The following is a 99,014-nucleotide window of genomic DNA, read 5'->3' as shown; positions in this document are numbered from 1 at the left end:
GCCCGCGATCCTGATGCTCGATGAGCCGACCGATCATCTCGATCGCGAAGCGCGCGAGCTTCTGATGAACGGGCTCCGGCGCTTTCGCGGTATCGGGATCGTCGTCTCGCACGATCGCACGCTGCTCGATGAGCTGACCTCAAATACGCTGCGCGTCGATGAGGGCGCGGCTCGCTCGTGGCGCGGTTCTTACAGCATCGCGCGCGAATCGTGGGAGGCCGAGGCGCGCGAGCGGCACGATGAACACGAACGGCTGAAGCATCAGCGCGTGACGCTTGCGCGACGACTCGACGACAAGCGCCGGCGCGCGGCCGCGGCCGAGTTCAGTGCCAGCGGCGCGGGCGCGCGGCGGCGAATGACTGGGCCGCGCGACCACGATGCGACCAGCTCGGCACGCAAGGGCAAGGCGCAGATGGCGACGGCGCGCATCTCGCGCGACGCGAGTCTTTTGCGTGCGAGCGTCGATCGCGTCAGCGAAGAACTCGAGCAGTACAAGTTTCGCAAGCACAAGGGCCGCGCGATCTTTGTCGATTACGTGGCGGCGCCGGTCGCGAAAGTGCTGACGATCGATACCGATGCGATCTGCGCGGGAGACGCGCCGCTGCTCCGCGACGTTCACCTCGCCGTGACGCGGCAGAGCCGGATCTACGTGTCGGGCGCGAACGGCGCCGGCAAGAGCACATTGCTGGGCGCGCTGATTCGCGGCGCGCACGTGCCGGCCGCACGGCTGCTCTATCTGCCGCAGGAGCTCAGCGCGCGCGACGGCGCTGCGATGCTCGATGCCGTGCGCACGCTCGGCGACGATGCGCGCGGCGCGGTGTTGTCGCTGATCGCGGCGCTCGGCATCGATCCCGATCGCCTGCTCGAATCGCATCTGCCTTCGCCCGGCGAGGCGCGCAAGCTCGCGCTCGCGTACGGCCTCGGCCGCCAGGCGTGGGCGCTCGTGCTCGATGAGCCGACCAACCATCTCGACATGCCCGCGATCGAACGGCTCGAGGAGGCGCTCATCGAATATCCCGGCGCGCTCGTAATCGTCACGCACGACGACGCGCTGGCGCGCCGATGCACGAGCGAAGAGTGGCTCGTCGCCGATGGTAGTATCGCGGTGCGCGGGAATTTCGGAGCTTGATCTTGGCGCGATGAACCCGTTAGTTGTGCGGCTCCTGATTCAGTTAGAAGGAATGCTTGGATGATTCGTTTTGAGGATCTTGATCTCGATCGGCTGGTCGAAGATGTCTTGGCGGGCGCCGAGCTCGATCGCAAGACCGCGGCTGCCATTCTCACGTGTCCCGATGAACGGCTGAACGACCTGCTCGATGCGACGCGGCGCGTGCGCGAGGCTTCGTTCGGACGGCGCGTGAAGGTCTGCATGCTGCGCAACACGCAGAGTGGGATCTGCCCCGAGGATTGCGGCTACTGCTCGCAATCGCGCGTGTCGAAGGCCGATATCCCCGTTTACAAGATGCAATCGGTCGCGCAGCTCGTCGAAGGCGCGCGCGTCGCGGCCGAAAGCGGCGCGCGCCGCTACTGCATGGTGTGCAGCATGCGCGGCCCCACGCCAGCCGACGTGCAGCATCTGTCGGAAGCATGCGATCGAATCCGGAGCGAATTTCCGGCGCTCGAACTTTGCCTCTCGATTGGACTTCTCGATCGCGAGCAGGCGGGCGATCTGAAAAACGCCGGCGCCGGATGGATCAATCACAACCTCAACACCAGCCGGCGCTTTTATCCGCAGATCTGCTCGACGCATACCTACGACGATCGCGTGCGCACCATCGAAAACGTGCGCGACGCGGGGCTCTCGACCTGCTCGGGCGGGATCATCGGGATGGGCGAAACCGACGACGATATTATAGACCTCGCCTATTCGACACGGCGCCTGAAGATCGATTCGGTGCCGGTGAATTTCCTGGCGCCGATCAAAGGCACGCCGCTCGCCGGCATGCGCAATCTCTCGCCCGAGAAATGTCTCAAGGCGGCGTGCCTCTTTCGGCTGTTGAATCCGAAGAGCGAAGTCCGCGCGGCGGGCGGGCGCGAGCTCAACCTCGGCGATCGGCAGGGAGATCTCTTCAACGCTGTCAATTCGATTTTCGTAAACGGCTACCTGACGACGCCGGGATGGGACTGGACGCGCACCCGCGAACTGATCGAGGGGGCCGGCTTCGAGCCCGAACGGGCCGACTAAATCGCGCTTGCGCACGCGGCGGTTGCTTTCCGATAATCAGCCGCGTTGTCTTCGCAATCGAAAAAACGATCTGAGCCCGCGCGCGATGAGCGCGGCGCCGTGCTGCGCGCGATTCCGCCCATCGACGAATGCCTGCGCGCGGTAGAGAGCCTGCCAGGCTTCGATCATTTCAATCGCCGCTACCTCAAGATGCTGGTGCGGCACGCGCAGGACGGGATGCGCGCGGCGATCACCGCGGGACGGCACGATATACCTGCGGAGCGCAAGGCAATGCTCGAAGTCATCGCGCAGGCCGTCGAGCACGAAGCATCGGCCAACGAGCCCGCGCTGATTCCGCTCGTCAATGCGACCGGCGTAGTGCTGCATACGAATCTCGGCCGCGCGCTCCTGGCCGAATCGGCGATCGATGCGGTCGCGGCGGCCGCGCGCTCGGCGGTCAATCTGGAATTCGACCTCGAACATGGAGGGCGCGGCGATCGCGACGACCTCGTGGAACGCGAGCTGCTCGAGCTGACCGGCGCCGAAGCGGCGACGATCGTCAACAACAATGCCGCCGCCGTGCTGCTCGCGCTCAACACGCTCGCCGAAGGCCGCGAGGCTATCGTGTCGCGCGGCGAGCTGATCGAAATCGGCGGCGCGTTTCGGATTCCCGACGTGATGACCAAGAGCGGCGCGCGCCTGCGCGAAGTCGGCACCACCAATCGCACCCATCCCAGCGATTACGCGAGCGCGATCGGTCCCGACACCGGGCTCATCCTGAAGGTGCATCCGTCGAACTATCGAATCGTGGGCTTCACCAGCGAGGTCGAGCTGGCGGAGCTGGTCGAGATCGGACGCGAGCGCGGGATCCCGGTCATGGAAGATCTCGGCTCGGGCGCGCTGGTCGATCTCAGCGAATATGGTTTGCCGAAGGAGCCGATCGTCGCCGAGCGGATTGCGGCCGGCGCCGACGTCGTCACGTTCTCGGGCGACAAGCTGCTCGGCGGTCCGCAGGCGGGCCTGATCGTCGGCAAGCGCGAGCTGATCGAAAAAATCAAGCGCAACCCGCTGAAGCGCGCGCTGCGCTGCGACAAGATGACGCTGGCCGCGCTCGCGGCAACGTTGCGGCTTTATCTGCGCTCGAACGATCTCGCCGCCGAGCTTCCGACGCTGCGTCTCTTGAGCCGCACGGCCGGCGCGATCAAATCAGCCGCGGTGCGCGGGCGCGATATCGTCGCCGAGCGGCTCGGCGCGGAGTACATAGTCGAAGTCGTCGCGTCGGAGGCGGAGGTCGGCTCGGGCGCGCTGCCCGTGAAGCCGCTCGAATCGTCGGCGATCCGCGTGACGCATCCGAAAAAATCACCGGAGCAAATTGCTGCGATGTTCCGCCGCGCGCGCGTTATCGGTCGAATCACCGGCGACGCGTTTCACCTTGATATGAGAACGGTCGAAGACCCCGCCGCGCTTGCCGTCACCTTTTGACGCGAGGCCGGGGAGATTGGATGTGAGGGATATGGCCAAGGAGAAAAAAATGCCGGACAAGACCTACAAGATCGTTGAAGTCGTCGGCGTCTCGGAGCAAAGCATCCACGAGGCGGTGCGCAACGCGCTAACCAAGGCGAGCAAGACGCTGCGCAATATCGATTGGTTCGAAGTGAAAAATATCCGCGGCGCGGTGGATAAAAAGGGTGAGCCGACATTCCAGGTCGAAGTGCGAATCGGCTTCCGGCTTGAAGGCGAACCGGTCTAAGTTCGCCGCGACCCTATCGTGATCGTATCTGGTCGTGCGCCGCGCGGCGCGCGCGTGGAGAAGCTTATGAACTTCGCGACGTTTCTGTATCAAACCGCCCCAAGCAGTATTGCCTCGGTCGCGCACAAGGCCGAGGAGCTCGGCTTCGAGTCGCTCTGGATCCCGGAGCACATCATCCTGCCCGTTAACTACAAGTCACCATACCCGTACTCGAAAAACGGCAGGATGCCGGCGCCGCCCGAGACGCCGCTCCACGATCCGATGCTCGCGCTCGCCTTCGTCGCCGGGATCACGACCAAGGTCAAGCTGGCGACTGGTATCTACGTGCTGCCGATTCGCAACCCCGTCACGACGGCCAAAGCGGTCGCGAGCCTCGACGTGCTGTCGGGCGGCCGCTTTATCTTCGGGATCGGAATCGGCTGGCTCGAGGAGGAGTTCGACGCGGTGGGGATGAACTTCAACGATCGCGCGCTGCGCACCCGCGAATACGTCGCGCTGATGAAGGAACTGTGGACCAAGGACGAGCCGGCGTACGAGGGCAAGACGGTTCGCGTCAGCGGGTGCAAGTTCATGCCCAAGCCGGTGCAGAAGCCATATCCGCCGATCGTGTTCGGCGGGCATACGGAGCCCGCGCTCAAGCGCACGGCGCGCTACGGCGACGGATGGTACGGCATCGCCGAGAATATCGACGAAACGCGCGGCGTTATCCAACGTCTTCGAGATCATGAGCGCACGTTCAACCGCACCGCGCCGCTCAATATCACCGTCGCGCCGCGGCTCGGCGAGCCGATCAACACCGATCACGTGAAGCAGTTTGCCGAGATGGGAGTTGATCGAATCATTTTCGCGGCCGGGCCTGCGACCAAGGATCAATTGGCAGGCATGGAGCGCTTCGCCAATGATGTGATGGCGAAGGCGTAGGAGACGCTCATGATACCGGCGCGGGCGTGGCGTGTGGCCAAGCGCGCGGCTATCATTCTGCGAACCGCGCCTCATCGACAGGACGAATCCGAGAGCTATGAAGAAATGCCCGAGTTGCGATCGCACTTACCCCGACGCTGAACTTTTCTGCGAGACCGACGGCACCGCGCTCGTCAACGCCGAACCCGCGTTCGCGCAGCGATCGGACGCCGGTGGCGGCGCAGATCAAACTACGGAATGCCCCGTATGCGGCGGCAAGGCCCAGCCCGGTGAGGTGATTTGCAACTTCTGTGGCGCGCGCCTAGTTGCCGACGAGCCCGCGGCAACGCCGCAGCGGCCAACTCCGCCCTCGCAGCCAGCCCGGATAACGCCGCAGCCGACGATCGCGCCGCGCCGGGTGCAGCCTACCGTTCGCAGCCAGCAATTCCCGTCCTCGCAGCGGCTCACTGGGCAGATGCCTGAAGATGAGCCGGGCGCTCCTGAGCAGGGCGAGGGCCGCGGGATTCTCGGCGTCGTCGGGTATCTGGTTGCCGCTATCGTCGCGCTCGCCGGTGGGGCGTGGCTCGCGCTTCACCTGAGCTCAAATGGGACCAAGGTTGTGACACAGCCGACTCCCGCTGCGATCGCGTCGGCCGCACCGTCTACGGCCGCGCCGGCAGGGCCGATCGTCGCGCTCGCGAGCACGATCCCGGTTCAATCGAACGATACGAACTCGCTGCCCGAGCGCAGCGCCGATGAGGCCACGAAAGTCTTCAACAACAACCAGAAGGGGCTGGCCGATTCGTACACGCATTCGCTGATCGGCGATCCGACTCTCAGCGACGGGATGATCGTGCGCGTCGTCGTGCAGCCTACCGATGGCTCGGTCGCATCGGCTTCGGTCGTCACATCAACCTCGCCGAATCCTGGACTCGATGCGGATGTGGCGAAACAGGTATCGGGATGGAACTTCGGCGCCGCATCGAAGGGCGGGCCGGTGCAGTTCGACTTGCCGGTGATATTCGCGACCAGCGCGGGCGATCAGGCGAATATTGAGGCGCAGCTGAAAACAAAGCTTGCCGGTCTCAATCCGACCGAGCCGCCCGAGTACACCTCGGCCTCGCCCTCGCCAGTCGCCGCCGCACCCAGCCCTGCCGCACCTTCGGCGGCTGAGACGGGTGTTGGCGCAGCGCCGGTGGCTCCAGTTGTTCCCGAAACTCCCGTCGCGGCAATGACTCCTGCCCCCGCTCCGGCGCCAACGACAGCGGCGCGCCCGCGGCATCGCAAGATCGCGCGCCCAGCACCGACACCGACGCTACAGCAGCGGGTCAAAGACGCGATGCTGGCGAATCCGAAATTGCGCCGCGTCGATTGCTATACGAGCGGCGGCACCGTGACGATCTTCGGCAAGGTCTTCGACGACAAGGACAAGCGGTACGCCGAACGTGTGGCCGGGAGCGTGCCTGGCGTGACCAACGTCATCAATTCGCTCTCGACCGACACTGGCGATTGGCAGATACGCCAGAATCAGATCGCGTCGCAGCTTTCTAATGCCGGACTCACCAACGTGACGATCAAGGTGATCGGCCACGACGCCTACCTAGGCGGAACGGTGAAGAACGACGCCGACAAGGATCGCGCGGTTTCGATCACCGAGAGCGCGGCTCCGGTTCACGTGCGGACAAATCTGATCACGGTCGAGCCGGGACGTGTCTTTGGATTTTAGCTTTCAGGATGGCGCCAGATTGGCCTTCACGTGCATTGATTGGCACACGAACGCATTGAGCCGAACAATCTTGACAAGATTTGGTAGTCTCGCTTATATGGCGAGAAGAGCGCGCTACCGTTCGCTCCCACCAGGAGGTTCGTTTTTCCATGGCCGATCAACCTACTTCGTGTAAACAAGCTTTCGATATGATGCCCAGCCGGTTCAACAAAGAAGCGGCCAAGGGCCTCAACGCTACTTACCAGTTCGATCTCTCCGGCGATGGCGGCGGCAAGTGGCACGTCATCATCAACAATGACCAGTGCGAAGTGAAGGAAGGCGCCGCGGCGTCTCCCAGCATCACGATCTCGATGACGGCTCAGGACTACCTTGACATGCTGTCGGGCAAGCTCAACGGCCAGGTAGCTTTCATGAGCGGCAAGCTCCGCATCGCGGGCGATATGGGACTTGCGCTCAGGATGCAGAGCCTGTTTCAATAGTAATTAGATAGCTAGCGTGGCCGGGTCTGCTACTGCGGACCCGGCCAGCGAAATCCGCCTGGAAAACTTCCTTCCCAGAATCATCCCGATAGAGCAAACACACCGAAGTACGCCGGCTCCGTTTCGCACCACAAATACATATCCAAATTGAAAAGATTCTTAAGTGAGTGAAGGCGTCATTCCCATGACCGCCCGCAGTCAAGCAAGCGCAGCAACGGACGAATTCATCGTCCGCATGAATACAAAAGAACAGGAGAACCTACTACGTCACAGCAAGAGAGGAGCTTTATGAGTTCGGCAGAACTCCCCGACGATCCGGAACGGCAGCAATCAGAGCAGGCTGAAAGCGGGCGGGACAATGATTCAGACTCGGATTCGATGGCCTCCAAGCTCTCCAAGGAGCTCAACAACTGGCGCCGCAAGCGCACCAGTGGGCGTCCGCGGCGAGTCGAGGGACCGAGCCAGAATTATCAGTCTGAGCCGGCGCGAACGATCAAAGTCCGCGGCCACGAAACGTTGGTAATCCGCAAGCCCAAGCTGGCCAGCAAGCCCCCCACGAATCCCACAGAATAAGATCGCGATTGCCGCAGGTCGAAGTTGTGGGGTGGGGTTAGGAGCGGAAGACCTCGACCGGCATTTCTCGTGACGCCTGACGCGCCGGGTAAACCGTAGCGAGCAGGCAGAGTACGATCGACGCTAGCGCTACCAGCGCAAAGCTCGACGGGTCGATAGCTATCGGCAACGTTGAGATGCCATATATTTCCTTGGAAATATGGATAAAGTGGTAGCGCGCGAGCACGGCGCATCCGAGCGATCCGAGCACCAGCCCCGCGGCTGTGCCGGCCAGGCCGACGATCATTCCCTTGAGGATGAAAATCCGCCGCACGTCGCGCCGCGTCGCGCCCATCGAGATCAGCACCGCGATGTCCTTGCGCTTTTCCATCACGACCATGATCAGGGTCGCGACGAGGTTGAACGCCGCAACGGCGATGAGCAGGATCAACACCATTGTGTAGATCCGTTTCAGCAGCTCGAATCCTCCAGCCGCCGATTCGTTGTATTCGATCCAGTTACGCACCACGTAGGGTCGCTGGAACGACTTGCGCAGCGCGGCGGTGACATCGTCAGTGCGATCGAGGTTCAAGAGATGGATATCGATCGCGTCGACACGCCCGTCGCGTCCGAAGAAATCCTGCGCGCGGCCGAGGTCCATGAACATCATGTTGGTATCGACGAAGCTCATGCCCGAGTCGAATACCGCGCCGATCGTGAAGTCGCCGGTCCGCGTTGACATCGAGCCGCTGGCGCCAAGGATCGGCACGACGAGCCGCACGCGATCGCCGAGCTTGGCTCGGAGCTTCTCGAGCAGCGTCGAGCCGACGGCGATCGCGCCCAGCGGCGCGTCTTTACCTGAGGCTGCGGGCTTGGCGAGCTCGCCGAGGCTACCGTCGGTCACGTAGCGACCCCATTCGGCATCGACGACGGGATTGCTGGGATCGAAGCCGCGGATGATAACGCCGCCGATTCCGTGTCCCGAGCTCAGCATCCCCTGGCCGATGATATACGGCTCGGAGCCGCTGACCCCCGGTACAGTCGAGACCCGTTTCTGGATGTCGGCGTAGCCCGTGATCGATCCGTCAATGCTCAGGATCTGCACCTGCGGACTCAGATTGAGCACGCGCTCCTTGAGGCTCGCCTCGAACCCACCCATCACCGAGAGGGTGATCGTCAGCGCGGCGACGCCGATCATCACGCCGACCGCGGTAAAGATCGTCGTGATCGAGATGAACGCTTCCTTGCGCCGCGCGCGCAGGTAGCGCAGCGCTATCTTCAATTCGTATCGCAAATTTTGATTGGGCGAGCTTCAGGGCCGCGCGCCGCGCCGCCTAGACTATCACGTAGTCCTTCTTCAACTGCTCGATTTCCTCGGCGCTCATCCCGAGCATCCCGCCGAAGATCTCGTCGTTATGCTGTCCGAGAATCGGTGCGGCGAAGCGCAGATCGCCGGGCGTGCGGCTCATGCGATGCTGCAGGCCCTCGTACACACACGGTCCCATCTCCTTGTGCTCGAGCCAGTGCCAGAAGCCGAAGGCCTCGAGATTCTCGTCATTGTGAATATCGACGCAGTTCTGCACGGGATACGCCGCAATGCCGGCAGCCTGGAGCTTGGTCGTAAGCTCATGGCGATTGTGCGAGCGAACGAGAGATCCGACTAGCTCGTCGACGGCGCGCGGATTGTTGAGGCGACCGGCATGCGACGTGAATCGCGAGTCGTTGTCGCTCGCGCCGAGCACGCTCAGCATCGCGCGCCATTCGTCATTATTCGCCACCGCGATTGCGATCCATACTTCCGCGCCGTCTTCATCGGCAGTGCGATAAGCGCCGTGCGGCGCATAGCGATCGGACCCGTTGCCGCGCGGCTCGAGGACGCGGCCCGACGCTAAGTAATCGATAAGCGCCGGCGCGAGGTTCTGCATCGCGGCTTCATACTGCGCCATGTCGATGTACTGGCCCTTGCCGGTGCGGCGGCGATAGTCGAGCGCGGCGAGCAGCGTCGAGGCGGAAAAGCGCGGCGCGATGAAATCGGTATACGCGCCGTAAGGCGCGCAGCACGATCCCTTTTCGTAGCCCGAGATGTAGTAGAAGCCCGACAGCGCCGCCATCAACTGCCCGAAACCGGGATAGAGCGCGTTCGGTCCGGTCTGCCCCTGCATGCAGGTGGACAGCATGATGAGCTTCGGGTTGATCTCGCTCAGGTGCTCGTAATCCATTTCCCACTTGCGCATGACCTTGGGCGTGAAGCTCTCGACGATGATATCGGCCCACGGCACGAGGCGCTTTATGATCTCGCGCGCTTGCGGCTTGCTGAGATCGAGCGAGATGCCGCGCTTGGAAGTATTGAAGCTCGCGAAGAACTGGCTGCGATTGATACCGGGCTGACCGTCCTTCCATGGCGGCGCGATTCGCAGCACGTCGACGCGCGCCGCGGACTCGATATGAATCACGTCGGCGCCATAATCGGCTAGATACTTCGAGGTAATCGGGCCGACACCGACCCAGGCGAAATCGAGAATGTGAATTCCTTCAAGAGGATACTTGCTCATGTGATTTTCTCCGCTCAGATCGCGCCGGCGGCTTTGAGTTCACCAAGACGTGCCGGCGCGAGGCCGAGCAGGCCGCGATAGATCTCGTCGTTATGCTCGCCGACGCGCGGCGCGCGCGTCGTTGCGCCGATCGGTGTGGCGCTGATCTTCGCGAACGGGCCGGGGAACTTCAGCGTGCGCCCCAGCGTGTCGTGGTGATCGACGTCAATCCAGAAATCGCGTGCCTTGAGCTGTGCGTCCGATGCGATATCGGCAGTGCTCGCGACCGGCGCGAGGAAGATTCGCCGCTTCAACGCTCCATCGTAGATCTCGGCCTTGGTCAGCGTGTTGAAGAATTTCTGAATTGAGCTTTCGAGCTCTTCGATCTCCTGGTAATCGCGCGCAGTCATCTTCATGAACACGCCCGGTATCCATGAAATCCAATCCTTCTCTTTCATCCACGGATAGCCAATCCCCCTCTCCGCCATCCAATCGACGAGCGCTTTGGTCGAGCCGCCAACGACCTGGCCGCCGGCCACGAGGATCGAGATGTGCCCGTCCTTGCAGTCGTAGATCACCTGGCGGCGCGCATCGGCGGAGCCGCTAAACATCCCGGTGCGGGTCAGGAAGTTGCCGTGCAAAAACGGCATCGCCTGCTCGTTCATGAGTGTCCAGACGATACAGGCCTCCATGTTGACGACAATCTTCTGGCCGAGTCCGTCCTCTTGCCTTGGCCAATGCGCGAGCAGCGACGAGACCGTCGCTTCGCCGCCCGCATGCATCCCGGCCTGCGGCAGGCTCATCTGGAGCGGAGGCTTACCCTCCTCACCCATCAGATACATCATGCCGCCTCCAGCCCAGGTCAGGATGTCGGCCCACTTGTAATCCTTGCCGGGACCCTTGTCGCCGAACGGTGTGATCGAGGTGTAGATGAGGCGCGGATTCAGCTTGGCAAGCGCGTCGTAGCCGAGTCCGATCGAATCGAGATAACCGAGCGGATATGACTCGACGAGAAAATCGGCGCGCTTCGCCAGTTCCGAGAGGAGCGCACGCGCGTCGGCATTGTCGAGATTCGCGGTGACGGATTTTTTCCCCGCGTGAAACGCGATCGAGTAAAGGCAATGCTCGGCGTCGCGAACGTCGTCGAGAAAGGGAGGGATCGAGCGCGTCATGCATCCGCCGGGCGGCTCGATTTTGATAACCTCGGCGCCGAGGTCGGCGAACATCTTGCCGCACAGCGCGCCCTTCTCGTCGGTAAGGTCGAGCAGGCGGAATCCCTTGAGCAGTTCAGAAGGCATCGTCGGTCACGTCCTGGAATCGTCGATTCGCCAACGCGTCTCGACAGAGTGACGGCATTGTAACGCGATATTTCCAAGCGTGGGAGCATCGCAAACACCGTCCGCGATTGCTATACGACGCGTTTCGCGAGCCGGTCGCGCTCCAGCTCCTCCAGTTTTTCCTTGAAGCCCGTGCGGCAGACGAAGCCGAGGCGCTCCGCAGCCCTGCTCGAATCGTAAACGCGATCGATGCTCTGGAACATCGTCCAGCCTGCGCGCGCGTAGAGCTCGCGGTACTGCGGGAAGTAACGCGCGACGACCGACGGCGCATCGACGATCAACTCCTCGCAGTCGTTCGCTGAGAATGGCGTCCGCGCGGAAATGATGAAGGTGTCAAAGCCGAGCTGCGGCGCCTTTTCGAGCGCGGCGACGTGGCCCTCGGCCGCATCCTCCACGGTGAGGCGGCGAAATAGAAATTCATTCGCCTTGGTGTTGGGCTCGGACTGTGCGATTGCATGAGTCATGTCGTCCTCTTCGGGAAAGAAGCGCGATGTCCGCAGGATCAGAATCGGCAGCCCGTCTTGTTCGTGGATGACGCGGCATAGATGCTCGGCTGCGAACTTCGTCGCGCCATAAATGTTACGTGGCAGGAGCGGTACCATCTCCTCGGTGATCCAGGTCGCTCGCGAGGCGCCCCCTGCGCGGCCCGCGCGAATATCGCGCGAGATCATCAGCGAAGTCGTCGAGGTAAAGACGAAGCGATCGACTCCGCACGCCACGGCCTCCTCGAGGAGATTGAGAGTGCCCTGCACATTGACTGCAACGAAATCTGATTTCGCGCGCTGCCCGATATTTGGTTTGTGTAGCGCAGCGGCATGCACAATCGCATTTGCCCTGAAACCACGAATCGTCGATCGAACGAGATCACGGTCGGCAATCGATCCAGTTACCTGCGTAAGCGGCGAAGGTACAGGATCGAGCCCCACGACCTGATGGCCTTCGCGAGCGAGTCGCGGCACGAGCGTCTGCCCCAGCCATCCCGACGATCCTGTCACCAGGATTCTCATGCTGCCCATAATTTCAGGACGACTGCTGCGGTGAAATGCCTTCAAAAGAGGCAGCAGATGATTCGAATCTGAACCAAGCTACGCTGGCCGGCTCGACCGAAATAAAAACGAACGAGTATATCTACCGACCGGTAGTCAGTTTTTACCCCGCTGCGGAGGACCTCATTCAGCTCAATGTGGTCGCTCCCGAAACGAAAAATTCGCGAAGCATCGAAGCTTTATTTAGCTATCGAGTATAATATATGCGTCATTTTGTCTGATGCTTTGAAAAGTTAGTCGGGTTCAATCTCTCTGAACCATCGGTTCAGTCCCGAACTGAACGGCTAGTTTCAATATAAGGCTAATAGTTTTGTCCCGGGAGCGTGAGGTTTACAGTGATTTAACCTGATGGTACGTTCTTTGGTCGCTGTTTTGCTGGCCTCCGATTTAACCTGGGCAACCTGAGTCCGCCGAGAGGATTCCGTGGCTTCAAGCTTCCGCGGAGAACAGTTATGAACTCCTCGTCTGATGGCGAACGCCAGAGGACGGCGGTGTTTGCGATGGTCGGCGAATTCTGGACGATCGGATTCGTTGGCGAGACCTTTTCGCTCAAGACCTCGAAGGGCCTGACATACATTGAGCGCCTGCTGCAGCATCCGGGCGACGAATTCCATGCCCTCGATCTGGTAAATGGCCCCGGTTCCTACGTGCCCGACGAGGGTGACGCCGAGTCATCCGCGACCGATACCAATCTCAGCGTTGGCCGCCTGGGTGATTCGGGCGAGATGCTCGATGCCAAGGCCAAGCAGGAGTACAAGCACCGGCTCGTAGAGCTCAAAGAAGAGCTCGATGAAGCCAAGTTGCGGGGCAAAGTCGAACGCGCCGCGGAGATCGAGTCCGAAATCGATTTCCTCGCGCATGAAATATCGCGCGCTATCGGACTCGGCGGACGCGACCGGCGGGCAGGCTCGGCGGCGGAGCGCGCCCGGCTCAACGTCACGCGCGCGATCAAATCCGCGATCGATAAAATCGGCGAGTTCAGCGCCGAGCTTTCTGAGCTGCTCGACAAGTCCATTCACACCGGGTCGTTCTGCTCGTTCACCGACGATCGGCAGAACCCGGTCGAGTGGCGCTTCGCGCTCGAAGATGCCGCGCCGGTGATCGCGCCCGCCGAAACCGCGCCGGTACTGTCGGCGCCGCAGAGCGCGATGCTTCAGCTCGAAGAACGCACGCGCTTCGTCGGTCGCGCCGACGAGCTGTCCGTGCTGCGTGGATGCCTCGAACAGGCCGCCGCCGGCAGAGGCAGTATCGTCGTAATCTCGGGCCCGCCTGGTATCGGCAAAACCCGTATCGCCCACGAGCTCTGCAAAGATGCCGTGAAGCTCGGATTCTTCGCCCTGCTGGGCGCTTGTTACGATCGCGCCGACACGGTGCCATTCAGCCCCTTCGTCGAGATTCTCGAAGCGGCCTCGCGCCTGTGGTCGAAACCCGCGGACTTCCGCAGTGTGCTGGGCGATTCGGCGCCGGAGCTGGCGCGCCTGATGCCCGCGCTCCGGCGCATGTTCCCCGATCTGCCGCCGGCCGCCGCGGACCTCGCCCCCGAGCAATCGCGCCGCATGCTGTTCAACGCCTTCGTCGATTTCATATCGCGCATGCGCGCGCCGCTCTTGCTGCTCATCGATGACCTGCAGTGGGCCGATGAAGGCAGTTTGTCACTGCTGAATCATGCAGCGCTGAGCGCCGCGCGCCTGCCGCTCCTGATCGTCGGCACCTGCCGCGACAACGAGATCGAGCACACCGGTGAGCTGGGCGCGGTGCTGCAAGCCTGCGTGCGGCTTCACGTCCTCGAGCAGATGAACCTCGGCAGCCTGCCGCAGTCCGCGACCGCCGAAATGATCGGCGCGCTCAGCGGCCGCCAGCCGCCGCAGCCGGTCGTCGATGCGATCTATACCGCCAGCGAGGGCAATCCTTTCTTTATCGAAGAGCTTTTCCACCATCTTGTGGAGCGTCGTAAACTTTTCGATGAAGCCGGGGAGTTCCGCAACGACCTGAACTCGGGCGATATCGACGTTCCGCAGAGTATCCGCCTGGTCATCGGACGGCGTCTCGCGCGGCTGCATGAGGACACCCACAAGGTGCTCGACGCGGCCGCCGTCGTGGGACGTTCGTTCACCTTCCGCCTGATGGAGGCTGCAACCGGAATCGACGCTGATCGGCTGCTGAATGCGATCGAAGAAGCTGAGTCTGCGGGCCTCATCTCGTCGACCGTCGAGCGGCCCGACGCGCTTTTTCACTTCTCCCACGAGCTGATTCGCCAGGTCGTGCTGCGCGAGCTTTCGATTCCGCGCCGCCAGCGCCTGCATCTTCGGATCGCAGATGCGATCGAGAGTATCCACGCCGGCGCGGCCGCGGATCGCGCCAACGATCTCGCCTATCACCTGTGGCAAGCCGGCGCCGCCGCCGATCCCGTCAAGACCATTGAGTATCTGGCCATCGCGGCGAGGCGCGCGCGGGCTCAAAGCGCATTCGAAACGGCACTCACCAACCTTCGCTATGCACTCGAACGCGTCCCCGCACTCGAGCCGGGTCCGGCCCGCGACAAGCAGGAACTGGATCTCTATATCGAGTACCTGAGCGTGGTCGGCCTGACCAATCGTTGGACGACCTCCGAAGCCGGAGCGATCTACGATCGCGCGCGCGAGCTATGCGAACGCTCGGGCGAAACCTCCAGGATGTGCCGGCTGCTGCAGGGCTCGGCGGTCTTCCATTTGGGACGTGCTGAATTCGTCCGCACCGAGGAATATGGCCGCCGCGTGCTGGAGCTGAGCGCTAACTCACCCGAATGGGAAGCCTCGGCAAACTACATCCTGGGCTTCGCGCGATTCTGCCTCGGCGATCTAATCTCGGCCCGAAAGCATCTCGAGTACGTCATCGCGCTGCGCGACAAGCTGCCGCCCGGCGCGCGCGGTAAGCATACGAAGATCTTTACCCAGTGCGTCCACGGCATGGTTCTCTGGATGCTCGGTTATCCGGACCAGGCCTCCGCCGCCGCCGATGACGCCGTCAGTCTCGCGCAGGCGATCGACGATCCCTACGCACTCGCGTTCGCCTACACCCATGCCCACGTGGTTGCGATGTACCGGCGCGATTACGCGCGCGCGCTCGAGCTCGCCGACACCGGTTTGAAGATCGCGTCAGACAAGCGCTTCGAGTGGCTACAGACCTCGCTTAGCTGGTCGCGCGAGGCGTGCCGCGTTCTGCATGGCGCCGAAAGCAGGATCGATCGCGTTCGCTCGGCCTTCGAATCGTATTTCGCGTCCGAAGCCAAACTCTACCGGCCGCGAAACTGCACCGTGTTTGCCGAGTGCTGCGGCGTGCTCGGTCAGCCCGAGCTGGGAATGCCGATGCTCGATGAAGCGGTCGCGGCGATCGCGGAGAATGGCCATCGCGAAGCCGAAGCCGAAATGTGGCGGATCAAGGGCACGCTGCTGCTGAGCCTCGCGAACCTGCGTAGCGCCGATGATGCACAAGCGTGCCGGCGCGAGGCCGAGGCATGCATCCGCAAGGCGATTCAAATCGCGCGCGAACAGCAGACCAAACTCTGGGAGCTTCGTGCCACCGTCAGCCTGGCTCGAATCATGGATTCGTCCGGCCGGACTCCCGAAGCAGTCCTATCGTTGTCGACGATCTATCGATGGTTCAACGAGGGCTTCGATTCGCCTGATTTGAAGGAAGCGAAAGAGCTGCTGAGCGAATTGCGCACGCGCGGGTGACCATGGCAGGCAATCCATTCCAACGCCGCGGACGATTATTCGAAGGCCGCCGCGTGATCGTGACTGGCGCCTCGAGCGGTATCGGACGCGACACCGCGACGATGTTCGCGCAGGAAGGCGCCAGCGTCGCACTCTTTGCGCGGCGCGAGCAGATGCTGACGCGGCTCGCTCGCGAGATCGAGAGCAGGGGCGGGCGCGCGCTGCCGATCGCCTGCGACGTGAGCGATGTCGATCAGGTCAAACCAGCGATCGACGAAGTGGAGGAGCAGTTCGGCGGCGTCGACGTGCTCATCAACAACGCCGGCGTGCTGATTCCGTCGCTGTTTCGCTCGGCGCGGCTCGAAGATTTGCGGCGCATGATGGACATCAACTTCTTCGGCGCCATTCATACGACACAGGCCGTGTTGCCGATCATGGAGAAACAGCGCCGCGGCAATATCGTTAACATCTCGTCAATCGCGGGACGCCGCGGCGGCATCACGCTGGCCGGCTATTCCGCGTCGAAATCCGCGCTAATCGCATTCACTGAAGCCCTGCGTGCGGAGCTCTTCGCCAGCGGCATCACGGCATCCCTGGTCGTACCCGCCTCGGTTGACACGCAGATGCTCGACAATCCCGAGTGGGAATCGCGGCGCTGGGCGGTGGCAAACTTCAAGATGCCGCCGCGCCTGGTGACGCTCGGCGTCATCGCCGCGGTGACGCTGGGGATGGCCGAGGTCGAAGTGCCGTTGGGAGTTGTGACGGCGCAGAAAATCGCCGGGCTTTTTCCCGACCTGACCGCGGCGTGGATTGGACTTGGTTCGCGCGCGATCGAAGCGATCAATGAGTGGATGGGATCGCGAGTTCGTTGATTGGCTATTTGGTCCCGATACTCACTCCGATGCCGGGCAATACCTCGTTCCAGTAATATTCCGAAAAACCCGCGTTCGCGAACATGCGGTGAAATTCTTCGACGGTGTAGAAGCTGACGAAGCCCGGGTCGCCCCATTTTGCAATCGGCTCCGAAATTCCATACCAGGCCGTGATGCTCGGATCGATGATGACCGCCTTGCCGTTTGCGCGGAGGGCGCGCCGCATCTCCTTCAAAGAATTTTCAGGATTCTCGTAGTGATGGAACGCACTCGAGCAGAAAATAAGATCGAATTTCTCGGCAAAGACGCGCGGCAGGCGAGCCGCATCGACCTGGAAGAAAGCAGTATTGCCGGCACCCTGCCCCTTTGAGTAGTCAAACGCACCCCGAAGCATCTGCTCGGAAATATCCGCCCCCACCACCTCGCCCAGCGGAACCCGCTCCGCGAGCAGCGGAATTTCTTTGCCCGGGCCGCATCCGAGATCGAGAATGCGTGCATCGTCGGGCAGCAAACGATCGATCAGTTCCAGCGTCTCCTCGGTCACCGGCATCGTGCATGGATTGACCCATGAATCGTACAACTCGGCCAGGCTGTCGAAGTCGCGCTCACCGCGGACGCCGGCCTTCATCGTCACAGGATGTTTATGCCGGCGGCAGAAGAACTGGCCGCCCCCGCTCGCGATCGGAAGCGGGAAGCGCCCATACTCGCGCGTCGAGTAGAGACCAACCGATTTGATCATCTGCGCCGGATACAGAATCGAAAGTGCGATCGGCCAGAGGCCTATCGACATCATCCCGAATCGGATGTCTTCGTCGCTCAGATCGCGTGGAATATGGGGCGGCTTCGAGCTCACATGATTTCCCGGCTGGTTACTTAAATTGATGTTTACTACTATCTCAGCATAAGGAATGGGGAGATGAATCCGCAACCGACAATTTGTCTATGAAAGCCCTGGTACTCGGCGCGACTGGACATATCGGCAATGCCGTTGTGCGCGAGCTGCTCGATCGCGGCTACCACGTGACCGCGGCGTATCGCCAGCCGGGACCGCGTCCCAACTTGCAGGGACTGCCGGTTGATCGCCGACCCGGCGACCAGGATTCGCCCGGTCAGATCGAGCGTTGGGTCGAGGGGCACGATCTCGTCATCGACGCCGCGACGCCCTACCCGACCAATCTCTACAATCGCGCCAGGGCTGCCGCCGAGCGCAGAACTCACGAACTGTTGAATGCCGTGATGCGGCGCGGCTGCGTGTTCGGATACGTCAGCTCCTTCACCACGCTCAAGCGAGCGAGCGAAGCGATGGAGTACTGGGGCACCAACCTGGCGATGCGTCTCCATCCGTATTTCGCACTCAAGCAGAATCTCGAGAACCTCGTCATGTCGGCAGCCGATAATGGTCTGCGCACGGTTATCATCAACCCGACGATGTGCCTCGGCCCGTGGGATGCGCACGATCGCGAGCTTTGCCTGATACCAAGGTTGCTCAGCGGCGAAGTGCCAGGCGCGGTCAACCAGATTCTCAACGTGATCGACGTTCGCGAAGTGGCTAATGGCTTCGTCAGCGCAGTTGAAGGCGAGCGCTACGGCCAGCGGATGATCTTCAGCGGGCACAATATCTCAGTCCAGAATTTGTTTAGCTGGATCTGCGAGGTGGGCGAGGTCAACTCACCGCAGTGGCCTACCATGCCGATTTCGTTAACCGCATTCACCGCGCTTGGAATCGAGGCCGTCCTGGGAATCGCGCTCGACGATCCGCCGGTAAAAGCGCTCGCGCCGATCCTGATGTATCAGCACGAATGGCTCCCGCCGTGCCCGGCCTTCCAGGAGCTCGGGATTCCGGTGCGTCCGCTGTACGAGACGCTCCGCGACTCGATCAATTGGTATCGCGATATTGACTATTGCTGACGCGGTCAGAGGGTCACGTCATTCAGGAACTTGACGATATTCGTGTTCTTCATTCCGGCGATTATTCCCGGTGCAATATTTTCGAACTCGTCTTCCCAGTTCTCCGGGTACATCCAGGGCGAGTTGCCGAGCCGCCACGCGAGGTTGAATGCGCCGAGATCCTGGACCTGGGCCCGTAACGCCCAGACATTCTTTGGTTGAATGACGTCGATGGTGGTATCGCGCCCAGGCTCAATAGTCTTTACCTTGAGCCCCATGAAACGCACCAGCGGCAACGACTGGTAGCGGTATATTTTCAGCGACCAGGCTTTTTCATTGAAGAACACACCGTTCGGCGCAGCCAAATCCCCGCCTGGACGCGCCGTGAACCGCACGACCTGCGGCACGATTGACTGGAAGTCAGCGCGCTCGGGCAGCATGACGTCCATCACCTGTTTGAATGCGACCGAGGGAACTCGAAGAACTCCTTCGTTGTTGCCCGGCGCATGATTCTGACTCGGCGGATGCGTCAGATCGACTTCGAGTCGAACCAGTTCGCGATTGGCTGGCGTGCCGCCTGCAAAAAGTTCCGGGAGGAGCAGCGTCTTGACCGTAAGGGCAGTAGCAAGTCTGCCCGACGTCCAGTTGTTGCTCAGAAAATCCACATCGCTGAGCAGCGCGGGGCGGCCAAAGACTTCAGCCTCGGTGAACGCCGCACTCTCGCTGTCGGTCAGAACCAGTATCGGCATCAAGGCGACGCCCAGCGGATCGCCGGATGGCTTTCCATTGCGCTTTTCAAACCATTGTACGAGCGCGGCGAACTCGACTTCCTGCTCAACGTCGGGGCCGCTGCCTTCTCCGGTGTTGCGCATGTTCCGCACCAGCATCCAGGCTGAGCGAGGATCCTCGACCAGCCTGAACACAAAGCGATCGTTCTCGAGATATTTTTCGCAGGCGCGATTAAGCCGTTCGGCCCCTTCGGGTCCGTCCAACTCCAATTCGAGCACCCAAATAATGGTGTCGGGCGAAACGATCGGAGTCGGATCTTCCTCCAACGCGCCGCCACCGAAAGTAAGATAGCGGTTTCCATTACTATGCGGCCCGGGAGAATCGCCGCACGCCCACTGCGTATTCTTTCCGCGCCAGTAAAGGTTGGTGCCGAGGCCATAGAGCAGATCGACGTTGAGCCAGTATGGGAAAATTGGCCGGATCGTCGAGGTCGCACGAACATGGCGCCCGCGCTGAGCGTCGGCTGCCGGATCGCCCGTTTCGTCGCTGAAGAGCCCCAGCGAATCGACGATCGGCTGTCCCGCGATACGATGAATCTTGACCACGACGTCGCCAGTCGGATCGCCGCCGAGCGGATTGTAGAGGATGCCGCCATCGTTAAGCCGATCGAGATACATCGTCGATCTGATTATCGACTGGAAGGCCGCCATCTCGAGATTTCTCGCGTCGCGGACCTGCTTGAACGTGATTATGTCGGTCATCAGCGGGCCCATCGTGTCGAGCGCGGAACTCTCATACCTTTGCGGTGCTTCGCGGAAGAATGGGAAAATCGGAAAGCCGGCCGCTATCGCCTCGGCGTTGGCGCGATACATCGCGAGAATTGACTCGATGTCACGCGAGCGCTCGAATCCCAGGATCGGCGGCTGCACCAGCATTTCCCACGCCGACGCCGCGACCGATGCGAAGCCCTTGAGCGCGTCGGGAATCGCGGTCATCAGATTCATAGGAGCCTGGCGCGCCGAAACATAACGCGGCGGATCGCGATACACTTCGATGAACGGCACGTAGCGATCGCCGTCGCGGCCGGGAACCCGCAGCGTCATGCGATCGACCTGGCGCGGATGGTCGGGACGCAGCTCGGGAATCAGCGTTTCGAACTTGACGACGACTTTCGGGAAGCCGAACAGATCGCGGCCGCTCGCGGCCGACAGCGCTTCATCGACATAAAGGAACGGCACGCAGGTCGCGTACTGCTTGAATACCAGCGCGCCATGCTCGACGGCGTAGCATTCCAGTGGAATCGAGAAGCTGATCTCGCGCTGTGGATAGGCAATCAGGTTGCGCGTCGTAACCGAGAGATATGGATATTGCAAAAGCTCGAACAGCACGAATGGGGCGGCCGGCTGAAAGTAGAATGGCGGCGCTTGCTCGTCGTCGATGAAGTTCAGGTAGGAATCGATGAAGCGGCGCAGCCGCGCCATGTCGGCGCGCAGCGTAAAGAGTTGGCGCGTGACGCCGGTCATGATCGAACGATTCTGATTTGTGAGCGGCTGCGCCTGGAGCAGTCCTCTGAAGAAGGGCAGCGTCTTGCCCATGTCGTTTCTCCCGTGCGTCAAGTCATCCGGCGTTTGATCGGAGGTGCCGCCGCGCCGTTGCAGTCAGTTGAGATCGCGCGCGATAACCCAGGGTACGATCTCCTCGAGAAAGCGCTTGTCGGGCGAGTCCTCGAGGTCGGAGAAGAGCATACCAAACTCGTGCAGCGCCACACCCGCGAGCCGATTTGCGATCTGCCGCGCATAGGCGATACTGCCGCGATCGACCATCGTCTTATGTATCCAGCCAACGTCCTTTGCGCTGCGTTCCTCGCGTTTGGTGCTTAGTATCGAACACAGGCGCACCCGATCGTCGGCCTCCAGATGTTGCAGCAAATGGATCAGCATCAGCGTTCGCTTGCCTTCCCACAAATCGCCGCCCCGTTCCTTGCCGTAGCGCCCGTCGTCGCGAGCGAGGTTCAGCAGATCGTCCTGGATTTGGAAACTCGCCCCGAGGAAAAATCCGAACCGGAAAAATGCATCAAGATCTGCCTGCCCGCGAGTGCCAATAAGTGCGCCGACACGAATTGGATATATAGTCGCGAGCCAGCAGGTCTTCTTCAGCACCATTTCCAAATAATCAGAGGTGGTGAGCGCGGTCGAGTTTTCCTGACGCCATCCCAGCTCGAGGGCCTGACCCTCGGCCGTCTCCCGCGCCATCAGGTCAGTCTCCTCGAGGATTCGCAGCGCCAGCTCCGGACCGAGCATACTCATGTTGTCCATCAGCGGCCGTAGACTGAGCAGGCTCAGCAGGTCTCCGGCATTGATCGCGAGCGGAACGCCGTGCAGCATGTGCAGCGTCGGACGGCCGCGGCGCTCCTCGCTTTCATCTTCGATATCGTCGTGAATCAAGAGCGCATTGTGCATCAACTCGATCGCGATCGCGGAGCCCAGCGCCTCTTCGAGGTTCGCACCGAAAGCGCGCGCGGTCGCGATACACAGCGACGGCCGCATCATCTTGCCGCCGCGCTGCGGATAATCGGCGATTAGATCGTATAGATAGCGCCGCGGCTCGCGATGCGGCAGGTAGCGCTGAAGTTCGGTGCGGACGAGAGTGCCATACTCGCGCAGCTTTTGCGGAACGATGCGCGATGAATGCCTCGCGCCATTGCTCATGTGGGGAGCGCTGCTCAATATACTATGAGCTTCAGATAACCCAGGATCTCGCGGATCGGTTGTTTGGCGTCCCACACCGGAGCCGAGTAGGTATCCTTGGCCGTGCGCGCATCGAGCTTGACTATAATCTTGATGCAGTCGCGGTTGATTTCGACTTCGGGCGCATCTATCGAATGCTCATTATTCTCGCCGTCCTTGTCGAGGCCGCGCAACACGCCGACTTTGAGCAGTGAGTCCGAATCGCAATCCAGGTCTTCGAGATCGATACAATAGTCCAACTTGCATTCGTGCTTGGTCACGACTAGTTCGATGGCGCGCGCGCATCCGTAACCGCAACGGCACTCGTTCTCGCCGCATCGCGGGCAGCGATAGCTGCGGCATCGGCAATCGACCTCGCCGCATTGGGCGCAGCGCACGGTCCGGCAGCGGCAATCGACCTGGCCGCATCGCCCGCATCGCGACGGCGACAGCATCGAACCCCATCCGTAGTAGGGCACGAGCGACGAAAGAAATCGCATCGGCCAGTAAATCAGTTGATTGAGATCGGTGATCGGAGACGAGCGGCGATCCGGCCAGCAGGCGCGGGGATCGTAGCAAGCGATAGAGCGAGACGAAGAGTAGTCGCTGTGTCGGCGTGCGCGATGCATCGCAGAGCCCTCCCTTAAGATTTTATGCCGCGAGCCGAGATAACCCTACAATTTCCGCTACTCCGTCACCAGAGCTCACAACCAGTAGTTATTTGCGGCGCTTACCTGGAGCTTCGCTTTTGTTCCCGACCTGGATCGCGACGGTGCCGTAATGCTCACCGGTGCGCGATTCGACGACGGCTGCTGAATAGAGTCCCGGCGCCTGACTATCCGCGATCTTTATCCGCAATATGCAGCGTCCGTTCTCGGTTTCGAATTGGACGTCGCGCAAGTCAGGCTTGCCATTGTTCTGCGCGCGCAGCGGCGGCACCGAAAGCTCGACGCCATCCTCGAGCGGCCGCAAATCCAGCGCAACGTGATTGCTCTGATTCGAGCTCACCTCAACGCGCACCGAAGCCGAGCGCATCCGCACCGGCGGCGGACCGTATTCAGGTTCACGGCGGTTGTCGAACGGCGCGCGCGAATAGGGCGGACGCACGAGACCATTCACCAGCGAGCCGACCACACCCATCATGTCGAGATACACGCGCGTGATCTGCTCGAGCACACCGTCGCTCGGGCGGCCGCTGAATCCCGCGCCGAATGGCGAGCCATAGCCGCGCCAATCGTAGCCGCGCTGCGCGCGCGATCGCGCCCGCCATTGCCCCTCGCGCATCTGGTCGTCAGCCACGCGGTAAGCTTCATCGACGCCGTCGCTCACGGAATCATCACCAAAATCGGTATCGCGAGATTTTCCGGATTGCGGGCGTACGCTCCACGGATCCTCGTCGCGGAACGCCTCGCTGACTGTGCGTTTGGGCTGGTTCCGTTTCGGATCAGGCTTGTGAAATCGATCGCGCTCGTTCACGAGTATATATCCTCGCTTGACTGGCCGTCATGGCTACGGATGATCATAGCCGACAATTTCAGTGAGCCGCGGAAACCCGGAAATCGCATGAGCCGCAAGCCGCCCGGACATCACAGCCGCCTCGACGCAGCCTTGATTGAATCCGCAGTATGTCCAATCCCCAGCTACGCACAAGTTATCGTAAGTATTGTCGAGGGGCGAGATCCGGAACTTGATCGATCCGGGCACGCTCAGACAATAACGGTCCGACGGATTGACGTTCGCCCGCCAGTATTGAGTATCGAAAGCCGACTCGTCGTTAGCCCTGCCCGGGCGATTTGGATGCTGCGGATCCATCAACAGATCGAAGCGAAACCCGTCGCGGCCGACCGCGCCGGGCCACAGATGCCCCATGCTACGCTCGAGGAACTCGATGGCATTGCGCTTAACGCGATAGAGGCTCTGCTCGGCATAGTCGCTGTCAGTGGGACGCGGAATTTGCGCATCGGGAAGAGCAGAGCAGAAGTACGCGATCGCGCGCGGCTGCGTGGTCCACGTCTCTTCGCTGATCAGATGCCGCATATCGGCCCAAGTATCGAAGGGACGCTCGAACGAAGTGACGGTGCACTGATTGTAGCGCCAGCCGAGGTGTTCGACTGGTTTGGACATCCAGATCTGAAACGCCTGGGTTGCGACGGTTTTGCAGTGCTTGACCATCTCGGACCATCGGCGGTCGTGATGCACGATTTCGCCGCATACGTATGGAATCGCGCCGAGGCCGACGCCGAGCACGACGACGTCGAAGTCATCCTTGACGCGCAGCGTTCGCGTTGCGACTTTCCTTCGCTCCCAGTGCGATTCGAAATCGCGCCGCTCGCCCGCAAAGCGTTGTCCATCAACGAGCTGATCGAAGTCGGGCAGCGACGGCCAGCACGGAACACCGCGCACATCGACGAGCGGTTGATACTCGCCACCGCCCTTTATCCGCGCCTGGACGTCGAACTCGAGCGCCTCGACGTAGCATCGCTCGCCGGGCCGCAGATGCTTTGCGAGCTTGACGTTTTCGAGCCGATGAAAAAACTCGAACCTGACGTTGCGCCGTTTCAGCACTTCGTAGAATGGCGCAAATACGATGTCGCCCATGCCGGCGCGCATCTTCCAGAAAATCGAGCCGCGATACGTGAAGAACATCCGCACCGCGCCGCGAATCGCCTGCCCCGCCGCGATCGCCGGCCGCGAAAAATCGCCATCCTCGTAGGCGAACGCAAGGTCGTAGCATCCGCGCAGAAGCGACGATCGCAGCGTGCTCTCCGACGCGCCGTTCATCACCAGGAACTCGCGCATCTCGTACTGGTCGAGCGGATCGAGGCCGCGCGGATCGTTGAGCAGCCCGCAGCGCAACACGCCGAGCGCACTCGCGACCACGAGATCCGTGATTTCCCAGATCCAGCGCATCTCGTCGTCGCTCTCGATCAGCGGGCGCAGCACGGCGCGAGCACTCTCGGCGATCAGTTCGCACAGGCGAACCAGGATTCCCTCGCTCACCAAGGGCACGAATTCGAGCGCGACCTGCATCAAGCCGGTCGCCTCGATCACGCCCGTGATTCCGCCAACGATGCCGTAGCGCAACAGCCGCGAAATATTATCGAGGATAAATTCCGCCGTGCTCGAGCTCGGCTCCGGCGTGGACGTGAATTGATCGGCGCCGTATGAGCCCTGACTCGAACGAAGCTGCGATGCGCTGAGCAAAACCCGCAGCGACTGGAAGCCCCGAATCAGGTATCCGCGGATGCTGAAAGGATTGTGCTCCGACAGCGGGTCGCCGGGGAAACCGTCGGTTGGCGGGAATTGCGTGAGGCGTGGATACCATTTTCCGTTGCTGAGTTTGTCGAGGACGCCGTTGATCGGTTCGGTCACGAAAGCGTCGCGCCAGTCCGCGAATCGGCACTGCTTCGGATCGCGATTCAGCTCGGCGTAGCACTCGCGCAGCAGGCGAAACGCGTTTTCATAAAACCCCATCCAGACGTGGAGGCCGTGCTCCTCGATACGATCGGCCAGCCCGCGTCCCGAGGCGCCTTTGCCGCCGATTCGCCATCCGACCTGGTAAATGGTGATCTCGTATTTTCCCTGATGCTCGGGGCGGCTCAGCTCGAAGGCCGCGGCGATCGAAGCGCAGCCGCCGCCCACGATTGCAACCTTTATTGGTCGCGTCTCAGACAATAACGAAATCCCCCGAATGAAAGTTTAAAGCAGGCTGGGAACATCCAATACTATTGTGCTTAGGTCAAGGGCTCGGATTTTCCAGTAATTCCGCCTGATTTTTGACCATCAAAAGCCGCTGACATTTCTCGTGCCATTGAACCGCAGTCAATTGCGATGAACCGTGCGGTTCAACTGTCTTGTACGCCTTGGAAGTGAAGGTTGAGTCGTAGAAGGAGTTAAACGATGGAAACCATAAGTAACCCCCTGGCGATGCCGCAGGTCGCGACCACTGCCACCACGACCGAAGTCAGTGAGGCTCAGCGTTTCAACCAGCGTCGTTCACTCGAAGAAGTTCCGGGTGCGATCTTTGCCGGGCTGACCCTTACCTGGATTGTCGCTTCACTGTTGAACCTGATGTGAAAAGAAGATGAGCCTCAAACAACAGCAGCGCCGACTTGAATTTCGGCGCTGCTGCACGATCTGAATCTTCCAACCTGTAACCAACTCCAGCCTTTCCTTGCTCGCATGGCCGTGCGCGCCGTATCCTTCTCGCACCGCGATGGCCGACAATGAAGTAAGCGAGCAGAGGCGCGACCCGATCCTCGCCACGGTGCACCGCTACTGGGGATTCGACGCATTGCGTCCGCTCCAGTCCGAGGCGATTCGCGCCGGAATCGATCGCCGCGATTCGCTGGTGGTGATGCCGACCGGGGGCGGCAAGTCGCTCTGCTACCAGGTTCCGCCCGCGGTCGCGGGCCGCACCGACATCGTCGTCTCGCCGCTCATCGCACTAATGAAAGATCAGGTTGATGCGCTCCGCGAGTGCGGCTATCCGGCGATCGCTCTGCACAGCGGACTCGATCTCGATGAGATGCGGCGCGCCGAGCGGGCGCTGGCCGAGCAGCAGCATCACCTGATCTTCGTCGCGCCGGAGCGCCTGCTCACGCCGCGCTTCCTGGAACTCGCCGCGCGGCTTCGCGTATCGAGTTTTGCAATCGACGAGGCGCATTGCATCAGTCACTGGGGCCACGACTTCCGCCCGGAGTATCGCCGGCTCGCGGAGCTGAAGACGCATTTTCCCAAAGCCAGCTTGCATTCTTACACCGCGACTGCGACCGAGCGCGTTCGCCATGACATCGTTGAGCAGTTGCACCTCGACAATCCTGCGGTGCTGGTGGGATCGTTCGATCGTCCGAACCTGCTCTACCGCGTCATCCCGAAAGCTTCCGTCAATGAGCAAATAGTCAGTGTACTACGGCGGCATCCGAAGGAAGCGGCGATTGTGTATAGCATCAGCCGCAAGGATACGGAGCAGATCGCGCGCCACCTGTCGAGCGCGGGAATTCGCGCCGCCCACTATCACGCCGGGATGGAAACGGACGAGCGCCGCGACACGCAAGACCGCTTCGCCGCTGAGGAAATTGACGTCGTGGTCGCAACGGTCGCATTCGGCATGGGAATCGATCGCAGCGATATCCGATGCGTGATCCATGCGTCGCTGCCCAAGTCAGTCGAAGCATTTCAGCAGGAAACCGGCCGCGCCGGGCGCGACGGCCTGCCGGCGGAATGCGTCCTGTTCTATTCGGCCGCCGATGTAATTCGCTGGCAGTCTCTCATCGAGCGCAGCGCGGAGGACGCCGACGTCCCAGCGGATGTTGCCGAAAACGGCAAGCTGCTGCTCGAGGAGATGCGCCGCTTTGCAACCGTCATCGGATGCCGCCACGGCTCGCTATCCAGCTATTTCGGTGAGCAATACGCAAAATCGAACTGCGCGGCGTGCGACTTCTGTCTGGGCGAGGTCGAGGGCGTAGCTGACGGCACTATTCTCGCGCAAAAGGTCCTCTCGTGCGTGGCGCGCGTCGAGCAGCGTTTCGGCGTCGAGCATGTCGTCGACGTGTTAATCGGCTCCGACAACGAGCGCGTCCGCCGCTGGCATCACGAGAAGCTTTCCACTTACGCACTTTTGAAAGATCTGCCGCGCAAGACACTGACTAATCTCATTTATCAACTCGTGGATGCCGGCGTGCTCGAGCGGACGCCGGGCGAGCGTCCCACACTCCAGCTGAACCCCGCGTCATGGGAAGTGATGCGCGGTAAGCGTCCCGTAAGTCTGCTCCAGGCAAAGAAGCCTGCGGCGTCGCGGACTCGCCTCGAGGAATCGTCGTGGCAGGACGTCGATCCGGCGCTGTTCGAAGATCTGCGGATGCTCCGCCGCGAGATCGCGAGCGAACGCAAGGTCGCGCCGTTTGTGATTCTGCATGACTCGGCGCTTCGCGACCTCGCGCGCCTCAAGCCCACCGCGCTCGAAGGGTTGCGGCACATTCGCGGCATAGGAGAGCGGAAGATCGCGGATTTCGGCGCGCGCTTCGTCGAACGCATCGCATCGTATGATCTCAACCGCCGCGGCGCTGGCGAACCCGACTCGGACCGCGGCGGCTCCTGATGCGGTTGTGATTGGCTCCTAGCTGGCCGAAGAAGGATGGAGCAGTTTCGCGACGCTCCCGAAGTATGCGCCAATGTCGGTAAAGGGATCTGTGATCAGCTTGATGAACCAGATGAGCGAGCTGCGCAGGTCGTGTTCCCAGATGAGGAACAACACGCGCCCGAATACCGCGACCAGCGTCAGGATGAACCACTGCTGCGCGATCGTCGGCAGCATCGCATTCAACGCTGTTAAAGAGATCGTGCCGGCGTTCACGATATGTATTATCGGAATGAGTATGTAGGCGGCCACGATTATAGTCTTGTTCCGCGTGTTGAAGCCGAGCAGGGCCTTTTCCTTGTCGTGGCAGGGCGGCTCCAGGATCGCGTGACCGAATTGGCGCACGAAGAGCGCCGCCAGTCCCAGGCACATCGCGAGCGTCAAATTCGTGAACAGCAGAAAATAGCAATAAATGAAGGTGCTCGAGCTTAGCAGGTGAAAGAACTGGTTAATCAGGTTGCTGTGCGAAGCGACGTGATCATCGTGCTTGCGCTGCATCACCTCGCTGTAAAAACCCGTTACGGGCTTGGGAATCTGCAAAATACTTTTCGCCATTTCCTTGATCAGGCTCCATCGCATGATTTTGTCTCTCCCCGGCAGTTCTTCCTCGTTCAGCCACCAACCATCGCGTTTCATGTTCTCCGCTGCGCTCACGATTTTTGTGCGCAGTTCATCGTAGTCGCCTTCAGTAAAATCCAGGCTGCTCATGCATCTGCCCGTCCCCACCCAGCTAAGCGTGACGCCCTCTGCGCGCAGATAGTATTGCAATAGCCAGTTGTAGCGGCCGGGTTGCTTGAACAGCACGGTCCATACCGTACCCAGGTTCATCACCATCGCGGGCAGATCGAGCGTGCCAAGTTGAGTATTGGTGTCGCGAACCCACTTTTCGCAGCGTTGCTTCGCGGTCGCGTAGGTATCCTCGGTGGACGGCTGCGCCTGCCACTTCAGAAACTCGTTCATCGCGCCCATCACGACGGGATGCGCGGAAAACGTTCCGATCACGTACGCGATACGCATCGGATGCTCAGGGTCGAAGCGCCGCATCAGTTCGGTTTTTCCGCACACCACACCGATCGGCATTCCGCCCGCGATCGTCTTGCCGTACACGACCATGTCGGCTTGAACGCCGAAATATTCCTGCGCTCCGCCAGGAGCGACGCGGAACCCGCTGAATACTTCGTCGAATATCAGGGGAACTCCCGCTTGCGTGCATACCTCGCGCAGCTCGTGCAGCCACTGCGAGTATTCGGAAGTTGAATCCTGGGTCTTGCGAACTCCGCTAGTCAGCAGAACGGTATCGCTCGGCGGCGGCATGTTGGGATGAAATGATTGAACGGGATTGACGAGGACGCCAGCGATTTCGCCGGCTCGCCAGCGAATCAGATCGAGGGACGCGGGATTCATGTCCTTGAGCGTCAGGCAATCTGTAATATTGCGCTCGCTGCCGAGGCCCGGCTGCACACCGTCCCACCATCCGTGATAGGCACCGGCGAACGAGACAATATATTTTCGCCGAGTGTTGAAGCGCACCATGCGGACCGCGGCCATCACCGCCTCGGTGCCGCTCATATGAAACGATACTTCGTCGAGTTTCGCGATCGCCTTGATATATTCGATATTCTCGGCGACCACCGGATGCAGCGGCCCAAGCACGGGCCCGAGGTCTTTCACGCGATCCAGACCTTTCTGCATCCATTCCTTGTAGCGATCGAAACCGGCGAGGTTGAGACCATACGACCCGCTCACGTCGATACTCCAGTTGCCGTCGAGATCGCGGAGCTTCGGTCCTTCGGACTGAGTAACGACGGAGCACAGGTCGAACTTCTCGCGCATCAGGCGCATGAACGGGAACGGCACCCGGTTGGCATCGGTGAATCGGAGGTCGGAAAAGCTCGGGCGAATATCATTTCCCCAGGCGATCGACTTGCTGGAGTTAGTTTGAAAGAAATTCGCGAGGCGATTGATCGCTTCGCGGCGAATCTCCGGCCAGCGCCCGCCCGCGCCGTCCGCCGCCATGAATTCCGAATCTGAATAGTTGAGCGAGCCGACTAAATGAGACAACACCCGCGAGAAACTCGGAGTAAGCGAGAGCGCGCGCAAGGTCATGAGTGCGCTGGCAACCCGGCGAATGATGGACGCCAGCGCGAGGACGAAGAGCGCCGCCGCGAATAGAAAATATAGCCACTCAGTTCCGGCGCGCGGATGAAGCCCAGCCCAATCAAGCAATTTGTTCAGGCCATCACTGGCAACCATCTCGTCATTCTCCTCTTCACTTAGAGTGCCAATCCCTCGCGCGCCAGCGGCGAGTTCGAGGAACTGGAATTGCGGACTTGCGCGCTCCAAAGCAGGTTTTCGAATCGCTCGACGACCCGCGGCCAGTCGTAAGCCTTGATATGTTCGCGGGCGCGGCGCCGTACTATCGCAAGGAACTGAGACTCGCGGGCCAGCCGGACCGCGGACTCGATGAAACGCTCCTGATCGCCATATGGAACGGACATTCCAGTTTCGCCGTCCTTGATATGCACTTTGGCGGCCGCGTAATCGTAGGCAACCACGCCGAGCCCGCTCGCCATCGCTTCGAGCGTCACGTTGCCGAAGGTCTCGGTCTCGCTCGGAAACAGGAAAAGATCGGCGGACGCGTAATGCCGCGCCAGTTGCTCGCCCTTACGCATTCCGGCGAAAACCAGGTCGGGATTTTCGTTCTGGAGCGCCGCGCGTGACGGCCCGTCGCCGACCAGCACGAATTTCACCGAGGCTCGCAGCCGCTTCATCGCTCGATAGGTGCTGATCGCGAGATTTATATTTTTCTCGGGCGCCAGCCGGCCGACATAAAGCACTGCAACCTCGTCGTCTGAGACGCCCCATTCGCGCCGGAGCTCGCGCGAGCGATGATCGGGCGAGAAGACTTTATTATCCACTCCGCGGTCGAGCACATTGACGTTGTTGAATCCCCAGGTGCAGAGACGTTCGCGGAGATCGGAATTAGCCACAAGCGTGCAGGCGGTCCGATTGTGGAATCGCCGCAGATATCGAAACACGAGGTTTTCGATCAGACCCAAATGATAATGAAGTGAGTAGGTGTGATAATTGGTATGAAAGCCGCTGACGATCGGAATCCCAAGGCAGCGCGCGAGTCGCACCGCCGACCATCCGAGCGGTCCCTCGGTCGCGACATAGACGACGTCGGGCGGACTCTTCCGCCATGCGCGGCGCAGCACGCGGCCCGCGGGCAAGCCGAACTGGAGACCGTCGTACCCCGGCAGCGGCATTCCGCCGACGAGAGTCACTTCGCAATCGTACAGGCTGCGGCCGCTGTCTGCGGCAGCCTGATGTGGTCTGACCACGGAAACGGAGTAACCCTGGGCGATCAGACCTTTTACAAGATGTTCGAGCGTGAGCGCGACGCCGTTCACTTCGGGAGGATAAGTTTCAGTGACAATACAGATGTGCTGGCCCGCCGCGCGATGAAGATCCGCGCCGCGGTTCGAATGACTCGAACGTGACGAACCGTTGCCCCCGCTTGACCGCATCTCGTTACACACTGGCACCTCACCAACCTGCCGTCGGAGGATCGGGCGAGGTTTATACTAGTCGTGAATTGTGCCGATTCGGATGCGAAAGTTTGACGCGCGGTTGAATGCTGGAGCGATATAATATGAATTCCAGTCGAGCAGGTGTTCTTACGACAGAAACAATGCAGTCACATTGCGTACCGATGCAGACGACAACCACTTTGTTATATTAAGAACTGATTATCAGAGTATTGATAATCAAGTTGACATGCACAAGCGAGCCAACTACAGGCGATGGATGCGCAGACTACAGATACCCTTCCGTCTTCAGGCGCTCCATTATTCCCCCGGCGCGAACGATAGCCTGCAGGAAGTCCGGCATCCTGACGCCATTGCCCTGTTGCCCGCGAGTGAGATTCTCGACGCTGCCGTGGGTAATATCGACGCGCAGCGTGTCACCTTCATTTACTAGTGTGCGAATACCACTGCATTCCATCGCAGGCAGCGCGTAATTGACGCAATTGCGATAGAAAAGCCCGTTGATCGTTTCAGCGACCAGTGCCGCGATACCGAGGCGCTTGAGCAGCATCGAGCCCGGACGGCTCGAGCCCGTGCCGAAGTTCCGCCCGCCGACCAGGATGTCGCCGGCACGCACTTCATCGATCCACCCGGGACGGTAGGTCGCGAACACATGACGCAACTGCACCTCCAGCGACTTGGCAAAAACAGTCTGCGGCATCATCAGATCGGTATTGATATTGTCGTCGGCGAATAGCCAGACCCGGCCCTGCACGACGAGGGGATCGGAATTGCTCATACTTCGTCTCCGAGATATGCGGTTGGATCGCATATGCGCCCTGCGACTGCCGAGGCTGCCACCGTCGCCGACGAGGCCATGTAGATACGCGCTGAGGGACTGCCCATGCGGCCCTTGAAGTTGCGCGTGCTCGACGTGATACATACTTCGTTGGGCCCGACCACGCCCATGTGTCCGCCGTAACAGGCACCGCAGGTCGAGTTGGTTACCATGGCTCCCGCCTCGAGGAGAGTTTCGACGTAGCCGAGCCGCACCGCTTCCTTGAGCACGCGCTGCGATGACGGAGTGACGATGAATCGGACGCGTGGCGCGATTTTCCTGCCGCGCACGACTTGCGCCGCGACGCGGAAATCCTCGAGCTTGCCGTTCGCGCATGAGCCGACAAAGGCCTGATCGATCGGAACGTCCTCTCCGAGCTCGGTGACCGGCAGAGTGTTGTGAGGAATGAAATCAGGCCGGGCAACGTAGGGCCGCAACTGAGAAAGATCGACTGGATAGGTCGCGGCGTATTCTGCATCGGCATCGCTTTCGGCAGGTTCAAATTGCTCCTGCGTAACCGAACGAAGATATTCGGCGACTTTATTGTCGGCCGGGAATGTCGCGAATTCAGCGCTGAGCTCGGCCGCCATCGTCGCGAGGGTGGCGCGATCGTCGAGCGTCAACTCGGCGACGCCCGGTCCGCCGAATTCGATATTGTGCCCTTCGACACTGCCGGCGATATCGGCGAGGTGCAGGAATACATCTTTGCCGAATACGTTCGGAGGCTTGCGCCCGCTCAGCTCGAATCTCACTGTGGGCGCCACCTGGTACCAGGTTTTGCCGGTACACATGATTTGCAGCATCTCGAGCGGACCCATGCCGCGCGCGACGCAATTGAATGCGCCGGACGCGCAGGTGTGCGAATCGGTGCAAGTGAGTATCTGTCCCGGAAGCGCGAGACCATTTTCGAGCACCACCTGGTGGCAGATTCCGCCGCGGCCGAGATCGTAGAACTTGTCGATCCCGAAATCCTTTACGAACTTGCGCGCGATCGACTGGCCTTCCGCGTCGGCGATAGTCGGCGCCGGTACTGCATGATCGAGGATGACCGCGATTTTTCCTGGATCGACGATCCGTTTGGGCATCGGCGCCGTCGCGCTAAAGGTCAGATCGATTTGAATAATCTTATCGACGTCGCAGACGACAATATCACCGGGGCGGACGCGGCCATTTCCGCTGTGCCGCGAGAGAATCTTCTCCGCCATCGTCATTCCCATACGCATTCTCCTAGAAACGCGGCGCCCGCGAGAGTCGAGTCAGCTATTGTACTTCTTGCCGAGAGCGTCCATCTCTTCGACTCCCAGCAAATCGATCAGCTCACGGAACGCGTCGCGCGCGTCGCGCTTTACCGTGCCGGTCTGCTTCAACTCCGCGAGCGCATCGTAGGTCGACTGATAATAGGCGAGGAAGGTGCCCGAATAGATAGTCAACTTGAAGCCGTGCTTTGCGAGCTCGGGCACGGGCTGCAGCTGACCATTATATAGAAGCGGCAGATGCTTCAGCCGCGATACATAGTCGCGCAAATCGTCGTGGGTGCGGATGCCATCGACGAATATCAAGTCGGCACCAGCCTCGCGATACGCATTGGCGCGGCGCACGACGTCGTCCCATCCGTTGACCGCGAGCGCGTCGGTGCGCGCGATTATCACGGTGTCCGGATTGGTACGCGCGTCGCACGCCGCACGCACCTTCGGCACCATCTCGTCCATCGCAATGACCTGTTTGCCGGTGAGGAAGCCGCAACGCTTCGGCCAGACCTGGTCTTCGATATGCAGTGCCGCGGCGCCCGCGTGCTCATACTCGCGGACCGTGCGCCATACGTTGGTGGGATTGCCGTAGCCGGTGTCGGCGTCGCACACGACCGGAATCTCAACCGAGCGCGCGATAGCGCGAACGTTGTCGACCATTTCGCTCATCGTCAGCATACCGAGATCGGGAAAGCCACGCGCGGCCGCGGTGCCGAAGCCGGTCATGTAGACGGCCTCGAAGCCGAGCCGCTCCGCGATCTTGGCCTGGAGGGCGTCATAGACGAATGGCGCGACGACCATTTCACCTGAGTCGAGTTTGGCGCGCAGCTCGTGGGCGGAATTCATGATTGCTCCTCGATATTCCTAACGCTTGCGCTATAACAGTCCCGCATCGATGCCGCCGTCAAGCGGCGGTTGCATCGATGTCGAAGCTGGTATACGTGCGATTGAAGTTCGTCCAGCTCCCAGGAGTCCGCATATGTCGATCACCGAGCACGCAGTCAAAACCAGGCGGCACACCACTTTCTATCTGGCCGACGGCCCCGAGAATGGCCCGCTCGTGATCTTCACACACGGTTGGCCGGAGTTGTCTATTAGTTGGCGCAATCAGCTTCCAGCGCTGGCAGCGTTGGGGTTTCGCGCGATCGCGCCAGACATGCGCGGCTACGGACGCTCGAGCGTTTATGCGCAACACGCGGATTATGCGCAGGAGCAGATCGTGCGCGACATGATCGAGCTTATCGACTCACTCGGGCGCGAAAAGGCGGTGTGGGTCGGACACGACTGGGGCAGTCCGGTCGCGTGGAACGTCGCGAGCCATCATCCGGAGCGCACTCATGCCGTCGCGAGTTTGTGCGTACCCTACTTCACGATCGATCGCGGCCTCGAGCACACGCTGACGCTGGTCGATCGCAGGCTCTACCCGGAGAAGGAATATCCATACGGGCAGTGGGACTACATGCGCTACTACGAGGAGAGCTTCGACGAATCGATCGCGCCGATGGACGCGAACGTCGAGAAGTTCATGAAAGTCATCTTTCGCAAGGGCGATCCCGCCGGCGAAGGACAGCGCACATTCAGCGCGACGACGCGGCGCGACCATGGATGGCTCGGCGGAGGCGCCGTGCCTGACATGCCGCGCGACAACGACATCGTCAGTGAAGAGCAATTGAGTATTTATGTATCGGCGCTCGAGCGGAACGGATTCTTCGGTCCGTCGGCGTGGTACATGAATCACAAAGCCAACGCCGCCTATGGTGCGACGGCGAAGAATGGCGGCTACCTGGAGATGCCGGCGCTGTTCCTCAACGCGCAATACGACTACGTGTGCGAGGCGACTCACTCGAGGCTCGCCGAGCCGATGCGCAGCTACTGCCGGAGTCTCACTGAAGTTACCTTGCGCACGGGACACTGGATGGCGCAGGAGAAGCCGCGCGAAGTGAATGCGGCGCTTATCCAGTGGCTCGCGACCAGGGTTCAGGAAGTGTGGCCGCGGCCGAGCTGAGCGCTGAGGGCCGGGAGCCTAAGCCTCCCACGGATAGCTCTGCTCGTAGGCGTACGCGGCGCGCAGAATCGTCGGCTCGTCGAAGTAACGGCCTGTTAGCATCAGACCGACTGGCAGGCCGTTCGACTTGGCGCACGGCACGCTGACGGCAGGATGGCCCGTGATATTCAGCGCCGCGGTATTGTTGGAGACATGCCGCGTGCCGACCATCCGCGTGATGGTGTCGGCGTTGGGATCGAATTTCGGCGCTTTCTGCGGCGTGGTCGGCATCGCGAGAAGATCGAAACTCTGAAGCGCCTGATCGTAATGCTGCCGCAGCAGAGATCGCAGATGCTGCCCGCGATGATAGACCATCCCCGGGTAGTTGCGTTTTAGATAAGTGCCCATGATCAGGTTGCCCTTGAGAAGCTCGGGCAGATGAGTCGCGCGCGATTGCATCGCCTGAGCCATCGCGGACGCGAGATGATGGTTCTGTGGTCGGCTGTCGTAGGTCAGTCCACTATTAGTGAGCAGCGTAGTCATGCCCTCGACGACCAGTGAAGCGAGGATGCGTCCGGCGCGGCGATGGAGCGGAATCGACACCTCCTCGACGCTCGCGCCGAGTTGACGCAGACCTTCGATCGCTTGCCGCACCGCGGCATCGACGTCGGGCTCCGAAGTTCCCCAGGCAAAGCCTTCTTTCACGATACCGATTCGCAGTCTGCTGATATCTTCGTTGAGCGCGGCAGTATAACTCACCGAACTTTGCCCGGGTGGCGGGTCGGCAATCACTTCGAGTAGCAGAGCAGCGTCGGCAACGCTGCGCGCCATCGGCCCGGGATGATCGATAGCCGGCTCGAGGCCGACGATGTCGGTCTGAGGCACGAGGCCATGCGTGGGTTTCACGCCGACCACGCCGCAGAACGACGCGGGGATCCGAATCGAGCCGGCGGAGTCGCAGCCGATCGCGAGATCAATATCGTCGTAGTAAAGCGCGGCGCCCGAGCCGCTCGACGAGCCGCCCGACAGGTACTCGCGGTTGTGCGGATTCCATACCGGGCCGAAAGAACTCGTGTCGCCGTTGCCGGAGAATCCCATGCCGTCCATGTTCAGCTTGGCGACGATCTCCGCGCCCTCGCCGAGTATGCGCGTCACAATCGGCGCATCGCGATCGGGCACGTAGCCATCGAGCACTAGCGAGCCGCAACTCATCGGCACGCCGGCGACGAGAACGCAGTCCTTGACGCCAATTCGTTTGCCGGCGAGCTTGCCGGTCGCAGCACCCTTCACCGAGCAGCGGCGCAGAATCGCGTTCAGCGGATCATCGTCGGAACGCGGACGCGCTCCCGGATCGCGCTGAGAATAGTCGCCTTGAGCAGTCGCTTGAGCGATCTGGCCGAGGTCATCCAGGTTCGCCAGGATGGCGATGACCAGATGTTCGAAGTAGTTCGCTTCCTGCTCGGTAAGCTCGAAATGGTTGAGCGCCGCGATTTCGATCAGCTCACGGCGATCAGGCGCACGCATTGCCATTCGTTCGTCCTCAACAACTCCCTGAACGCGACAAACTCTAATGGCACGCGTCGTTAAGTGTCAATTGGCACCAATATCCTACTCGCAGTTAGTTTCTGCAAAAACGCGATGGGCGATCTGCAATCAGAGCGGCTCGAACAGATTGACTCCGTCGAGACTGCGGACGCGGCCGCGCTTGCCGACGAACTCCTCGGTTTCCATCGCAGCCAGGATTTCTTTGGGTGCGCGAGCGAAGAATCGAGCGCCACTTTTTTCGAGGCGTCCCACCACGATCGCCGACGAAGGATCGCCCGCGCGGTCGTGCTCCACGGTGTAGGTCTCGATTGTCGCCGCTCCTTCGGGGTTCTCGATCGCGATGACAGAGCCGCGCTGCGGCTCCTTGAAGACCTCGTAGTTGAAACCGCCGTGCGGGCGCTCGAGGTTGTAAACCGCGGCGGCGTGCTTGGTGAAGTACCATCCAAGGCCGGTCGTCATGCCGAACTGGCCCGCCCGATCGCGCAAGCGCTCCGTCATCGCCGCGACCGAATGGGTAACGTAGTTGTTCGCGGGTCCACCAGCGTAGGGCAGACCGCCCGTGAGAGTAACGCCGCGCTGATCGCCGAGTTCTATGCCGACCGCTTCCATCGCGAATTCGAGCGCGACCGGAAAGCAGCTGTAGAAATCGAAATGTGAAACCTGATTGGCTTCGATTCCAGCGCCGCCGATTGCAGCGTTCGAGCACGCTCGCAGCGTCGGCGACTCATTAAAGCTCTCACGCTCGCTGATCAACCACGAGTCAGTCGCATCTGACGCCGAGTGGATATAGACGGTTTTGCTCTGCGGCACTCCTACGCGGCGCGTCTCCTCGTCGCTGGCGACTATGACTGCGGCGGCCAGATCGACTTCCATAATCGCGTTCATCAACTTGGTATATGGAAAACAGATGATGCGATTCTCCGGCGTCGCCGTAATGATTTCCGCGGCCGAACGCTCCTTGCGAAACCATGCGTAGGGATTGGCCGCGGCGACTCGCGTCATCGAGGAGCAGAGTTTACCGAACCGCTCGCGATGCTCGCCGATCGTCCATCGTTTGCGGGCGCGGTGCGCATTCTCAAACATTGGATAGACCTGGATCGGGAGCTTCGCGCCGTAGCGTTCTTCATACGCGTTGGTGCCCATGCGCGGATCGCCAAGCACTTCGGGCTCGCCTGAGCCCTGCGCCATATTCCATTTGACGCCGCCGCTCTTCGCCGCGCGACGCGCAGTGTAGATCGCCTCGGCGCCAACGATCAGCGCAGCGCGGATCTTCCCGGCTGCGATCTCTCGCGCGAAATAGTTGATCAGATATTGAGGCGTGTTGCCGCCAAAGGTCGTCGAGATTTTTCGCGCCGGCGAAATTCCGAGGCGCGACGCAAGCGCATCTGGCGCGTTGTGATATCGCGCCGAAACGATATTCAGGACGGCCACCGCGTCGATAGATTTGAGAATGTCAGGGGCGCCTGAATCCTCGGCGGCGGTACGTGCAACGCGCTCCATCATCGCGAGCGGTTCCGGCGCCTCGGCAAGTCCAGCGGCACGAGGATTGAACTGTGCGACCCCGGCGATCACCGGAAGTGGCTGCGCCATATGGACCTCCGCGCGCGGCCAAAGCGGCCGCTGACAGAGAATTCGCAATCAGCGGAGGAAATTCAAGCGGCGCGATCTGCGCGTGTTCAGGCGATCTGAATGACTACTGATCGATCAGCGACCTTGATGCGGCGTTCTTGAAGCCGCTGGCGATATAAACTCCGTCGCTCAGCAGGCTTTCGACGTCGAACTGCGTAAGCGATGGTTCGAGATAACTCCAGGGGTGGCGCAGGCCCTCGAACGCGGTGAGCGAGCGCATCGCGGCGAAGAACACCGCCATGTTCACCGGCATCTTCCACGGCGGCGCCCACTTAAGTCCCGCGGCCACGACGCGGCCACCGGGTTTGACGCTGTTCAGAACGTTGCCGATAGCAGCGGGCGTGCGCATCACGTCGTGAGCAAAATGAAGTAGTGCGGCATCGGCGATTACGGGGATGCGCGCGTGTTCGACCGGCGCGTGAATCAAGGTCACGTTCTGCAAATCGTTAGTCCGAATCCGCTCCGCGGCGCGCTCGAGCATTTCGGCACTCTGTTCGATTCCGATCACGCGGCCCTTCGAACCGACCTGGCGCGAGAGCGAGCGAAAGCTGAGCCCCGTTCCGCACGCGACGTCGACGACGATAGTGCCGCGGCGCAGCCACAGGCGGCTGATGGCGCGGCGGCGAACCGGCTCGAGAAAGTTCAGCTCGAGGTCGTAAGTCGCGGCGCGCTCGCGATACTGGCGCAGGGCTGCCTCGCGGTCCGCACGAATATTGGCGAAGGCGTCGAGCCAGCTATTTTTGTTCTCGGGATGCGTCGATTCCATCGCGATTGCTCCGGGTGTGCATTAAAACTAAGCAGCGCACCGGCTTGAGGCAATTTGGGTTTGTCCCGAATGCGACTGACGATGCAGATGGTGCGGCGCTAACTGCCGGCGATCACCGCCCAGGTCGCGATTGCGCTGCCGATCGTTGTCCAGTAGCCGAATTTTTCGTAAATTTGCGCCGCCTGCTTGCGTTGCTCGGCCGGAGCGAGGTCGGCGGAGATCTGGGGGTCGGAAGCGTTGCGAATCGCGAGCCAGTTGGGCGCGCGGCCCTTGAGGTCGTTCGCGCAGACAAGTCCAAGAACTGCATCGCCCATTTCCACCGCCGCACCGAGTCCCTGCAATTCGTATTCGTTGTTCGCAGTATCGAACGCGAAGAAGTCAGTGGTCACAACAGTATCGTCGGGAACCTTGGTCGATGGACTATCGAGCAGCGCCAGCGGTCCGTTGCCGTTCGGCAGTTGCTTGGCGTTCACCGGCAACAGCTTTTCGGCAGCGACCGACAAATATGTCTTCGGGATTGCTCCGGCGCTGCTGAAGCTTTGGCTGTGAAAAGCCTCGTTGCGAAAAGATTTGAGACAATCGAACCGCGCGCGCCGCGTCATGACGACATCGCCGAGCTTGACGCTCGCGCCGATCGCGCCTGCGGTCCCGGTCGTAATGACGAATCCAGCGCCGGTCTCTTCGATGATTTGTTTCCAGAGCGCGCGAATCGGCAGCCGCGGGCCATCCTGGCTCATGTGCAATTCGGATTTGAAACAGAGCACGCGATGCTTTCCGATCGCGGTCGGGAAATACGATCCGAGCCGATTGGCTTCCAGAGCTGGCGCGCCGGCACGGATATGCGGCGCATAGGTGTCCCAGAGATGGGCGTAACGATACCACACATCGCTCGACACTCCCGGCGTCAGAATGTCAGCCAACGCGCGGGCCTCGGCCACGGTCCAGGTGACGACGATCACATCACACGCGGGCAAGCGGTCGGATTGCTTCGGAGCAGGAGCCGACGTGCTCGCGGGCTTGGGATTCAGCCCGCGAGGCCACGGAATCGGCTGGAGATTTCTTCGCGCCAATGCTTCGTTTTCGGAAGACGGGATCGTCCAGGCTGCGTGAGTCCTGGGATCATCGGGATCGTACTCGATGATGTGTTTCGCAAAATCTACGTCCGTCTCCGGCGCCAGCATTGTGCCCCTCTTCGCGAATTGAAATCCACCTCAACGGCCCGCATCCGCGCAAAGCGCGAAAGCGAGTAAGTCGCGGTCTATAGACAGTAAGGCGTTCCATCGCATTGAACGAATTGTTCAATGAGTCAGAAAGTGTAGTTTCGTCGATACTTCGCTGAGGAGTGAAGCGGGAATTATGTTGAAGTTGATAGCAAGAGAGAATAACAGCGAGGGTGAATAAGATGAGAAGTGACGTCTCTTTTTTGGATTTCGTCGTTGGGAACGGATACCAGGGCATTCATGAAGCGGTCGAAATCAACCCCGTTTGATGAGATAGCAAGTGATTTGCCCATGAGGTCAGTCTAGAGCGATTCCCAGATTCTGCGAAACATGCGACGTGTTGGCTTAACCAGCGCGACGGTTAATATTGCGAGCTCGAAAATCGTGAAGACTGTCATGAATCTTGATTGGGGATCTGGATCGTTGACTGCCATACCAGCCCAAAAAGCGATCAGCAAGCCTTGGAAGTAGATCCATGCCCTCTCTGACGCGTCCAGTTGATCCCACCACCAGCGCATGAGGGTCAGCTTAGCGTTTGCGCTGGTCTTTGGGAAAGATCGGCTTCAGTGCGGCCTTGAGCGATTCAGGGTCGTTTTCTTGGCCAGCACGATGAGCCTAACTGCATGAAGATTTCCGCGTTCCGTCTGTTGTTGTGGCGGAACGTGAACTCGTTTTAGGTAGAGCGGCAGATAGCCCTTGCCGACATTGTGACAGGTGCCGATGATTCCGCGCTTCAACAGCGCCCAAAACGATTCGATGTTGTTCGTGTGGACCTTCCCGCGCACGTATTCCCTTGGGAATGCTTCACGACTTCAAGACAGCGCCCGCCGCGTGATGGACGCGGCGGGCGATGAATGAGCAGAGAATCCGATTATCGATCAATCAAACAGGATCTTACTTCAGTGCGCGCACTTTGGCATTGGCTTCGCGGCCGAGGCATCGCTTTAGCCAGTCTGCCACTGCCGGCGTCGCCGACATGTCGAGGCGCATCATGGCCGCCCAGCTCAAAACCGAGGCGACGTTCAGGTCCGCGATCGTGAAACTATTGCCCGTGAGGTATTCCTTGCCCGTCAGCGCATGGTTGAGAACGCCTAGCGGGGCCTTCAGCGCGTCGGCCGCTTTCTGGGCGGCCTTCTCGTCACGCTGATCGGCCGGGAGCAGCACGCGCTGCATCAGCAGCGTCATCAGATGAGGCTCGACCTCGGTCATCGCCCAGAAGCTCCACTTGAACACGTCGCCGTGCGCGGCTTCCGCCGGCCACAGTGAATTCTTGCCATACTTCTCGGCCAGGTAGAGGTTGATCGCCATCGATTCCCATACGGTATTGCCGTCGTCCTCGAGCACGGGAACGTGACCATTGGGATTGTGCTTCAGATGCTCGGCGGATTTCGCCTCCGAAGGAGCAACGGGGACATGGTCGTACTTGAGGCCGAGTTCCTCGGCCGCCCACAGGGATCGCGCCGCGCGTGATTTCGAACTGCCGTAGATTTTCATCGATCCAGTTTCTCCTTGAGTATGTTTCGCATTGATGCAGCCTTTGCCGATTAGTTCAAAATTAAATGGTCAATTCGAACTGACTATCCGCCGAATGCGGCCCGCAATGCCTCCGCGCCTTCGCGAATGCCTGCTTTGCCCTTGTCGATCATGTCGAAGAAGCTCACGAAGCCGTGAGTGACGCCCTCATAGCGCGTGAGCGTGACCTGGTTGCCGGCACGTTTCAGCGCGGCGGCATATTCCTCGCCCTCGTCGCGCAAAGGATCGAGGCCAGCAGTCTGTACCAGCGCCGGGGGCAATCCCGCGAGACTCCTTGCGCGCAACGGCGAGGCGAGAGGATTCGCGCCGTCTCCGGCATTTACCAGGTAATGGTCCCAGAACCACTTCATGTCGGCGCTCGACAGGATAAAGCCGTCACCGGCAAATTCGCGCTGCGATGGAAAATCGAGACTCGAATCAGTGACGGGATATATCAGAAGCTGGAAAGCGAGCTTCGGTCCGCCGCCGTCCCGCGCCATCATCGCAACCGCCGCGGCGAGATTTCCGCCCGCGCTGTCGCCGCCGACTGCCAGCTTGTCGGGAATCCCGCCGAACGATGCGGCATTGGCAGCGACCCACTTCGTCGCCGCATAGCAATCGTTGGGCGCGGCCGGAAACTTGTGCTCGGGCGCGAGGCGGTAATCGACCGATACGACCAAGCATCCCGCGCTGTTGGCGATCGCGCGGCAGAGATTGTCATGACTCGCCAGGTCGCCGAGCACCCACCCGCCGCCATGGAAGAAAACCAGCACTCCGACCGGCAGCCGCGCCGCGGGTGTGTAGATGCGAATCGGGATCTGGCCGCCGGGGCCGGGGATATGCCGATCCTCGACGCGATAGATCTCCTGGGGCGGAACCGGGCTCGCCTCGAGCATCGCCTGCATCTTGGCGCGCGCCTGCTCGGGCGTCTCGGCGCGCAGGAACAGCGGACCGGCAGCATTCGCGCCGTCGAGAAAAACCTTGGTCTGTGGATCGATCGTGAGCGCCATGCCGTCGTCTCCTCGGGCCCCATCGCGCAATGACGATCGCGATCAGCCTCGTCCGAAACTTAGGCGACGGCATCAAGGGTTGGCAAGCGCGCGCCTGGGTGCATCGATTAGCTGGGCGTCTGCACGAACTGGGCGTGCCAGGTGGCGCGGAACCATGGCGACCCGTCGCGGGTGCCATAGACGTTGGCGGTTATCTGCATGACATCGCCCTGGATCTTGCAATTGAGGTCGGTGTTTTCGTCGACGGTGAACGTCGGCGCGCCATCGCGGTCGACGCTGTATTCGTCGAAATGCAGTGTCGCCTGCATCGTGGCGTAGTCGCGGCCGTCGGTTGAGATCGGCACCACCTTGCCGTGCGGGTTAATGATCTTTTCGCTCGGCTCGACTCCCGTTTCGGTGAACGTCAGCTTGAAGGGACCGCCGCCCACGCGCCTGTAGCATAGGCGATAAGTCTTGGGCGTCCAGAAACCGACCTTGTGCGCGCCCGGCTCGCGCTTGATCGAGTCGAGCTCGCCCACCTGACCTTGCCAGCATCCGTTGAAGACGGAAGGCAGCACCAGGTTTTGTCGCGGCGTTGTCAGCAGCGATGCGCTCGGTGGTTCCTGACCCGGAGTCGCCGCGGAGGCGGGAGCTTGCTGCACAGGATGCGGTGGCCAGACCGATGGCGGCAACAATTGAATCGGCGTGCTGTTGGAATCTGGCGCGTAGTCGGGAACCGCCGGCGCCTGGTATTCGCGCTGGGTCGATGGTGGCGGCACTTCCATCGTCGATTGCGCAAATGCGGTGAGTCCTGCGGCGCTTAGCAGCAAAATCGCTGCGGCCACGACGCTGATACCTCGAATTTTCATGCGATTCTCCGGCGACCTGCCTGATAAAAGCACAACTGATGCCGTCGTCTGGTGCCGTGGCGCACAGTGGATTGCCCCCGATGTGGCCTGTAGCATCGATTTTATTCCGATCTAACCAGGACTTCGATGAGCGAACTGAACATCAACTTCGAGGCGGCATGGGCCGCGAGCCAAGTCCCCGCAACCGGTCGCCGCAAGGAGGCGCAGCGCCTCGCCGACGCGATGCGCAGAGTTATCGAGCATCTCGTGCAGGTGGCCGCGCCCGAGGACGACCTGCGCCGCGCCGCCGAACTGCTCGAAGGCTACGCCGAGCGGCTCGCCAAGTATCCCGTGTCGCGCACCTACGAGGGTTTCGCCGAAGCCGCTAACGCCGGTGACACGCACGTATTCTTCGATCACAGTCCGCTTATCGGGATGGCGAATCCGCTCGCGCCGCCGATTCGGATGGCGGTGCTCGGCGATCGCATCGAGGGCCGCGTCGCGTTCGGGCTGCCTTACGAAGGACCGCCGGGACACGTGCACGGCGGATTCATCGCGGCGGCTTTCGACGAAGTCCTCGGCATGGCGCAATCGCTCACCGGCAATCCCGGCATGACCGGCACGCTCACAATTCGTTATCGCCGCCCAACGCCGCTGCTCAAGGAGTTGGTGTTCGAAGGCCGCGTCGATCGCGTCGAAGGCCGCAAGATCTTCACAATCGGCAAAGTCTCTTCAGACGGAGTAGTAACTGCCGAAGCCGAAGGCCTCTTCATCGCAGTCGGCGCCGAGCGCTTCATCGCGATGGCCGAGGCGCGCGCCAAATCCAACGGCGATAGCAAGTAGAGAGCGCGGCAAGATTAGGAATCCAATAGGGCTGGATTCTGTTCGACTATCATACCAAGTATGCTGGTGTCGGATTGGGGACGCGGCAAGAGAAGACCGGGAGGCCCAGCGCTTCGACTTTTGAGTGTCATTAAGAAACATGGCATTCGAGCGATTGCCTGAATCGAAGCAAACCTGGGGAACACCTTGTGAAGCGCAGGTGCGAATTCCGCGGAAATCTCAATCCGGACGCACCAGTCCCGACAGCCCGGCGAACAAGAGCGGCGTGATTAGCCAGCCGGCCAGGATGTGGATCCAGAGGTAGGCGCGCAGGATGCGGCTGGGCAGTTCGTTGATTCCGAACATCGTGCGCGAGCCCTGGAGCGTGCCGCCTACGGCGTGGCGCGGGTTCGGCCGCCAGTAGGAATCCTGGTAGAGCACTACTACGGGCAGGAAATTCTCGAGTGAGTATACAAATGGATTGAAGACCGGGTAATGCGGCGGCGCCTCGCCCGTCTTGACGAACTCCGCGTATGCCGCTTCCTCGGTCGGAGTTATTAATCGCAGATGATACCCCCAGCCAAACAGGATCGCGCCGAAGAGGACGAATCCTCCTATCCACCACAATGCGCGCAGCGGGCGGAAGCCGTAGCCGATCGTGTACTGGAGCATGATACTCCAGAGCCGATTGCCGCGATTCATGTTGGTATTACGGCGCTGCGCGACCTCTTTCGCGATCATCATGTCCGTCGCGTTTTGATCGCGCCCGGCATCGCGGAAGATTTGCGCGAGCTGGCGATAAGGCTGCGGATGGTAACCGGGCGGTTGCAGCGCGATCCACTGGAGCCGGCTCTCGGCGTTGTCAGGGCCGCCGTCTATAGAGTGATAGACGAAGCCGTTAATCAGTAGATTGCCGGGCGCGGGCCAACTCGCTGCATCATCCCAGATCGCACCCGCCGATGCGTTTTCGAGATCGAGCGTCGTCTTCGGAGTATGCTTAACCTCGTTCCAATAGAAAGTTCCTTTGATCGTTGCCCGGTCAGCATCGAGTCCGGTGGCGTCGTCGCCGGTGAAATTAGCGGCATGGAAATCGAGCGCGCCTCCGATCTTCGCGATTCGCGCGTCAATAGTTCCGTTGGTTGTGAAGCCGTTGTGAAATTCCGCATCGCCGCCGATCTGCGCCTCGACCACGCTGACAGTCAATTGCCCCGAAGCGTCGAACATGCTGCCGGCGCAATCGATACTCCCGCCGATTCGGCTGCGGAAAAAACTGATTGTGCTGAATGAATCGAAAGTCAGGCTCACATCGCCGTCGATCGTTGAGCCGTCGGCCGTAATCGAGTCGACCTTCGAGGAGCGCAGATCGAATTCAGCCAGGTGCGCATTACTCAGATCGATCGGATCGGTGAAGTAGCTATGAACGATCGTTATCGGCTTGGTGGAAACCGCGTACGAAATATCGAGTGGTCCATCGATCTTTACTCCGCCGAATCCAAGTCCGCTCGGATGCACCAGCCGCGACGCATCGGGATCAGCGATCAGCCACCGCAGCAACTCATGACGAATGCTGCGCTCAGGGCCCCACTTCGCGCCCTGGGCAGCATCGTTGAGGGGCGACTGATCGTCGTTGCTGGGGCCAATCCAGCGAAACTCGCGATGCGGCGCCGCATCGATCAGCCGTTGCTCGGCGAGGCTGAGCGCGCCGAAGTGCTGCGCCGCAAGATGAGACAGCGTGGCGGCATCGCGATCTTGCGACGAGAGGTTTGCGCCCCTAGGCGCCTGGCCCGCAGCGTTCGCAATCCTGGCGATGAGCAGAATTATAGTGACTATTGCGATATGTGCTGCGCTCCTCCAGGGCAGAGCGGCAACGTTCGTATTCGAGCTAATGATGGTGCGGCAGACTTCCCTTCCCGATGCGGGAAGCGAAAGAGGGTTAGGTCGGTTTTCTCGCTGGCAATCAGACAACGACCTAACCCCTAACCCCTTCCCGCGTCGAGAAGGGGTACCGGAACACGCCGGCGATCTGAACTGACGATGTTATCACGGCCGGACAGAGGCAGAGCTCATACTTCCGATAGCCAGTGGCGCTCGAGCGCGGTCACCGGGCGGCCTGCAATGTAGCTGTCGATCGCGTTGCGGGCAGAGTCGCTACTTTTGCCGCGAATCAGACTGACTATGTGCGATTGGATAAACACGCCGCGCTGTTCGTCGCTGCCGCCAGCGCATGCGACCTCGGGCAGGATCGGCGCGAGCGTGGCCGCCGCGAAATCCCAGTCGCCGTAGGCGAACGCGACGCATCCGCGCGCGAGCGGCATCCCGATCTCCTTCCAGACTTTTCTTAGGCCGCCCGTCTGCGCGTCCGCGTGCCGCTGCATCGAGTCGAGCGCATCGGCGACCACTTCGCGCTCGCCGGCGCGCGCGAGGGCGTACAGGAAGATCGTTTTGAGGAACGGAAAGACGTGCTCGCTGACGCGCTCGCGTAGATGCGGCGCGATTTCGCGCCATTCCTCTTCGACCCGGCCGCCAGCGAGCTCGATATACCAGAGCATCAGAATCGAATCGGTCAGCTCGACGATCGCATCGCGATCGAAACCCCAGATCTTCACGCGATAGAGCTCGCGGACATGATCGAAGTCGCGGTTGTCGAGCAGCAAGGCTCCGAGATGAAACGAGTTGTGCGCGACCGTGTAATGGCTGAAGCGTTCCCAGGTCGGCGCGAAGCCGTGCAGCGCGGCGATTCCCTCCTCGACTCGCGACTCGCCCGAGAATACGTGCGCGAGGCAGTGCTGCGCCCACATCGTGAGCGGATCGATCTCGAGCGCGCGGCGCGCGACCCGCTCGGCTTCGTCGCGCATCTCGCTCAGCTCGAGCGCGAACGCATACATCGCAAGCACGTGGCTGTTGCTGGGATTCGCTTCAGCTGCCTTGCGCATCACCTTGAGTTGCCGATCAGTTTCGCCGGTCTCGAAGCAATGGAACTCGGCGAGCTTGGCCGCAACCATGTCGGCTGGCCAGCGGCTGGCGATCTGCTCGTAGCCGGAAAGCGCGCGCTGAAAATCGCCGCCGAGGCCCGCTCGCACTGACTGAATAATGATTCGCTCGCGCTCCGAGACTTCGCCCAGGCGCGCTTCGGCTCGCGTGAGATACGGTTCGGCGCCGGCCCCCTGCCTCAGCGACTGAGTATAGAGATATGATGATGCGGCGTAGGCCTGGAGCAGTGGGCATTCGGGTGCCGCATTGGCAGCGCCAATCACGTCACCGACCTTCGTGCCGAGCGAGACGACCTCGCGAGCGTAGTTGTTGATCGCCCGCACCGCATCGCCCGAGCCGTTAGTGACGGCGAGTCCTCGTTCATCGCGGTTCATCAGAAATCCCTTTCATCTCCGACCGACCGTCGCATGGTGACCATTATGCGTCAATTGCCAACCGGGCCGCCTTCTCGCATGCGCAACGTGCGGCTGGTAGATGTTGCGATGCATCCGGCTGGTGGAGGAAAGCTCCGATGGACACCGCGCAACGCGAAATGCTCGCCAACCTGCTCGCCAAGGAGAAGGTCGCCGTCCTCGTCACGCAGGGCGAGGAGTATCCGACAGCCACGATGCAAGCCTTCTGCGAAACGGCCGCACTCGAAATACTGTTCATCCTCAACGAAGGATCGTTCAAGCACAACAACGTGCTGGCGCGGCCGAAGGTCGCCGTGCTGGTGGATGATCGCGAGACCGGCGACATCACGACGTTCCGCGTCTCGCGCGCGATAATCGATGGCATCGCAAACGAAGTGCCGCGCGACAGCGACGAGTGGAAACGATGCGAGACGATGTTCCTTGCCAAGGCGCCCTTCGAAGCGCCATTCTTCAAGTATCCGACCCTGCGCATGATCAAGATCACGCCGGCGCGCGTGTCATACGCGGGCGCAGACCGGGTGTCATTCAAGGCCGAGTTCTGAACGCAACGTCAGGAGAAGATCGCGATGGAAAAGAATGACGTCGTAGTACCCAAGGGCCAGGAAATCCTCTACAACAATTTTCATTTCGCGCCCGCGGTAAAGGACAGGGATCATCTTTATTGTTCCGGCGTCATCGGCATGGGACCCGACGGCAAAGTCTCGTCCGATCCGGAGACGCAGTTCACGCAAGCCTTCGAGGGCGTCAAGGCGGTGCTCGAGACGGCCGGGCTTTCGTTCCGCGACGTGGTCGATATCACCTCGTTTCATGTCGGCCTGCAGGCGAACATGCGCAGTTTCATGAAGGTGAAGGATCGCTACGTGAGCGAGCCATACCCGGCGTGGACGGCGATCGGGATCACCGAGCTGGCGGTGCCGGGCGGCCTCGTCGAAGTCAAAGTGATCGCGCGGATGCGCGGCTAGCAATCGAGAGCTCCGAAGATGCAAACCAACGATCATCGAATCACGAACGAAGAGCAGCTGCGCGCGATCCTCGGCAATCCGTCTCCGGCGACGAAGAGCAAAGTGCTGAGCGAGCTCGACGAGGCCGCGACGGACTTCGTCCAACGCTCGCCATTCATCGTGCTCGCGACGGCAGATCGCGAAGGCAATCAGGACGCCTCGCCCAAGGGCGACCATCCTGGCTTTATCGCGATCGAAGACTCACGCACGTTGCTGATTCCGGAGCGCAAGGGCAACAAGCTCGCGTTCGGCTACCTCAATATCCTGGAGAATCCGCGGGTCGGGCTGATCTTCCTGACTCCCGGCACCAACGAGACGCTGCGTATCAATGGCGCCGCCGAGCTGACGTCGGATCCCAAAGTATGCGAGCTGCTGACGGCGCGTGGCGCGCCGGCGATCCTCGCGATTCGGGTGAAAATCCACGAATGCTTCTTCCACTGCGCGAAGGCGTTCATAAGATCGCAACTGTGGAAGCCCGAGACGTGGCATCCGCTCAAAGTTTCCTTCGGCAAGCAATTCGCGCAGCGGGCGGGCAAGGGCGACGATCTGGCGCAGAAGATCGACGAAGCTATCGAGCGCGACTATCGCGAGAACCTCTGAAAAAAACGGGCCGCGCGGGGGAGTCGGTCCGCACAGCCCGTGCTCGGGGGGGAAGGGCTCGTATCGTGTCGGCGACGGGGCCGGCCTAGAAACCAGGTGTAATCGTTCCGAACAATCCGTGACTCTCGCCGTCCGGACCGGCGGTGAAATAGAGGCTGTTGTTCGGAGCATTCAGCGCGCCGGTTCCATTGATCAGCGACCACAGGCCGTCGATCACGAGCGGACGAACCGCGAACTTGTCGCGCGTCCGGAGTTGTCCCAGCGGAATTCCAAGACCGGGTGTAAACACATTGATACGACCGTCGCCAAAGTTTCCGACCAGCAATTGGCCGGTAACGATTCCGAAGTTATTGGGCGCCATCGACAAACCCCACGGCGCGTTCAATGCGCCGCGCGCGGCGAAGCGCCGCTCGAAATCACCGTCGGTGTCGAAGATATCGACAAAGCCGCGCCCCAATCCGGGCACGTCGTCGTGCCGGGCCGCATCCTGCAGCGCATACGTGACGTAGAGCTTACCGCCGATCAACTTGACGTTGAATGGAGCGTAACCCTTCGGCAATGTCGGGTCGCTGAAGTTTCCTTTCAGACTGACCTGCTCGTACTGACAGGTTTGGCCGCTGGTATTGGTCTGAAAGGTGTCGATCGTGCCGTGGCGAAAGTCGGTGGCATAAAGCGTCGGGATTCCACTCTTCGGCGTCGCCATCTCGAGGCCTTTGTACACCGCGCCGTCAGCGGTATCAGGTACCTCTGAATTGTCGACCCTGAGCATCGCATTCAGGCCGTCCGCGAGTTGCCAGCCCGATAGCGTGCCATCCTCGGTATCGAAGATAAAAAGATCACCGCAGAATGCTGTACCGGTGTTGGAGACCATCCCGGTTGGCGCGGCGGGCGGCGGCGGCATCACGCCAGTGGGCAGTGGAATCGTGACGAAGAACGGAATCATCGTCATCGGAATATCGAAGATCGCGCCAGTTCCGTCGTATAGCGTCGAGAATCCTGAATTGTTGTCGCTGATCCAGAATGGCGAGCCAGCCGTGTTGCCGCTGCCCGCGATGAATGAGATGCCCCAGGCGTTGACCAGCTTGGGATCCGTCACCGGCGCAACGCCCGGCTCGTCGGAGACGAGATTGCTGGAATTGTAAAAGAGTTGCGGCAGCGCGAGTGCATTCGATGCCGTCAAGGCGATCGCCGACACCGCGAGCGCGGCACACGTCTTCTTCAGCGTGCCATTGAGTAATCCTTTCATGGCCGTCGGTTCCTCCCGTATCGGGTCAGATTTAGTTATGGTCGGCGCGCGAATGCGCGCCACGTACTCATCAACCGCGGAGTGGCTATTAAGGTTCCCGATCGAGAAGGCATAGTCGAAAAAATATGTCGTTGACTCTTATGGGTCAGGCGGTGATTCTTCGAGGCGGGGACGTAGTAGCTATAGTCTCACCGCTCGCAGATAGTGAGTTGATTCCATCGGGACGCAACTTGCTATTGCATTGATATTTGCGGACCACGTTCCGCCGCTTCGTTATTGCTTGTAGCAGCCCTGAGTCCGGTCAGATCCCGAAACGTGCGTAAACTGCACCGCGCAACAGGATCGTGATCGTGCGCATCGGCAGCAAACTCGGCATCCGGCCGGAATCCTGGCCTGACATATTTCAGTACATCGCGGACCAAGTCGCGGCCTGAGTAGCCAAAAACTAGTGATGCCGAGGCATTTCGATCGCTCCGACTGCATATGCGACCGCTGCCGAGGATGTCAGCAAATCGGCGGTGCTCTGGATCATAGTGTAGCGCGCGTTCGCCAGGTCGCGATCCGCGGTTAACAACTCGACAATCGTGCTGAGGCCTTGCCGATATGTATCGAGGTTGGCGTTATATGCTTCCTGCGTCGCGGCTAATAGCGCTTCCGCATATGCATACTTCTTCAGCGTGGATTCGAACTCATAGTATGCGCGCCATACATCGGCGATCGCGGCGAGCTCACTCGATTGCAATGTAGCAGCAGCCTCCGCAGTGTTGGCCTTGGCCTGCTTCAGATTGTTGAGACGCTGAAAGCCCGTGAAGATGTCCCAGTTGAGTGAGAATCCCGCGGTGTATTGCGGCTGATTGGTCGTGATCGATGGAGGACTGACGAACCTGAAATTCCACGTCTGCTCGCCATATTCGGCCAGCCCGGTGACGTAGGGATAGAACTCGGCGCGCGCTCGCGTGATTCCCGCCTGGCTGGCGTTCAGCGAGGCGACCTGTGAGGCGAGGTCGGGCCGCGCGCGCACGGCGCGCGCGATCAATTCGTCAACCTGGGCGCCGAGTGTTTTGGGCACCGGTTGCCGTTCGAGGCTTTCGACATCGAATGGAGCGTTGGCGGCGACGCCGATCGCCAGCGCCATGCTCGCCTGCCCCTCGTGCACGAGAAGTTGAGCGTTGGCAAGATCGAATTCCGACTGCGCTACGCGCTCGCGCGCGAGCAGCAGCTCCGGCTGCGTCGCCAGACCGAGATCGACGCGCTTCTGCACGGCGTCATCGTCGGTCCTGGCCAGCTCGAGGTTCTGCTCGGCGGCGGTCACGCCGGCTTTGGCGGCGGCTAGCGCATAAAACGCCTGCTGCGTCGCGAAAACGACGGTCTGCAATTCGCGATTGAAGCTGAAATTCGAGGCCGCCAACTGCTCGCGTGCGATTTCATCGTCGGCGTCGCGGCGCCCGAAATCTATCAGCGTGTAGGTGAGCCGCAGCACCGGCTCGGATTCCCACTGCTTGAATGCGCCGACCTGGCCCGGCAGCTCGACGATCTGCCGCGTGTAGCCGGCGCGTGTCTGCGTCGATAACTTCGGATAGTACGGCGCGCGCGACGCGCCGTAGGCTGCAGCCGCAGCGCGCGCACGCTCCCACGCCTGGCGCGTGCCGGGATTATTGGTGAGCGACACGTCGATTAGCTGCGGCAGATCGTAAGTGCGCACTGATGCCTCCGCTGGCGCGATCGGCACGTGCGCGGGCGCGCGGTCGCCGGCAGGTGCGACGAATTCGCTCGCGGTCTTCGTCGGCGGCGACCACGTTTCGTTCGGCTGCGGCGGCGCATAGCGATTCGGCGCGATTTCCGGCGCCTGCGCAAAGTAGGTGCATCCCGCGAACATCATCGTGATCGCAGCGGCCGAAACTCGTGCGCATCGTGAGCGGCGTCCAGTTGGCTTCTTGCGCATCATCCCCGCGCCTCCGTCGCGCGTTTCCTGGCGGTCAATCTAAGCCCCGCCTAATTGAATCTGGCGGGATGCTCAGGGACAATCGCTCTGAGCGATTTTTAAGCAATGAAGACCGGACGAATCTTCACGAGGTTCGCCTCGATAGCGGTACTCGTCAGCGCCGCCTCGGGCTGCGATCCGATCGTCAACATCGCCGGTGCCAACTTTCCGAGCTGGCTGGTGTCGGCGATCGCGGGCGCGATCCTCGCGATCCTGGTTCGGCCGATCTTCGTGCTGTTGCGAATCGAGCGCTATCTCTGGCCGCTGCCGATCGTTTACCTGAGCCTCGGCACACTGATGTCATGCATCGTTTACCTGATTTTCTTCAACCGGATTTGATAGCAGATGCCGCCCGACTCGGAAGCTAACGACAACCCCGTCTTGCGCGCGATCGGGTTGCTGCTGAGCGCGGCGATTATCGTGGCCGCAATCGTCGTCCTGCTTTACGTGACGCGCCAGTACTACGTCTATCCGCGCACCGACGACGCATACGTGCGCGCCAACACGGTGGGAATCGCTCCGCACGTGAGCGGGCCGATCGTCGAGCTGCCGGTGGTCGATAATCAGCTCGTGCGCAAGGGCGACCTGCTGTTCGAGGTCGATCCGCGGCCCTACCAGGACACGCTCGACAAGCTCGAGGCCCAGCTCAAGCTGACGGAGCTCGATATCGACGCCTACGAGAATGCGATTCATGCCGCGGGTGCCGAGCAGAAGCGGCGCGAGGCCGATGCGGCCTACGCGCGGCAATATCTGAATCGCATCGAGCCGCTGCTCGCCAAGCATTACGTGACCGCCAACGATGTCTTCAACGCGCGCTCGCGCGTCGAAGCCGAGGAGGCAGGCGTGCGCAACGCGCAGTCGGAGGTCAAGCGCGCGCAGAATCAGCTCGGCAAGTACGGCGACATCAACGCGCGCCTCAAGTCCGCGGAGGCCGAGGTCGCCGACGCAAAACTGAACGTCGAGTACTGCTACGTGAAGGCGCCCTTTGACGGCTATATCACCAATCTCAATATCGCTGTCGGCCAGTATGCCAACGAAGGACGCGACGTACTGGCGATGGTCGATAACCGCACCTGGTACGTGATCGCGAACTTCCGCGAGAACTTCCTCTCGCACATCAAGCCCGGGATGACCGCCGACGTGTTTCTGCTCGCCTATCCGAGCCGCCGCTTCCGCGGCCACGTGCAGGGCGTGGGATGGGCGCTCTACCAGGCCAACGGCGCGTCGATCGAAGGCCTGCCGCAGGTCGAGCCGACGCTCAACTGGGTGCGGTTATCGCAGCGCTTCCCGGTGCGAGTCATTCTTGACGAGCGCGACGCCAACAATCCGTTCCGAATGGGCGCAACAGCAGTAGTGACAATCCAGGGATACCGGCAGTAGGAAGCTGAACGGACGGCGCGGAGAAGACTCCGGGGCAATCGGCAGCGGGCAAAGACGCGAGCCTCACTGACCCATGAGTCAATTTGAACATCACTCTTTGTCACAACGACTATTGAATCATTGGATGGCAGCCAACGATTTTAAACGTGCGGAAAAAAGAGGATCGGCGGTGAGACGATTTTACTTCGCGCGATTGTTGAGCGTCAGGAGCAGCGTCTTTACTTGATCGGCGAGCGGCTCGGGGCTCGCGTTGGGCAGATGCATCAGCGCGGCCGTCGTAGTGAGCAGCAGGAGATCGATAACCTCCTCCTGCGACATGCCCTGTTGCGCGAGGAACGCCTCATAGTTCGCGAGGCGCGCAGCGTGGTCGGCGTCGCCGCGCCGCCCGCCATGCTCGATGAAGTAGAGCTCCTGCAGCAATTCGGTTTTTGTCATTTTGGTTGAGTTGCGGATTGGGACTACGCGCGGGCCGCGGATTCGATCGTGCTCACGACGCGCGGAGCGATCTCGTCCGCGACGATAACGCCGATCTTCACTTTTGGTGAGCGCGGTTCCACAGAAATATCGCCGACGCCGAGCTTGATCAAGGCGTCACGTACTCCGGCAAGTTTGCTTTCGCGGAAGATCGCCTCAACTTTTTTCATACTGACAAGATTACTACTGAGACCCATGTAGAGCACTCGCCGCTGGATACGCCGGGCGCTTTGAGGCTCTCCCATTTCGATTGTCGATGTGCTACGGTGCAACGTTCCCTGGAGAAACTGATGATCGTTCGCCAAGCCATACCGAATAACGCGCGGGTGCCACGTGGCTGCGCGTCAGGGGTGTTGCACGATCATTAGGTAGAACTCACAACTGACGATTTCTTTGAGCGGCCACTGGTGCGGAAAGCATCGGTGGCCGCTTTTTTGTGCTCGGCGCCCCACGAGGGTTGGAGGGAGAGACTGAAATGCTCGTCGAGATTAACAAGTTGACCAAGCAATTTGGCGATTTCACTGCGGTTGACCACGTGTCGTTCGGCGTCGAGCAGGGTGAGATCGTCGGCCTGCTTGGACCCAATGGCGCCGGCAAAACCACCACGATTCACATGATCCTCGGGATGGTCACGCCGTCGGCGGGCGATATTCGCATCTTCGGGATGCCGTTCGCCGAGAATCGCGAGGAGATCCTGCAGCTCATGAACTTCACCTCGCCGTACGTCGCGTTTCCCTACCGGCTCACGGTGATGGAGAACCTGCGCGTGTTCGCGAAGATCTACGGCGTTGCGAATTCGGAGCACAAACTCGCCGAGCTGCTCGCGCTGTTCGATATCGAGCGGCTCGCGGACAAGCCGTTAGCGCGGCTCTCGTCGGGAGAGAATACGCGCGTCGGCCTCTGCAAGGCGTTGATGAACGATCCGCGCCTGCTTTTGCTCGACGAGCCGACGGCGTACCTCGACCCTGAGATCTCGTGGAAGGTCAAAGATGTCCTGATCAAGATGCAGCGCGAGAACGGGATGACGATTCTTTACACCTCGCACAACATGTCCGAGGTCGAGCGGATGTGCGACCGCGTCGTGTTCATGCACAAGGGGCAAGTGATCGCGAGCGGCAGCCCGATCGAAGTGACGCGCGCGATCCTGGCCGACGAACGTGAGGAGCCGGCGCTCGAAGAAGTCTTCCTGCGCGTGGCGAGAGGAGCTGAGCAATGAAGCTGAATCGAATCCAGGGCGTCGTGATGCGCCATACGTACGAGGCGCGGCGCAATTTCGATCGCCTGACGGACCTCGTTTACTGGCCCGTGCTCGACATAATCGTGTGGGGCTTCTTCACCATTTATATCCGCCAGGACGGCAAGCCCGGCACGGGCATCGCCAGCTTCCTGCTGGCGGCCGTAATCATGTGGGGGATGTTCTACGCGTTCCAGCGTGACATGGCGGTGGGCTTTCTCGACGAGCTATGGGCGCGCAACTTGATCAATCTGTTCTCGACGCCGCTGACGGTGGGCGAGTACATGGCGGGACTGTTGTTCGTGAACTTCATCAAGGCGGGAATCAGCCTGCTCGCGGCGGCGATCGTCGCGTGGATCGCATACTCGTTCGATATCTTCCCGATCCTGCCATCGTTCGTGCCGTACATGGCGTGCCTGATATTGTTCGCGTTCGCGCTGGGAATAGCGATAACGGGAATTATTTTCCGTTACACGACGAAGGTGCAGGGGCTCGCGTGGAGCTCGGCGGCCCTGCTGCTGCCGCTCTCGTGCGTGTTCTACCCGGTCAAGGCGCTGCCTAAGTCGTTACAGCCGATCGCGTGGATGCTGCCGACGACGCATGCGTTCGAGGGCATGCGGCAGACGCTCGCGGGCGGAGGCTTCTCGCCGATGCATTTCTGGTGGGCGATGGGCCTCAACGTGGCGTACTTCGCGCTCGCGGTGGTTTTTTTCCGGAGCATCTTCGAGTCGGCTCGCTCGCGCGGACTCCTGGTCAAACTGGAATAAAAAGGGGGGACGCAGACGCGCGTCCCCCTAAATTTATCGTCAGCCGCTAAAACGAAACGCTGAAGATCGGAACGACAGGCGCCGGTTGAAAGTTCACGCCGGTCTGCGCGACGCCATTCTGGGGAAGCTGGTTGTAGGCAAAGGTGCGATACCGGAACGCATCGTAGGCCGGATTGCTGCGGCACTGCTCGCCGTTTGGATCGCACAACATCGGATAGCCGTCGCCATCGACGACGTACTCGGTATCGTTATTAATCTGCGCCTGGGTCCGAATACCGGCGCCCCCTGGATCGGTCGGCTGCGTGGCGCTGTAGGTCGGGCTGTTGTCGATCGAAGAAGTCTGCGGCGCGCACGCGGCCGCAGAGATCGAAATCATCGAAAGCATCAACGCTCCGACTGATGCCGTGACTAAAGAACTGTATTTCCTGGAATCCATCGATGGCCCTCCAGCTCATCTCGTCGAGCCAAGAGGGAGAGCATCCGATGTGCCAAGGGGGCAGTTCCACGCGTTCGGCCTAAGCCGAGTGTGAACAATGGAAGAAATTCACGGAATATTTATCGTCGCTTTCAGGGTTTGAGGCGCGCGGGCGAGAAATAATCCGCAGAAAGTAATGATTTCATTTAGAACGAGTGGCTGGCGCGAGGTTTGCTGAAGACACTGTTACGGTTCTCAGCCTTCGGAATCCGCGACAGCATTCCGCATCCGGATTCCCCATTGAAGCGGGTCGGTCCTCCCCCTTCCGACCCGCTTCGCTTTTTTCTACGAAGCAAGTCGAAATTTCCCGACCAGCAAATTCTTCCGGCGCCGAGCGCTTCGGATTCGAATTCTTATTTATTAAAGCCGGGCGGGAGGAACTCCCGCCCGGGATATCAGGTTCGATTACCAGCGATTCCCGCCACGGCGCTCGCCGCCGCCGCCACCACCGCCGCCACCACGACGACCGCCACCGCCGCCTCCACCACCGCCGCCGCCGAAGCCCGGCTCGCGAGGCTTGGCCTCGCTGACGCGCATATTACGGCCCTTCAGCTCTGTTTCATTGAACATCTGAATGGCTTTCTGCGCCTCGTCCGCACTCCCCATCTCGACGAATCCGAATCCCTTGGACTGACCCGAGAACTTGTCGCTGACGACTGCGGCGCTCGTCACCTGGCCCGCCTGAGAGAAAACCTCTTCGAGCTCGTCACTGGTTACCGAGTAGGCCAAATTGCCTACGTACAACTTGCTGGGCATACGTGCCCTCCGTTCATTTAATTGCCAGGAAGCTCTCGACCAGAAAACCCGGGCCAATTCCCGGGCTTAGAGAAGGAAATGCGTTCCGAGCGTGAAGACCAGATATTACACGTTTCTGTGCGCCAAGGGAACGCATCTTCTGTCAGGCTAAAAAATCACCGAAAAGATACTCCGTGCATTTGAGCCAGCACGCCAAGTCCCGCTCGTGAGTGCCCGCTTTCGTTTGACCCGGCGTCCATAGTCGGCTTTTAATGCGCCCATGGCTGGAATTGTTTCATACGGTTCGTACATCCCGTATCGGCGCCTCAAGCGCGCCGCGATCGCACAGGTTCTCGGCGGCGTGCCCGGCAAGGGCGAGAAGGCCGTCGCGTCGTTCGACGAGGACAGCGTCTCAATGGCGGTCGAGGCCGTGCGCGATGCGCTCAAAACGCGGCCCAAGGGCACGGTGCAAGCGCTGCTCTTCGCATCGACCACGCCGCCCTACGCCGAGAAGCTGAGCGCCGCGATCGTCGGCGCTGCAACACGACTTCCCACGGAGATTCGCGCCGCCGATCTCACCGGCTCCACGCGCGCCGGCATGACGGCGATCCTGCAAGCGGCCGACGCGGTCGCGGGTGGAGCTTCGCAGGCTGTTGTCGCGATCGCCGATTCGCGTCTGGCAGCGCCCGAAGGCAAAGCCGAGCAGCAGGGCGGCGACGGCGCAGTCGCGTTCGTGCTCGGCAGCGAGAACGTAATCGCCGAGATCGTCGCGAGCGCATCGTTCACGCGCGAGTACCTCGACAACTGGCGCGCACCCGGCGAGCGCTTCGGTCATTCATGGGAAGAGCGCTTCGCACTCACGCAGACACTTTCGCCCCTTCTTGGACAAGCGATTAAGGATGTTCTCGCCCGCGCGAAAGTTGCGCCCGGCGATCTCGCAAAAGTTATCGTCGATGCATCCAATCCGCGCGCCGCTGATGAGATCCTTCGCGGACTGAAACTCGACCCATCGAAGCTCACCGACACGTTCGCGCTGACTGTTGGTCAGACTGGCGCCGCGCATCCGGCGCTCATGCTCACGTCGGTGCTGCCAGCCGCGAAGCCGGGAGATCTGATTCTCGTCGCGAGCGTTGCCGACGGCGCCGATGCGATCCTGTTCCGCGTCACGCCTGCCAATGCGAGCTTCAAGCCGATTCATTCGACCGGCCGCCTCGTCGAATCGAAGGGCGACGTCACCTACGGCACGTATCTCAAGTGGCGCGAGATCCTGCCAACCGAGCCGCCGCGCCGCCCCGATCCGGATCGTCCCGCGGGTCCGCCGATGCTGCGCTCGGAGAAGTGGAAGTTTGGCTTTATCGGCTCGCGATGCACCGCGTGCGGCACGCCGCAGCTCCCGCCACAACTGGTCTGTGTTAAGTGTCAGGCGTACAATAAAATGGAACCGTACGAGTTCGCCGACCGCACCGCGAAGATCGCGACCTATGCGATCGACCGGCTAGCGTTCTCGCTCAATCCGCCGACCGTCAACGTCGTGATCGATTTCGAAGGCGGCGGACGTTTTCTGTGCGAGATGACCGACTGCGAGCCCGATAAGGTTGCGATTGGCGACGAAGTTGAAATGACGTTCCGGCGGCTCTTTACTGCCGACGGTGTACACAACTACTTCTGGAAAGCACGGCCCAGGCGCTGAGGCGCGAGGAGGATCACCACATGGCAAGCCGCGGAATCAAAGATCGCGTCGCGATCATCGGCATGGGATGCACCAAGTTCGGTGAGCATTGGGACAAAGGCCCCGAGGACTTGCTGTGCGAGGCCGCTTACGAGGCGATGAGTTCGGCAGGGCTCCAGCCCAACGACATCGACGCCTACTGGCTCGGCACGATGGGCTCGGGCGTTTCGGGCCTGACGCTGTCGGAGCCGCTCAAGATTCAGTACAAGCCCGTCACTCGCGTCGAGAATATGTGCGCGACGGGATCCGAAGCGCTGCGCCAGGCCGCCTATGCGGTCGCGTCGGGCGCGTTTGATATCGCGATGGCGATAGGAGTCGAGAAGCTCAAGGACTCCGGCTACTCGGGCCTCGTCGTGAGCAATCCGCCCAACGATGGGACGCAGGGCAGCATGACGGCGCCCGCGTCGTTCTCGCTGCTGGCGCCCGCGTACTTCAAGAAGTACGGCCTCGATGCTGAAAAGGGCAAAGACGTGCTCTCGCGCATCGCATGGAAGAACCATCGCAACGGCGCCAAGAATCCCAAGGCGCAATTCCAGAAGGAAGTTTCGATGGAGGCGATCAAGAATTCGCCCAAGATCGCTGACCCGCTCGGCATCATGGATTGCTCGGGCGTGTCGGACGGCTCGGCGGCGGCGATCGTCGTGCGCGCCGAGGATGCGCACAAGTATCAGAAGCATCCGATTTATCTGAAGGCGCTATCGTTCGTGGCGGGTCCCGCCGAAGGACCGCTCGCGACCGACTACGACTTCACGACCTTCCGCGAAGTCGTCGCCTCGGCCAAGGATGCATACTCGCAGGCGGGCATCACCAATCCGCGCGAGCAGATCAGCATGGCCGAAGTGCACGATTGCTTCACTCCGACCGAGCTCGTGCTGTGCGAGGATCTCGGTTTCAGCAAGCGCGGCACGGCGTGGCAGGACGTGATGGAAGGCTTCTTCGATCTCGACGGCAAGCTGCCGGTGAATCCGGACGGCGGGCTGAAGTCGTTCGGCCATCCGATCGGCGCCTCGGGCCTGCGCATGATGTACGAGATGTGGCTGCAGATGCGCGGCGAAGCAGGCCCGCGTCAGATCAACAACCCGAAAGTTGGCCTGACGCACAACCTCGGCGGCGCCCCCGGCCGCTGCGTGAGCTTCGTCTCGGTAGTAGGCAACGAGATCGGCTGAGCCCGGTTCGATTAGCGATTCAAAAAACGCGCGCGCGGCAAAACGCCTCGCGCGCGTTTTTCTTTCGTCGCGCAAAAATGTGATGCTCGAATGCATCACATGAAGACGGCGAGTATTCGCGACCTTCGCTATCGATTCCCCGAATTCGAGCGACCACTCGCAAAGGGCGAGACAATCGAGATCACGCGGCGCAATCGAGTGACCGCGCGCCTGCAAACGGTTGAAGCGCCTTGCACCCAAATTGCCTGACTTCCTTGCTAGACTCCGCTCGATCCACGGCAAGAAAGTGATGAAAGTCAGCAACGCCGCAATGGTCGGTTGGGATCGTCGGCAGGATTAAGCAGCTATCTCGACACCGTTTTTCTGCTGTCTTTGTACGTGGCTGATGTCAACTCGGGTGCAGTTGCCGCTCGCATGCAGCCGCTCCATTTGTCCTGTCAAAATGTGATGCTAGGATGTATCACATGGGCAAGGCGAGCATCCGCGATCTGCGTTACAACTTTCCCGAAATCGAACGCCGGCTTCAGCGCGGCGAAACGATCGAAATAACGCGGCGCAAACGAGTAATCGCGCGCCTCGAACCGGTCATGCCCGAAGTCCCTCAAATGCCTGATTTTCTCGGTCGCACGCGCGCGATCTTCGGGAAGAGAGTCATCAAACCGAGCGGCGCTGAACTTCTCGCGCGGGAGCGCTCGCGCTATTGAGCAGCTACCTCGACGCAAGTTTTCTCGTTTCGTTGTATCTGCCCGATAGCAACCACGCCCGCGCTACGAGGCGAATGCAAGCGATTCGCGCCCCCGCACTGCTGAGCGCGCTCAGCGACCTGGAGTTCACACACGCGCTACAACTATACGTCTTCCGCAAGCAGACCACCGTAGCCGAAATACGCAAGGTCCACGCATCCATGCGAGAAGATGCGAGAGCGGGAATAATCGGAATTTTACCGGTGAGCGAGGAAGTTTTCGCACTATCGCACCGCCTCGCGGAGCGCTGGACTACAAAGCTCGGGGTACGAACGCTCGACATTCTCCACGTCGCGGCGGCTCTGGAACTAGGCGCCGACAGTTTCGAAACCTTCGATCAACGTCAGAGAACTTTGGCGGAAGCGATTGGATTGAAGGTCCAATAGCTTGCTGCCTCGCTCCTCGTTCCGATCACTTCGCGACGACCTTCTCGTCGCTTGGCTCTGCAAGGTGGCGGCTGAACGCTGCGACCTGTGTCCTCCACTTGTCGCCAAAGACCAGGAGCATCATTTGCTGGTCGATGCTGCCCTGCTCTGCGGCGAGGCTTTTCATTTCGCCGCCGCCTGCTTGGGCGATTACCTGGTAGGCGGAACGCGTTTGCCGATAGAACGCCGGCAGCGGCGAGATCTCGGGCGGCGGTTCCTCGCGATGGACCTTGAGCCAGAAGGCGCGCTCGAAGCGTTCGTGCTCCTGTTGTGATACGTCGACCGTGTTGAGCGTTCCGTTTTCGGTCTTGAACTTCTGCTCCAGCGCGAGCAGCGGCTCGAAGTCTTCTTTTTGCGGCGGCGAGTCGCCCACCAGCACGATTACCTTCCTGGCGTAGGGCTTCCAGTCGAGTTGCTGCGTCGCCGCCTTGATCGCGCCGTACGTATTCTCCTCCCACTCGTCGCCACCCCGCGCCTGCAGGTGATCGAGGAAACTCGAGAGCTTCGCTGGATCGAGCGTGAGCGGTTGGATCTGCATCGGATCGTGCTTGCCGCCGAAGACCACGATTCCGACGCGCGCGATCGGCACGAGCCGATGAATCGATTGCACCAGCTCCTGCATCTTCGCCCGTACGTCGTCGACAATCAGGTTCATCGAGCCGGTGCCGTCGATCACCAGTGCAACGTCGAGGCCCGTGCGGCGCAGGACGCTGACGAATCCGCCGAAGCCGTCGCCCACCCCGGGGCCGACTCCCGAGCCGATTCCGCCTCCCCCACCCGTTCCGATTCCGCCCTCCTCCGAGCCGGTAACTCCCTCGACCAGGGGCATCTTGCTCATATCCACCGTCGATGGCATTTCAGTCTTCATCGGCTCCGCTTCCGGCATCGGCACCATCGGCTGCTCAATATCGGCCCTCGCCGCGTCGCTTCCGCCCCCGCCGCCCGGCTCGAGGTTGACCATGATCAGCTCGCGGCCGCGCTGCTCGTGAATCGTAATAATCAGAAACAGCAGCGCCGCGACGTGCAGCGCGACAGAGAGCGGGAATGGGCCCGCGAAACAAACCGCGCGGCGCAGGAGATTCCGGATATTTGCAGGTTGACGGATAGTCATCGCGCATCCTCCCAGATGCGCCCGGGTCGGACCGCGCCGCGTCATCTTCCGCCGCGCACTTGCAGAGGCTTTTCTGCACGCGACGGTCAGCGGCCCGCCCGGGCGCTATGTCACGTCTCTAAGATCGTTCGAGGGCGGAATTTCTTGCGCGCGGAAAAATCGCAGACAGAAGATCAGATAACCACAAAGACACGAAGACAAGACACGAAGGACGCTAAGAGAATTATATCGAAGCGGTGCAGCCGCTTCGCTTAGTGCTCTTGCTGCCTTTGTGGTTCGCCTGCGCTCTGTGGTTTGCCTGTGCTTATTCGCTGCCGCCGCCTGAGCTGCCTGACGACAGGCCGCGGCCAAATGCGGCGACCTGGTTCTGCCATTGCTCGCCGAAGGCAAGGATCAGCACCTGCTGGTTGATGTGCGAGTCTTTCGACAGCGAGCGCATCGCACCGCCGCCTGCCGTCGCGAGCACGCGATACGCAGCCTGCGTCTGGCGGTAGAACGCGGGCAGCGGCGAGATCTTCGGCGGCTCCTCGCGATGCACCTTCAGCCAGAACTCGCGCTCGAACCGCTCATGTTCTTCCGCCGCCACGTCGACTGTGTTGAACGTGCCGTTCTCGTCCTTGAACTTGTGGATTAGTGCGAGCAATGGCTCGAAGTCTTCCTTGTGCGGCGGCGAATCGCCGACTAGCACGATGACCTTCTTCGCGTACGGCTTCCAATCCATCCTGTCGATCGCGGTGTCGACTGCGCCGTACGTGTCTTCTTCCCATTCGCCGCCACCCATGGCCTGGATACCGCTAAGGAAGGTTTGCAGCTTCTGCGGATTCAAAGTGAGCGGCTGAATCTGCATCTTCTCGCCCTTGCCACCGAATACGATGATTCCGACGCGCGCGATCGGCACCAGGCGATGCACCGCGGTGATGAGCTGCGCCATCTTCGCTTTAACGTCGTCGATGATGAGGCTCATCGAACCGGTGCCGTCGATAACCAGCACGACGTCGAGGCCCTTGCGCCGCAGTTCGCCAATGAATCCGCCGAAGCCGGAGCCGATACCGCGGCCATAGCCCGCGCCCATCCCGCCGCCGCGGCCGATACCGATACCGCCGCCGCCCGCCGACCGAATGTAGTCGTTGGCGAGGCCGACCGCCTGCGAGGTATCAACCGCGGTGGGAGATTCGGCGGTCTGCGGCGCGGAGTCAGGCATCGGCACTTCGGGCATGTCGAGATCCTGCATCTCATTGCCGCCGCCCCCGCCGCCGCCCGCTTCGAGGTTGACCATGATCAACTCGCGGCCGCGCTGTTCGTGGACCGTGATGATCAGGAAGAGCAGCGCCGCGATGTGCAACGCGATCGAAAGCGGGAACGGACCGAGCATGAAGCGAACCGCGCTGCGCAGCGCCTCCAGGAATCCGCCGGCCTCGTGATGCGCTTCCGCTTCGTCAACAGTCTCGATTGGCTCGGACGCCGCCGGAGCGTCGAGGGCGCCGCCGCGCGCGATCGCAACCATGCTCCTTTGGCATAGTGCGCATCCTGAAACGTGACGCTCCCAGCGCTCGTGCTCATGCTGATCAAGCTCGTGCGCGGCGTAAGCAGCCAATAAATCGGCGTCGGGACAATCGCGTCCCGAGGCGTCGAGGCCGGCGCCGAGCGCGCTTTTAAGCGCGCGCTCGATGGAATCGTTGTCGTCGCGGGTCGGCATCACTTAACCTGCAGCACGCGGCCGAGATCGAACGGCCAGTCCTCGACCGCGTACTCAAAGCATCTAGTTATCTGATCGTCGCTGAGGCCATCCGCTTGCCTGAGCTCGCGCTCGACGGCCTGGCGAATTTCGACGCGAGTGCGGGCGAGCGCACGCGACATCGTCGATTCATGCTCGCCGAGCAGGGCGGCCGCCGCGGCGAGTGTAAGTTCCTGGACGTAATAGTAGGAAAGGCGCAGGCGATCGCGCGGCTGAAGCGCCGCTATCGCGCGATGGAGCGCCGTGCTCAACGCGGCTAGCAACTGCGCGCGATCGGGATCGCCATTGTGATCGCCGGCACCGTCCATCGGACAACTGTGCGCTGCGTCGAGCGATTCGGTCGGTCGCGCCGCGCGCCATTCATCGACTTCGCGCCGCGCGATCACGACGCGCAGCCACGCCTTGAGCGAGCTGCGGCCGTGATAGTGCAGCAGCGGACATTTGCGATCGCTGGCGCCATCGCGCAGGCCGTAGAGATCGGCCCACAGCGAATCGACCGCATCGCGGGCGCGGCCTGGGTCGCTCATTATTGATCGTGCAATCGCTTCCGCGATCGGACGAAATTCCTTGATGAAAAATTGCCAGGCCTCGTGGCTTCCCGCGATACACGCGGCGGCCAGCGCAAGGTCTTCGATATGCAGAGAGTCGAGAAACCGAAGCGTCGCGTCTTCGCCGGGATCGGCGCCATCGAATCTGCGCGCGACGCTGCGGCTCAGCGCGGCCTGGAACGCGGGCAGAGGAAGCCGCCATTTTTCCGCACCGCTTTTGGCATAGAGACGCTCCATCGAGGAGCGATACTTTTGCGCAAAGCGATCTTCCGCCTGCTTCATGGATCGGCGTCCGCGTTCCCAGGATTAATAAAGGCCGTCGGCGGGGATTTTTCAAACTCCACTAACAATCGGTGGATTTTCTATCGGCCAATCCTCATGAATTCATGGCCGCCCGTGCGGCCAAGCAAGAAATTCCAATGGCGCGAAAACAAACGGCAGGAAGCCGGCCCGCCGGAGGCAGAATCCGGCCTGGCGGTCGCTCAGTGCATTTCGAGTAGCGACCCCCGCTTCAAGTCGAACTGAACCGGTCAGCCGAGGCTTTTCAAAAACTCCACTAACAGTTGGTTGATTTCCTTCGGCCGTTCCTGCTGAATCCAATGGCCCGCGCCGGGGATGATCACCTTCTTTTTGAGGTTCGGTGTGAACGTGCCCGCGTGGTCGTATGCGCCCGGGACCATCTTGCCGACGCAGTCTTTGTCGCCCGCGGCGAAGAGCGCCGGCTGGCGCAGCTTGGCCCCGTCGAGAAACGGCGTCAGCTCCCAGTTGCGATCGAAGTTGCGATACCAGTTGATACCGCCGCGAAATCCGGCGCGCTTGAACTCACCGGCGAAGAAATCGATATCCGCATCGGTGAGCCAGGCGGGCAGCTTCTTCGGTACGGCGCCGGTCTCGATAAAGCGCATCGATTTTGGAAAGACGAACTTCCATTCCTCTTCGGGCGAAGGATCGCCGGAGGCGGAATAGAGCATCATCGCCATCGAACGGCGCGGATCTTCGTCGAGCTCGCTTTCCACTTTACCCGGCTCCTGGAAATAGAGCTGGTAGAAATTATTCTCGCCGGCCATCGCTTTCATGCCGTCGCTCGGACGCATCGGACCGCGTGGAAAGTAAGGGACCGAAAGCAACGCGATTGCACGGAAGATATCGGGGCGCAGAAGCGCCGAGTTCCAAGCGACCGGCGCACCCCAATCATGGCCGACGATCACGGCGGAATCGACGCCGAGGCTGTTCACGAGGCCCACGATATCGCCGACCAGATTCAGGATGTTGAAGGACTCGATCGCTTGCGGACTTTCGGTCTGTCCGTACCCACGCTGGTCGGGAGCAACGACGCGAAAGCCGGCCGCGGCGAGCGCGGGAATCTGATGGCGGTACGAGTACCAGGACTCCGGCCATCCGTGGCACAGCACGACCAGCGGGCCGCTGCCCTGCTCGACATAGTGCATGCGAATCCCGTTGGTCGTGACGAACTGATGCGTAAGCTCGGACATCGCGGCATCCTCCGCAGCGGACGTTACACCGCGCGAAAGTTCGACGCGAATGCATCGGAGGAGCCGGCGAGGTGCTTGTAGACCAACGCCTGCCACGCGAGCGTCGTCGTCCACGAGAGCGTGACGATCGCGCTGAGGATGGCGGCGAGCAGGAGCTGGGCTATCGGACTCGGCAGGCTGGCGGCCGCGATGCGCACGATCGTCGTCAGGATCGAATACGGTATCGCGGTGAGAAGCGCGATCGTCGCGATGCGCCAGAAATTACGACTCGTCAGTATGCATGCGATTCGCGGGCTGGCCGCGCCTCCCGCGGCGATTGCGGGAAAAAGAAGAATCAGTCGCATCACGATGAAGAGTGCGATTGCGAGCCAGGCGAATACGAGCGCTATCGTCAGCCCGACTGGCAATTGAAGGTTCCTGAGGGCGACGATGAATACGATTGTCGGCGCGCCGAAACCCAAGGTCATCAGCAGTGCAGCGACCGCATACCGGAACTCAGTCGTCGAATATGCAAGCGCGCTGCGGCCCTCAACGCTGGCTGGACCCGCAATCAGATACATCGTCACCGTTACCGCGTAGGACGGCAGGACAAACTCGACCAAGACGATAATCACGAGCGGCGAGACGACGAAGATGCGGTGCATCGCCTCGAGCGAAGGTGAGTCTGACGGCGCGAGCGCACGCAGCAGGAGCGTCGCCGCGAGCATCGCAAAGAAAGGAAGGCTCGCGAGCCTGAGCAGCGCCGCAACGTTGATCAAAGGAAATCGCAGCGCCTGCCCGATAATAGTGAGTGCGGGTAATTTCGATCGCGGCGCGGTGTTGCTCACTCGCGGACGGCCCCCTTCGTAGGAGAGGGGACCAGAAATGGTCTCCCTCTATCAGCGAATGATCGTGCTCGCGGCGACACAAGTGGGTGAGCGGCGCGGCGCCAAAAAAAGAGGCGCAGCCAACGCTGCGCCTCTTTAGCATCGCAATGATTTCTCCGCGTCAGGAGTGCTTCAGCTTCTTCACTTCCTCGGCCATCTCGGGAACCGCTTTGAAGAGGTCGGCGACGAGGCCGTAGTCGGCGACACTGAAAATCGGCGCTTCCTCGTCCTTGTTGATCGCGACGATGATCTTCGAGTCCTTCATTCCGGCCAGATGCTGGATCGCGCCGGAGATTCCGACCGCGACGTACAGCGCGGGCGCGACGACCTTGCCCGTCTGCCCGACCTGCAAATCGTTGGGAACGAAGCCAGCGTCGACCGCCGCGCGCGATGCGCCCATCGCAGCGCCCATCTCATCCACGAGCGGCTCGAGCACGATCTTGAAGTTCTCCCCAGACTTGAGCCCGCGGCCGCCCGACACGACGATATTGGCCTCAGTGAGCTGCGGTCGATCGCTCTTGGTCGCGTTGAACGACACGAATTCCATCTTGAGCGCGCCCGCATCGATCTCGGCCGCCTGCTTCTCGACGGGCGCGGCAGAGTCAGCAGGCTTGGCCGCATCGAATGCGGTCCCGCGCACCGTCAGAATCTTTATTGGACTGTCGAGCTCGACCGTCGCGAGCGCGTTGCCGGCGTACATCGGGCGGACGAAGGTTCCGTCATCGTTGATGGTCACGATTTCCGAGGCCATCGGCGCTTCGAGCCGCGCCGCCAGGCGAGGAAAGAGGTCTTTGCCGATCGCGGTCGCGGTGGTAATCACGAATTCCACGCCGAGCTTCTTCGCCAGTGCGGCAAGCGCCTGCGCATGAGCATCGGCAAGATAGTTCTTGAGCGCGGCATGCTCGAGCGCGATCACCTTGCTCGTGCCGTACTTGGCGAGCTCGCCGGCGATCGCCTCGGGCGCATCACCCGCGACGACTGCGATCGCCTTGCCGGAGCGCTTGCTCGCCAGCTCGAGTCCGGCGTGCATCGCGACCAGCGTGGTCTTCGGAAAATGTCCGCCCTGATGTTCCGCGAAAATTAAAACGTCACCCATTTTTCGTTCACTCCCCGCTTGCTGGCTGCCGATGTGTCAGCCGCGCGCGGTCAGACAGATATCGTCGTTGCGATGCTCCCGCGCGTCAGATCGCCTTGGCTTCCGTGTGCAGTACCTGCACCAGCTCCTGCACCGACGCGACCTTGCGGCCCGCCTGGCGCTTGGGCGGAGAATCGAGCTTCTTGATCTTGAGCTTGGGCGCGAGGTCGACGCCGAGGCTGTCAGCCGCGATTTCCTTGAGCTCTTTCTTGCGCGCTTTCATGATGCCGGGCAGCGACGCGTAGCGCGGTTCGTTGAGGCGCAGGTCGGTGGTGATAACGGCAGGAAGCTTGAAGGCGATCGTCTCGAGGCCGCCGTCAACTTCGCGCACGACGGTGCACTTGTCGGCCGCAAATTCGATCTTCGACGCGAACGTCGCCTGCGGCCATCCGAGCAGCTCGGCAACAATCTGGCCGACCTGGTTCGAATCGTCGTCGATCGCCTGCTTGCCAAGGATCACGAGGTCAGGCTTCTCGTCGCCGGCGACCTTGGCGATGATCTTCGCGATCCCAAACTGATCGAGCGCCGTGTCGGACTTCACCAGGATCGCGCGGTCGGCGCCCATCGCAAGCCCGGTGCGGAGCTGCTCCTGCCAGGCAGTCTGGCCGACGCTGAGCAGGATAACTTCGCCGGTCTGCTTTTCCTTGATGCGCAATGCTTCTTCGATCGCGATTTCACAGAACGGGTTGATGACCCATTTGACGTTGTCGGTGGCGATACCGGAGCCATCGGGCAGCACGCGGATCGTTGTCGCGGGGTCGGGCACGCGTTTGATTGGAACGAGGATTTTCACAGCAATATCACTCCACGCACTGATTCATGCGGCGATGCGGTCCGGCGAAAATATCAAGACTGCTCGGGAATCGCGCCGATAAAACGCAAAGAAACTAACAATGGTTAGATGACCAGTCAAACTATCCTTATACCCGCGTGGACTGCGAGGAAAGCAGCAACAGAAAGCAACGGGAAAAGATAACCACTAAGACCACAAAGGCACCAAGGAATATTTTTTCGAAGTGGCGTCCGTGCCGATTCGCTTCGTGCCTTTGTGATCTTTGTGGTGAGTTCTGCTTCTGTCGCTACTCGTTGAAGCCGAGCCGATGCGATAGCTCACGGCCCGCGTCGGTGAGGGCCGGCGCGATCTCGGCGGCGATCCTTTCCGAATCGACGCGATACGACGGCCCCGCGACTGCGAGTGAGCCGACTACCGAGCGCGTGTAGTCGCGAATCGGAACCGCGACCGACGATACTTCATCGACAAATTCGCCCGCATCGACGGCATAGCCCTGGCGCACCACCGCTTCGAGTTGGGCGAACAGCGTCGCGCGATCGGTTATCGTGCGATCGGTGTAGTTCCGCAGGATGTCCGGAAGCGCGGCTTGCTGCGATCCTTCGGAATCAAAGGCGAGATGAACTTTGCCCGGCGCCGTGCAATAGAGCGGCAGCGTGAGGCCGATCGGCGGCGTGATGCGGACGGCGCGCTCCTCGGCCTCCGAAGCTTCGAGCGGCACGACGCCCTCGCGCCGGGCGATCGAAACGTAGGCGGTCTCGCGGCATTTTCGCGCAAGGTCGAACAATATAGGGCGCGCTTGCCTCACCAATCCCATATGGTGAATGTAGCGACGGCCGAGATGCAGGCATTTGATGCCGAGGCGATAATTCTCGGTGGCGCGATTCTGTTCGATATAACCGCGCGCTTCGAGCGTCGCCAGCAGGCGAAACACGTTGTTCTTATGCAGCTTAAGGCGCTTGGAAAGCTCGGTGACGCCGAGTTCGTCGGCCTCGCCGAAGAACTGCTCGAGCACGTCGAGCGCGTGCGCGACGGACTGAATGACGTAGTTGGTTTTGTCGCGTCGGACCATCAGCTGCTTCCTGCCGCCGATCAGGTCCGAAACTGAAGCCGAGGGGCGGTTTGGAAAGACGTTTTAATCTAGACGGCCCCTCCAAAGGCTGTCAACGATGCTATCGCTGAAATTGAAAAAATGCTCTAAGTATCCGAAAATAAAAGAGAAATGTGACTTTTCTGCGGCAAACTGAGCAGAGCCCCGTTATGACGACGAAATACCCGCCTGAATTTTTCCGCCGCCTCGATGACTCCGATGATGAGGCATTTTACTCGATGCCGCGGCTCGTCGTTCATATCGACGACGGTGCAATCGCCAAAGTTCGTGAGATATACGGGCGCATCCTGCCCAAGGGCAGCGCGATCCTGGACCTGATGAGCAGTTGGCGATCGCATCTGCCAAACGATCTCGAAGCGACGCGCGTCGTCGGACTCGGAATGAATCGCATCGAGATGGCAGACAACCCGGCGCTTACCGAGATCGTCGTGCATAATCTAAATCGTGAGCCGCGAATGCCGTTCGGCGACGCGGAGTTCGATGGCGCAGTGGTAACGGTGTCGGTGCAATACATGCAGCGGCCGGTTGAGATCTTCGCCGACGTCGGTCGCGTGCTGAAACCCGGAGCGCCGTTTGTTGTGACCTACTCGAACCGGATGTTTCCGACCAAGGCGGTTGCGATTTGGCAAAACCTCGACGACTTCGATCGCAGCAAGCTCGTGGCGCGCTACTTTATGGATAGCGGAGCATTTGAGAAAATCGATTTCATCAGCATGGCCGACCCGACTGACCCGCCCTCCGATCCGATCTGGGCAGTAGTCGGCTTGCACGGCGAGGCGAAATCTTGATCAAGAACCAGGGGCTGCGTCATTTGGCGCTCAAAGTTGCCGACGTTGCACGCGCGGTCGATTTCTACCAGCGCGTATTCGGGATGAAAGTCGTATGGGAGCCGGATCCCGAGAATGTTTACCTGAGCTCAGGATGCGACAACCTGGCGATTCATCGCGGCGAAGGTGGCGATCCCGCACGGCAGCATCTCGATCACCTGGGTTTCATCGTGCCGACGATTGCGGACGTCGAAGCGGGATGGGAATGGGTCAAGGCGAATCGGATAGACGTCGTGAATCCGCTCAAGCATCATCGTGACGGCTCGGTGTCATTCTATATCCGCGATCCGGACGGCAACGTGATACAGGCGCTGTACGAGCCGACGATTAGTCCTCAGTCGTTCACGAGTTGATCATTCCAGCAGGCGCGGCTTGCGCGCCGGAGAAAACCTGATGCTCAAGGGACGCGCCTCATCAGCAGGCACCGCGAACTACGCGAGCCGCTTCTCGAATCTTCCCGGCAACTTCCGCCCGATGCTCGGATGCAGCGTATCGTCGATCGGCATCGGCACTTATCTCGGCGAGCCGACCGAAGCGGATGATGAATCCTACGATGCTTCCCTCAAAGAAGCGCTGCGCGGCGGAATCAACCTCGTCGATACGGCGGTGAACTACCGCTTTCAGCGCTCCGAGCGCACGATCGGCAAGGCGATAGCGGACCTTACCGCGGCTGGCGATCTAACGCGCGAAGAGTTCATCGTCGCGACCAAGGGCGGATACATCACGTTCGATGGCGAGGTGCCGCCCGATCCACGCTCATGGTTCGAGCAGCATTTCATCCGCACCAATATCGTGAAGCCGGGCGACCTGGTTGACGGGTCGCATTGCATGACGCCGAAGTACATCGGCGTGATGCTGGAAACCTCGCGGCGCAACCTGGGCCTGGAGACGATCGACATCTACTATCTGCATAACCCCGAGACACAGCTCGAAGTCGTCGATCGCAGGGAATTCCTCACGCGCATCCGCGCCGCGTTCGAGTTTCTCGAGATCGCGGTGAGTGACAACAAGATCGGCGTCTATGGCGTCGCGACTTGGAATGGCCTGCGCGCCGAGCCGACCGCGCGCGGATGGCTTTCGCTCGATGAGCTGCTCAAGACCGCGCAGGAAGTCGGCGGCGAGGGCCATCATTTTCGCGCGATCCAGCTGCCCTACAACCTGGCGATGCCCGAAGCGGTCACGCGCGGCAACCAGATCGTCGGCAACGGCCGCGCGACCACGCTCGCGATGGCGCAGCAGCTCGGCATCGGAGTCTCGGCCAGCGCGACGCTCCTGCAAGGTCAACTCTCGCGAGGGCTGCCGCAAATCCTGCGCGACGCGTTCAAGAGCTTCGCCTCCGACGCGCAGCGCGCGATCCAGTTCGTGCGCTCAACGCCCGGCGTCAACGTCGCTCTGGTCGGCATGAAGTCCGCAGATCACGTCCGCGACACACTCGCCGCGGCGACGCATCCGCCGGCGACGGTCGACGAGCTGATGCAGCTATTCAAACGCAGCGATGAGCCATAGGCGTCTTTTCATCATTGGCTCGCGATTGCCGGCGGGAATAAAATCCCGCGCGCGTCAGTCCTGCATGTAGGAACGCTCTGAACTCTCTCCGCGGTGAATCCCTCTCCCTGACCAGGGAGAGGTCGGTGCCGCAGCGCCGCGCCGGGTGAGGGTCGTCTGGCTCTAGATCGCAGCGCCAGAAAAAAGATCCGGGCTACCCTCACCTAGCCTCTCCCTGGTCAGGGAGAGGGATCAGACGCAACAGGGAGAGTAGAGGCAGCGCGCCCTTTAGGAGCTACTGCGACGGTTGCTGGACCCGCACAAAGACGTGGACTTCGAGCATGTTTTCCTGCCGCATCTCGACTCGGCCTACAACCTCGCCCGATGGCTGATGCGCAATGACGCCGACGCACAGGATGTCGTGCAGGAGGCTTACCTGCGCGCGCTCAGGTTCGCCCACGGATATCGCGGTGGCGATGCGCGCGCGTGGCTGCTCGCGATCGTCCGTAACACGGCGCTCACGTGGATCCAGCGTAATCGCAGATCGAATGAGGCTGCCGAGTTCGACGAAGAAGCGCACGGCACCTGCAGCGGAGCAGACAGCCTCGAAGCTGCAATGGTCCGCGACGCCGAAGGCAAAGCGATCCGCGCCGCGCTCGAGGCGCTGCCGATCGAGTATCGCGAGGTTATCGTGATGCGCGAGATCGAGGGTCTGACATACAAGGAAATCGCCGACGCTGCCGAGCTGCCGATCGGCACCGTGATGTCGCGGCTAGCGCGCGCGCGCAAACGCCTGCAGAACGCACTGGCAAGTCTCGTCGGCAGGAAGGTGACGCAGTGACCTGCGAAGACGCACGCCTGCTGCTCCATGCTCATCTTGATGGCGAGCTCGACGCGGCCCGCGATCTCGAGGTGGCGCAACATCTCGAGGGATGCCTCGAATGCTCTCGCGAATTCGAGCGTGCGCGTGCGATGCGGTCTCGGCTGCGCAGCGGCGAATTTCACTACGCTGCGCCCGCGGGCCTCGAAGCTCGCGTCCGCAGTGCTCTCGCAAGCGAACGCCGTTCGGTACGCACTGCAACACCGCGGCGCATGCGATGGTCGCTCATCGCGGTGCCGCTCGCGCTCGCGGCTCTTTTGCTCGTGATGTTTGCCCCATCGATGATGCGTCCGGCGGCTAGCGATCTCATTGCCCAGGAAGTCGCCGCGAGCCATGTCCGGTCACTGATGGCCTCGCATCTCATCGACGTGGCTTCGACCGATCAACACACCGTCAAGCCGTGGTTCGCAGGCAAGCTCGATTTCTCACCGGTGGTGAAAGATTTCGCTAGCGCAGGTTTTCCGCTCATCGGCGGGCGGCTCGACTATATCGACAATCACACCGCCGCCGCGGTCGTTTATCAACATGGCAAACACGTCATCAACCTGTTCATGTGGCCCGAGAGCCAGGGCGAGGGCAGCGACGCGTTCAAGACCCTCTCGCGCAATGGCTACAACCTCGAGAGCTTCAGCAAGGAGGGGATGCAGTGCTGGCTCGTGTCGGATATGCAGGCAAGCGAGCTCGATCGCCTCGCGCGCCTCATAGCCGGCGAATCGGGCTCAAGTACAGGACGCGAAGGGTCTCCATCGTCAAAATAACCGCCGCGTAACGCGCTGCGCTTTACTGTTAGTCGAAACGCCGCTACATCACGATCTCGTTTCAGGATCGCTGATCGCTCGGGGAGGGGACATCATGCGCAATTTGCTGGCGGGCGTGACCGCTTTCGCGGTGGCGCTTTCAATCGCACAAGTTTCATTAGGCGCGGCAACGCCGCTCGTTCCCACGCAGACACCGATCAAATACCTGGTCGTCATTGACGATGAAAACGTCGCGTTCGATCACTACTTCGCGACGTATCCAATCGCCGCAAATCTTCCCGGCGAGCCGAAATTCAAGGCCTTACCCAACACGCCGCCGGTCAACGGAATCGCGGGCGTGATTGCGACGCAAAACCTTAACCTCGCAAATCCATTTCGCCTCGATCGCTCGCAGAATTTCACTTGCGACAATACTAACTTCTATATGAACGAGCAGCAGGCCTATAACGGCGGGCTTATGGACATGTTCGTGCAGTTCACGAGCCCGATAAATCCGATGGGCTGCCCCCCAATCGACAACCTGCCGATGGGCTACTACGACGGAAATACAGTCACGGCGATTTGGAACTACGTCCAGTATTACGCGATGAGCGACAACTCGTTCGGTACTAATTTCGGCGTTACCGTAGTTGGTCATTTGAATGCCGTGTCGGGAGAAACGCATGGCGCCACGCCTGCCGACGTTGCGGGCAAAGTAATCAATGGCACAGTGATAAAGAATGTCGAGGCCGGATTCGACAACTGCGCGAGTGGAACTCTGGTGCAGATGGCGAGTCAAAATATCGGCGATTTGCTGACTGCCAGAAAAGTCACATGGGGATGGTTCTACGGCGATTTCGGCAATGTCGATGGCGTTTGCAACCCCGCCTACAATAGTCACTACATGCCGTTTCAGTATTATGCATCAACTTCCAATCCCAACCATCTGCCGCCGTCGTCACCTTTCCTGATTGGCACCAACGCTGACCAGGCGAATCATCAGTACGATCTCAGCAACTTCTGGCAAGGAGTTGCGGTTGGGAACATCCCGCAGGTCTCCTTCCTCAAGGCGATGAGCGATTCAACCGGCCATCCGCTAACCTCAAGTCCGCTGGCGGAGCAGACCTTTCTCGTCAATACCATCAATGCTCTCCAGCGGACGCTCCCGTGGCGTCTCAAACAGATGGCGATAGTCATTACTTACGACGATTCGGACGGGTGGTACGATCATGTAATGCCGCCAATAGTCAATCAGTCGAGCGATCCCTCTCAGGATCGGTTGCTGGGTGTGACTGGGCTTTGCGGCAACGCTGCGCCGGGTGCTTACCAGGATCGATGCGGCTACGGACCGCGGCTGCCGCTGATCGTTATTTCGCCGTGGTCGAAGAGCAATTACGTGGATCACACGGTGACCGATCAGACCTCGGTGCTGCGCTTCATCGAAGACAACTGGAATCTCGGCCGGCTCAACGATCCGCAATCATTCGACAAGAAGGCCAATTCGATGAACTCGATGTTCAATTTCGGCGGATTCCCGCTCGCGCCGACGCTACAGCTCAATCCGTCCACCGGACAGATCGTCGGCCTGCCCCCGTGGTGAGCGAGACACTATCCCGCAAGCCGCGTGAAGAAACGACGCGCGTTATCGGCGAGAATCGCGCGCTTTTCATCCGCTGCGAGCCGCTCATTGTTGACAACGAGTTCGCCGGCGTCAGGGAATTCCGCGTCGAAATGCGGATAGTCTGAGGCCCACATCACGCGACTCGTGCCGATGAGGCGCAGCGCCTCGGGCAGCATCGCCTCGTCAGGATCGAAGGTGTAGAAGCATCTCGCTCCACGCATGTGCTCCGAGGGCAGGCACTTGAGGCGCGGCGTGTGGCGCGCGAAGTGCTTGTAGTGGCCGTCCATGCGATCGGCCCACCACGGCACCCATGACAAGCCCCCCTCGAAGAAGCCGAAGCGCAGGCGCGGATAGCGCTCGAAGAGCCCCCCTCCGACGACCGCGGCCATGATGCGCATCTGATGCCACACATGCCCCGTCAGATGCATCATAAACATGTTGTTACCGACGTCCGCGCGTCCCGGCGCGAACGGAGGCCGATCCGTACCGCCGTGGAAGCATACCGGCAGATCGGCGTCCTGCATCGCATTGTAGAAGGGATCGAAATACGGATGGTCGGCGAGCTTGCCCTCGAGGTTGCCGAAGGTCATGACTCCGACGCACCACGGCTCACCCGCCAGATACGCGACCTCCGCGGCGCATCGATTCATATCGCGCTGGGGGACGATGCCGACCGCCTTGATGCGATCCTTGAACGGCGCGCAGTACTCCCCGGCCCATCGATTGTAAGCGCGCGCGAGTGCCGCCTCGAGCGCGGGATCCTCGGCGCCGATAACTGACGTCGCGACGGTCGCGAAGCAGACCGCGATATCGATCCCTTCCTTGTCCATGTCGCGGATACGCTCGCTGGGATCGTAGCCACCCGCCTCCGACGCCAGCGGATGATTCCTGCCCGATGGCAGTTTGCCGAGGCCGGGGACTTCAGCAACCTCGCCGAGCGGGCGTTCCGCCGAGCGCCAATTCGGCAGGAGCGCCGCCACCAGGCCAAGGTTGCCGGCACCAAGGCGCGTCAGCAATTCCTGCGCGCGCGGCCGCATCGCAGGATCGATATGAGTGCCGTAGAGCGATGCGGGCTCGGTGAGGTGACCGTCCGCGTCGAGAATCGAAAATCCGTTGAGAGCCATCGCGGCAATTCTTTACGCGCGTTAAGTCTCGCGTCAAATGCGGCTGCTCTGACGGGTTGCGCAGATCGGAGCACGCTGGAACAATGCTCCGGATACCGTCGGCTAGCGGGCCTGCGGTATTAACCTATTAATGCGCCGCATCGAAACCTGCTTCATCGTCCTCGCGGTTATTTTCTACGCGTGGTTCATATCGCACTACGGCTTGAGCGATTTGCTCGGCTATGTGCGGCTGGTGGGATGGGGCCTTGCCGGCACGATTGCTTTCGAATCGATATCGCGCATCTTCAATACCTTCGGCTGGCGCGCGACGATTGAAGACTACCCGCCCGACCTGAGCTTCCTTGAATTGTTCGCCGCCCGAATCGGCGGCGAGGCGGTTGACTACACGACCCCGTCGGCGCAGCTCGGCGGCCAGGTTGTGATGGCGCTAACCGTCAGGCAGCGGCTGCGGATGCCGATCGGATTAGCCAGCGTCGCGGTCGCAGCGCTCGCCGAGATGCTCGGGCAGATCGGCTTCGTGATGATCGCGCTGTTCTTCTCGCTCAGGCTGGTGCCAATCGCGGCCAGGCTCTCCTGGGCGATCATCGGCGGCTTCTCGATCGCGGTTGTGCTGTCGGGGCTCTTCTTTTTCGTGCAGCGCAAGCAGCCGTTCACGCATCTGTTCAAAGCTGCCGCACGCCTCGATCTATCGCGCCTCAAGACCGACGAGTTGAGAGACGCCGCCGCCGAGGCCGATTCGGTTCTCGCCGACTTTTACGCGCACCATCGCCTGCGCTTCCTCGTCTCATGCCTGTGCTACGTCGTGGCCTGGAGCATGGGACCGGTCGAAATTTATATTCTATTGCGCCTGATTGGCCATCCAGGATCGATGCAAATCGCGATGCTGGTCGAAGCCGCGGGCCTGCTGGTCGAGCGCGCCTTCTTCCTGATCCCTGGAAAACTGGTCTCGCAAGAAGGTGGCAAGGCGTTTATTCTCTCGATGCTTGGATATCCGGCGGGCGTGGGATTCGTGGTAGGCTTCCTGCGCCGGATAAAAGAGCTGGTGTGGGTGGCATTCGGTCTACTCGCGCTAATGATTCACCGAATAATCACCGAGCGATCGGCGGGCGCATCTAAAACTCCGGCCCCCGTCATCAAAGGGCAGGTCGTGAAAATTAAGAGGGCACAAGGAGAGCATTCGCTATGAAACATCTAACCGCGCTGGTGGCCGGCGCCGCGATCGCACTGAGCGCGATGACCGCCACGGCCGGAGTCGTGATCGAGCAGGATCAGACCTCCAATCGCGGCTCAAAGGACATCACTCAGCACCAAACGATCATGGTTCAGGGCAACAAGGAGCGCCTCGAGACGCCCAGCCATATCGTCATCACCGATCTCGACAAAGGCAAGCTTTACATTCTCCAGCCCGCCGCCAAGAGTTACCTGCAGATGGATTTTCCACCCAAGGGCCCGATGGCCCAGATGATGGCGAATAAATCTCAGAACGCGATGAATTTCACCAAGATGGGCTCGACGCGCTCGGTCGCCGGCTTCAAGTGCGCCGACTACAAGGGCGAGGGCAAGGTCATGAGCGGCGACTACACCATCACCGAATGCTTCTCGACCAGCGCCCCGGGGGCCAGGGATTTCAGCGCATTTCAGGATGCGATGAAGGAAAAGTTCAAGGGCACCCCGATGGCCGGGATGGAAGGCAATATCCCTGGCGGTATTCCGCTGGCTTCGGACTCGACCATGAAGATGAACAAGATCTCGATTCCGGGATTGCCTCCGGAACAGGCCAAGAAAATTGAAGAAGCGATGGCGAAGCGTCCACCGGTTGTCACCAAGACGACGGTGACCAAGGTCACTTCGCAGAAGCTCGCGGAATCTACATTCGAGGTTCCCTCCGACTACAAGGAGCGGCAGATGCCTGGGCGCACCGGGACGGGTCCGGGCATGGGCATGATGATGAAGCCGGGCGCGTCGGGTGCGGCGGCGGGCGCACCGATTACGCCGGCTGCGTCAGCGGCGGCATCGCCGGCAGCGCACTGAGCGCGTCGAACACTGAACTGCACAAACAAAAAGAGCGGGCCCCTTGGGACCCGCTCTTTTTAATTGTCGTATCGCGATCGCGCTCAGGCCGACGCCGAGGCGCCCTGCTGCGGCGCATTGAGGGCCGCACACGCATCCCACAGCCATTTCGCCGTTGACAATTCGTCTTCAGCAAAGAGCCGCAGCGCTTCCTTGGTGCCGAGGTCTTCCTGGATCGAATCGGCGAATTCGCAGATCGGCTTGATCGCGTCTTCAGGGCGGCCAACGCGCTGCGTGAAGCCGAGCAGCTTTTCGTTATCGGGAATCGACGGATCGGCGAGGTAAGCAGTGAACTTCATGCCTTCTTCGGTAACCGTCGCGCGCGCCTCGCCACCGAGCTCCATCAGGCGCTGCCCGAAAATGCGCGAATGGTACGCCTCGCGCTCGGCAACCATGCGGATTCCAGAAAGGATGCAGTCCGTCTTGCAGACTTGGGACCAGCGCGCGAAAGCCTCGCCGCCATTGGCCTCACCAGCGCGGACCTTGTCGAGGAAGCTCACGATCGCGTCGCGCTCCGAGCGATAGGTGCGGCCAAACGCGCGGAATCCCGCGCCGTTGCCGTTTCCGTTCGAGGCGTGGCCGTTTTCCATCGCGTGCATCTCGTGCTCGAATGCCGCTTCGCTGATGATTCCGCTGCGGTATGCGCGCAGCAGCTGCTTGAATTCGAAGTCGCGGTTCATCGCAATCCCTCCGGGAATTTTGACCGATCGTTTAGTTATTTGCAGGCTGTCAGAATGCCAACGATAGAGCGATTCTGACGCTACTGTCAATTGAGATCTTTCGTCGCGTTTTCGCTGGCGTCGCGACTTTCATTCGCGGATCATGAGCCGCGTCGAGGTGAGCGATGAGCGAAGTAAAACATCGGTACGTTCAGACCAACGGCATCCGGATGCACGTCGCCGAAGCCGGCGAAGGCTTCCCGGTGGTGATGTGCCACGGCTTTCCGGAGCTGTGGTACTCGTGGCGGCATCAGATGAAGGCACTGTCAGAGGCCGGCTTCCGCGCCATCGCGCCAGATCAACGCGGCTACGGCGAGACCGATTGCCCGCAGGCGATCGAGTCGTACTCGATGAAGAATCTCGTTGCCGACCTGGTCGGGATGCTCGATGCGCTCGAAATCAAGAAGGCCGTCATCATCGGGCACGATTGGGGCGGCGCCGTCGCATGGGCCGCACCAATGATGGTGCCGGAGCGATGGGAACGCGTTGTCGGCGTGAACACTCCGTTCCTGCCGCGCGCTCCGATGCGCCCGACGGATGCGATGCGCGCGATGGCAGGCGACAACTTTCACTACATCCTGTATTTCCAGACGCCCGGCGTCGCCGAGGCCGAGCTCGAACGCGACGTAGAGCGCTCGCTGCGCGGCTTCTACCAGGATCCCGCGAACATCGATCCGGAGGAGATGCGCAAGGCGCCTCCGGGCGTGTTCGGTCCCAAGGGCGGTGGATTGCTCGAGCGATTTACCGATCGTCCGCACGGCAAGTTCCTGACCGCCGAGGATTTCCAGGTCTTCGCGCGCGCCTTCAAGAAGACCGGCTTCCGCGGCGGCCTCAACTGGTATCGCAACATCGATCGCAGTTGGGAGGAGAGCGCGTCGATCGAGCAGCGCGTCAATCAACCTGCCCTCATGATCACGGCGGAGCTCGACATCGTGCTGCGCCCCGAGATGGCCGAAGGCATGACGCAGTGGGTGCCGAACCTGCGCAAAACGGTGCTCGTCAAAGGCTCAGGCCACTGGACGCAGCAGGAAAAACCAGCCGAGGTGAACGCGGCGATCCTCGACTTCCTGTCGGATATGAAGAAGTAGAACTGCGCCGCGACTATTTGAACTCGAGCCCGCGCGCATAGCGGCTGAGCTCGATACCACTGCCGACTTGCAGCAGCATCGACTGCATATCGGGCTTCGCGCGCACGTGCCTGCGGTACTCTTCGGCGTCTTTGCGCGAGAACTCCGGGAACAGCATGTTGTCGGCGACCACGATCGCGCCGGACGCAAGCTTCGAATAGAAGAGGTCGAAGCACGGGATATAGAGATCCTTCCATAGATCGAGCAGCACGAAGTCGATCGTGCCGGAGAGCGCGGCGATCGATTCGCGAGCGTCGCCAAGTTTGAACTCAACGTGATTCGCGAGACCCGCTTTCGTCAGCGCATTGCGCGCATAGTCCTGTTTGCCAGCATGAACGTCGAGCGTGATCACCTTGCCGCCGGTAGCGCGCGCCGCTTCCGCCAGCCAAACCGTCGAGTATCCGTGAGAAGTTCCGACCTCCAGGATAGTGCGGGCCTTCGCTTCCTTGATGAGGATATTCATCAGCTCGCCGGTCGCGGGTCCGACCGGGAGCAGAAACTCGTCGATATGCTTCGCCATCTCGGCAGGCGGCATCTCGCGCATCCGCTTCATTTCGGTCTCGGCGCGCTGGTCATACTCGCGCAGCACTGCTTCGATCGCGCTATCCATTTTTTGACACTCCTGGATCCCGAAGTGAGGTTTCGATCGGCGGAGGCGCAACGCGCTCGCCGTTCCTAAGAATCAAGTACTGGCGATCAGGCGCGTCGCAAGTCGCGTTCGCTTCCACGATGCGCGCGCCGTCGGGCGCATATTGCAGGATGTACGCCTTGCGCACACTGTTCTTGAGATTCGGCCCAGTGCGATGCGGCGTCAGCGAGGAGAACACAACGATCCCGCCCGCGCGAACAGGAGCCGCGACGGCGTCGGGGCCATCTTCATCGCGACAGACGAAGCCAGCTTCGCTCGCGCGATGCTTCAACGTGCCCTTGCGATGACCACCGTCGATAGTCCACGGGCATCCGTTGTCGAGCGTCGCGTCGGTGAGCGCGAGCCAGCATGTCAGATACGCCTGCGGTTCGACGTAGGTGTAGCCGTTGTCCTGATGCCACGGAAAATGGCGTGGGTACCCGGGCTTCTTGTACACCGCCTGATCCCAGTACAGCCGCGCATCGGGGCCGATCAGATCGTGACAGAGATCGGCGAAGATTTCCGACGCGGCGAACTCGCGCAGCAACTGCGAGCGCTTAACGAGATGGATCGTGAACGTGATGCCGTCGGCCTCGGCGATGAACATCCGCTTGCCCGGCCGGGTTCGCAGAGACTCTTCAGCTTGTTGCTCGAATGGATCGATCTCAGCCGCAACGCGCTCGATCGTCACGCGATCGAACGCATCTTCGAGCAGGAAGAAGCCGCGCTCGTTGAACGATCGCGCCTGCTCAGCGCTGATGCGTCGAAAAGGCCCGCGCACCGGTGTCCACTCGAATCCCTGATTCAGTGGATGCGGTTCCGGTGCATTCTTCATCGATCTACTTGGCGTGGGCGCCGGTTGAGTCCGCGACGATCTCGGCGAGGTCGCGCACCTTCATCTTGTCTTCGAGTGAGCGCGACTTGACTGCGTCTTCCATCATCGTCATGCAGAACGGACATCCGACCGCGAGGCATTCCGGTTTCGCCTCGTTGAGTTGATCGAAGCGCTTCTGGTTAATGCGCGTGCCTTCGTGTTCTTCCTTCCAGAAGCAGCCGCCGCCCGCGCCGCAACAGAATGTTCGATTCTTCGACTGATCGACGTCCTCGACCTCCGTGCCGGGAATCGCGCGCAGCAACGAGCGCGCGCCGTCCCATTTGCGATTGTGCCGCGCCATGTAGCACGGGTCGTGATACGTCACGCGCGCGTTGAGTTCTTCGCGCGGCTTGAGCCGCCCAGCCTGAACCAACTCGTCGATAAATTCGGCTTCATGCAGAACGGTATAGTTGCCACCGAAGTCCGGATATTCGTTTTTCAGATTGTGGAAGCAATGCGGACATTGCGTAACGATGCGCCGCGGCTTGTAGCGGTTGATTGTCTCGACATTCTGTTGTGCGACGGTGGCATATAGATACTCGTTGCCGAGGCGGCGCGCCGGGTCTCCCGTGCACGTCTCCTCGCGGCCGAGGATTCCGAACTTGACGCCCGCCTGTTTCATCAACGCGGAAAATGACTTCGACACTTTCTGATTGCGCTCGTCGTACGAGCCCGCGCATCCGACCCAGTACAGCACGTCGAGATCGCTTGGGTCCTCGACTTCCGCCATCTCGGGAATATCGAGCCCCGCGGCCCACTCGGCGCGCTTTTCCTGCGCGAGGCCCCAGGGATTGCCCTGGTTCTCGATACCCTTGAAGGCGCCCGTGATCTGCTGCGGAAAGCGGCTTTCCATCAGCACGTCGTAGCGGCGCATATCGACGATACGCTGAATGTGCTCGATGCCGACCGGGCAGCCCTCTTCGCACCATCCGCACGACGTGCATCCCCAGACCGCTTCCTCGGTCGCGACCTCGGTGATCATGTCGGGGCCTTCCCACACCGGCGCCTCCGCACCGTCGCCATTCGCGGCGTGCGCCTTGGCCGCGAGCAGGAAGGGCGCCTTCTGCAAAAGATGCTCGCGCTGTTCAATCACGAGGTACTTGGGATTGAGCGTTTTGCCGGTGTTAACCGTGGGACAGTTGATCGTGCATCGCCCGCATTCGAGGCACGCCGACATATCGAGCAGTTGTTTCCATGTGTACTGCTCGACCTGCGACACGCCGAAGGTCTCGGCGTTTTCGAAATCCTTGATCGGCGCGAGCCGCCCGCGCGGCCCGAGATTGCGGAAGAAAAGATTCAGCGGGCCAAAGATCAAATGCCGCAGCTTCGTGAACGGGAAGCAGAACAAGAGGACGTACACAAAAAGCACATGCACGAGCCACAGCCAGCGATGGAATGTCGCGCCCGCGCCCATCGCGCCTTCGATCGAACCGACGACGCGGCCGACGTACGCCCATTCGGTGAACTTCGGATGCGTCGTGTTGATACGCGCGCCCTCCAGCATCAGGCCCGTGACGGCGACCGCGACCATCATCGTCATCGGGAACCAGTAGCCGAGCCGGTTCTCGAAATTGTCTGCGACCTTCTCCGCCGGCGGATCATCGAGCACCGTCGGCTTGCGCACCGAGCGGCGCATCCCTTCCATCAACACGCCGGCGATGAGCAGCAGGAAGAAGGTGTCCATCATCAATTTGAACACCAGGTAAAAGTCGCCGTAGTAAAAATAAAGATCGAAGCCGAGGAGATGAAACAGGTCGCGCACGTCGCTATTGATCGCGACGATCGTCGTGCCAATGAGCAGTCCCACGAACGCGACGTAGAACGCGTAGTGCATCCAGCCCCATGACTCGCGGATGACGTTGCCCTGGCCGAACGCGTCGCGCAGCGCCAGCACGAGGCGATCGATCGGGCGGTCGAAGCGATTTTCCGCGCCGCCGAGGCTCACGAGCCGCCACCATTTCAGCCCCGCGTAGGCAAAACCCGCAATCAATGCCACCAGCAGCGAGTACATCAGGACGATGAAAGGAACCGGGATGTTCCACAGGATCTGGCGGGTAACTTGTTCGTTCATTCAGCGCTCCGGGCAAAAGTGCGCGCGCAACGATCTCAAGCATCGAGGCGAACGCACGGGACCTGTAGGAGGTTAAATCAGACCCGCGAGTAACAATTCAATCCGATGAAAGAGTGAGTTCGGGAACGGGGCGGAGATGAAAAGGCGGCGAGCTACGAGCCTCGCCGCCTCGTGATCTTCGACTAGCGCGCGGCCGCGCTTGCGAGCTCTTCGATCGCGACGCGCTTGTGCGGATTGAAATGCGGCAGCACGTACTTCGCCATCAGTCGCAGCGAGTTCATGATCTTCTGATGCGGGATGCGCCCTGCCTGCTTGAAGCAGATCACCTGGGTCACGCCGGCTTTCTCGAAGCCTTCGAGCTTGCGGATCACTTCGTCGGGATTGCCAACCACGACCATCGGATGCTGCTTCAGTTGCGCGTCAGGGATGTCCTTGGGATCGACATCGACCGCCATCAGGTTGCGCAGGTACTCGTATGAATAGAGCTGGTTCTTGGTCATGAGCGGCTGGAACAGCTTCGCGACGTTATGCATGAACCATCGCGCGCCTTCCATCCCGACCGCTTCGTCGTCCTTATTCTCCGCGATATGCAGAATCAGCATCGAGCCGAAAGCCTGGTTGGGAAGCTTCGGAACCTGATCGGTGCGATTTTCGAAAGACTTGTTGTAACTCTGGATCGCTGACTGCACGAACTCGAAATTCAGACTGAAGCTGAGCACGCCGAGACCGCGATCGCCTGCCATCTGGTAACTGTCGGGCGCAACACACGCCATCCACATCGGAGGATGCGGCTTCTGGATCGGCTTTGGCACGACGCGGCGGGGCGGGATCTGGATGAGCTTGCCGTTGTATTCGAGGATGTCGTCGGTCCATGCTTTGACGATGACATCGAGCGCTTCGCGGACCTCGGCGCGAGTGCGATCGTAATCCACGCTGAAGCCATCGAGCTCCTGGGCGGTCGTCGAGCGGCCCGTGCCGAGATCGACGCGGCCGTTGCTCATGATGTCGAGCACGGCAGCCTGCTCCGCCACCTTGATTGGATTATTGAACTTGAATGGCAGCAGCCGCACGCCGTGTGCGATACGGATGTTGCGCGTGCGCTGCGTCACCGCGCCGTAGAACACCTCGGGCGCGGGGCTGTGCGAGTATTCCTCGAGGAAGTGATGCTCGACTTCCCAGACGTAGTCGATACCAATCCGGTCCGCGAGTTCGATCTGCGCCAGCGCCTCCCAATATACGTTGTATTCGCTGAGCGCATGCCACGGCCGCGGAGTTTCCATCTCGTACAGCAGTCCGAATTTCATGGGGCTCTCCTTTCCCTCGCTTATCGCCGCGCTTGGCGCGTGCAGTCCAAGGTCGAAAGATTCAATTATCGAACGATTGACAGATCGCATTATCGAGGCAGGCTGTCCACCCTGAGCGCGACTAAGTGGGAGGCTCGATCTGGCTCGGCAGTGTGCGCGTCGCAGCCATCATCTCGAGCAGAGCACTTTCGAGGCGGAGACGCTCGAATTGATATTGAATCGGAGTCGGGCGGTGAGCGAGGTTGGCGGTCTCGAGCGGGTCTCTTATGAGGTCGTACATCTCGTACTCGGTCGGATAAGCTCCGGCCGGGTCGAAGTACATCGCGAACTTCCAGTTCGCTTCGCGAATACATCGAATATGCGCCGCACCTTGTACCGGCAGCGGTAAAAACAACCCGTCGTCGTATGTAAACAGGATGCGCTCCTGGATCGAGCCCCGTGGATTGTCGAACAGCGGCGCGAGGCTCTGGCCCTGCAGATGCAGCTCGGGCTCCGGCTTGATTCCCGCGACCGCCATCAGAGTGGGCAACACGTCGATCAGCCCGCCCAGCGCATCGGTTTCAAGCGGTCGCGGAAACAGGAGCGGATTCGAAAAGATCATTGGAATATGGATCATCTCTTCGTATGCGGCGTAATCCTTCTGCCGCAGTCCGCCGTGCGCAAGGCCCAGTTCGCCGTGATCCGCGACTCTCACGATCAAGGTTTTCTCGGTCAGCCCCTTGGCGTCGAGCAGATCGAGGATCTGCATCAGTTCAGCGTCGGCCAGGATATTGAGATAGGCATAGAAGCGCGAGTACAGAACCGGCTCGGCCCCCATCGCGAAGGGCCACACGTTGTTTAGCGATTCGACGAATGAGGCCTGCACCGCGGGCTTGGTCGAAAGATCCTCGCCGTAGGTCGGCGGCAGCTCGATTGGCAGCGAGCTGAATGCCGAAACATCGTAGCCGGAAGCAACGACGTCTTTGGGATAGACGAAAACATCGTGCGGATTCACGAGCGACACGATCAGGCAAAACGGAGCATCGGAATCATACGTCGAGAGAAACTGCAGGACGTTGGTCGCCGTCCCGGCACTCGTGCCCGAAACATAACGAGCGTCGTTGCCGCCAAGTCCGCCGCCGAGGCTTGCCGCCTGCGTCAACGAGGTGCCCGCGTCGGGCGAGTTCCATCCCGAAAACCCGTACGTCGCCTGCATCGCCTGGTCGCTCGCGATTATGTCGCTAACATCCTGTGAACTGTCAGCCGCGAAAGGGAGGACGAAAGAGGCCGTCAGATGCCACTTGCCCTTGTACACGACGTTGTATCCCGCCGCCGCGAAGATCGTGGCGAGATTCGGCAGCGCAGGATTCAGAGTGGCCGGCGTAAGCGTCGCGCGATTCACGGGCGCATACGTACTCGTAAGAAACGTGCTGCGGCTCGGCGAGCACTGGCATGCGTTGGCAAATGCCGAGTTGAAATTGATCCCATGCGCGCGCAAGCGGCCGAGCGAGGGCAGATTGGCGTCGGCCCATCCCGCCGGCCAATCGCGAACCGCGCGCTGCTCATCGGTCATGAGAATCAGGATGTTCGGCCGCTCGAGCATCGGCGCGGTTCGCGAGATCAGCTCTCTGATGTCGCCAAACCCCGCACTGGGCAGCATCGCGCCCAACCCGCCAAGCCCCGCAAGCCGAAGAAACTCCCGCCGATTCATGACGCCACCTCGACGAGAAATCTTTACTCGAAGTAGATGTCAGGCACCACGTTGTTTTTTTAAGGCTCGAACAATCCAGCACCAAAACCTTGTGCCTGGCTGCATTCTCCAATGAATCGTCGACTGATCTGCCGCCAGACACTTTAGTTAATCGCATGACCGTCAGCAGCCTGCCGCCGCCATCGCGACAAACGCGCGCCAGGCAACTCTTTCGGAAACTATTCAAGCTTCGACTCGCTACCTTGCTGCTGGCCGCGGTCTATGCCGGATGTGGCACCGTTCAACCTCGTTTCCCCGCCGCGCCACTCAATCCACTCGGGAAAGTGCCGCCCAAGTCCACTGTCGGGATCGCGCGGGTCGAGGATTCACGGACGAATGAGCTGTGCGGTGCCGGACAGCACTTCCGGTGGATTGATTGCCGCCGCCGCGGACAAAGCGATCAAGGCATCGTTCAATGACCCGAACTTCCTGCAAGCGCTGAAATGAGTGCCCTTGGGCCAAGCGTTATCTCCGCATTGTGCGCGATATCCGTGTTGATGCCGGGATGCGGAACGATGGTGCGAGGCACCAGGCAAACGGTCACGATTTCCAGCGAACCTTCGGGCGCGAACGTGACGGTGGACGGCAACGACGCTGGAACGACACCCACATCAATCAAGCTGGCGCGGCGCGAAGCTCACGTAATCTCAATCAAAAAGGGCTGGTTACCTGCCTTACCAGACGAGGACAACGACTACATCATCCAACGGGGTTTGGACTTTCGCGGAACTTGCACCGATGGTGATTTTCCCGCCGTGGATTTTCTTTGCATTTTTCGATCGAGGGTCTGAATCGATCGTGCCTTCCGAGGTCTCCGCCAAGCTGATTGCAGGGAACATCGGCGCTTCACCGTCAGCACCTGCATCGCCATCCTCAACTCAAACGTCTTCGATCGCTGCAACCCCGACTGCGACTCCCACGACGATACCGTCCGGTTCTCCAACTCCGACTGAGTCTGCGACCCCTCGCGCGATGCCTTAGCTCAAACCGCTGCCGAAGCGGAGCCTTCGCCTGTATCAGGTTCGTCGTAATTTGAAGCATCGTTCCGCGCCTCGTGCTCCGCTTGGGCTCTTGCGATTAGCGAGAGGCGCGTCAGCAGCAGGAGCGCGCACAGGAGCGCGAAGCCGGCGCATGCGACCACCGCGACACGGGGGCTCAAATGCTCGCCGATCAAGCCGACGCCCAGGCTGCCGAGCGGGGCTGTGCCAATGAACGAGAGCGTGTAGATGCTCATCACGCGGCCGCGCAGCTCGTCCGACACGAAGAGCTGGAGCATGGTGTTGGTCGTCACCATGTGATTCATCAGTCCCGCGCCGATGAACATCTGCGCGAGCAGCGACAGCCACATCCAGTACGAGATGCCGAACGCCGCGATCGACGCGGCCATGCAGAAGAGCCCGAACACCAGATTTTGCCGCAGCATGCGCGGCTCGTTCGATCGCGAGTTCATCACGATCGCGCTCAGCACTGCGCCGAGTCCCTGCGCCGCCATCAAAAACCCGTAGCCGCGGGCGCCGCTGTGCAGCAGGTCGCGCGCGAAAAGCGGAATCAGCACCGTGTACTGAACGGCGAAGCCGCAGTTGATCGCGACCAGCACCAGCAGCCAGAACGTCGGCCGATGACGCCATACGTAGGCGAGGCCGAGCCGCACCTGCCGCATCATCTCGGCACCGAATTGGCGGCGCTCACGGCGCGGGATGTCCATCTGGAACAGGCTCCAGATAACAGCCAGGAACGAGAGTCCGTTCAGAAAGAAACATCCTGTCACGCCGATTACCGCGATCAGCAGTCCGGCGACGGCAGGGCCGACCATGCGCGCGCCGTTGAAGATCATCGAGTTCATCGCGATCGCGTTGGGCAGGTCCTCGCGCCCGACCATCTCGACCACGAAAGCCTGCCGCCCCGGCATATCGAAGGAACTTACAAGGCCATTGAGCGCGGCCAGGATGATGACGTACTCGACGCGCACGACGCCCATGAAGGTGAGCGCAGCGAGCGCGAATGCACTCAGCATCAAAAGTGTCTGCGCCGCGATTATAAGCCGGCGGCGATCGACATGATCAACGACCACGCCGGCGAACAGCGCCACCAGCACGATCGGCAGGTAGCTCGCGAACGAGACCACGCCGAGCATCAGCGATGAATTGGTAAGCTTGAGGACCAGCCAGGCCTGCGCGACCGACTGCATCCAGGTGCCGATCAGCGAGACTAGCTGGCCGCCAAAGAACAGCCGGAAATTGCGATGCCGCATGGCGCGGAACGCCGCCAGTCGGCCCGTCCACGCGTCAGCTTCGAGTAAATCCGCAGCCTCGTCATCCGCCTCCGCGGCCTCAATCTCCGGTACCGTGTCGATGGCTCACTCTCCAATCCGGGGGACAGTGCAAGTCTGTCAGAGCCGGCCGGACCGGTCGAGTCTTGATGCGCATGCGGGGCTTTGTCACGGTCATCAGATGCGGCTGAGGCGGCTCGAGTTGCGATATGCGTCGGGAGATGGCGCGCGCAAAACCATAAGCGCGTCTCTGGATGCGTTCGATTCGGAGTTTGCGTCGATCCTCGAAGGGGTCGAGCTCGCCGCTCGATTCACCAATCACAACGGCCGGCCGGTGATTCGCTCGGCGATTCGCAATTGTCGCGACGAGCCCATCACGCTCGACGCGCTGCTCTTTGAAGTTGAAACTGGGCTACCGGCAGATCGCCCTGCCCGCTTCTTCAAGCACGGCTATCAATCATGGAGCGCGTCCGGCGCCGTCGACGTCGGCATGCGCGAGCATCACCGCGATCACGCATCGTCGATCACGAGGCTCGCGCATCAGAGCGAGGCGACGCGTCCCGCCGTTGCACCCGAAGCGGCCACTTCGGAGTTGTTCACGATCATCACAAGCGTAGCGGCAGACGACAGCGTGCTGGTTGGGTTCATCGAGGGGGCGAGCGAGCTGACGACTGTCACCGTGACACGCCCCGATCTCGCGATCGCGCGCGCATTGCTCGATGGAATCACGCTCGCGCCCGGCGACGAGCGCGAAATTGCACCGCTCACGATTGAATCGTATCGCTCACAGGGCGACCTCGCGGCCAACTGGGCTGAGCTGTTCGGTGACTTCATGAAAGCGCGCACAAGCGCTTCCTATCAGCGCGGATGGTGCTCCTGGTACCACTACTTTCACGACATCAGCGAAGAGGCGATGCTCGCGAATATCCGCACGCTCGCCGCGATGCGCGATCGGATTCCGATCGAGGTCATTCAGCTCGACGATGGATTTCAATCGGCGCTCGGCGACTGGGACACGACCAACGCGAAATTTCCGAGCGGCCTGAAACGGATCGCGGATGAGATCCGCGGCGCGGGATTCGCCGCCGGCGTATGGACCGCGCCGTTTCTGTGCGCGCGCGATTCGCGGATCATGCAGGAGCATCCGGAGTGGCTGCTAATGCACGCAAATCGCGAACCGCTTCGCGCCGGATATAACAAAAAGTGGACAACCGACCCGGAGGGGTTCGCGTACGCGCTCGATCCAAGCAATCCGGAGTTCCGCGAGCATCTGACGCGCCTCTTCACGCGCCTTACTCGCGCGTTCGGCTTCACCTATCTAAAACTCGACTTTCTTTTCGCGGGCGCCGCCGAGGGCAAGCGCCTGGACACGAACATGACGCGCGCCACAATGCTGCGGCTCGGCCTCGACGCGATCCGCGCGGGCGCGGGCGAGGAAGCGTTCATCCTGGGATGCGGATGCCCGCTCGGTCCCGCTGTCGGCGTCGTTGACGGGATGCGCATCGGGCCGGACGTCGCACCCTATTGGGGCTCGTCAGCAGAAGATCCTTCGACGGTGCACGCGCTCGACGCAATCATCGCACGCAGCTTCATGCATCGCCGGCTTTGGCTCAACGACCCCGACTGCCTGATGCTGCGCACACGCGACACGCAGTTGAACGCTGAAGAACGCGGCGCGCTCGCCGCGACGATCGCATCCAGCGGCGGCATGCTGTTGATCTCAGACGACATGGCGCTCATCGACGATGAAGCGGCGGCACTTTATCGCGACGCCGCGCGCATCGGCACGGCGGTCGATGCGCGTGCCGCGCGCGAGACGGTCTATCCGCTTGACTTGATGTCATCAGCGGAGGTGCGGGGAATGGTCCAGGCCGAATTCCGCGGCACGCTTGAATCCGACGATACGATCGTGACGCTGCTGAACCGCGGCGACGATCCCGCACAGGTGAAGCTCAGCGAATTGGATCTGGGAACCGGCCGCGCATCGTTAGTGAGCCTCTCCGGCACCGAAACGCCTTTGGCAGAGGTCTTTTCCATGCCCCCACACTCAGCGCGCCTCGTCAGACTCCGCCGTTAAGCTTCTCTCTATCTCTGAGAAAAATTCAGTGGGGCGCGGAATCGCGACGGCCTCTCCCGATGGGCGGCTGCAGCCTTGCTGCAGCCGCGAGAGAGGCTATTCACGCTGCGGCGATCTCGATGACACTCGCGCCCGGGCCGACGTGCAGCACAGCGCGCGATTGCTCAGCGGAGGCGCCGCGCTTTTCGTAGTAGCCACGATCGAGCTCGGCGATCACGCGTGGAGCGTCGTCAGTACGGCAGAGTGCGACGATCGAGCCGCCGAAGCCGGCTCCCGTCAGGCGCGCGCCGAGCGCGCCGCCGCGCCGCGCGCATTCTACGAGCGCGTCGAGCGCGGGCGTGCTGCACTCATAGTCGTCAGCAAGGCTCGCGTGCGAGGCATTCATCAGCGCGCCCATCTCGTCGAGGCGGCCAGTTTGGAGCGCCACGACCGCGCGCATCACTCGCGACGTTTCGCCGAGCACGTGACGCGCCCGGGCGAGAATTTTCAGAGGCCGCATCGGATCAAGAGCGATGCGGGCGGGACCTTCGCCGAGCAGTTGGTTCGAAAGCGTGTCGCGCGAGGAACCGAGGATTCGCGCTGCATCGGTGAGATCGGCGCCGAGCTCCGCACGTGCGGTGTCACTCAAAACGCGGACCAGCTCGCTGAAGTCGAATGACTTGACGCTCTTCACGACGTCGCCAAGAACGCAAACGCCTTCAAGCCCGAGCGCCTGGCCGAGGATTCGCGCCGCGAGAGCGCACTCTACTACGCGGCGATTGTACTCCGCTCGCACCGTGCCAGACTTGTCTGCAGCCTCGAGGCTGTCTGCAACGACGAGCGCCGCGTCGGACGGCATTTTCACCGGATGCACTGCAAGCGGATCGAACTCGATGAACAGTGCGTGGTCACGCTCGCCGAGCAACGACGCCGCCTGATCCATACCGCCCGCGCGCGTACCGACGTACCATTCGCTGCGCGCCACCATCGCGGCCGTTTCGAGCGGCTCGAGCCGGAGGCCGTTCATCGCCATGAACGCGAGAGCGGTGGCAACCGTCAGCGCCGCCGACGACGAAAGCCCGGCGGCGGCGGGTACGCGGCCATCAACAAACAGTGTACCTCCGCGAAACTGCGTGACACCGCGCGCCGTGAAGTGATCGATGACGCCCTGCACAGCGGCTTTGACGTAGTTGCCCCAATCTCCCGCGGGATACGACGGAATCTGCCGCTCTACGCGAAAGCTGCGCGCGGGCCATGCCGCATCGACATTTCGCAGGATGATCTCGCCGCTCGTATTTGCGGCGGCCGCGATGATCGTCGAGCGGTCGATCGCAACCGGCAACACGGGGAGGCCGCTATAATCCGTATGCTCGCCGATCAGGTTCACCCGCCCGGGAGCGCGCGCCGCGAAGATAGTCGCATCCGCCCCGGCGATCGCTCGCACTTCGCGCGCGAGATGGCCGGCGCGTTCGAGCTCGGGGGCGTCCCAGGAATCGCGTGCGCTCACGATGTTTTCCGTCTCGGCTTAAACAGCGCGCGTGCGGCTTCGAGATCCTTCGGCGTGCCGACATCGCTCCAGAAACCGCGCATATCGACAGCACGCACCGTGAGCCCGTCGTCGATCATTTTCGAAATCGCAGCTGGCAGTTCGTATTCGCCACGCGGCGAAAGCTCAAGGCGCTTCAGGTAGTCGAACAAGCTCTGGCCCGCGGCGAAGAGTCCCGCGTTGTTCCACTCGGTCTTGGCTGTGCCCTCGGCGGGTTTTTCGTCGAGGCGCTCCACGCGCATTTCGGCGTCGATATAAACCGCCGCGCCGCGAAACGGATCTTTCACGCGATTCACCGCGAGCAGGAAATCGTACTCGTCGTGGCGCGCATGCTCGACGAAGCGCGGATAGTTGGCGCGATCCATCAGGATATCGCCCCAGCCGAAAACGAAGCGCTCCGCGCCGCTGAGGAACGCCTCGGCCGCGAGCATAGCGCCGCCGGTGCCATTCAGCGCGGCCTGTCGAATCGGTGTGATCGTCAGATGCGGCATCCGCGCGGCGTACTCGGCGCACCATTCTTCGATCTGCTCTGCAAGGTAGCCGACGACAATCGCGAACTCGGAAATTCCGGAATGCACGAGCACATCCACGACGTGCTCGATGAGCGGAGCGCCAGCGATCGCGAGCATTGGCTTGGGCGTCTTCGCCGTGATTTCGCCAAGCCGTTTGCCGCGACCCGCCGCCAGCAGCACTGCCTTGCGAATTTCACTCACGCTCCGCAGGATAGCATCGCCAATGTCCTATGGAACGGCTCCGATTGCGCACAAAAAGTGATTCACTGGCCGATAGCGGACGCGCTAGAATTGCCCTACATTGAGTTGCGCCGCGGCTCCTTCTTTGCGGCAAGGTCGAAACGATGTTCGGTGAAATAAATCCTCGCAAGAAAGCGCGCGCACCCTTCATCTCCGTCGAGGAGGCGCTCGAAGAAACGCGCCGCGGCCACATGATCATCCTGATGGATGACGAGCAGCGCGAGAACGAAGGCGATCTTTCGATGGCGGCGGAGAAGGTCACGCCCGAAGCGATCAACTTCATGGCGAAGTTCGCCCGCGGGCTCATCTGCCTGCCGATGAGCGGCGACCGCATCGACCGCCTCGGCCTCAGCATGATGGTCGGCGACAACCAGGCCCCGCTCGGCACCGCGTTCACGACGGCGATCACCGCGCGGCGATGCCGCGGCTCGGGCATCTCGGCGCAGGACCGCGCGATGACGATTCTCCAGGCGGTGCGCGAGGACGCGAGCGGCTCGGAGTTCATTACGCCCGGCTACGTGTATCCCTTGCGCGCGCGCGACGGCGGCGTGCTGGTTCGCACGGGGCAGACCGAAGGTGCGGTCGATCTCGCGCGCCTTGCCGGACTCAAGCCCGCGGGCGTTATCTGCGAGATTCTGAAGGACGACGGCACGATGGCGCGGCGCGACGACCTGGTCGAGTTCGCGCGCAAGCACAATCTCAAGGTCGTGACCGTCGCGGACATTATTGAATATCGCCTGCGCACCGAGACGATGGTGCAGAAGATCGCCGAAGCGAAGCTGCCGACCGCATACGGCGAGTTCAAGGCGATCGTTTTCCGCAACCTGGTCGATTACACCGAGCATCTCGTGCTCGTGATGGGCAAGCCGGAACCGGGGACACCGATCCTGGTGCGCGCGCATCGCGAGTACTTGCCCGGCGACGTATTCGGCTATGCGGGCCGCAACACGCGCAGTCTGCTGCGCGCGGCGATGGAGCAGATCGCGGCGGCGGGTAGCGGCGTGCTGCTCTATGTGAAACGCGAGTCCAACGCGATCGCCTCCGAGCTCGCGCCGGAGCGGACCGTGCGCCGCGCGACGACCCGTTTCAGCCAACCCGAAGCGGATTTTCGCGACTACGGAATCGGCGCGCAGATCCTGCGCGAAGTCGGGGTGCGCAAGATGACCCTGATGTCCGACGTGGCGCCCCGGCTAGCGAACCTGCCCGGCTATGGACTCGAAATCGTGGGATCAGTTCCGCTCAGCGGCGGCGCATCGCCAACCCCGGCCTCGGGCCGTTGACCGCGGCGCAAATCGCGATGCCTTGAAACCAGCGACGCGTCGAAATTGTTGTCATTGGATATGAAGATCCGCTATCGCCGGCTTATTGAAGTCTCGCTCAACGCAATTGCCGCGATTCTGATCGCGACTCTCGCGAGCACCACTGCTCTCGCGCAGTCACCAAAGCCGAATGAGCTCGTAAAAATCGTCGACGCGAAGATCGAGCCGGGGCTCAAGGCGGGCGGCGCGAGTTCGCTCAAGGTCGATGCCCAGGTGATCGACGGATGGCACATCAATTCGTCGAAGCCCTTCAGCGACGACTACATTCCAACCAAGATGGACGTCAACGCGCCGGTGAGTATAACGGTCGGTGCGGTCAACTATCCTCCCGCGCAGACCCTGACGCTCGAGTTCGCACCCGATGACAAGCTGTCGGTGTACAGCGGCAAGATCGCGTTTGACGCGCCGCTTAAGATCGACGGCGACTTCGCGCCAAAGCCGGGCGACAAGGTCGTCGTCACGATCGACTACCAGGGATGCAACAACACGCAGTGCCTCAGGCCGGCGTCGGTCACGAAGACGATCGATATCAGTCCCGCGCCGGCGGCTGGCGGCATGACCTCCGCGGCGGGCGGCTCGGGCGCGATGTTTGGCGGCGGCCGCAGCGACTCCGAACCCGGCAGTATCGAACGAATCTTCATAAGTCACGGCTGGATCGTCGGCTTCCTCGCCGTGCTGCTGGGCGGGCTCGCGCTCAACCTCACGCCGTGTGTTTATCCGCTAATCGGCGTCACGATCGCGTACTTCGGCAACCAGGGCGGCGGCCCGCGCCGTGTGCTGATTCTCGCGATCACCTACGTGCTGGGAATCGCGCTGATGTTCTCGACGGTCGGCGTCGCGGTCGCGATGTCGGGCGGGCTCTTCGGCGCGGCGCTCCAGAATCCGTGGGTACTGTCGGGAATTGCCGCGATGCTGGTGATGCTCGCGGGATCGAGCTTCGGCTTTTTCACGATTCAGCCGCCACAGTGGCTGATGCAGCGCGCGGGCACTGCCCGGCCGGGATACGCGGGCGCGCTTCTGATGGGCCTCGGGATGGGCGTGATCGCTGCGCCTTGCATTGGGCCGATCGTGCTCGGACTGCTGCTGATGGTCGAGCGGAGCGCCGACCCGCTGTTCGGCTTCGCGCTGTTCTTCACGCTCGCGGTCGGGCTCGGGTTGCCGTACATCGCGCTGGCGATGGCAGCCGGGAGTATCCGGCGACTGCCGCGCTCGGGAGAGTGGCTGGCGTGGATTGAGCAGCTCTTCGGCTTCATCTTGCTTGGGCTCGCGCTGTATTTCCTCGATCCGATTTCGCCGAATCACCTGATGACGCGGATTCTTCCGTTCTATGCCGCCGGCGTCGGAATCTATCTCGGATTCATCACACGCCACGGGCGCAACTGGCAGCCGTTCCTCGTGCTGCGTTCCACGCTGGGAATCGCATCAGCGGCGGCGCTGGTATGGTTACTGATTCCGCGCGCCGCGCCACCCGCGCTCAAGTTCGAGCCCTACGATGCGCAAGTCCTGGCGACGGCGGCTGTGCAGAAGAAGCCGGTGCTGATCGATTTCAGCGCCGATTGGTGCATTCCGTGCCGGGAGATGGAGCACTCGACGTTCGTCGATCCCGGCGTCGTGAGCGAGGCGTCGCGCTTCATCAAACTCCGTGCGAATCTCACGGCGCAGGACAAGATCAACGACGACCTGACCCATCAGTACGATATCCAGGGTGTGCCGACCACGCTCCTGATCGACTCCAGCGGCAAGGTCAGCAATCGCAAAGTCGGTTACATCGGCCCCAAGGAATTCCTCGCAGACCTCCGCCACGTCGATTAGCGCACCGCGTCATCTGGAAGCGAATTACGCAGTTCGAATCTTAATATCGGTTATTGCCGATGCTCGGCGTGCGAACTTCCGATCGAAGGTGACAAACTGAGCAGCGCCGCGCGACGACGCCAGGTGCAACGCGTCGGCAAAAGCGATACCGCGTCGCGCCCATTGGATCGCATCCGTCACCGCTTCGGCGTCCTCACAAGTTACGTTCGGCAGCGACACCATTCGCTCGAAAGCGTGAAGGATTTGCATTGCACTAAAGTTGTACGAACGACCAAGCACCCACCGGCTTCAAGGATCACGGTCTTCGGCACGAAGATGCGCTCTCGTTCGAAAAGTTCGCGGGCGCGAACTGTCAGGATCGGATCGTCTTCGGTCAACAACCGGATGACAAGATTAGCATCGACCGCGAGCACGACGCGCCTTCACCTCAGCGGAGATGGCCGCGTCCATCTCCT

86 protein-coding genes and 1 pseudogene are annotated in these 99,014 nt (G+C 61.1%); 38 read left to right on the top strand and 49 right to left on the bottom strand.

The genetic code is table 11. The annotated features are described in order from the left end of the window. The 8 genes from VMA09_11265 to VMA09_11230 form a co-directional block, all read left to right on the top strand. The coding region (locus tag VMA09_11265; protein HUA34176.1) for an ATP-binding cassette domain-containing protein at positions 1-1,129 on the top strand (1,129 nt) is incomplete at its 5' end. 60 nt (positions 1,130-1,189) lie between these two features. Further along, the gene (bioB, locus tag VMA09_11260) at positions 1,190-2,185 is read left to right on the top strand and encodes a biotin synthase BioB (protein HUA34175.1); all 996 of its coding nucleotides are present in this window, start codon (positions 1,190-1,192) and stop codon (positions 2,183-2,185) included. A gap of 45 nt (positions 2,186-2,230) precedes the next feature. Next, the gene (gene selA / locus VMA09_11255; GenBank protein ID HUA34174.1) at positions 2,231-3,646 is read left to right on the top strand and encodes an L-seryl-tRNA(Sec) selenium transferase; all 1,416 of its coding nucleotides are present in this window, start codon (positions 2,231-2,233) and stop codon (positions 3,644-3,646) included. 31 nt (positions 3,647-3,677) lie between these two features. Beyond that, on the top strand, positions 3,678-3,914 hold the full coding sequence (locus VMA09_11250) for a dodecin (protein ID HUA34173.1): 237 nt from the start codon (positions 3,678-3,680) through the stop codon (positions 3,912-3,914). Between the two features lie 66 nt (positions 3,915-3,980). Beyond that, positions 3,981-4,835, top strand: a complete 855-nt coding sequence (locus VMA09_11245) for an LLM class F420-dependent oxidoreductase (protein HUA34172.1) — start codon at positions 3,981-3,983, stop codon at positions 4,833-4,835. A 97-nt stretch (positions 4,836-4,932) separates the two neighbouring features. Beyond that, the gene (locus tag VMA09_11240; GenBank protein ID HUA34171.1) at positions 4,933-6,540 is read left to right on the top strand and encodes a BON domain-containing protein; all 1,608 of its coding nucleotides are present in this window, start codon (positions 4,933-4,935) and stop codon (positions 6,538-6,540) included. Positions 6,541-6,689: 149 nt separating this feature from the next. After that, the gene (locus tag VMA09_11235) at positions 6,690-7,019 is read left to right on the top strand and encodes an SCP2 sterol-binding domain-containing protein (GenBank protein ID HUA34170.1); all 330 of its coding nucleotides are present in this window, start codon (positions 6,690-6,692) and stop codon (positions 7,017-7,019) included. A 288-nt stretch (positions 7,020-7,307) separates the two neighbouring features. Beyond that, positions 7,308-7,592 (top strand): hypothetical protein, encoded by a 285-nt coding sequence (locus VMA09_11230; GenBank protein HUA34169.1) that lies wholly within the window; start codon positions 7,308-7,310, stop codon positions 7,590-7,592. A gap of 37 nt (positions 7,593-7,629) precedes the next feature. On the opposite strand, the gene VMA09_11225 is transcribed toward VMA09_11230, so the two are convergent. The 4 genes from VMA09_11225 to VMA09_11210 all read right to left on the bottom strand — a co-directional run bounded on the left by VMA09_11225 (position 7,630) and on the right by VMA09_11210 (position 12,455). Continuing rightward, complete coding sequence (locus VMA09_11225; GenBank protein ID HUA34168.1) at positions 7,630-8,853, bottom strand: ABC transporter permease; 1,224 nt, start codon at positions 8,851-8,853, stop codon at positions 7,630-7,632. A 52-nt stretch (positions 8,854-8,905) separates the two neighbouring features. Further along, the gene (locus VMA09_11220; protein HUA34167.1) at positions 8,906-10,123 is read right to left on the bottom strand and encodes a CoA transferase; all 1,218 of its coding nucleotides are present in this window, start codon (positions 10,121-10,123) and stop codon (positions 8,906-8,908) included. Between the two features lie 14 nt (positions 10,124-10,137). Further along, positions 10,138-11,400: a CoA transferase gene (locus VMA09_11215; GenBank protein HUA34166.1), complete on the bottom strand. Its 1,263-nt coding sequence runs from the start codon at positions 11,398-11,400 to the stop codon at positions 10,138-10,140. Positions 11,401-11,510: 110 nt separating this feature from the next. After that, positions 11,511-12,455, bottom strand: a complete 945-nt coding sequence (locus VMA09_11210; protein HUA34165.1) for an NAD(P)-dependent oxidoreductase — start codon at positions 12,453-12,455, stop codon at positions 11,511-11,513. A gap of 482 nt (positions 12,456-12,937) precedes the next feature. On the opposite strand from VMA09_11210, the gene VMA09_11205 reads away from it, so the two are divergent. Continuing rightward, entirely contained in the window at positions 12,938-16,198 is a 3,261-nt protein-coding gene (locus tag VMA09_11205) for an AAA family ATPase (GenBank protein ID HUA34164.1), read from the top strand. Between the two features lie 2 nt (positions 16,199-16,200). Beyond that, the gene (locus VMA09_11200; GenBank protein ID HUA34163.1) at positions 16,201-17,049 is read left to right on the top strand and encodes an SDR family oxidoreductase; all 849 of its coding nucleotides are present in this window, start codon (positions 16,201-16,203) and stop codon (positions 17,047-17,049) included. Positions 17,050-17,053: 4 nt separating this feature from the next. On the opposite strand, the gene VMA09_11195 is transcribed toward VMA09_11200, so the two are convergent. Next, on the bottom strand, positions 17,054-17,902 hold the full coding sequence (locus tag VMA09_11195; protein ID HUA34162.1) for a class I SAM-dependent methyltransferase: 849 nt from the start codon (positions 17,900-17,902) through the stop codon (positions 17,054-17,056). Positions 17,903-17,991: 89 nt separating this feature from the next. Between VMA09_11195 and VMA09_11190 the strand changes: the two genes are divergently transcribed. Further along, positions 17,992-18,957, top strand: coding sequence for an NAD-dependent epimerase/dehydratase family protein (locus VMA09_11190; protein HUA34161.1), 966 nt, complete (start codon positions 17,992-17,994; stop codon positions 18,955-18,957). Positions 18,958-18,962: 5 nt separating this feature from the next. Here VMA09_11190 and VMA09_11185 read toward each other — a convergent pair whose 3' ends face one another. The 5 genes from VMA09_11185 to VMA09_11165 all read right to left on the bottom strand — a co-directional run bounded on the left by VMA09_11185 (position 18,963) and on the right by VMA09_11165 (position 26,066). Continuing rightward, positions 18,963-21,260 carry a hypothetical protein gene (locus VMA09_11185; GenBank protein ID HUA34160.1) on the bottom strand — a complete coding sequence of 766 codons (2,298 nt, stop codon included), beginning with the start codon at positions 21,258-21,260 and terminating at the stop codon, positions 18,963-18,965. 63 nt (positions 21,261-21,323) lie between these two features. Further along, positions 21,324-22,391, bottom strand: coding sequence for a polyprenyl synthetase family protein (locus VMA09_11180; protein HUA34159.1), 1,068 nt, complete (start codon positions 22,389-22,391; stop codon positions 21,324-21,326). Then, entirely contained in the window at positions 22,388-22,891 is a 504-nt protein-coding gene (locus tag VMA09_11175; protein HUA34158.1) for a hypothetical protein, read from the bottom strand. The genes VMA09_11180 and VMA09_11175 overlap by 4 nt, the downstream gene beginning before the upstream one ends. Before the next feature lie 217 nt (positions 22,892-23,108). Then, positions 23,109-23,867 carry a hypothetical protein gene (locus VMA09_11170; protein ID HUA34157.1) on the bottom strand — a complete coding sequence of 253 codons (759 nt, stop codon included), beginning with the start codon at positions 23,865-23,867 and terminating at the stop codon, positions 23,109-23,111. A 33-nt stretch (positions 23,868-23,900) separates the two neighbouring features. Further along, positions 23,901-26,066, bottom strand: coding sequence for an NAD(P)-binding protein (locus VMA09_11165; protein ID HUA34156.1), 2,166 nt, complete (start codon positions 26,064-26,066; stop codon positions 23,901-23,903). 225 nt (positions 26,067-26,291) lie between these two features. Between VMA09_11165 and VMA09_11160 the strand changes: the two genes are divergently transcribed. Together VMA09_11160 and recQ are read left to right on the top strand one after the other, a co-directional pair. Continuing rightward, positions 26,292-26,468 carry a hypothetical protein gene (locus VMA09_11160; protein ID HUA34155.1) on the top strand — a complete coding sequence of 59 codons (177 nt, stop codon included), beginning with the start codon at positions 26,292-26,294 and terminating at the stop codon, positions 26,466-26,468. A gap of 139 nt (positions 26,469-26,607) precedes the next feature. After that, a complete protein-coding gene (gene recQ / locus VMA09_11155) occupies positions 26,608-28,491 on the top strand; it encodes a DNA helicase RecQ (protein HUA34154.1) in 1,884 nt (627 codons plus the stop codon). 18 nt (positions 28,492-28,509) lie between these two features. Here recQ and VMA09_11150 read toward each other — a convergent pair whose 3' ends face one another. From VMA09_11150 to VMA09_11130, 5 genes are all read right to left on the bottom strand, one after another. Next, a complete protein-coding gene (locus VMA09_11150; GenBank protein HUA34153.1) occupies positions 28,510-30,783 on the bottom strand; it encodes an aminotransferase class III-fold pyridoxal phosphate-dependent enzyme in 2,274 nt (757 codons plus the stop codon). 20 nt (positions 30,784-30,803) lie between these two features. Next, entirely contained in the window at positions 30,804-32,060 is a 1,257-nt protein-coding gene (locus tag VMA09_11145) for a glycosyltransferase family 1 protein (protein ID HUA34152.1), read from the bottom strand. A 289-nt stretch (positions 32,061-32,349) separates the two neighbouring features. Next, positions 32,350-32,859: a 3-isopropylmalate dehydratase gene (locus tag VMA09_11140; GenBank protein ID HUA34151.1), complete on the bottom strand. Its 510-nt coding sequence runs from the start codon at positions 32,857-32,859 to the stop codon at positions 32,350-32,352. Further along, on the bottom strand, positions 32,856-34,103 hold the full coding sequence (locus VMA09_11135) for an aconitase/3-isopropylmalate dehydratase large subunit family protein (protein ID HUA34150.1): 1,248 nt from the start codon (positions 34,101-34,103) through the stop codon (positions 32,856-32,858). Before VMA09_11135 ends, VMA09_11140 begins: the two co-directional genes overlap by 4 nt. A gap of 51 nt (positions 34,104-34,154) precedes the next feature. Next, the gene (locus tag VMA09_11130; GenBank protein ID HUA34149.1) at positions 34,155-34,991 is read right to left on the bottom strand and encodes an isocitrate lyase/PEP mutase family protein; all 837 of its coding nucleotides are present in this window, start codon (positions 34,989-34,991) and stop codon (positions 34,155-34,157) included. 133 nt (positions 34,992-35,124) lie between these two features. On the opposite strand from VMA09_11130, the gene VMA09_11125 reads away from it, so the two are divergent. Continuing rightward, the gene (locus tag VMA09_11125) at positions 35,125-36,150 is read left to right on the top strand and encodes an alpha/beta hydrolase (GenBank protein HUA34148.1); all 1,026 of its coding nucleotides are present in this window, start codon (positions 35,125-35,127) and stop codon (positions 36,148-36,150) included. Between the two features lie 18 nt (positions 36,151-36,168). Here VMA09_11125 and VMA09_11120 read toward each other — a convergent pair whose 3' ends face one another. The 8 genes and pseudogenes from VMA09_11120 to VMA09_11085 form a co-directional block, all read right to left on the bottom strand. Then, on the bottom strand, positions 36,169-37,653 hold the full coding sequence (locus VMA09_11120; protein HUA34147.1) for an amidase family protein: 1,485 nt from the start codon (positions 37,651-37,653) through the stop codon (positions 36,169-36,171). 129 nt (positions 37,654-37,782) lie between these two features. Next, a complete protein-coding gene (locus VMA09_11115; GenBank protein ID HUA34146.1) occupies positions 37,783-39,264 on the bottom strand; it encodes an acetyl-CoA acetyltransferase in 1,482 nt (493 codons plus the stop codon). A 103-nt stretch (positions 39,265-39,367) separates the two neighbouring features. Then, on the bottom strand, positions 39,368-40,069 hold the full coding sequence (locus VMA09_11110; protein ID HUA34145.1) for a class I SAM-dependent methyltransferase: 702 nt from the start codon (positions 40,067-40,069) through the stop codon (positions 39,368-39,370). A 98-nt stretch (positions 40,070-40,167) separates the two neighbouring features. Further along, entirely contained in the window at positions 40,168-41,250 is a 1,083-nt protein-coding gene (locus VMA09_11105) for a hypothetical protein (protein HUA34144.1), read from the bottom strand. 622 nt (positions 41,251-41,872) lie between these two features. Next, positions 41,873-42,083, bottom strand: a pseudogene (locus VMA09_11100) (transposase). A gap of 100 nt (positions 42,084-42,183) precedes the next feature. Then, positions 42,184-42,783: a glutathione S-transferase family protein gene (locus tag VMA09_11095; protein HUA34143.1), complete on the bottom strand. Its 600-nt coding sequence runs from the start codon at positions 42,781-42,783 to the stop codon at positions 42,184-42,186. 83 nt (positions 42,784-42,866) lie between these two features. Beyond that, positions 42,867-43,811, bottom strand: a complete 945-nt coding sequence (locus VMA09_11090; protein ID HUA34142.1) for an alpha/beta hydrolase — start codon at positions 43,809-43,811, stop codon at positions 42,867-42,869. Positions 43,812-43,918: 107 nt separating this feature from the next. Further along, complete coding sequence (locus VMA09_11085; GenBank protein ID HUA34141.1) at positions 43,919-44,659, bottom strand: hypothetical protein; 741 nt, start codon at positions 44,657-44,659, stop codon at positions 43,919-43,921. A gap of 126 nt (positions 44,660-44,785) precedes the next feature. Between VMA09_11085 and VMA09_11080 the strand changes: the two genes are divergently transcribed. Continuing rightward, the gene (locus VMA09_11080; protein ID HUA34140.1) at positions 44,786-45,481 is read left to right on the top strand and encodes a PaaI family thioesterase; all 696 of its coding nucleotides are present in this window, start codon (positions 44,786-44,788) and stop codon (positions 45,479-45,481) included. A gap of 219 nt (positions 45,482-45,700) precedes the next feature. Here VMA09_11080 and VMA09_11075 read toward each other — a convergent pair whose 3' ends face one another. Together VMA09_11075 and VMA09_11070 are read right to left on the bottom strand one after the other, a co-directional pair. Then, positions 45,701-47,425, bottom strand: coding sequence for a hypothetical protein (locus VMA09_11075; protein ID HUA34139.1), 1,725 nt, complete (start codon positions 47,423-47,425; stop codon positions 45,701-45,703). Positions 47,426-47,523: 98 nt separating this feature from the next. Next, on the bottom strand, positions 47,524-48,825 hold the full coding sequence (locus VMA09_11070) for a hypothetical protein (protein HUA34138.1): 1,302 nt from the start codon (positions 48,823-48,825) through the stop codon (positions 47,524-47,526). Between the two features lie 137 nt (positions 48,826-48,962). On the opposite strand from VMA09_11070, the gene VMA09_11065 reads away from it, so the two are divergent. Genes VMA09_11065 through VMA09_11055 form a run of 3 tightly spaced genes read left to right on the top strand, consistent with a single transcriptional unit; the run spans position 48,963 to position 50,465 of the window. After that, positions 48,963-49,406 carry a pyridoxamine 5'-phosphate oxidase family protein gene (locus VMA09_11065; GenBank protein HUA34137.1) on the top strand — a complete coding sequence of 148 codons (444 nt, stop codon included), beginning with the start codon at positions 48,963-48,965 and terminating at the stop codon, positions 49,404-49,406. A gap of 24 nt (positions 49,407-49,430) precedes the next feature. After that, positions 49,431-49,826 carry a RidA family protein gene (locus tag VMA09_11060; protein HUA34136.1) on the top strand — a complete coding sequence of 132 codons (396 nt, stop codon included), beginning with the start codon at positions 49,431-49,433 and terminating at the stop codon, positions 49,824-49,826. 18 nt (positions 49,827-49,844) lie between these two features. Further along, positions 49,845-50,465 (top strand): MSMEG_1061 family FMN-dependent PPOX-type flavoprotein, encoded by a 621-nt coding sequence (locus tag VMA09_11055; protein ID HUA34135.1) that lies wholly within the window; start codon positions 49,845-49,847, stop codon positions 50,463-50,465. A gap of 85 nt (positions 50,466-50,550) precedes the next feature. On the opposite strand, the gene VMA09_11050 is transcribed toward VMA09_11055, so the two are convergent. Together VMA09_11050 and VMA09_11045 are read right to left on the bottom strand one after the other, a co-directional pair. Next, positions 50,551-51,711 carry a TIGR03118 family protein gene (locus VMA09_11050; protein ID HUA34134.1) on the bottom strand — a complete coding sequence of 387 codons (1,161 nt, stop codon included), beginning with the start codon at positions 51,709-51,711 and terminating at the stop codon, positions 50,551-50,553. Positions 51,712-52,156: 445 nt separating this feature from the next. After that, positions 52,157-53,653 carry a TolC family protein gene (locus VMA09_11045; protein HUA34133.1) on the bottom strand — a complete coding sequence of 499 codons (1,497 nt, stop codon included), beginning with the start codon at positions 53,651-53,653 and terminating at the stop codon, positions 52,157-52,159. Between the two features lie 105 nt (positions 53,654-53,758). On the opposite strand from VMA09_11045, the gene VMA09_11040 reads away from it, so the two are divergent. Further along, positions 53,759-54,031, top strand: coding sequence for a YtcA family lipoprotein (locus VMA09_11040; protein ID HUA34132.1), 273 nt, complete (start codon positions 53,759-53,761; stop codon positions 54,029-54,031). A 6-nt stretch (positions 54,032-54,037) separates the two neighbouring features. After that, the gene (locus tag VMA09_11035; GenBank protein HUA34131.1) at positions 54,038-55,072 is read left to right on the top strand and encodes a biotin/lipoyl-binding protein; all 1,035 of its coding nucleotides are present in this window, start codon (positions 54,038-54,040) and stop codon (positions 55,070-55,072) included. Positions 55,073-55,252: 180 nt separating this feature from the next. Here the strand turns inward: VMA09_11035 and VMA09_11030 are convergent, their stop codons facing one another. Continuing rightward, positions 55,253-55,507 (bottom strand): hypothetical protein, encoded by a 255-nt coding sequence (locus VMA09_11030; protein HUA34130.1) that lies wholly within the window; start codon positions 55,505-55,507, stop codon positions 55,253-55,255. 23 nt (positions 55,508-55,530) lie between these two features. Then, the gene (locus tag VMA09_11025; GenBank protein HUA34129.1) at positions 55,531-55,716 is read right to left on the bottom strand and encodes a hypothetical protein; all 186 of its coding nucleotides are present in this window, start codon (positions 55,714-55,716) and stop codon (positions 55,531-55,533) included. 305 nt (positions 55,717-56,021) lie between these two features. On the opposite strand from VMA09_11025, the gene VMA09_11020 reads away from it, so the two are divergent. Further along, entirely contained in the window at positions 56,022-56,762 is a 741-nt protein-coding gene (locus tag VMA09_11020; GenBank protein ID HUA34128.1) for an ABC transporter ATP-binding protein, read from the top strand. Next, positions 56,759-57,547 (top strand): ABC transporter permease, encoded by a 789-nt coding sequence (locus tag VMA09_11015; protein HUA34127.1) that lies wholly within the window; start codon positions 56,759-56,761, stop codon positions 57,545-57,547. Before VMA09_11020 ends, VMA09_11015 begins: the two co-directional genes overlap by 4 nt. Before the next feature lie 46 nt (positions 57,548-57,593). Here VMA09_11015 and VMA09_11010 read toward each other — a convergent pair whose 3' ends face one another. Beyond that, the gene (locus VMA09_11010; protein HUA34126.1) at positions 57,594-57,983 is read right to left on the bottom strand and encodes a hypothetical protein; all 390 of its coding nucleotides are present in this window, start codon (positions 57,981-57,983) and stop codon (positions 57,594-57,596) included. A gap of 444 nt (positions 57,984-58,427) precedes the next feature. Then, entirely contained in the window at positions 58,428-58,778 is a 351-nt protein-coding gene (locus tag VMA09_11005) for an RNA-binding protein (GenBank protein ID HUA34125.1), read from the bottom strand. A gap of 259 nt (positions 58,779-59,037) precedes the next feature. On the opposite strand from VMA09_11005, the gene VMA09_11000 reads away from it, so the two are divergent. The 3 genes from VMA09_11000 to VMA09_10990 all read left to right on the top strand — a co-directional run bounded on the left by VMA09_11000 (position 59,038) and on the right by VMA09_10990 (position 62,356). Continuing rightward, on the top strand, positions 59,038-60,447 hold the full coding sequence (locus tag VMA09_11000) for an OB-fold domain-containing protein (GenBank protein ID HUA34124.1): 1,410 nt from the start codon (positions 59,038-59,040) through the stop codon (positions 60,445-60,447). Positions 60,448-60,467: 20 nt separating this feature from the next. Further along, the gene (locus VMA09_10995) at positions 60,468-61,652 is read left to right on the top strand and encodes an acetyl-CoA acetyltransferase (protein HUA34123.1); all 1,185 of its coding nucleotides are present in this window, start codon (positions 60,468-60,470) and stop codon (positions 61,650-61,652) included. 464 nt (positions 61,653-62,116) lie between these two features. Next, positions 62,117-62,356, top strand: a complete 240-nt coding sequence (locus VMA09_10990; protein HUA34122.1) for a hypothetical protein — start codon at positions 62,117-62,119, stop codon at positions 62,354-62,356. A 450-nt stretch (positions 62,357-62,806) separates the two neighbouring features. On the opposite strand, the gene VMA09_10985 is transcribed toward VMA09_10990, so the two are convergent. The 8 genes from VMA09_10985 to VMA09_10950 form a co-directional block, all read right to left on the bottom strand. Beyond that, positions 62,807-63,931, bottom strand: coding sequence for a vWA domain-containing protein (locus tag VMA09_10985; protein HUA34121.1), 1,125 nt, complete (start codon positions 63,929-63,931; stop codon positions 62,807-62,809). 304 nt (positions 63,932-64,235) lie between these two features. Further along, positions 64,236-65,627: a vWA domain-containing protein gene (locus VMA09_10980; GenBank protein HUA34120.1), complete on the bottom strand. Its 1,392-nt coding sequence runs from the start codon at positions 65,625-65,627 to the stop codon at positions 64,236-64,238. Beyond that, positions 65,627-66,496, bottom strand: a complete 870-nt coding sequence (locus VMA09_10975) for a sigma-70 family RNA polymerase sigma factor (protein HUA34119.1) — start codon at positions 66,494-66,496, stop codon at positions 65,627-65,629. Before VMA09_10975 ends, VMA09_10980 begins: the two co-directional genes overlap by 1 nt. A gap of 248 nt (positions 66,497-66,744) precedes the next feature. Beyond that, on the bottom strand, positions 66,745-67,707 hold the full coding sequence (locus tag VMA09_10970) for an alpha/beta hydrolase (GenBank protein HUA34118.1): 963 nt from the start codon (positions 67,705-67,707) through the stop codon (positions 66,745-66,747). A gap of 23 nt (positions 67,708-67,730) precedes the next feature. Beyond that, positions 67,731-68,534: a hypothetical protein gene (locus tag VMA09_10965; GenBank protein HUA34117.1), complete on the bottom strand. Its 804-nt coding sequence runs from the start codon at positions 68,532-68,534 to the stop codon at positions 67,731-67,733. A gap of 160 nt (positions 68,535-68,694) precedes the next feature. Further along, entirely contained in the window at positions 68,695-69,669 is a 975-nt protein-coding gene (locus VMA09_10960) for an electron transfer flavoprotein subunit alpha/FixB family protein (protein ID HUA34116.1), read from the bottom strand. Positions 69,670-69,754: 85 nt separating this feature from the next. Then, positions 69,755-70,501 carry an electron transfer flavoprotein subunit beta/FixA family protein gene (locus VMA09_10955; GenBank protein HUA34115.1) on the bottom strand — a complete coding sequence of 249 codons (747 nt, stop codon included), beginning with the start codon at positions 70,499-70,501 and terminating at the stop codon, positions 69,755-69,757. Positions 70,502-70,787: 286 nt separating this feature from the next. Next, positions 70,788-71,570, bottom strand: coding sequence for an IclR family transcriptional regulator (locus tag VMA09_10950; GenBank protein ID HUA34114.1), 783 nt, complete (start codon positions 71,568-71,570; stop codon positions 70,788-70,790). Between the two features lie 188 nt (positions 71,571-71,758). Here VMA09_10950 and VMA09_10945 point away from each other — a divergent pair, with 188 nt between their 5' ends. From VMA09_10945 to VMA09_10920, 6 genes are all read left to right on the top strand, one after another. Then, positions 71,759-72,397: a methyltransferase domain-containing protein gene (locus VMA09_10945; protein ID HUA34113.1), complete on the top strand. Its 639-nt coding sequence runs from the start codon at positions 71,759-71,761 to the stop codon at positions 72,395-72,397. Beyond that, positions 72,394-72,789, top strand: coding sequence for a VOC family protein (locus VMA09_10940; protein ID HUA34112.1), 396 nt, complete (start codon positions 72,394-72,396; stop codon positions 72,787-72,789). Before VMA09_10945 ends, VMA09_10940 begins: the two co-directional genes overlap by 4 nt. Positions 72,790-72,829: 40 nt before the next feature. Next, entirely contained in the window at positions 72,830-73,942 is a 1,113-nt protein-coding gene (locus VMA09_10935) for an aldo/keto reductase (GenBank protein HUA34111.1), read from the top strand. A 286-nt stretch (positions 73,943-74,228) separates the two neighbouring features. Next, positions 74,229-74,762, top strand: coding sequence for a sigma-70 family RNA polymerase sigma factor (locus tag VMA09_10930; GenBank protein HUA34110.1), 534 nt, complete (start codon positions 74,229-74,231; stop codon positions 74,760-74,762). After that, complete coding sequence (locus VMA09_10925; GenBank protein ID HUA34109.1) at positions 74,759-75,559, top strand: anti-sigma factor; 801 nt, start codon at positions 74,759-74,761, stop codon at positions 75,557-75,559. Before VMA09_10930 ends, VMA09_10925 begins: the two co-directional genes overlap by 4 nt. 94 nt (positions 75,560-75,653) lie before the next feature. Further along, complete coding sequence (locus tag VMA09_10920; GenBank protein HUA34108.1) at positions 75,654-77,138, top strand: alkaline phosphatase family protein; 1,485 nt, start codon at positions 75,654-75,656, stop codon at positions 77,136-77,138. An 8-nt stretch (positions 77,139-77,146) separates the two neighbouring features. Here the strand turns inward: VMA09_10920 and VMA09_10915 are convergent, their stop codons facing one another. Then, positions 77,147-78,283 carry an amidohydrolase family protein gene (locus VMA09_10915; GenBank protein HUA34107.1) on the bottom strand — a complete coding sequence of 379 codons (1,137 nt, stop codon included), beginning with the start codon at positions 78,281-78,283 and terminating at the stop codon, positions 77,147-77,149. A 130-nt stretch (positions 78,284-78,413) separates the two neighbouring features. Between VMA09_10915 and VMA09_10910 the strand changes: the two genes are divergently transcribed. Both VMA09_10910 and VMA09_10905 read left to right on the top strand, forming a co-directional pair. Next, the gene (locus VMA09_10910; GenBank protein ID HUA34106.1) at positions 78,414-79,469 is read left to right on the top strand and encodes a lysylphosphatidylglycerol synthase domain-containing protein; all 1,056 of its coding nucleotides are present in this window, start codon (positions 78,414-78,416) and stop codon (positions 79,467-79,469) included. Then, positions 79,466-80,314 carry a DUF4412 domain-containing protein gene (locus VMA09_10905; GenBank protein ID HUA34105.1) on the top strand — a complete coding sequence of 283 codons (849 nt, stop codon included), beginning with the start codon at positions 79,466-79,468 and terminating at the stop codon, positions 80,312-80,314. The genes VMA09_10910 and VMA09_10905 overlap by 4 nt, the downstream gene beginning before the upstream one ends. Positions 80,315-80,397: 83 nt before the next feature. Here VMA09_10905 and VMA09_10900 read toward each other — a convergent pair whose 3' ends face one another. Continuing rightward, positions 80,398-81,033, bottom strand: a complete 636-nt coding sequence (locus VMA09_10900) for a hypothetical protein (GenBank protein ID HUA34104.1) — start codon at positions 81,031-81,033, stop codon at positions 80,398-80,400. 164 nt (positions 81,034-81,197) lie between these two features. Here VMA09_10900 and VMA09_10895 point away from each other — a divergent pair, with 164 nt between their 5' ends. Further along, entirely contained in the window at positions 81,198-82,160 is a 963-nt protein-coding gene (locus VMA09_10895) for an alpha/beta hydrolase (protein ID HUA34103.1), read from the top strand. 13 nt (positions 82,161-82,173) lie between these two features. On the opposite strand, the gene VMA09_10890 is transcribed toward VMA09_10895, so the two are convergent. The 5 genes from VMA09_10890 to VMA09_10870 form a co-directional block, all read right to left on the bottom strand. Then, positions 82,174-82,809, bottom strand: coding sequence for a class I SAM-dependent methyltransferase (locus VMA09_10890; protein HUA34102.1), 636 nt, complete (start codon positions 82,807-82,809; stop codon positions 82,174-82,176). Next, complete coding sequence (locus tag VMA09_10885) at positions 82,802-83,662, bottom strand: phytanoyl-CoA dioxygenase family protein (protein ID HUA34101.1); 861 nt, start codon at positions 83,660-83,662, stop codon at positions 82,802-82,804. Before VMA09_10885 ends, VMA09_10890 begins: the two co-directional genes overlap by 8 nt. Before the next feature lie 4 nt (positions 83,663-83,666). Further along, positions 83,667-85,772, bottom strand: coding sequence for a (Fe-S)-binding protein (locus VMA09_10880; GenBank protein ID HUA34100.1), 2,106 nt, complete (start codon positions 85,770-85,772; stop codon positions 83,667-83,669). A gap of 182 nt (positions 85,773-85,954) precedes the next feature. After that, a complete protein-coding gene (locus tag VMA09_10875; protein HUA34099.1) occupies positions 85,955-87,076 on the bottom strand; it encodes an LLM class flavin-dependent oxidoreductase in 1,122 nt (373 codons plus the stop codon). A 121-nt stretch (positions 87,077-87,197) separates the two neighbouring features. Then, complete coding sequence (locus tag VMA09_10870) at positions 87,198-88,766, bottom strand: sulfatase-like hydrolase/transferase (protein ID HUA34098.1); 1,569 nt, start codon at positions 88,764-88,766, stop codon at positions 87,198-87,200. A 554-nt stretch (positions 88,767-89,320) separates the two neighbouring features. On the opposite strand from VMA09_10870, the gene VMA09_10865 reads away from it, so the two are divergent. Next, the gene (locus VMA09_10865) at positions 89,321-89,596 is read left to right on the top strand and encodes a PEGA domain-containing protein (protein ID HUA34097.1); all 276 of its coding nucleotides are present in this window, start codon (positions 89,321-89,323) and stop codon (positions 89,594-89,596) included. A 191-nt stretch (positions 89,597-89,787) separates the two neighbouring features. Here the strand turns inward: VMA09_10865 and VMA09_10860 are convergent, their stop codons facing one another. Further along, on the bottom strand, positions 89,788-91,056 hold the full coding sequence (locus tag VMA09_10860) for an MFS transporter (GenBank protein HUA34096.1): 1,269 nt from the start codon (positions 91,054-91,056) through the stop codon (positions 89,788-89,790). 199 nt (positions 91,057-91,255) lie between these two features. Between VMA09_10860 and VMA09_10855 the strand changes: the two genes are divergently transcribed. Further along, on the top strand, positions 91,256-93,151 hold the full coding sequence (locus VMA09_10855; GenBank protein HUA34095.1) for a glycoside hydrolase family 36 protein: 1,896 nt from the start codon (positions 91,256-91,258) through the stop codon (positions 93,149-93,151). A 100-nt stretch (positions 93,152-93,251) separates the two neighbouring features. Here VMA09_10855 and galK read toward each other — a convergent pair whose 3' ends face one another. Next, positions 93,252-94,637, bottom strand: a complete 1,386-nt coding sequence (gene galK, locus VMA09_10850) for a galactokinase (protein HUA34094.1) — start codon at positions 94,635-94,637, stop codon at positions 93,252-93,254. Continuing rightward, positions 94,634-95,389, bottom strand: a complete 756-nt coding sequence (locus tag VMA09_10845; protein ID HUA34093.1) for a nucleotidyltransferase family protein — start codon at positions 95,387-95,389, stop codon at positions 94,634-94,636. Before VMA09_10845 ends, galK begins: the two co-directional genes overlap by 4 nt. Positions 95,390-95,532: 143 nt before the next feature. On the opposite strand from VMA09_10845, the gene ribB reads away from it, so the two are divergent. Together ribB and VMA09_10835 are read left to right on the top strand one after the other, a co-directional pair. Continuing rightward, positions 95,533-96,708: a 3,4-dihydroxy-2-butanone-4-phosphate synthase gene (gene ribB, locus VMA09_10840; GenBank protein ID HUA34092.1), complete on the top strand. Its 1,176-nt coding sequence runs from the start codon at positions 95,533-95,535 to the stop codon at positions 96,706-96,708. Positions 96,709-96,768: 60 nt separating this feature from the next. Then, a complete protein-coding gene (locus tag VMA09_10835) occupies positions 96,769-98,559 on the top strand; it encodes a cytochrome c biogenesis protein CcdA (protein HUA34091.1) in 1,791 nt (596 codons plus the stop codon). The last annotated feature ends 455 nt before the right edge of the window (positions 98,560-99,014 follow it).

Source organism: Candidatus Binataceae bacterium (assembly GCA_035508495.1).
Classification (GTDB): domain Bacteria; phylum Desulfobacterota; class Binatia; order Binatales; family Binataceae; genus JASHPB01.
Note: the sequence above shows the minus strand (reverse complement) of the source record. Positions and strands in the feature narration are given on the sequence as shown.

Excerpts from the sequence above, each read along its gene's own strand:
- bioB (HUA34175.1), top strand. The coding sequence starts at position 1,190 with ATGATTCGTTTTGAGGATCTTGATCTCGATCGGCTGGTCGAAGATGTC.
- VMA09_11250 (HUA34173.1), top strand. The coding sequence starts at position 3,678 with ATGGCCAAGGAGAAAAAAATGCCGGACAAGACCTACAAGATCGTTGAA.
- VMA09_11245 (HUA34172.1), top strand. The coding sequence starts at position 3,981 with ATGAACTTCGCGACGTTTCTGTATCAAACCGCCCCAAGCAGTATTGCC.
- VMA09_11240 (HUA34171.1), top strand. The coding sequence starts at position 4,933 with ATGAAGAAATGCCCGAGTTGCGATCGCACTTACCCCGACGCTGAACTT.
- VMA09_11235 (HUA34170.1), top strand. The coding sequence starts at position 6,690 with ATGGCCGATCAACCTACTTCGTGTAAACAAGCTTTCGATATGATGCCC.
- VMA09_11230 (HUA34169.1), top strand. The coding sequence starts at position 7,308 with ATGAGTTCGGCAGAACTCCCCGACGATCCGGAACGGCAGCAATCAGAG.
- VMA09_11220 (HUA34167.1), bottom strand. The coding sequence starts at position 10,123 with ATGAGCAAGTATCCTCTTGAAGGAATTCACATTCTCGATTTCGCCTGG.
- VMA09_11215 (HUA34166.1), bottom strand. The coding sequence starts at position 11,400 with ATGCCTTCTGAACTGCTCAAGGGATTCCGCCTGCTCGACCTTACCGAC.
- VMA09_11210 (HUA34165.1), bottom strand. The coding sequence starts at position 12,455 with ATGGGCAGCATGAGAATCCTGGTGACAGGATCGTCGGGATGGCTGGGG.
- VMA09_11205 (HUA34164.1), top strand. The coding sequence starts at position 12,938 with ATGAACTCCTCGTCTGATGGCGAACGCCAGAGGACGGCGGTGTTTGCG.
- VMA09_11200 (HUA34163.1), top strand. The coding sequence starts at position 16,201 with ATGGCAGGCAATCCATTCCAACGCCGCGGACGATTATTCGAAGGCCGC.
- VMA09_11190 (HUA34161.1), top strand. The coding sequence starts at position 17,992 with ATGAAAGCCCTGGTACTCGGCGCGACTGGACATATCGGCAATGCCGTT.
- VMA09_11185 (HUA34160.1), bottom strand. The coding sequence starts at position 21,260 with ATGGGCAAGACGCTGCCCTTCTTCAGAGGACTGCTCCAGGCGCAGCCG.
- VMA09_11175 (HUA34158.1), bottom strand. The coding sequence starts at position 22,891 with ATGCGATTTCTTTCGTCGCTCGTGCCCTACTACGGATGGGGTTCGATG.
- VMA09_11160 (HUA34155.1), top strand. The coding sequence starts at position 26,292 with ATGGAAACCATAAGTAACCCCCTGGCGATGCCGCAGGTCGCGACCACT.
- recQ (HUA34154.1), top strand. The coding sequence starts at position 26,608 with ATGGCCGACAATGAAGTAAGCGAGCAGAGGCGCGACCCGATCCTCGCC.
- VMA09_11150 (HUA34153.1), bottom strand. The coding sequence starts at position 30,783 with ATGGTTGCCAGTGATGGCCTGAACAAATTGCTTGATTGGGCTGGGCTT.
- VMA09_11145 (HUA34152.1), bottom strand. The coding sequence starts at position 32,060 with ATGCGGTCAAGCGGGGGCAACGGTTCGTCACGTTCGAGTCATTCGAAC.
- VMA09_11140 (HUA34151.1), bottom strand. The coding sequence starts at position 32,859 with ATGAGCAATTCCGATCCCCTCGTCGTGCAGGGCCGGGTCTGGCTATTC.
- VMA09_11135 (HUA34150.1), bottom strand. The coding sequence starts at position 34,103 with ATGGCGGAGAAGATTCTCTCGCGGCACAGCGGAAATGGCCGCGTCCGC.
- VMA09_11130 (HUA34149.1), bottom strand. The coding sequence starts at position 34,991 with ATGAATTCCGCCCACGAGCTGCGCGCCAAACTCGACTCAGGTGAAATG.
- VMA09_11125 (HUA34148.1), top strand. The coding sequence starts at position 35,125 with ATGTCGATCACCGAGCACGCAGTCAAAACCAGGCGGCACACCACTTTC.
- VMA09_11120 (HUA34147.1), bottom strand. The coding sequence starts at position 37,653 with ATGCGTGCGCCTGATCGCCGTGAGCTGATCGAAATCGCGGCGCTCAAC.
- VMA09_11115 (HUA34146.1), bottom strand. The coding sequence starts at position 39,264 with ATGGCGCAGCCACTTCCGGTGATCGCCGGGGTCGCACAGTTCAATCCT.
- VMA09_11110 (HUA34145.1), bottom strand. The coding sequence starts at position 40,069 with ATGGAATCGACGCATCCCGAGAACAAAAATAGCTGGCTCGACGCCTTC.
- VMA09_11105 (HUA34144.1), bottom strand. The coding sequence starts at position 41,250 with ATGCTGGCGCCGGAGACGGACGTAGATTTTGCGAAACACATCATCGAG.
- VMA09_11095 (HUA34143.1), bottom strand. The coding sequence starts at position 42,783 with ATGAAAATCTACGGCAGTTCGAAATCACGCGCGGCGCGATCCCTGTGG.
- VMA09_11090 (HUA34142.1), bottom strand. The coding sequence starts at position 43,811 with ATGGCGCTCACGATCGATCCACAGACCAAGGTTTTTCTCGACGGCGCG.
- VMA09_11085 (HUA34141.1), bottom strand. The coding sequence starts at position 44,659 with ATGAAAATTCGAGGTATCAGCGTCGTGGCCGCAGCGATTTTGCTGCTA.
- VMA09_11080 (HUA34140.1), top strand. The coding sequence starts at position 44,786 with ATGAGCGAACTGAACATCAACTTCGAGGCGGCATGGGCCGCGAGCCAA.
- VMA09_11070 (HUA34138.1), bottom strand. The coding sequence starts at position 48,825 with ATGAACCGCGATGAACGAGGACTCGCCGTCACTAACGGCTCGGGCGAT.
- VMA09_11065 (HUA34137.1), top strand. The coding sequence starts at position 48,963 with ATGGACACCGCGCAACGCGAAATGCTCGCCAACCTGCTCGCCAAGGAG.
- VMA09_11060 (HUA34136.1), top strand. The coding sequence starts at position 49,431 with ATGGAAAAGAATGACGTCGTAGTACCCAAGGGCCAGGAAATCCTCTAC.
- VMA09_11055 (HUA34135.1), top strand. The coding sequence starts at position 49,845 with ATGCAAACCAACGATCATCGAATCACGAACGAAGAGCAGCTGCGCGCG.
- VMA09_11050 (HUA34134.1), bottom strand. The coding sequence starts at position 51,711 with ATGAAAGGATTACTCAATGGCACGCTGAAGAAGACGTGTGCCGCGCTC.
- VMA09_11045 (HUA34133.1), bottom strand. The coding sequence starts at position 53,653 with ATGCGCAAGAAGCCAACTGGACGCCGCTCACGATGCGCACGAGTTTCG.
- VMA09_11040 (HUA34132.1), top strand. The coding sequence starts at position 53,759 with ATGAAGACCGGACGAATCTTCACGAGGTTCGCCTCGATAGCGGTACTC.
- VMA09_11035 (HUA34131.1), top strand. The coding sequence starts at position 54,038 with ATGCCGCCCGACTCGGAAGCTAACGACAACCCCGTCTTGCGCGCGATC.
- VMA09_11030 (HUA34130.1), bottom strand. The coding sequence starts at position 55,507 with ATGACAAAAACCGAATTGCTGCAGGAGCTCTACTTCATCGAGCATGGC.
- VMA09_11025 (HUA34129.1), bottom strand. The coding sequence starts at position 55,716 with ATGAAAAAAGTTGAGGCGATCTTCCGCGAAAGCAAACTTGCCGGAGTA.
- VMA09_11020 (HUA34128.1), top strand. The coding sequence starts at position 56,022 with ATGCTCGTCGAGATTAACAAGTTGACCAAGCAATTTGGCGATTTCACT.
- VMA09_11015 (HUA34127.1), top strand. The coding sequence starts at position 56,759 with ATGAAGCTGAATCGAATCCAGGGCGTCGTGATGCGCCATACGTACGAG.
- VMA09_11010 (HUA34126.1), bottom strand. The coding sequence starts at position 57,983 with ATGGATTCCAGGAAATACAGTTCTTTAGTCACGGCATCAGTCGGAGCG.
- VMA09_11005 (HUA34125.1), bottom strand. The coding sequence starts at position 58,778 with ATGCCCAGCAAGTTGTACGTAGGCAATTTGGCCTACTCGGTAACCAGT.
- VMA09_11000 (HUA34124.1), top strand. The coding sequence starts at position 59,038 with ATGGCTGGAATTGTTTCATACGGTTCGTACATCCCGTATCGGCGCCTC.
- VMA09_10995 (HUA34123.1), top strand. The coding sequence starts at position 60,468 with ATGGCAAGCCGCGGAATCAAAGATCGCGTCGCGATCATCGGCATGGGA.
- VMA09_10990 (HUA34122.1), top strand. The coding sequence starts at position 62,117 with ATGGGCAAGGCGAGCATCCGCGATCTGCGTTACAACTTTCCCGAAATC.
- VMA09_10985 (HUA34121.1), bottom strand. The coding sequence starts at position 63,931 with ATGACTATCCGTCAACCTGCAAATATCCGGAATCTCCTGCGCCGCGCG.
- VMA09_10980 (HUA34120.1), bottom strand. The coding sequence starts at position 65,627 with ATGCCGACCCGCGACGACAACGATTCCATCGAGCGCGCGCTTAAAAGC.
- VMA09_10975 (HUA34119.1), bottom strand. The coding sequence starts at position 66,496 with ATGAAGCAGGCGGAAGATCGCTTTGCGCAAAAGTATCGCTCCTCGATG.
- VMA09_10970 (HUA34118.1), bottom strand. The coding sequence starts at position 67,707 with ATGTCCGAGCTTACGCATCAGTTCGTCACGACCAACGGGATTCGCATG.
- VMA09_10960 (HUA34116.1), bottom strand. The coding sequence starts at position 69,669 with ATGGGTGACGTTTTAATTTTCGCGGAACATCAGGGCGGACATTTTCCG.
- VMA09_10950 (HUA34114.1), bottom strand. The coding sequence starts at position 71,570 with ATGGTCCGACGCGACAAAACCAACTACGTCATTCAGTCCGTCGCGCAC.
- VMA09_10945 (HUA34113.1), top strand. The coding sequence starts at position 71,759 with ATGACGACGAAATACCCGCCTGAATTTTTCCGCCGCCTCGATGACTCC.
- VMA09_10935 (HUA34111.1), top strand. The coding sequence starts at position 72,830 with ATGCTCAAGGGACGCGCCTCATCAGCAGGCACCGCGAACTACGCGAGC.
- VMA09_10920 (HUA34108.1), top strand. The coding sequence starts at position 75,654 with ATGCGCAATTTGCTGGCGGGCGTGACCGCTTTCGCGGTGGCGCTTTCA.
- VMA09_10915 (HUA34107.1), bottom strand. The coding sequence starts at position 78,283 with ATGGCTCTCAACGGATTTTCGATTCTCGACGCGGACGGTCACCTCACC.
- VMA09_10910 (HUA34106.1), top strand. The coding sequence starts at position 78,414 with ATGCGCCGCATCGAAACCTGCTTCATCGTCCTCGCGGTTATTTTCTAC.
- VMA09_10905 (HUA34105.1), top strand. The coding sequence starts at position 79,466 with ATGAAACATCTAACCGCGCTGGTGGCCGGCGCCGCGATCGCACTGAGC.
- VMA09_10900 (HUA34104.1), bottom strand. The coding sequence starts at position 81,033 with ATGAACCGCGACTTCGAATTCAAGCAGCTGCTGCGCGCATACCGCAGC.
- VMA09_10895 (HUA34103.1), top strand. The coding sequence starts at position 81,198 with ATGAGCGAAGTAAAACATCGGTACGTTCAGACCAACGGCATCCGGATG.
- VMA09_10890 (HUA34102.1), bottom strand. The coding sequence starts at position 82,809 with ATGGATAGCGCGATCGAAGCAGTGCTGCGCGAGTATGACCAGCGCGCC.
- VMA09_10885 (HUA34101.1), bottom strand. The coding sequence starts at position 83,662 with ATGAAGAATGCACCGGAACCGCATCCACTGAATCAGGGATTCGAGTGG.
- VMA09_10880 (HUA34100.1), bottom strand. The coding sequence starts at position 85,772 with ATGAACGAACAAGTTACCCGCCAGATCCTGTGGAACATCCCGGTTCCT.
- VMA09_10875 (HUA34099.1), bottom strand. The coding sequence starts at position 87,076 with ATGAAATTCGGACTGCTGTACGAGATGGAAACTCCGCGGCCGTGGCAT.
- VMA09_10870 (HUA34098.1), bottom strand. The coding sequence starts at position 88,766 with ATGAATCGGCGGGAGTTTCTTCGGCTTGCGGGGCTTGGCGGGTTGGGC.
- VMA09_10865 (HUA34097.1), top strand. The coding sequence starts at position 89,321 with ATGGTGCGAGGCACCAGGCAAACGGTCACGATTTCCAGCGAACCTTCG.
- VMA09_10860 (HUA34096.1), bottom strand. The coding sequence starts at position 91,056 with ATGCGGCATCGCAATTTCCGGCTGTTCTTTGGCGGCCAGCTAGTCTCG.
- VMA09_10855 (HUA34095.1), top strand. The coding sequence starts at position 91,256 with ATGCGGCTGAGGCGGCTCGAGTTGCGATATGCGTCGGGAGATGGCGCG.
- ribB (HUA34092.1), top strand. The coding sequence starts at position 95,533 with ATGTTCGGTGAAATAAATCCTCGCAAGAAAGCGCGCGCACCCTTCATC.
- VMA09_10835 (HUA34091.1), top strand. The coding sequence starts at position 96,769 with ATGAAGATCCGCTATCGCCGGCTTATTGAAGTCTCGCTCAACGCAATT.